This window comes from Nocardioides sp. YR527 (assembly GCF_900101045.1).
Lineage (GTDB): Bacteria > Actinomycetota > Actinomycetes > Propionibacteriales > Nocardioidaceae > Nocardioides.
On the sequence record NZ_FNFN01000001.1, the window covers coordinates 842372 to 934047 of the forward strand.

General features: G+C 70.5%; 84 protein-coding genes (1 of these 84 cut by a window edge). 21 read left to right on the forward strand and 63 right to left on the reverse strand.

Going from position 1 to position 91676, the window contains the following annotated elements:
* Positions 1-473 carry the 3' portion of a MarR family winged helix-turn-helix transcriptional regulator gene (locus BLT25_RS04045; protein WP_091042141.1) on the forward strand. 19 nt of this gene lie to the left of the window's left edge, so only the last 473 of its 492 coding nucleotides appear in the window; its start codon lies off the left edge, out of view; it ends in the stop codon at positions 471-473.
* Positions 474-545: 72 nt separating this feature from the next.
* Here BLT25_RS04045 and BLT25_RS04050 read toward each other — a convergent pair whose 3' ends face one another.
* A complete protein-coding gene (locus tag BLT25_RS04050) occupies positions 546-4343 on the reverse strand; it encodes a S8 family peptidase (protein WP_091042143.1) in 3798 nt (1265 codons plus the stop codon).
* Positions 4344-4471: 128 nt separating this feature from the next.
* Here BLT25_RS04050 and BLT25_RS04055 point away from each other — a divergent pair, with 128 nt between their 5' ends.
* Positions 4472-5491 (forward strand): helix-turn-helix domain-containing protein, encoded by a 1020-nt coding sequence (locus BLT25_RS04055; RefSeq protein WP_218131225.1) that lies wholly within the window; start codon positions 4472-4474, stop codon positions 5489-5491.
* Here the strand turns inward: BLT25_RS04055 and der are convergent.
* From der to BLT25_RS04140, 18 genes are all read right to left on the reverse strand, one after another.
* A complete protein-coding gene (gene der, locus BLT25_RS04060; protein WP_091042148.1) occupies positions 5488-6876 on the reverse strand; it encodes a ribosome biogenesis GTPase Der in 1389 nt (462 codons plus the stop codon). The genes BLT25_RS04055 and der overlap by 4 nt on opposite strands.
* On the reverse strand, positions 6869-7579 hold the full coding sequence (locus BLT25_RS04065) for a lysophospholipid acyltransferase family protein (protein ID WP_091042152.1): 711 nt from the start codon (positions 7577-7579) through the stop codon (positions 6869-6871). Before BLT25_RS04065 ends, der begins: the two co-directional genes overlap by 8 nt.
* Complete coding sequence (gene cmk, locus BLT25_RS04070) at positions 7576-8271, reverse strand: (d)CMP kinase (protein ID WP_091042154.1); 696 nt, start codon at positions 8269-8271, stop codon at positions 7576-7578. The genes BLT25_RS04065 and cmk overlap by 4 nt, the downstream gene beginning before the upstream one ends.
* A gap of 10 nt (positions 8272-8281) precedes the next feature.
* A complete protein-coding gene (locus tag BLT25_RS04075; protein ID WP_091042157.1) occupies positions 8282-9382 on the reverse strand; it encodes a prephenate dehydrogenase in 1101 nt (366 codons plus the stop codon).
* 102 nt (positions 9383-9484) lie between these two features.
* On the reverse strand, positions 9485-9883 hold the full coding sequence (locus BLT25_RS04080; RefSeq protein WP_091042159.1) for a VOC family protein: 399 nt from the start codon (positions 9881-9883) through the stop codon (positions 9485-9487).
* Complete coding sequence (locus BLT25_RS04085) at positions 9880-10683, reverse strand: helix-turn-helix domain-containing protein (protein WP_091042161.1); 804 nt, start codon at positions 10681-10683, stop codon at positions 9880-9882. The genes BLT25_RS04080 and BLT25_RS04085 overlap by 4 nt, the downstream gene beginning before the upstream one ends.
* Before the next feature lie 628 nt (positions 10684-11311).
* Positions 11312-12574: an HNH endonuclease signature motif containing protein gene (locus tag BLT25_RS04090; protein ID WP_091042164.1), complete on the reverse strand. Its 1263-nt coding sequence runs from the start codon at positions 12572-12574 to the stop codon at positions 11312-11314.
* Between the two features lie 390 nt (positions 12575-12964).
* On the reverse strand, positions 12965-14209 hold the full coding sequence (thrS, locus tag BLT25_RS04095) for a threonine--tRNA ligase (RefSeq protein WP_091042166.1): 1245 nt from the start codon (positions 14207-14209) through the stop codon (positions 12965-12967).
* A 201-nt stretch (positions 14210-14410) separates the two neighbouring features.
* On the reverse strand, positions 14411-15178 hold the full coding sequence (locus BLT25_RS04100) for a pseudouridine synthase (RefSeq protein WP_091042169.1): 768 nt from the start codon (positions 15176-15178) through the stop codon (positions 14411-14413).
* Positions 15179-15263: 85 nt separating this feature from the next.
* A complete protein-coding gene (scpB, locus tag BLT25_RS04105; protein ID WP_091042171.1) occupies positions 15264-15923 on the reverse strand; it encodes an SMC-Scp complex subunit ScpB in 660 nt (219 codons plus the stop codon).
* A complete protein-coding gene (locus tag BLT25_RS04110; protein WP_091042503.1) occupies positions 15916-16800 on the reverse strand; it encodes a segregation and condensation protein A in 885 nt (294 codons plus the stop codon). Before BLT25_RS04110 ends, scpB begins: the two co-directional genes overlap by 8 nt.
* Before the next feature lie 11 nt (positions 16801-16811).
* Positions 16812-17177, reverse strand: coding sequence for a hypothetical protein (locus BLT25_RS04115; protein ID WP_091042173.1), 366 nt, complete (start codon positions 17175-17177; stop codon positions 16812-16814).
* The gene (locus BLT25_RS04120) at positions 17159-18106 is read right to left on the reverse strand and encodes a ParA family protein (RefSeq protein WP_371113320.1); all 948 of its coding nucleotides are present in this window, start codon (positions 18104-18106) and stop codon (positions 17159-17161) included. The genes BLT25_RS04115 and BLT25_RS04120 overlap by 19 nt, the downstream gene beginning before the upstream one ends.
* A 313-nt stretch (positions 18107-18419) precedes the next feature.
* Positions 18420-18566, reverse strand: coding sequence for a hypothetical protein (locus BLT25_RS29710; protein WP_176883483.1), 147 nt, complete (start codon positions 18564-18566; stop codon positions 18420-18422).
* Positions 18567-18597: 31 nt separating this feature from the next.
* Positions 18598-21225 carry a DEAD/DEAH box helicase gene (locus BLT25_RS04125; RefSeq protein WP_091042177.1) on the reverse strand — a complete coding sequence of 876 codons (2628 nt, stop codon included), beginning with the start codon at positions 21223-21225 and terminating at the stop codon, positions 18598-18600.
* On the reverse strand, positions 21222-22118 hold the full coding sequence (gene xerD, locus BLT25_RS04130; RefSeq protein ID WP_091042506.1) for a site-specific tyrosine recombinase XerD: 897 nt from the start codon (positions 22116-22118) through the stop codon (positions 21222-21224). The genes BLT25_RS04125 and xerD overlap by 4 nt, the downstream gene beginning before the upstream one ends.
* Positions 22119-22252: 134 nt before the next feature.
* Complete coding sequence (ald, locus tag BLT25_RS04135; protein WP_091042179.1) at positions 22253-23368, reverse strand: alanine dehydrogenase; 1116 nt, start codon at positions 23366-23368, stop codon at positions 22253-22255.
* Between the two features lie 131 nt (positions 23369-23499).
* Positions 23500-24093: an NUDIX domain-containing protein gene (locus tag BLT25_RS04140; RefSeq protein WP_091042181.1), complete on the reverse strand. Its 594-nt coding sequence runs from the start codon at positions 24091-24093 to the stop codon at positions 23500-23502.
* A gap of 88 nt (positions 24094-24181) precedes the next feature.
* Between BLT25_RS04140 and pepN the strand changes: the two genes are divergently transcribed.
* Complete coding sequence (gene pepN, locus BLT25_RS04145) at positions 24182-26614, forward strand: aminopeptidase N (protein WP_091042184.1); 2433 nt, start codon at positions 24182-24184, stop codon at positions 26612-26614.
* A 103-nt stretch (positions 26615-26717) separates the two neighbouring features.
* On the opposite strand, the gene BLT25_RS04150 is transcribed toward pepN, so the two are convergent.
* From BLT25_RS04150 to BLT25_RS04180, 7 genes are all read right to left on the reverse strand, one after another.
* Positions 26718-28439 carry a CTP synthase gene (locus tag BLT25_RS04150; protein WP_091042186.1) on the reverse strand — a complete coding sequence of 574 codons (1722 nt, stop codon included), beginning with the start codon at positions 28437-28439 and terminating at the stop codon, positions 26718-26720.
* Between the two features lie 14 nt (positions 28440-28453).
* The gene (steA, locus tag BLT25_RS04155) at positions 28454-30385 is read right to left on the reverse strand and encodes a putative cytokinetic ring protein SteA (RefSeq protein ID WP_091042188.1); all 1932 of its coding nucleotides are present in this window, start codon (positions 30383-30385) and stop codon (positions 28454-28456) included.
* A gap of 171 nt (positions 30386-30556) precedes the next feature.
* On the reverse strand, positions 30557-32320 hold the full coding sequence (recN, locus tag BLT25_RS04160; protein WP_091042190.1) for a DNA repair protein RecN: 1764 nt from the start codon (positions 32318-32320) through the stop codon (positions 30557-30559).
* Positions 32313-33308 (reverse strand): NAD kinase, encoded by a 996-nt coding sequence (locus tag BLT25_RS04165; RefSeq protein ID WP_371113316.1) that lies wholly within the window; start codon positions 33306-33308, stop codon positions 32313-32315. Before BLT25_RS04165 ends, recN begins: the two co-directional genes overlap by 8 nt.
* Positions 33305-34168, reverse strand: coding sequence for a TlyA family RNA methyltransferase (locus BLT25_RS04170; protein ID WP_091042193.1), 864 nt, complete (start codon positions 34166-34168; stop codon positions 33305-33307). Before BLT25_RS04170 ends, BLT25_RS04165 begins: the two co-directional genes overlap by 4 nt.
* Positions 34169-34179: 11 nt before the next feature.
* Positions 34180-34452, reverse strand: coding sequence for a hypothetical protein (locus BLT25_RS04175; RefSeq protein ID WP_091042194.1), 273 nt, complete (start codon positions 34450-34452; stop codon positions 34180-34182).
* Positions 34449-35498, reverse strand: a complete 1050-nt coding sequence (locus BLT25_RS04180; protein ID WP_091042197.1) for an HAD-IIA family hydrolase — start codon at positions 35496-35498, stop codon at positions 34449-34451. Before BLT25_RS04180 ends, BLT25_RS04175 begins: the two co-directional genes overlap by 4 nt.
* Positions 35499-35562: 64 nt before the next feature.
* On the opposite strand from BLT25_RS04180, the gene BLT25_RS04185 reads away from it, so the two are divergent.
* Positions 35563-36723, forward strand: coding sequence for a DUF1015 family protein (locus BLT25_RS04185; protein WP_091042200.1), 1161 nt, complete (start codon positions 35563-35565; stop codon positions 36721-36723).
* Here BLT25_RS04185 and BLT25_RS04190 read toward each other — a convergent pair.
* From BLT25_RS04190 to argC, 9 genes are all read right to left on the reverse strand, one after another.
* Positions 36720-37139 carry a single-stranded DNA-binding protein gene (locus BLT25_RS04190; protein WP_091042510.1) on the reverse strand — a complete coding sequence of 140 codons (420 nt, stop codon included), beginning with the start codon at positions 37137-37139 and terminating at the stop codon, positions 36720-36722. The genes BLT25_RS04185 and BLT25_RS04190 overlap by 4 nt on opposite strands.
* Positions 37140-37264: 125 nt before the next feature.
* Entirely contained in the window at positions 37265-37831 is a 567-nt protein-coding gene (locus BLT25_RS04195) for a DNA-3-methyladenine glycosylase (RefSeq protein ID WP_091042202.1), read from the reverse strand.
* A complete protein-coding gene (gene argH, locus BLT25_RS04200) occupies positions 37831-39270 on the reverse strand; it encodes an argininosuccinate lyase (protein ID WP_091042204.1) in 1440 nt (479 codons plus the stop codon). The genes BLT25_RS04195 and argH overlap by 1 nt, the downstream gene beginning before the upstream one ends.
* On the reverse strand, positions 39270-40730 hold the full coding sequence (gene argG, locus BLT25_RS04205) for an argininosuccinate synthase (protein ID WP_091042206.1): 1461 nt from the start codon (positions 40728-40730) through the stop codon (positions 39270-39272). Before argG ends, argH begins: the two co-directional genes overlap by 1 nt.
* Before the next feature lie 43 nt (positions 40731-40773).
* Complete coding sequence (locus BLT25_RS04210) at positions 40774-41298, reverse strand: arginine repressor (protein WP_091042209.1); 525 nt, start codon at positions 41296-41298, stop codon at positions 40774-40776.
* On the reverse strand, positions 41295-42218 hold the full coding sequence (gene argF / locus BLT25_RS04215; protein WP_091042210.1) for an ornithine carbamoyltransferase: 924 nt from the start codon (positions 42216-42218) through the stop codon (positions 41295-41297). Before argF ends, BLT25_RS04210 begins: the two co-directional genes overlap by 4 nt.
* Positions 42215-43402, reverse strand: coding sequence for an acetylornithine transaminase (locus BLT25_RS04220; RefSeq protein WP_091042213.1), 1188 nt, complete (start codon positions 43400-43402; stop codon positions 42215-42217). Before BLT25_RS04220 ends, argF begins: the two co-directional genes overlap by 4 nt.
* Complete coding sequence (gene argB, locus BLT25_RS04225) at positions 43399-44340, reverse strand: acetylglutamate kinase (RefSeq protein WP_371113317.1); 942 nt, start codon at positions 44338-44340, stop codon at positions 43399-43401. The genes BLT25_RS04220 and argB overlap by 4 nt, the downstream gene beginning before the upstream one ends.
* Complete coding sequence (gene argC / locus BLT25_RS04230) at positions 44337-45374, reverse strand: N-acetyl-gamma-glutamyl-phosphate reductase (RefSeq protein WP_176883586.1); 1038 nt, start codon at positions 45372-45374, stop codon at positions 44337-44339. Before argC ends, argB begins: the two co-directional genes overlap by 4 nt.
* A 118-nt stretch (positions 45375-45492) precedes the next feature.
* Here argC and BLT25_RS04235 point away from each other — a divergent pair, with 118 nt between their 5' ends.
* The 4 genes from BLT25_RS04235 (at position 45493) to BLT25_RS04250 (ending at position 48795) form a co-directional block, all read left to right on the forward strand.
* On the forward strand, positions 45493-46326 hold the full coding sequence (locus BLT25_RS04235; protein WP_091042215.1) for a maleylpyruvate isomerase family mycothiol-dependent enzyme: 834 nt from the start codon (positions 45493-45495) through the stop codon (positions 46324-46326).
* 10 nt (positions 46327-46336) lie between these two features.
* A complete protein-coding gene (locus tag BLT25_RS04240; RefSeq protein WP_091042217.1) occupies positions 46337-46891 on the forward strand; it encodes an LOG family protein in 555 nt (184 codons plus the stop codon).
* A 67-nt stretch (positions 46892-46958) separates the two neighbouring features.
* Complete coding sequence (locus tag BLT25_RS04245; protein WP_091042220.1) at positions 46959-47975, forward strand: ATP-binding cassette domain-containing protein; 1017 nt, start codon at positions 46959-46961, stop codon at positions 47973-47975.
* Between the two features lies 1 nt (position 47976).
* A complete protein-coding gene (locus tag BLT25_RS04250) occupies positions 47977-48795 on the forward strand; it encodes an ABC transporter permease (protein WP_091042222.1) in 819 nt (272 codons plus the stop codon).
* Positions 48796-48851: 56 nt separating this feature from the next.
* On the opposite strand, the gene BLT25_RS04255 is transcribed toward BLT25_RS04250, so the two are convergent.
* Entirely contained in the window at positions 48852-51827 is a 2976-nt protein-coding gene (locus BLT25_RS04255) for an ATP-binding protein (protein WP_218131226.1), read from the reverse strand.
* A 135-nt stretch (positions 51828-51962) separates the two neighbouring features.
* Positions 51963-53081, reverse strand: a complete 1119-nt coding sequence (locus tag BLT25_RS04260; protein ID WP_091042226.1) for an FAD-dependent monooxygenase — start codon at positions 53079-53081, stop codon at positions 51963-51965.
* Between the two features lie 150 nt (positions 53082-53231).
* On the opposite strand from BLT25_RS04260, the gene BLT25_RS04265 reads away from it, so the two are divergent.
* From BLT25_RS04265 to BLT25_RS04275, 3 genes are all read left to right on the forward strand, one after another.
* On the forward strand, positions 53232-54173 hold the full coding sequence (locus BLT25_RS04265) for a GntR family transcriptional regulator (protein ID WP_091042228.1): 942 nt from the start codon (positions 53232-53234) through the stop codon (positions 54171-54173).
* Positions 54170-55201: a threonine aldolase family protein gene (locus BLT25_RS04270; protein ID WP_091042230.1), complete on the forward strand. Its 1032-nt coding sequence runs from the start codon at positions 54170-54172 to the stop codon at positions 55199-55201. Before BLT25_RS04265 ends, BLT25_RS04270 begins: the two co-directional genes overlap by 4 nt.
* A 61-nt stretch (positions 55202-55262) precedes the next feature.
* Positions 55263-57473: an acyltransferase family protein gene (locus BLT25_RS04275; RefSeq protein WP_091042232.1), complete on the forward strand. Its 2211-nt coding sequence runs from the start codon at positions 55263-55265 to the stop codon at positions 57471-57473.
* Positions 57474-57561: 88 nt separating this feature from the next.
* Here BLT25_RS04275 and pheT read toward each other — a convergent pair whose 3' ends face one another.
* Both pheT and pheS read right to left on the reverse strand, forming a co-directional pair.
* Positions 57562-60051, reverse strand: a complete 2490-nt coding sequence (gene pheT / locus BLT25_RS04280) for a phenylalanine--tRNA ligase subunit beta (protein WP_091042234.1) — start codon at positions 60049-60051, stop codon at positions 57562-57564.
* Positions 60048-61154: a phenylalanine--tRNA ligase subunit alpha gene (gene pheS / locus BLT25_RS04285; protein ID WP_091042237.1), complete on the reverse strand. Its 1107-nt coding sequence runs from the start codon at positions 61152-61154 to the stop codon at positions 60048-60050. Before pheS ends, pheT begins: the two co-directional genes overlap by 4 nt.
* Before the next feature lie 302 nt (positions 61155-61456).
* Between pheS and BLT25_RS04290 the strand changes: the two genes are divergently transcribed.
* Genes BLT25_RS04290 through BLT25_RS04300 form a run of 3 tightly spaced genes read left to right on the forward strand, consistent with a single transcriptional unit; the run spans position 61457 to position 65394 of the window.
* Entirely contained in the window at positions 61457-62254 is a 798-nt protein-coding gene (locus BLT25_RS04290) for an ABC transporter ATP-binding protein (RefSeq protein ID WP_091042239.1), read from the forward strand.
* Between the two features lie 24 nt (positions 62255-62278).
* Complete coding sequence (locus BLT25_RS04295) at positions 62279-63298, forward strand: ABC transporter substrate-binding protein (RefSeq protein WP_091042242.1); 1020 nt, start codon at positions 62279-62281, stop codon at positions 63296-63298.
* On the forward strand, positions 63295-65394 hold the full coding sequence (locus BLT25_RS04300; protein ID WP_218131227.1) for an iron ABC transporter permease: 2100 nt from the start codon (positions 63295-63297) through the stop codon (positions 65392-65394). Before BLT25_RS04295 ends, BLT25_RS04300 begins: the two co-directional genes overlap by 4 nt.
* An 83-nt stretch (positions 65395-65477) precedes the next feature.
* Here BLT25_RS04300 and BLT25_RS04305 read toward each other — a convergent pair whose 3' ends face one another.
* The 11 genes from BLT25_RS04305 to BLT25_RS04355 all read right to left on the reverse strand — a co-directional run bounded on the left by BLT25_RS04305 (position 65478) and on the right by BLT25_RS04355 (position 75343).
* Entirely contained in the window at positions 65478-66695 is a 1218-nt protein-coding gene (locus BLT25_RS04305; RefSeq protein WP_091042246.1) for a globin domain-containing protein, read from the reverse strand.
* Between the two features lie 44 nt (positions 66696-66739).
* On the reverse strand, positions 66740-67183 hold the full coding sequence (locus BLT25_RS04310; RefSeq protein WP_091042249.1) for an RrF2 family transcriptional regulator: 444 nt from the start codon (positions 67181-67183) through the stop codon (positions 66740-66742).
* Between the two features lie 81 nt (positions 67184-67264).
* Positions 67265-68308 carry a sensor histidine kinase gene (locus BLT25_RS04315; protein ID WP_091042252.1) on the reverse strand — a complete coding sequence of 348 codons (1044 nt, stop codon included), beginning with the start codon at positions 68306-68308 and terminating at the stop codon, positions 67265-67267.
* A gap of 35 nt (positions 68309-68343) precedes the next feature.
* Positions 68344-69546: an oxygenase MpaB family protein gene (locus BLT25_RS04320; protein WP_091042253.1), complete on the reverse strand. Its 1203-nt coding sequence runs from the start codon at positions 69544-69546 to the stop codon at positions 68344-68346.
* A gap of 104 nt (positions 69547-69650) precedes the next feature.
* A complete protein-coding gene (locus tag BLT25_RS04325) occupies positions 69651-70847 on the reverse strand; it encodes an MFS transporter (protein ID WP_091042256.1) in 1197 nt (398 codons plus the stop codon).
* Between the two features lie 4 nt (positions 70848-70851).
* Positions 70852-71889, reverse strand: coding sequence for a MerR family transcriptional regulator (locus BLT25_RS04330; protein ID WP_143033628.1), 1038 nt, complete (start codon positions 71887-71889; stop codon positions 70852-70854).
* 246 nt (positions 71890-72135) lie between these two features.
* Complete coding sequence (locus tag BLT25_RS04335; RefSeq protein WP_091042261.1) at positions 72136-72909, reverse strand: TrmH family RNA methyltransferase; 774 nt, start codon at positions 72907-72909, stop codon at positions 72136-72138.
* A 180-nt stretch (positions 72910-73089) separates the two neighbouring features.
* On the reverse strand, positions 73090-73473 hold the full coding sequence (gene rplT, locus BLT25_RS04340) for a 50S ribosomal protein L20 (RefSeq protein WP_091042264.1): 384 nt from the start codon (positions 73471-73473) through the stop codon (positions 73090-73092).
* A 43-nt stretch (positions 73474-73516) separates the two neighbouring features.
* Positions 73517-73729 (reverse strand): large ribosomal subunit protein bL35, encoded by a 213-nt coding sequence (locus BLT25_RS04345; protein ID WP_008359371.1) that lies wholly within the window; start codon positions 73727-73729, stop codon positions 73517-73519.
* A gap of 67 nt (positions 73730-73796) precedes the next feature.
* Positions 73797-74480 carry a translation initiation factor IF-3 gene (gene infC / locus BLT25_RS04350; protein ID WP_091042266.1) on the reverse strand — a complete coding sequence of 228 codons (684 nt, stop codon included), beginning with the start codon at positions 74478-74480 and terminating at the stop codon, positions 73797-73799.
* Between the two features lie 368 nt (positions 74481-74848).
* Positions 74849-75343, reverse strand: coding sequence for an SseB family protein (locus BLT25_RS04355; RefSeq protein WP_091042516.1), 495 nt, complete (start codon positions 75341-75343; stop codon positions 74849-74851).
* 88 nt (positions 75344-75431) lie between these two features.
* Between BLT25_RS04355 and BLT25_RS04360 the strand changes: the two genes are divergently transcribed.
* Positions 75432-75896: a hypothetical protein gene (locus BLT25_RS04360; protein ID WP_091042268.1), complete on the forward strand. Its 465-nt coding sequence runs from the start codon at positions 75432-75434 to the stop codon at positions 75894-75896.
* 2 nt (positions 75897-75898) lie between these two features.
* The gene (locus tag BLT25_RS04365; RefSeq protein WP_256328443.1) at positions 75899-76438 is read left to right on the forward strand and encodes a nucleoside/nucleotide kinase family protein; all 540 of its coding nucleotides are present in this window, start codon (positions 75899-75901) and stop codon (positions 76436-76438) included.
* Positions 76439-76459: 21 nt separating this feature from the next.
* Here the strand turns inward: BLT25_RS04365 and BLT25_RS04370 are convergent, their stop codons facing one another.
* The 5 genes from BLT25_RS04370 to BLT25_RS04390 form a co-directional block, all read right to left on the reverse strand.
* Positions 76460-77407, reverse strand: coding sequence for a TauD/TfdA dioxygenase family protein (locus tag BLT25_RS04370; protein WP_091042270.1), 948 nt, complete (start codon positions 77405-77407; stop codon positions 76460-76462).
* Positions 77408-77456: 49 nt separating this feature from the next.
* A complete protein-coding gene (locus BLT25_RS04375; protein ID WP_091042273.1) occupies positions 77457-78359 on the reverse strand; it encodes an ABC transporter permease in 903 nt (300 codons plus the stop codon).
* Positions 78352-79605: a quaternary amine ABC transporter ATP-binding protein gene (locus tag BLT25_RS04380; protein ID WP_091042275.1), complete on the reverse strand. Its 1254-nt coding sequence runs from the start codon at positions 79603-79605 to the stop codon at positions 78352-78354. The genes BLT25_RS04375 and BLT25_RS04380 overlap by 8 nt, the downstream gene beginning before the upstream one ends.
* Complete coding sequence (locus tag BLT25_RS04385) at positions 79605-80561, reverse strand: ABC transporter substrate-binding protein (RefSeq protein ID WP_176883588.1); 957 nt, start codon at positions 80559-80561, stop codon at positions 79605-79607. The genes BLT25_RS04380 and BLT25_RS04385 overlap by 1 nt, the downstream gene beginning before the upstream one ends.
* A gap of 129 nt (positions 80562-80690) precedes the next feature.
* Positions 80691-81593 carry a LysR family transcriptional regulator gene (locus BLT25_RS04390; protein WP_256328453.1) on the reverse strand — a complete coding sequence of 301 codons (903 nt, stop codon included), beginning with the start codon at positions 81591-81593 and terminating at the stop codon, positions 80691-80693.
* Positions 81594-81784: 191 nt separating this feature from the next.
* Here BLT25_RS04390 and BLT25_RS04395 point away from each other — a divergent pair, with 191 nt between their 5' ends.
* From BLT25_RS04395 to BLT25_RS04405, 3 genes are read left to right on the forward strand one after another with little or no spacing between them, the layout of a single operon-like run.
* Positions 81785-82690, forward strand: a complete 906-nt coding sequence (locus BLT25_RS04395) for an aldose 1-epimerase family protein (RefSeq protein ID WP_091042281.1) — start codon at positions 81785-81787, stop codon at positions 82688-82690.
* Complete coding sequence (gene ccmA / locus BLT25_RS04400) at positions 82687-83325, forward strand: heme ABC exporter ATP-binding protein CcmA (RefSeq protein ID WP_091042284.1); 639 nt, start codon at positions 82687-82689, stop codon at positions 83323-83325. The genes BLT25_RS04395 and ccmA overlap by 4 nt, the downstream gene beginning before the upstream one ends.
* Entirely contained in the window at positions 83322-84770 is a 1449-nt protein-coding gene (locus tag BLT25_RS04405; RefSeq protein WP_091042286.1) for a DUF6297 family protein, read from the forward strand. Before ccmA ends, BLT25_RS04405 begins: the two co-directional genes overlap by 4 nt.
* A 4-nt stretch (positions 84771-84774) precedes the next feature.
* Here the strand turns inward: BLT25_RS04405 and BLT25_RS04410 are convergent, their stop codons facing one another.
* The 4 genes from BLT25_RS04410 to BLT25_RS04425 form a co-directional block, all read right to left on the reverse strand.
* Entirely contained in the window at positions 84775-85989 is a 1215-nt protein-coding gene (locus BLT25_RS04410) for an SGNH/GDSL hydrolase family protein (RefSeq protein ID WP_091042288.1), read from the reverse strand.
* Positions 85990-86080: 91 nt separating this feature from the next.
* On the reverse strand, positions 86081-86509 hold the full coding sequence (locus BLT25_RS04415; RefSeq protein ID WP_256328444.1) for a PH domain-containing protein: 429 nt from the start codon (positions 86507-86509) through the stop codon (positions 86081-86083).
* Between the two features lie 22 nt (positions 86510-86531).
* Complete coding sequence (gene hisG, locus BLT25_RS04420; RefSeq protein WP_091042292.1) at positions 86532-87407, reverse strand: ATP phosphoribosyltransferase; 876 nt, start codon at positions 87405-87407, stop codon at positions 86532-86534.
* 33 nt (positions 87408-87440) lie between these two features.
* On the reverse strand, positions 87441-87704 hold the full coding sequence (locus BLT25_RS04425; protein WP_008359350.1) for a phosphoribosyl-ATP diphosphatase: 264 nt from the start codon (positions 87702-87704) through the stop codon (positions 87441-87443).
* 107 nt (positions 87705-87811) lie between these two features.
* Here BLT25_RS04425 and BLT25_RS04430 point away from each other — a divergent pair, with 107 nt between their 5' ends.
* Both BLT25_RS04430 and BLT25_RS04435 read left to right on the forward strand, forming a co-directional pair.
* Positions 87812-88066, forward strand: a complete 255-nt coding sequence (locus BLT25_RS04430; protein ID WP_091042294.1) for a helix-turn-helix domain-containing protein — start codon at positions 87812-87814, stop codon at positions 88064-88066.
* Positions 88063-88683, forward strand: coding sequence for a hypothetical protein (locus BLT25_RS04435; protein WP_091042296.1), 621 nt, complete (start codon positions 88063-88065; stop codon positions 88681-88683). Before BLT25_RS04430 ends, BLT25_RS04435 begins: the two co-directional genes overlap by 4 nt.
* A gap of 22 nt (positions 88684-88705) precedes the next feature.
* On the opposite strand, the gene BLT25_RS04440 is transcribed toward BLT25_RS04435, so the two are convergent.
* The 4 genes from BLT25_RS04440 to BLT25_RS04455 all read right to left on the reverse strand — a co-directional run bounded on the left by BLT25_RS04440 (position 88706) and on the right by BLT25_RS04455 (position 91558).
* Positions 88706-89239 (reverse strand): gamma carbonic anhydrase family protein, encoded by a 534-nt coding sequence (locus BLT25_RS04440; protein WP_091042299.1) that lies wholly within the window; start codon positions 89237-89239, stop codon positions 88706-88708.
* Positions 89240-89250: 11 nt separating this feature from the next.
* On the reverse strand, positions 89251-90279 hold the full coding sequence (locus tag BLT25_RS04445; protein ID WP_091042300.1) for a cation diffusion facilitator family transporter: 1029 nt from the start codon (positions 90277-90279) through the stop codon (positions 89251-89253).
* Complete coding sequence (locus tag BLT25_RS04450) at positions 90276-90632, reverse strand: ArsR/SmtB family transcription factor (RefSeq protein ID WP_091042303.1); 357 nt, start codon at positions 90630-90632, stop codon at positions 90276-90278. Before BLT25_RS04450 ends, BLT25_RS04445 begins: the two co-directional genes overlap by 4 nt.
* A 98-nt stretch (positions 90633-90730) precedes the next feature.
* Entirely contained in the window at positions 90731-91558 is an 828-nt protein-coding gene (locus BLT25_RS04455) for an HNH endonuclease signature motif containing protein (protein ID WP_371113321.1), read from the reverse strand.
* Positions 91559-91676: the final 118 nt, after the last annotated feature.

Sequence of the window (91676 nt, forward strand, 5' to 3'; positions counted from 1 at the left end):
TCAGTAACGACGAGCAGGTCGCGTGGCGTGCCTGGCTCGCCGTCAACGCACAGCTCACCTCGCGGATGAACCGCGACCTCCAGGCCAAGAACGGTCTCTCCCTCGCCGACTATGACGTCCTGGTCAACCTGACCGATGTCCCGGACCGCTCGCTGCGGATGTACGAGCTCGGCGACAAGCTGCAGTGGGAGAAGAGCCGGCTCTCACGCCAGGTGATGCGGATGGCCGCGCGCGGCCTCGTCGAGCGCCGCGAGTGCCTCGATGACCGGCGTGGTGCCTTCGTCGACCTCACCCCGGCCGGGCTCGAGGCCATCGAGGCCGCCGCGCCTGAGCACGTGACGCTGATCCGTCAGGTCATGTTCGACGCCTTCACCGCCGAGGAGGTCGCCGCCCTGACCAAGCTCTACGAGGGCGTACTCGAGCGCCTCGAGGTCAGGCCTGCCCGGGCCGCCACGGACGGCTCCGCCGCCTAGCCCACCGGCCCACGACGTGGAACGAGGCCCGCAGGTCACCATCGGTGACCTGCGGGCCTGTTCGTTGCGCTGCTAGCGCCTGACCCCGAAGGCCGAGACGACCTTCTGGGTCACCGCGTTGCCGGCGTCGTCGCGGGCGGTCGCCCGCAGCGAGACCAGGTCGGCGCCGCGCGCGGGGATGCGCAGACGCGTCTCCCAGCGGTCACCGTCCTTGCGCAGCTTCACCGCGGTCCAGGTCGAACCACCGTCGTAGCTGACCTCGAGCGTCGCCGCCTTCACCGCGCCGGCGCGCTCGGCGCCGGGCACCGTGTAGGGCACCACCGCGAACGGGACCTCGGAGCCGGCGCGCACCGTGCCGTCCAGCGCCGTGTCCAGGTCGTAGTCGAGCTGGAGCAGCGGCAGCGGCGTACCGGACTCACCGTCGGGGACCGGGTCCGCCTGGTCGGCCACGAACGTCCAGGACGTACGCGTGCTGGTCGAGTAGCGGTGGGCGTCGCCGGCCGCGTCGGTGTCGATCTCGAACCGGTACGTCTGCGGGCCCTCGGCAACGGGGACGCTCGTCTGGACCGCGTGGCCGATGTTCTTCCGGATGAGGGTCTCGCCCCGGTAGAGCCTCGACTCGACGGGAGTCTCGCCCCACGGGAACCCGCCGGTGATCCCGGCCGGTCCGCTGGAGTCGGGGACGTTGACCTGGAACCAGTCACCGCTGTGACGCGGCCCCCAGTAGCCGTCGCCCGTACGAGGCGCCGTCACCGGAGCGAACCAGTTGCGCACCGTGGTGCTGCGCGGCTTGTACGCCTGGCGCACGCCCCGCTGCTCCCAGGTGCTCTCGTGCTCCACGTTCTCGTACCAGGTGACGCCGTCGTAGGTGGAGACGTAGTCGGTCCGGTCGGTCGCCGTGGGCTGCCACGCGCGGACGCTGAGGCACGGCGGCCACTGGTAGTCGCGGCAGTCGGCTCGGTCGTCGACGGCGAGCCGCCCCTCGGTGTCGTTGTAACGGCTCTCCACGGTGGCGAGCTGTCGGGTGGTCGGCGCCAGGGCCAGCTCGGCCGGGATCTGGCCGGGCCAGCTCTTGGAGACGTCGTAGAGGTAGCTCGGGAACTCCACGGCCATGCCCTCGAGGGTCACCTTGCCCTTCTCGGCGGCGGCCACGAGCTTCTCGCCCGCGGCCGACCGCAGCGAGACGACGGGCAGCGTGTCCTGGGTGACGAAGTCGACCAGCGGGCCCGGACGGTCGTTGACGACCACGAGCAGAGCGGCACCGGCAGCCTGGGCGGCGGCCTCCCGCTCCTCGGCGGTGACGGCGTCGTCCCTGGTCACGAGCACGGCGCGCCCCTTGGCGTCGACACCCTCGTAGTCGGCGGAGGTGCCCTTGCCCGCCGCGACGGCCCGCAGCGAGACCCGGCCGTCGAGCCTGGCCGAGCCGAGCTGGTAGGTCGGGTCGAAGGCGATCGGGCGCGAACTGCGGGCGGTCACGTCGAGTGCCGGCTCGGTGGCCCGCCAGCGCACGGCGAAGTCGAACTCGGCGCTGTCGACGGGGCCGGTGGTCTCGGCGTAGAACGAGTCGACGGCGACCGGGATCGCGTAGGTGGCGCCGAAGGTCGCGTAGAGCCCGCCGATGCCGGAGTCGTTGAAGAACTGGAACCGGCGGTAGGCGACGTCGCTGTCCTTGGGCGTCTTCAGGGTGAGCTCGTCGGCGTCGCGTGCGTCGAGCACGAGGGACTGGTCCTTGTCGCTGACCACGACCTGCGGGTCGCCGACCAGCGCGACTCCGGTCGATCCGGGCCCTGCGGAGCCGGCGACGTCGAGGAACGCCGTGGCCGAGTAGATGCCGGGCTGCAGGCGCTGGGTCGGCACCGTGCCGGTAGCCGGGTCGATCGGCAGGCTGCTGACGAACTGGTCGCCGTAGCGGTAGAAGTCGACGTACCCGCTGGCGGGCTCGCCGGACCGGTCGAGCGCGGTGATGTCGAGGCCGTAGCGCTCCTCCTCCTTGACCAGCGCGGTCGCGGTGCGCACGGTGATCTCGCCGGAGGCGTCGGTCGCGACGACGGCCCCGCTGTACTTGCCGGCGAGCGTCGCGTCGTCGGCGTCGGCCGTGATGGTGACCTCGGCGCTGCTGCCGGCCGGGACCACGACCTGGTCGGCTGACAGCGAGACCAGGTCGCTCGGCTTGCCGTCCGGGCCGGTGACGTCGGTGCTCAGCGCGAGCGTGACATCGGCGTCGGTCGAGTTGGTGTAGGTGACGGTGCCGCTGGCGGGCTCGTCACCGTCGTGCGGCCAGCCGTAGAAGCCGAGGAACCCGTCACCGGAGCCGTCCACGCCGTCGAGAGCGGCGGGCACGTCGAGGCGGCCGGTGCCGACCTCGTACGCCGGGGCATCGATGTCCGCGGCCGAGGAGACCAGCGCCTTCTTGAGCTCGGCGCCGGTGAGGTCGGGGTGGGCGCCCTTGACGATCGCCGCGGCGCCTGCGACGTGCGGGGTGGCCATCGAGGTGCCGTTCATCGAGCGGTACCAGCCCTCGCCGGACGACTGCTGAGACCTGGCCGCGACGATGCCGACGCCGGGCGCGGTCAGATCGGGCTTGATCGCGTGGTCGCCGACCCGGGGGCCGTAGCTGGAGAAGTCGGCGCGTACGTCCTCGTCGTCGACCGCGCCGACGGTGAGTGCGGCGTCCGCGGTGCCGGGGCTGCCGAGCGAGCCCTCGGCGTAGCTGTTGCCGGCAGCGACGACGAAGAGCGCACCGGTCTCCTCGCTCAGCGCGTTGAGCGCCTGCGCCATCGGGTCGGTGCCGTCGTTGAGGCTGGAGTCACCGAGGCTCATCGAGACGATGTCGGCGTTCGCCGCGCCCCACTCCATGCCCGCGATGATCCAGGAGTCCTGGCCGTAGCCCTGGTTGTCGAGCACCTTGCCGACCAGCAGGTCGGCGCCCGGGGCGACGCCCTTGTAGAGGCCCTCGCTGGCGGAGCCGGTGCCCAGGACCGTGGAGGCGACGTGGGTGCCGTGGCCGTGCAGATCGCTGGTGGCCTCCTCGCCCGGGACGAACGACTGCGCGCCGTCGACCTGGTCGGCCACGTCGGGGTGGGTGGCGTCGATGCCGGTGTCGAGGACAGCGACAGTGGCGCCCTTGCCCTCGAAGCCCGCGGCCCATGCCTCGGGCGCACCGATCTGCGCGGTGCTGCGGTCCAGGGTCGTCTCGGCCTTGCCGTCGAGCCAGATCTTCTCGACACCGCCGCCGAGCTTCCCGGCAGCGCCGGCCGAGCGCGTCGAAGCGCCGTCGTCCGCGGCCACCGCCGACCAGAATGCGGGCGCCTTCTTCTTGCTCACCTCGACGGCGTCGGCGTCGATGCTGGGCAGGTCGAGCGTACGTTCCGTGCCCGGCAGCTTCGCCGCCTTGGCGCGGGTCGAGGCCTGCTCCAGGATCAGCGGAGTGGCCGCGACCGTTTCGTCGTCGTAGCGCATCTCCAGGAGGGCGGTCACGTCGAAGAGACGGCGGTCGAGGGTGTTCGCGGCCAGGTAGGGCTTGGCCGCGGTGGGGATCGCGTAGAGGTGGTCGCCCACCTGCTGGGTCTCGATCGCGCCGGCGGCGGAGTCGAACCCGAGGGTCAGGACGCCGTCGTCGGTCGCGGTCACGTCGACGACGTCGCCGGTCACGAGGGTGATCGTGGTCTTGCCGTCGTCGAGGGCGGGCGTACGTGGTGCCGCGCCGGCCGTGGTGCGGCCGGCGTCGGACCGGGGGCCCTCAGGCGTGGGGTCGGTGCCTGGGGTCGCATGCGCGCTGGTGGCCATGGTCGCGACCAGGGCCGTCGCAGCAGCAGCTGCCGCGACGGCCTTGGTGGCGGCCGTCAAGCCGGGGGTGGTTGGGGGTCTCATGGAGATGGACCCTGTCAATGCGGCGCGACACGCGACAAGAGCGATGCGGTGGCGGTTTTACGGCATGGCGAGACTCCGTCAGCGCCGGAACACCCGCTGCCTGTCGCAGAACTGACATGCTCGGCGACGTGCTCGGTCTGACCCCTGATGAGACCCTCGCCTACGGCGAGCTCATCACCATGCCCTCCGCCACTGCCGCCGAGTTCGCGGCCGCCCTCAGCGCCTTCGGCACCTCCCCGGGGGAGGCTCATCTGCTGCTGCGCCGGCTCGAGGAGTACGGCCTGGCCGCGCGGATCACCGGAGACGATCGGCGCTTCGCCGCCGCCCCGCCCGCGATCGCGCTCGGCGCGCTGCTCGCCCGGCAGCAGGACGAGGTGCGGCATGCCGAGATCGAGCTCAGCCGGCTCGACGAGGCCTACCGGGTGGCCGCCGCCGGCCGCGGCCCCACCGACGTGGTCGACGTGATCCACGGCGAGGACGCCGTGCGGCACCGGTTCGAGCAGGTCCAGCTCGGCGCGCGCGAGCGGGTGGATGCGTTCGTACGCCCGCCGGTGATCGTGACCTCCAGCCAGGAGAACTCGGCCGAGAACAAGGCCGTCGCGCGCGGGGTGCTCTATCGCGTCGTCGTGGAGCGCAGCATGCTCGAGAGCCACGATGTGACGGTCGACGAGGCGATCGAGGCGACCGACGCGGGCGAGGAGGTCAGGTTCGCCGATCAGGTGCCGCTCAAGCTCATCATCGTCGACCGGCGGCTCGCCCTGATGCCGCTGACCTCCTCCGGCGACGTCGTCGGTGCGCTGCTGGTCCGGGAGAGCACGCTGCTCGACGCGCTGATCGCACTCTTCGAGAACGTGTGGGACCAGGCGACACCGATGCTGGTGGGCACCTCAGGGCTCACCGGCGACGTCGCGCAGCAGGTCGACGACGAGGACGCGCAGGTCCTCGGGCTGCTGCTCGCCGGGCTCACCGACCAGGCCGTCGCCAAACAGCTCGGTACGTCGCTACGCACCGTGCAGCGCAGGGTGCGAGCACTGCTGGACCTGGCCGGTGTGGAGACCCGGATGCAGCTCGGCTGGCACGCCGCGAACAACGGCTGGGTGCAGGCAGGGGCGGACGGCCAGCTGCCGCCCACCCCTGATTCCGACTAGCGCTTGCGCTTCTCCCGGACCCGCTGCTGGAGCACGATCGGGGTGCCGGCGAAGCCGAACTCCTCGCGCAGCCGGCGCTCGATGAAGCGCTCGTAGGAGGCCTCGAGCTTGCCGCTGGTGAACAGGACGAACGTCGGCGGCGCGGTCGAGGGCTGGGTGCCGAAGAGGATCTTCGGCTGCTTGCCGGACCGGACCGGGTGCGGGTGCTCGGCGACGAGGCGCCCGAGGAACGAGTTGAGCGCACCGGTGCCGATCCGCGTCTCCCAGCCCTCGAGGGCCTTGTCGAGAGCCGGGACCAGGCGGTCGACGTGCCAGCCGGTGCGAGCGGTGACGTTGATCCGCGGGGCCCACTGCACCTGGACGAGCTCGCGCTCGATCTCGCGGTCGAGCTGCCAGCGGCGCTCCTCGTCGACGAGGTCCCACTTGTTGAACGCGATCACCAGCGCCCGGCCGGCCTCGCGGACGGTCTGCAGGATCCGGATGTCCTGCTCGGAGATCTTCTCCCCGCCGTCGAGGACCAGCACGGCAACCTCGGCGCGGTCGATCGCGGTCGTGGTGCGCAGGGAGGCGTAGTACTCGTGGCCCGAGGCCTCCTTGACCCGCTTGCGGATCCCGGCGGTGTCGATGAAGCGCCACTCGCGGCCGCCGAGCTCGATCAGCTCGTCGACCGGGTCGACGGTGGTGCCGGCGACGTTGTCGACGACCGCCCGCTCCTCCTTGGCGAGCTTGTTCAGCAGGCTCGACTTGCCGACGTTGGGCTTGCCGACCAGGGCGATCCGGCGCGGGCCGCCGATCTCGGTGCCCTCGGGAAGCGGCGGCGGGTCGGGAAGCACCGCGAGGATCGCGTCGAGCATGTCGCCCGAGCCGCGGCCGTGCAGCGCGGAGACCGGCCACGGCTCGCCGAGCCCGAGGTTCCACAGCGCGGCCGCCTCGGCCTCGGTGCGCATGTCGTCGACCTTGTTGGCGGCCAGGACGACCGGCTTGCCGGACTTGCGCAGGATGCGTACGACAGCCTCGTCGGCGTCGGTGATGCCGACGGTCGCGTCGACCACGAAGAGGACGGCGTCTGCCAGGGAGACCGCGATCTCGGCCTGGGCGGCGATCCGCTCGGCCAGACCCTGGGCGTCGGGGTCCCAGCCGCCGGTGTCGACCAGCGTGAACGCCTTGCCGTTCCAGTCGGCGTCGTAGGAGACGCGGTCGCGGGTCACGCCGGGAACATCTTGGACGACCGCCTCGCGGCGGCCGATGATCCGGTTGACCAGGGTCGACTTCCCGACGTTCGGGCGGCCGACGACCGCCAGCACCGGCAGCGGGCCGGTCGGGGTCTCGTCGGTCTCGTTCAGCTCGTCTCGTACGTCTTCATACGAAACGTCGGGGTCAGTCATTGTTCTCCTCGGTAGGTAGCGGACCGGGCAGCTCGCGACCGGTCAACGCCAGGGCATGGTCCTGTTGGACCTGCATGTGCTTCTGGAGCAAACCCGAGACATGCCCGACTTGTTCCCTGGTACGCGGCCAGCCTACGCGCTCGACGTGGAAAGGCTCGCCATAGACGATGTCGATCCGCGCACCTTTGTGCGGCAGTGACGAGACCCCGCCACCGGGATCGCGGCTGCCGAGCATCGTCACCGGCACGACCGGAGCACCCGAGGCGAGGGCGAGATAGGCGGCGCCACGGTTGAAGTGGGTCAGCTCGCCGGCACCGCGGGTGCCCTCGGGATAGATCCCCATCGCGTTGCCCTCGTGCAGCACCCGCAGCGCCACCTTCACCGCCGCCGGGTCGCTGCCGAAGCGGTAGAGCGGGATCTGGCCGGCCCAGCGCAGGAACGGCCCGAGGAACCAGTGCTCGAACATCTCCAGCTTCGTCAGCGCATGCACCGGACGCGGGGTGAAGATCGCCAGCAGCGGGCCGTCGATGACGCCGATGTGGTTGGACGCGAAGACGACCGGCCCGGTCGCCGGGATGTTGGCGGTCTCGTGCAGGCGCACGTCGAACCGGCGCCGGATCAGCCACCGGGCGTAGACGTTGAGGTGGTAGAGCGGCCAACGGGTGGGGTGCTCGACCCCATCCGTGTGTGGAAGGTCTCTCACTCCCCCGCCTTCTGCACCAGCTCGATCACCTGCTGGATGACCTCCTCCAGCGTGTAGGGCGTCGTGTCGAGGTGGGTGGCGCCTTCCGGCACGGCCGCACCGCCCTTGGTGGAGTCGATCTTGTCGCGGTTCTCCAGCGACGCGCGGACGGCCTCCGCGTCGGTGCCGCCCTCCTCGGCCGCGCGGCGGGCGGCGCGGGCGGCGGGGTCGGCGGTGACGTACAGCTTCAGGTCGGCCTCGGGCCAGACCGCGGTGCCGATGTCACGGCCCTCGACCACGATGCCGTTCCCGGCGGCGAGGGCCTGCTCGATCTCCTGCTTCTGGAGGGCGATCAGGCGGGCACGGACCTCGGGGACGGTGGCGACCGGGGAGACGGCCGCGTTGACCTGGTCGCCGCGGATCTCGACGGAGACGTCGGCGCCGTCGAGGGCGATCGTGGGGCCGAGCGGGTCGGTGCCGGAGGTGATCACCGGCTTGCCGGCCGCGGCGGCCACCGCGTCGGCGTCGTGCACGTCGATGTCGTTGCTGAGCATCCACCAGGTCATCGCCCGGTACATCGCGCCCGTGTCCAGGAAGCGCATCCCCAGGCGGTCGGCGACACCACGCGAGGTGCTCGACTTCCCGGAGCCGGAGGTGCCGTCGACGGCGATGACGATGCTTGCGGGGTCAGTGGTGGGATTGCTGCTGCTCACGGGCGGGAGCCTACCGGTGAGCGACCCAACCCCGGGACTCCAGAACCGCCTGCATCCGGTCGGCGGCCTCGGCGGCCACGATCAGCTCCATGACACCGACCGGGCGGCCAGGGTCGTGGTCGATGCGTACGTCCTCGATGTTGACGCCGCTCTCCCCCGCGTCGGCGAAGAGACGGGCCAGGTTGCCGGGCTCGTCGGGCACCGTGACGTAGACGCTCGCCTGCGCGGCCTGCGGCCGGCCGTGCTTGCCGGGGATCGCTCGCGTCCCGGCCTGGCCTTCCTTGAGCAGTACGTCCAGGGCGGCCGCGTCACCGGTGCCGACCGCGGCGATCATCTCGTCGAGCTGGCCGCGGACCTCGGTCAGCAGATCGGTCACCGCGCGGGCGTTGCCGGCCACGATCTGGCCGTAGAGGCCGGGGTCACCGGCCGCGACCCGGGTCACGTCGCGTACTCCCTGGCCGCTGAGGCCGAGGTGCCCCTCCGGGGCGACCGCCAGCCGGCCGGCGACCAGGGCGGCCATCAGGTGCGGCACGTGCGAGGTGCGGGCGACGGCCTGGTCGTGGTCCTCGGGGCTGAGGGTGAGCGGGACGGCTCCGCAGACGGTGGCGAGCTCGTCGACGATCGCGACCGCCGTCGGGTCGGCCTCGGGGTGCGGCGTCACCGCCCAGGGGCGGCCCTCGAACAGCGTCGAGGTCGCGGCGAGCGGGCCCGAGCGCTCGCTGCCGGCCATCGGGTGACTGCCGACGTAGCGGTGCACGTCGCCGGGGCCGTGCTCGCGGACGTAGGCGAGCGGCGAGGCCTTCACGCTGCCGACATCGGTCACGACGGCGTCGGGGCTGTCGGCGAGCGCTCGAGTGATCACCTCGCCGAGGTGGGCCGGCGGAACCGCGACGACGACCAGCTGCGGCGTGTCGCCGGGCTTGCGACGGCGACCGGCGCCGAGGCCGGTCGCGGTGCGTACGTGGCTGGCGACCGAGTCGCTCAGCAGCACGTCGAGCCCGGCGGAGGCGCAGGCGAGCGCGACCGAGGTGCCGAGCAGGCCGACACCGACGATCTCGACCGGGCCGGTCAGAGTCGACAGCCCGCCCCCTGCTTCCCCGGTCTGTGTCATGCCTCCAAGGCTAAAGGGTCGGTGCCGCTGGACCCTCCTCGTCTCAGCGCCTGTGGTGCGCTATCGCGGCCGGCGACCAGGGTGTGCGATATCGCCTTGCGCTCATGAGGGCTGGTAGCTGCCGAAGGACCAGGAGTTGCCCTCCGGATCGGTGACGGTGCCGCCGCGGCCGCCGTAGTCCTGGTCGACCATCGGGCGGTCCACGGTGGCGCCCGCGGCGACCGCCTTGTCGAAGACGGAGTCGGGGTCGTCGTCGACAAGGTAGGCCGAGGATCCTCCGGTGGACTTGATGCTGCCGTCCTCGCGTACCTGCCCGAACATCAGCCCTCCCCCGGCGGGCCAGAGCCATTCCGCGTGGACCACGATGCCGCCCTCGCGGTAGGTGGAGTGCTCGACGAAGCCGATCGCGCTCAGCCACGTCATCATCGCCTCGGCGTCCTGGAACGCCATCGACTGCCAGTACTTGATCTTCGCTACGTCGTTCTTCTGCTCAGTGCTCATGCATCCGAGTCAACCGCCGGCACCTCGGCCAGGTCTTGAACGAATGGGAACTCCTCGCGCACCCAGGTCGTCGGCGTGCAGCCGGCGAACTCCTGCCACTCACGGGTCAGGTGCGCCTGGTCGGCGTAGCCGCAGGCAGTCGCCGCCTGGGCCAACGGCACCCGGCCCACGAGGCCGCGGGAGCGATCGAAGCGCGCCAGCCGCTGGAACTGCTTCGGCGCCACCCCGGTCTCGGCGCGCACCAGGTCACTGATCCGCCGGCGGCTGTACCCGACGTCGTCGGCCACCTCCTGTACTCCCGCTCCCCCGGTCAGCAGCGCCAGCGCACGGCCGACCTCTGCCCTCGGTCCGGGCTCGCCGTGGCGCGCCAGCGCCTCGACCAGGCCGCTGACGACCACCCGCGCCCACTGCCGCGGATCGGCCTCGGCTAGTCGCTCCGGAAGATGACGTACGCCACCAGGTGCCGCGACCTCGTCGAGGGCGAGGAGCTCGCCACGCCACGCCGCCGCCGGCATCCCGAACAGCGCCCGCACCCCGGCAGTCGTCAGCCCGAGCTGTACGCCCCGCTGACAGCCATGATGATGGATCGTCGCCGGTCGGGTGTGCAGCCCTGAGACCAGCGACCAGGCCGTCACCGGCTCCGTCCCGCTCCCCCAGGAAGTCACCAGCGGCTCATCGACCGGCAGCACGAAAGTGATCTCGGTCGACGGCATCCCCCGATGCACCCCCGGCGCCCCGAAATCCACGTCGTAGGTGACCAGCGAGGTGACATAGGGCCGCAGCACCCCCGGCACGGTCATGCCTTCGATGGTGCCACGGTCGCCGCGGGTTGCCTATGCACTATCGCCGGCGGCGGGGCGGGTGTGCGATAGCGCTGCGCGGTGTCTTGGTTTTCGAGGTTCTTCGTGGTGTTTCGTTGCTTCTTGGGCTGGCGGCGGGGTGTGGCGCGGATTCCTTGGGTTGGGTACGGGCTTGGGAGCTGGCGTCGATGTACCTGTCGGGAGGGCTTGGTCTCGGGGCTTTTACTAGACGATGACACCTTGTGAACGATTCACAAGGTGTCGCCGCTTGGGTCCACAACCCCTTGGCAGGTAGCGGAGCCAGTTCCGCTGCTGGCGCCTCGGCGGCGACTGCTCGAGTGGCGAATGGTGCAGCTTGGTGCCCCGGTTCCCCACGGGTACGGGCAGGTCCACACTGAGATGTCGCTTCCCCATGCTCCGGAGCGCGAGGAACCACGTCCAGCACGGGTTCGCTCCGGTGATCTACACCGGACCGGCGATCCTCACCGGTTCGAGGGCTGGCAGCGGTTCGATGATGTCAGCTCCACCAGGGTCGCGGGAACGCGCGCGGACCGATCGTCTCGGCAGGCATGACGCCTGGTGGCGAAGAACGTGGGTGGCGGGTGTTCTGGTTTCGGGTGTGGCCGGTTCAGGTTCGCCGGGTGAACCGGATCCGTCCGCCCGGGAGGCGCTCATAGGTGACGTCGGCGTCGTGGATGCGGCGATGGTCACTGGGGCACAACAACACCATGTTGGCCATGTCTGATTTGCCGCCTTCGGACCAGGGTTTGAGGTGGTGGGCTTCGGTCCAGGCGGCGGGGGCGTCGCAGTCTTCGGCTTGGCAGCCTTGATCTCGGAGTCGGAGGGCTCGGTGTTGGATCGGGTGGGCCAGGCGGGCGGTGCGGCCGAGGTCGAGGATCTCGGAATCAGAACCCAGCACGACCGGGACCAGATCGGCGTTGCAGGCCATCCGGCGGGCTTCGGCGGCGGTGATCTGGTCGCCGTCGAACCCCAACGCCGCAGTGCCCAGGTCGGCCCGGAGTTCATCGAGGCTCATGGTGATGAAGACCGTGGTGGCGTGCCCGCCGTGGCGGGGCAGGTTCTCCACGTCGTAGGTCTCGACCACGCGGGCGAAGGCCTGACCCAGCAACCGGTCATAGGGGGCTTTGCGGCCCTTGTCCTGCGCGGACCACTTCCGGGGCTGGGCCAACGAGTCCAGGATGGTGCGCAACCGGATCCCGACGGCGCGGGAGACCCGGGCGTGGATGTCTATGGTCCCGTCGCCGTTGTCGCGGGAGGAGAAGAACGTACGTCGTTGGGCCTGTTCTTCCTCTCGCTGCAGCGCTTTGGCTTCGGCGGCTTCGAATCGTTCGGGGTCGATCTCGGCGAGGATCTTCTTCCCGACGATCCGCAGCTCGTTGGCGGTCAGTCGGGTGGCGTGGTCGACCAAGAGCTTCTCGGCCAGGACCAGGTCCTCAGCACCCGCAGCGGGGTCGGCCTCGATGGCGTCGAGGGCTTTGGTGATCACCCTCGCCTTGTCCTGGGACACCACACCCTCGGCCAGGCCGGCAGCCACCAGGTCGTATTTCGCGACCGCGGTGGCCAGTTTCACCTGTGCTCGCCCGACCGCCTTGTCGACCAGGAGCTCGGTCCGCATCCACCCCGAGGCGTCCTTGGCACCGGTCTCCTCGGCGATGTCGCCGGCGGCGGCCAGGATGCGGAGTTTCAATGCGGCCTGCTTGGCGTGGATTCGCTCCAACCGGGCCAGGCGGTCCTTCTTCTGGCTGGTGCGCCAGTAGGCGGGGTCTCGGGACAACAGGTTGTCGAGGGAGGATTCGATGGCGCTCATCTCGGCGTCGATGGCGTCACCGGGATGGCTGCCCCGGTGGTCGATGTCGTGCTCGAGACTCATCGCTTCCCTCCCCTCAGAGGTGTGTCGTGATGGGTCTGATTCTACGCCCGTGAACGGATACCTAGCCACCTATAGGTGCAGGTCAAACGCCATTTTCGCGGTGAGCGAACGACATCGTCCTTGTGGATGGTAAGTGGCCCGAAGGGCCACCCCTCCACCCCGCAGGCCCCACTGATCCCGACAGGATTCCGCTGCGCCACACCCGGGCCGCCGCCCCGATAGCCAGCCAAATCTTTCTCGACGGGCGCCGGTGTCAAGGACCGCGAAGCGGCCGGCGAAGCCGGCGGCCGAAGGCCGTCCTTTACTCCGGGGCCCGTCGAGGACATCCTCAGAGAACGGGTCGGCGGCCCACACCCACCATGAAGAATCGGTCCGAATCACCAGCAGACCTCACCAGGACACCTCGCCAGCCCGCGAGACATAGGCCGATTTCATGACCCCAACCAGATCAGCAACCGAGACCCGCCGCTCAACCCCATGAGCGACATCACGCACCTGCACCTCCCCCGCCTCGGCTTCGACCCCACCGATGACCGCGATCAACGGTTCCCGCCGCCGCCGGGACTCACGAATCCTGGCACCGAGCGAACCCCCAGGGTCGAGCCGAGGGCGGAGACCTTCGGCGATGAGCGCGTCCACGAGCCCCCGAGCGGCCGGGTCCTGGTCCGAGGAGACCGGGAGGACGGCGATCTGGGACGGGGCCAACCACAACGGTAGGCGACCCTGGTAGCGCTCGAGCACGGCCGCCGCGACTCGCTCCATGGAGCCGACGGTGCCTCGATGGACCATCACGACTCGCTGACGAGAGCCGTCGGCGTCGTCATAGGTGAGGTCGAACCGCTCGGGCTGGTTGAAGTCGAGCTGGACGGTGGCGATGGTCTCCTCGTGGCCCGCGGGGTCGATGACCTGGAGGTCGAGCTTGGGTCCGTAGAAGGCTGCCTCGCCCGGAGCCTCCGACAGCTCCAGTCCGTACGCCTCCAGCCCGGCGTCATCGACCGCTGACCGCAGGGCCTTCTCGGCGTCGGCCCACTGGGAGTCAGAGCCCAGGTAGGACGGCGAGCCGTCTCGCAGGGAGAGGCGTACGTAGTCCACGCGGAGACCGAGGATCCGTTGGGCCTCGAGCGCGGACCGCAGCGCTCGCGCGGCCTCGTCCCGCACCTGGTCGGGACGGCAGAAGACGTGGGTGTCGTCGAGGTTGATCTGACGCACCCGGCTCAGCCCAGAGAGCACCCCGGACCGCTCGGCGCGGAACATCGGTGCGAGCTCGTGCAGTCGGATCGGGAGCTCTCGGTAGGAGTGCGGGCGGGCCCGGTAGAGGAGTGCGTGGTGGGGGCAGTTGGCCGGGCGGAGAACGAGGTCGTCCTCCTCCGGACCCGGACCCATCGACATCGGCGGGAACATGTCGTCTGCGAACTTCGCCCAGTGTCCCGAGCGTTCGAACAGCGCGCGTTTGCCGAGCACCGGGGTCTTGACGGGTACGCAGCCGTCGGCCCGGGCCAGGTCGGCGGCGAGGCGCTCCAGCTCGGCGAAGAGGACGGCCCCGTCGGGCAGCCACAAGGGCAGCCCCGAGCCCGCCAGCGGGTCGGTGGCGAAGATGGAGAGATCGCGGTTGAGATCTCGATGATCGAGGTCCATGGGTGTGCTCCTGAGGTCAAGGCCCGGAGCACCGCCGCCAGAGACGAGAACCGCCCCGGAGCACTGCTCCGGGGCGGTCTGCGAAAAGTGGACAGCAGGTCAGCGCCGGAGTGGGTCCGGCGTCGTCGTGCTCATCGCGCGCTGCTGCATGCCGTTGACCTTAGCGGCTCGAGGCGGCGTACGCACTCAGAATTCCGAGCCTCAGAGCTCGGTGGTGTCGAGCAGCTCGCCGAGCTCCTCGCGGGAGAGGTCGCGCATGTCGCCGGGCTTCATGGTGCTCAGCCGGACCGGACCGATCCGGGTGCGGGTCAGTCGAGTGACCGGGTGGCCGAGGTGATCGAGGAGGCGGCGCACGATGCGGTTGCGGCCCTCGTGGATGACCAGCTCGATGATCGACTTGTCCTTGCGGGTCTCCATGATCCGGGCCTTGGTCACGGTCACCGGGCCGTCCTCGAGGGTGACGCCGGCGAGGAGCCGCTTGCGTACGTTGGGGAAGATCTCGCCGGTGACCTCGGCGACGTAGGTCTTGTCGACCTCGTAGCTGGGGTGCGCCAGCCGGTGGGCGAAGTCACCGTCGTTGGTGAGAATGATCAGGCCCTCGGTGTCGGTGTCGAGCCGGCCGACGTGGAAGAGGCGCTCCGGCCGGTCGGCGACAAGGTCGGAGAGGTTGCGGCGGCCCTCGGGGTCGCTCATCGTCGAGACCACGCCACGCGGCTTGTTGAGGGCCAGGTAGACCTTGCCGGAGATCGGCGGGAGCCGCTTGCCGTCGACGCGTACGACGTCCTTGCCGGGGTCGACCTTCGTGCCGAGGCGGGTGACGACCTCGCCGTTGACCTCGACGGAGCCGTTGAGCATCAGGATCTCGCTGCCGCGCCGCGACGCGATGCCGGCCAGGGCCAGCAGCTTCTGGAGCCGGATCAGGCCCTCATCGTCCAGCGGCAGATCGTCACGCTCAGGCAGGTCGCTCACGCGGCCGCCTCCGTAGCGCAAGCGCCAGTGTACGGACGCGGCCGCGTGATGATTGTCTGGTTTACTCGCTGACGCTCGCTCACGTTTACGATTCTGCCGTATCCGCCGAGTCATCCCCATTTGCCGCGCCCTCTTCGGGCTGAGCAGCGAGCGCCTCCTGGCTGACCTGCTCGGTCAGCTCCTCCTCCATGTCGGCGAGGTCGGGCAGGTAGGGAGCCAGCTCGGGCAGGTCGCCGAGGTCGGTGATGCCGATCCGCTCGAGGAAGTAGCCGGTGGTGCGGTAGAGGTTGGCGCCGGTCTCGTGGTCCTGCCCGGCCTCCTCGACCAGGCCGCGGGTGAGCAGCGTGCGCATCACGCCGTCGACGTTGACGCCGCGGATCGCGGAGACCCGGGCGCGCGAGACGGGCTGCTTGTAGGCCACCACGGCGAGCGTCTCCAGCGCGGCCTGGGTCAGCCGCGCTTGCTGGCCCTCGAGCACGAAGCCCCCGACGACGTCGGCGTAGGCCTCGCGGGTGTAGAACCGCCAGCCGCCCGCGACGTTACGCAGGTCGAAGCCGCGGCGCTGCTCGGTGTATTCGGCGGAGAGACCCTCCAGAGCTTCGACGACCGTCGCGGTCGGGTGGGCCACGGCCGAGGCCAGCGCGGCCGCCTCCAGCGGCTCGTCGGCGACCATCAGCACCGCCTCGAGCGCCGGGCGCAGATCGGCGAGCTCGATCGCGAGCGTCTCTTCGGAGGCCTCAGTCATCGTCCTTCTCCCCATCATCGGCGCCGCCCTCCGCGGGCGGCTGCCCCTCGAACTCGTCCTGGATCAGCTCGTCGACATCGAGCGCCTCGTCGCCGGTCCAGCGTACGGTCAGCTCACCCAGTGCGGTGACCTGGTCGAAGGCCACCGCTCCCTCACGGAAGAGCTCCAGCAGCGAGAGGAACCGGGCCACGGTGGTCAGCGTGTCGGGCGAATCCGAGCACAGGCCACGGAAGGTCACCTGTCCCGACGCTCGCAGCCGCTCGATGACCAGCGCCGCCTGCTCCTTGACCGACACCTTCGAGCCATGGATGTGGGCGAGCCCGATCTCGGGCGGCCCCGGCTTGGGCGCCATCGCGGCGGCGGCGAGCTGGGCGAACTGGTCCAGCCCGATCCCGATCAGCACCTCCGGCAGCAGGCCGGCGTAGCGCGGCTCGAGCTGGACCGAGCGCGGGTGGCGCTTGGACTCCTTCGCGAGCCGCTCGCCGAAGACGGCCGCGACCTGCTTGAACGCCTTGTACTGCAGCAGCCGCGCGAAGAGCAGGTCGCGCGCCTCGAGCAGAGCGAGGTCCTCCTCGTCCTCGACGTCGCCCTGCGGCAGCAGCCGGGCCGCCTTCAGATCGAGGAGCGTGCTGGCGACCAGCAGGAAGTTGGACGTCTGCTCGAGGTCCCAGCTGCCCTCCTCCCCCGCGCCCTTCTTGACGAAGGCGATGAACTCATCGGTCACCGTGGCCAGGGAGACCTCGGTGATGTCGAGCTTGTGCTTGGCGATCAGGCTGAGCAGCAGGTCGAAGGGACCCTCGAAGTTCTCGAGGCGCACCTCGAACCCCCCGGCGCCGCTCGACTCCTGCTCCTCGGCCCCCGTAGGGGCATCTGTCATCTGCGTGACCGTCACTCGCCGAGCCGGTGCACGAGCGCGCTGTCGTCCCCGTACTCCTCCAGGTCGGCCAGCACGATCGCGAGCGCCTCGCGCACCAGTCGGCCGCGGTCGACCGCGATGCTGTGCTTGGCCCGCAGGTTGAGCCGGGCGTGCTCGAGCTCGAGCAGCTCCTCGGAGGTGATGTAGACCGTCATCTTCTCGTCATGACGTACGCGTCCGCTGGACCGCTTCTTGGCCGCCGGCGCCTCGTCGGCCGGCTCGGGCACGGCATGCACCGGACGGGCCTTCGCCTCGGCTGCCGCTGCGGAGCTGGCACCGTCGGACGTACGCCGGAACAGGTCGTCGGCGGCCGGAACCCTCACTCGCCGCGTTCCCATCGGGCCAGCACCTCCTTGGCGAGCATCCGGTAGGAGTCGGCGCCGGTGGAGCTGGAGGCGTACTCGGTGATCGGCTCGCCGACCACGGTGGAGTCGGCGAACTTCACCGTGCGACGGATGACGCTGTGGAAGACGCGGTCGCCCCAGCCGTTGACCAGGGTCTCCATGACCTCGCGGCTGTGCATGGTGCGGCTGTCGTACATCGTGCCCAGTATTCCGTCGATCTTCAGACGCGGGTTGAGCCGCTCCTGAACCTTGTCGATGGTGTCTTTGAGCAGCGCGACGCCACGCAGCGCGAAGTATTCGCACTCCAACGGAACGACGACGGAGTCGGAGGCGGTGAGCGCGTTGACGGTCAGCAGGCCCAGGCTCGGCTGACAGTCGATGAGGATCACGTCGTAGTTGGCCACGGCCGGAGCCAGTGCGCGGGCCAGGGTCTGCTCACGGGCGACCTCCTGGACCAGCTGCACCTCGGCGGCGGAGAGATCGATGTTGGCCGGGAGCAGGTCGACGCCGTCGATGCCGGAGGGGACGACGACGTCCTCGAGCGTGATGTCACGCTCCATCAGCAGGTTGTAGACGGTCAGCTCGATCTCGTTGGGCTGGAGCCCCAGGCCGACCGAGAGCGACCCCTGCGGGTCGAAGTCGACCATCAGGACCTTGCGGCCGTGCTCGGCCAGCGCGGCACCCAGGTTGATCGTGGTCGTGGTCTTGCCGACCCCGCCCTTCTGGTTGACCATCGCGACCGTACGAGCGGGCCCGCCGGTGGCGGGGCCGGGCTCAGGGAGGTGGGGCCAGGGGCGACCGGTCGGGCCCATCTTGTTCTTGCCCGGGGAGTAGGAGCCCTCCTCGGGCTCGGGGGCGTTGGCGCGCAGCCGGGCCGAGGGCGGATAGGCCGGCGGCGGGGCTGCCGGCGTCTGCGGAGGCATCTGCGGCGCGGTCGCACCACCTGCTCCGAAATAGCTGTCTTCCATTCCTCCACCCCCGGTTAAGTTGCCGCGGCCCTGGGCGATCACGGCTAGCGGGTCTATATGTCGACACGGCGACTCTAAGACCCGGATCTGCGCGACTGTAGGAGCCGCGCCGGGCGTGTCACAAGGCAAATCCGGGTGATTCTGCTACGGGACCCGAATCTGTTGATGACCTGTGCACTTGGCGCCCCGCCAGCCCCACAGGAAGGGCCTTGGATGTGGAGAAACCTGTGGATGAATCTCCGCCCGAGCGGTGGCCCGCTCGACGGGCTCAGCGCGACTTGCGGCGCTTCTGGAACTGGTCGTAGGCCTTGTTCGCAGCGTCCTTGATCTTCTTCTGGTTCTCGGGCTTGCGAGCCTCGTTGGCGATCTTGGCGACGGCCGCGACGACGATCGGGTTCTTCAGTAGCTTGCGCACGGCTCAACGCTAGCGGACCTCGACAACCGGGTCACAGCCGCCGCATCGCCACCGTCGCCAGGACCAGCTCGCCGGCCTCGTCGCTCGCGTCCAGATCGGCCACCGCCTCGATCACCCAGTCGTGGTCGCCTGCCGGGTCGTCGAGGGTCTGGGTGATCCTCCAGATGCGGGTCTCGTCGTACGTCTCGTCATCTTCGTCCACGCCAGCTGGAGTTCCGCGCTCGACGGTCCAGGTGAGCAGCCTGGGCGAGCGCGAGTCGGCGGAGATGCCCACGTCGTCGTGCTCGGCGAAATAGGCCTCGAGGGCGTCGTCCCAGCGGGACCTGGTCATCACGACGTCGCGCGCGGGCTCGAGCCGGTCGGCCGCGGAGCGTTCCAGCGACATCAGCGTGTCGAGGTCGTCTCGCGAGACCGCGTCGACCCGGGCCCACATCGCGTTGCGGACCATGATCTCGAACGCGCGGGTCTGCTGGGACAGCGACCGCGGCGGCGGTGGCGCCTCGTGGTGGGCCACGGCCGACGGGATGTGCTCGGGGTCGGAGAGCGCCTCCCACTCGTCGAGCAGGCTCGAGTCGGTCTGCCGGATGGTCTCCCCCAGCCACTCGATCAGGTCCTCGATCTCGGGACTCTTGTGGGTCTCGGGGACGGTGTGCCGGAAGGTCCGGTACGCGTCGGTCAGATAGCGCAGCACCAGGCCCTCGGAGCGGGCGAGCTGGTAGCGGCGTACGACGTCGGTGAAGGTCATCCCCTGCTCGTACATCTCACGCAGGATCGACTTGGGGTCGAGGGCGTCCTCGGGCAGCCACGGGTGGGTGCCGCGGTAGACCTCGAAGAGCGCCTCGAGCCGCTCGGCCATCGGCTTGGGCCAGGTGATCTCCTCGATGAGCGCCATCCGCTCGTCGTACTCGACGCCGTCGGCCTTCATGTTCTCGATCGCCTTGCCGCGGGCCTCGTGCTGCTGGGCGAAGAGGATCTGGCGCGGCGGCTCGAGGACGGACTCGATCACCGAGACGATCTCGAGGGTGTGCTCGGGAGACTCCGGGTCGAGCGTGTCCAGGGCGGCGAGCGCGAAGTGCGCCAGGGGCTGGTTGAGCGCGAAGTCGGCGGGGAGCGCCTCGGTGAGGACGTACCGGCGTCCGTACGCATCCGGCTCGGCGAGCCTGGTCAGGACCCCGCTGTGGACCAGGGAGCGGGTCAGCCGCAGGGCCCGCCGGGCGAGCTTGAGCTGGGTGCGCCGCTCCTCGTGGTTGTCCATGGTGATCCGGCGCATCACCTCGAAGGCGTCCTCGTCGCGGGCCACGACGTTGAGGATCATCGAGTTGTCGACCTTCATCTTGCTCTGCAGCGGCTCGGGGGCGCCGTCGACGAGCTTGGTGAAGGTGGCCTCGGTCCACACCACGGTGCCCTCGGGCGGCTTCTTGAGCTGGGCCTTGGAGTTCTTCTTGCCGGCCTTGCGGCGCTCCTCGGACTTCGCCTTGGCCTTCTCGTTCTCGATGATGTGCTCGGGGGCCTGGACGACGACGTAGCCCTGGGTGTCGAAGCCCGCCCGGCCGGCGCGGCCGGCGATCTGGAGGAACTCCCTGGTCCGCAGGATGCGCTGGCGGCGGCCGTCGAACTTGGCCAGGCCGGTGAAGAGGACCGTACGGATCGGAACGTTGATGCCGACGCCGAGGGTGTCGGTGCCGGCGATGACCTTGAGCAGGCCTGCTTGGGCGAGCTGCTCGACCAGGCGCCGGTAGCGGGGAAGCATGCCGGCGTGGTGGACGCCGATGCCCTTCCTGAGGAGCTTGGCCAGGGTCTTGCCGAACCCGGCGGCGAACCGGACCGGCTCGAGCCGCTTGGCGATCTGGTCCTTCTCCTCGGTGGAGAGCTTGAGCCAGCCGGCGTTGAGCAGCGAGGTGCCGTGGGTGACGGCGTCCTTCTGGGTGAAGTGGACGACGTAGACCGGCGCCTGGCCGGTGGTGACGAGCTCCTCGAGGGTCTCCTGGAGCGGTGTCAGCCGCCAGTCGAAGGTGAGCGGAACGGGTCGTTCCGCCTGGTCGACGAGGACGGTGTCGCGGCCGTTTCGCCGGGTGATGTCCTCGGCCAGCGCGCTGGTGTCACCGAGAGTGGCGGAGAGGAGCAGGAACTGGGCCTGCGGGAGCTCGAGCAGCGGCACCTGCCACGCCCAGCCGCGGTCGGGCTCGCCGTAGTAGTGGAACTCGTCCATGATGACGAGCCCGACATCGGCATGCTTGCCTTCGCGGAGCGCGAGATTGGCGAGCACCTCGGCGGTGCAGCAGATGATCGGGGCATCGGCGTTGACGCTCGCGTCGCCGGTGAGCATGCCGACGTTCTCGGCGCCGAAGGTCTCCACGAGGTCGAAGAACTTCTCGCTGACCAGAGCCTTGATCGGCGCGGTGTAGAAGGAGACCTTGTCCTCGGCCAGCGCCGCCGCATGGGCCCCCGCCGCCACCAGCGACTTCCCCGAACCGGTCGGCGTCGCCAGGATGACGTTGTCGCCGGCGAGGATCGACATGATCGCCTCGTCCTGGTGGGGGTAGAGGCTGCGGCCGCTCCCCTCGGCCCAGGTCACGACCGCCTCGTAGACGTCGTCGGGGCTCGCTCCGACCTTGGGGATCCAGTCGCCGGGTTTGGTCGAATCTGCAGACGCTGTCACAGGGCCCTCGGGTGTGCGGTCGCGAAGACCTCTCGGAGATTGTCCACGGTGACAAGAGTGTAGATCTGCGTCGTGGTCACCGACGCATGGCCCAGCAGCTCCTGCACGACACGTACGTCGGCACCGCCGTCCAGCAGGTGGGTGGCGAAGGAGTGGCGCAGGGTGTGGGGCGAGACGTCCTTGTGGATCCCGGCGCGCTCGGCGGCACGGGTCAGGACGGTCCAGGCGGATTGACGGGAGAGGCGGCCGCCGCGGGCGTTGAGGAAGAGCGCGCCTCCGGAGCGTGCGGCCGCGAGATCGGGACGGGCCCGGGTCAGGTAGGCCTCGACCGCCTCGATGGCGTAGGAGCCCACCGGGACGATCCGCTCCTTGCCGCCCTTGCCGCGCAGCAGGACGACATGGTCGACCCGGTCGAGGTCGTCGACGTCGAGGCCGACCGCCTCGGAGATACGGGCGCCGGTGCCGTAGAGCACCTCGAGCAGGGCCCGGTCGCGCAGAGCGAGCGGGGTGCCGGGTGCGCCGGCCGCTTCCAGGATCACCTCCACGTCGGCCAGCGGGAGTGCCTTGGGGAGCCGCTTCTCCGCGCGCGGGGGCTTCACGTGACCGGCCGGGTTCGCCTCGACCATCCCGTCGGCCACGGCGAACTTGTGGAACCCGCGCACCGCGACGACCGTGCGCGCCGCGGAGGTCGCGCTGAGCGCCGGGTGCTCCTCGCTGCCTTCGCGCAGGTGTGCCAGGAACCCCGACACCGTCGCCTCCGAGACCCCGGTGAGGTCATCGACGCTCTGCTGGGCGAGGAACTCGGCGTACCTTCTCAGGTCGCGCCGGTAGGAGGACAGCGTGTTCGCCGCGAGGCCCCGCTCGACGCTGAGATGGTCGAGATACGTACGCATCGCGTGCTCCACCTTCGTCACCCTGCCCATCCAACCAGCCGAGTCGGCTCGTCGTGACCAAACACACCGCCGAGTCGGCTCGTCATGACGAGCCGACTCGGCGGGGTTGTGTGTCAGAACGCGCCGACTCGGGCTCAGGCCAGGACGGTCTCCAGCGCGATCGAGTCGATGCCGACCGCCTCACCGACGGGGGCGTTGGTGAGCTGGCCGGCGTGGGTGTTGAGGCCCTTGGCGAGCGCGGCGTCGTCGCGCAGCGCCTGGGTCCAGCCCTTGTTGGCGAGCGCGACGGCGTACGGCATCGTCGCGTTCGTGAGCGCGTAGGTGGAGGTGTTGGGGACCGCACCGGGCATGTTGGCCACGCAGTAGAAGGTCGAGTTGTGGACCTGGTAGGTCGGGTCCGCGTGGGTGGTGGCGTGGGAGTCCTCGAAGCAGCCGCCCTGGTCGATGGCGATGTCGACGAGCACCGAGCCGGGCTTCATCCGCGAGACCAGCTCGTTGGTGACCAGCTTCGGGGCGGCCGCGCCCGGGATCAGCACGGCGCCGATGACCAGGTCGGCCTGGAGCACCTGCTCCTCGAGCGCGAGCTTGTTGGACGCGAGCCCGTGGACCTGGTTGGAGTAGCGCCAGAAGGACATCCGCAGCTTCTCCAGGTCGGTGTCCAGCAGGGTGACGTCCGCGCCCATCCCCAAGGCGATGTTGGCGGCGTTCTGGCCGGAGACACCGGCACCGATGATGACGACCTTGGCGTTGGCGACACCGCCGACGCCGCCCATCAGGGTGCCGCGGCCACCCTGCGCCTTGAGCAGGTTGTAGGCGCCGACCTGGGGCGCCAGGCAGCCGGCGACCTCCGACATCGGGTAGAGCAGCGGCAGCGCCCGGTTGGGCAGCTCGACGGTCTCGTACGCGATCGCGGTGACCTTCTTGGCCAGCAGCTCCTGGGTCAGCGGCTTGTCGGCGGCCAGGTGGAGGTAGGTGAACAGGGTCAGGCCCTCGCGCAGGCGGTGGTACTCCTCCGCGACCGGCTCCTTGACCTTCAGCACCAGCTCGGCGTTGCCCCAGGTCTCGTCTGCGTCGCCGAGGATCTTGGCACCGACCGCGGCGTAGTCGTCGTCGGAGATCGAGGAGCCGACGCCGGCACCTGCCTGGACGAAGACCTCATGGCCGTTGGCCACCAGCTCGTGGACGCCCGAGGGGGTGATCGCCACCCGGTACTCGTGGTTCTTGACTTCCTTGGGTACGCCGATTCTCATGTCTTCCCCTGAATGTGGTGGTCCGTGGGTCTACGGGTCAGCCGGATGTTCGCCGCCTGACGCGGCATGTCTAACCCGGTGTGGCGCAAGTCACCAAAACCACGTCGACCGGTCCTGACCAGACCCCCTGATCAGACTCTGCCACGAGACTTGAGGGCGTCGTAGGCAAGCACCGCCTGGACGACCGGCGAGTCGGTCGCCCGGCCGCTCAGCACGGCTTCCAGGAGCTCCTCGAACGGCACCCAGTGGATGGTCATCTCGGCCTCCTCGTGCTCGAGCTCGAAGCCGTCACGGTCCGTCGCGGTCAGGCCGCGGGCGAGGAAGAAGTGGTGGATCTCCTCGGTGATCCCGGGCGTGGCGTAGGTCGAGAGCAGCGGCGTCCATTCGGCCGCCTCGTGGGCCACCTCCTCGCGCAGCTCGCGCACGGCGACGTCGAGCGGGTCCTCGCCGGGATAGTCGATCAGGCCGGCCGGGAGCTCGACGAAGCGCCGCTTGGCGGGATGGCGGTACTGGGTGATGACCAGGGCGCGCTCGTCCTCGTCCAGCGCCAGCACGACCGCGGCGCCCGGGTGCTCGATGACCAGGCGCCGGAACGGCTCCTCGTCGAGATGCTCGGGCCGGTTGATCCAGTCGGCGCGCAGCGCCACCACCCACCCGTCGCGGTGGAGGTCCTCGGTCTTCGTCACCGGCCATGACTCGGCGGCATCCCAACGCAGCTCACTCATGTCCCGACCCTATCCATCGGCCGCATCCATCGGCCGCGCGACGTAAATACGCCACGCCCTCACCGGAGGGACTGTACGGTCCTACGTCATGACGGCTGAGAACGCGACCCTTTCACTGACCTACGAGGAGGCGGCCGCGCGGGCCGCCACGGTCATCGTCGAGCGCTACGACATCTCGCTCGACATGACCGGGCTGCTGGAGGGCGAGACGCTCTCCAGCGTCTCCACGATCTCCTTCTCCGCCACCCCTGGCGCGAGCACGTTCGTCGACTGCGTGGCCGAGGTCTCGGCCGCCACGCTCAACGGCACCGCCCTCGATCTCGCCACGATCAGCGCCGGACGGATCCCGCTCGAGGACCTCGCCGAGACCAACACCCTGGTCGTGACCGCCTCCCAGTCCAACACCGCCGCCTCCGAGGGCGTGCTGCGCACCGTCGACCCCTCCGACGGCAACGTCTATGTGTGGACCTCTTTCGAGCCCGACGACGCCCGCCGGTTGTGGGCCTGCTTCGACCAGCCCGACCTCAAGGCGGTGCACGGGTTCACCGTGACCGCGCCGGACCAGTGGACCGTGCTGTCCAACTCGGCGCCCGCGGAGGTCTCCGACCCGGCGGCCGGTGCGCGGACCTGGGTCTTCGAGGACACTCCCCCGCTCTCGACGTACGTCGTGGTGGTCAACGCCGGGCCGTTCGTCGAGGTTCGCGAGGAGCGCGGCGGCTACGACCTGGGGCTCTATGCCCGCCAGTCGCTGGCGAGCCAGCTCGAGCGGGACCGCGAGGAGATCCTCGACGTCACCGAGCACGGGCTGGCCTGGTTCGGCACCAAGTTCGGGATGCCGTTCCCGCAGCGACGCTACGACCAGATCTTCGTGCCCGACATGGGCGGCGCGATGGAGAACTGGGGCGCGGTCACCCACAGCGACATGTTCCTCTTCCGCACGGCGCCGACCCACGCCGACCGCACCGAGCGCACCAACGTGATCCTGCACGAGATGGCCCACATGTGGTTCGGCGACCTGGTCACGATGCGCTGGTGGGACGACCTGTGGCTCAACGAGGCCTTCGCCTCGTGGGCGGCCGTGTGGGCCTCGGCCGCGCTCCCCGAGTACGCCGACGTGTGGGCCTCGATCGCGCTGACCGAGAAGAAGGCGGGCTACGACATCGACGCGACGCCCGCCACCCACCCGATCCGCGGGGTGGTTCCCAGCGTCGAAGTCGCGATGGCCAACTTCGACGCGATCACCTACATGAAGGGCCAGGCCGTGCTCCAGCAGCTGCACGCCTACATCGGCGAGGAGGCCTACCTGGCCGGGCTGCAGGCCTACTTCGCCGAGCACGCCTACGGCAACACGGTTCTCTCCGACCTCATGGGCGCGTTCGGCGCCGCGGCGGGCAAGGATCTCTCCGCCTGGACCACCGCGTGGCTCGACCACGCCGGCACCGACGTGATCACGCTCGCAGACGGCAAGGTCTCGGTCACCGGCGCCGACGGGACCGTACGTCCGCACCGGCTCGACATCGCCTCCTACGACGCCTCCGGCGCGCTGCTGGCGACCACCCCGGTCACCGTGGCGGGCGAGCCCGTCGCGGTCTCGCTCCCCGAGGCCGCCGCCCACCTGGTCAACGCGACCGACGTGACCTTCGCGGCCGTGCGCTCGGACGAGGCCAGCGAGGCCTGGCTCGGCCAGAACGCCGGTCTGCTGCCCGACGCGGTGGCGCGGGCGGTCGCGGTCAACAGCGCCTGGTCCGCCCTGTTCCGCGGCGAGATCGCCGGTCCTGAGGTCGTCTCGCGCGTCCTCTCGGTCCTCAAGCGCGAGCGCAACCCGCAGGTCACCGGCGAGTTCCTGGGCATGGCCGTGACCGCCGCCGAGCTGTGGACGGCGCCCGAGCAGGTCGCTGAGCAGCGTGCGCTGGTCGCCGAAGCGGCCGCGGCGCTCGCCGAGGACCCGGCCAACCGCGACACCGCTCTTCGCGTCCTCGCCGCGCACGCGTCCACGCCCGAGCAGCTCGCGCTCGCCGAGCAAGGGGCCGCCGAGGACGTACAGGTGGCCTGGCGCCTGCTCGGCCGGCGTGCCGAGACGGGCGACTACGACGCCTCGGCGGTCGCCGCGCTCGAGGAGCGCGACCCGGACCCCGAGTCGTGGGTCAGCGCCTTGGCCGTACGCACCGCACAGCCGCTCGCAGAGGCCAAGGAGGAGGCCTGGCAGGTGACCATGATCGAGCGCCGGCTGCCCCGCACCGACAGCGCGTACGCGTTGAGCTCGGCGTTCTGGCGGCCCGGCCAGGACGAGGTCCTGGCGTCGTACGCCCAGCGCTATCTCGAGGCCGTGCGCGAGATCCGCGGCGGCGGGCTGCTCGCCTACGGGCTCCAGCTGCGGTTCTACCCTGCCCAGGCCGGTGAGGACGTCGCCGCCACCGCACGGGCTGCCTGTGAGGGCGACACGCTGGTGCCGTTCGTACGCCAGACGATCATCCGCCAGGCCGACGTGCACTCACGGCAGGTCGCGGCCCGCGCGCTCTAGCCACCAGGCCCGACCAGCCTAAAACCCGCCGAGTCGGCTCGTCATAACGAGCCGACTCGGCGGGTTTTTCGGTCAGGATGAGCCGACTCGGCGGCGGCGGGGCTCAGGCGTCGGCGGGCTCGGGGAGCTCGACGTCGCTGATGTCGCTGACCTCGCGGCGCAGGTTGGTCTCGTCGATCGGGAACCGCTGCTCCTTCTGCCGGTCCAGGGCCGCCTTCACCAGCCCGGCGAAGAGCGGGTGGGGGCGGGTCGGCCGCGAGCGGAGCTCGGGGTGGGCCTGGGTGGAGACGTAGTAGGGATGTACGTCCCGGGGCAGCTCGACGAACTCGACGAGCTGGTTGTCGGGCGAGAGGCCGGAGAAGACCAGCCCGGCGTCCTCGAGCTGGTCGCGGTAGGCGTTGTTGACCTCGTAGCGGTGGCGGTGACGCTCCTCGATGGAGGTCTCGCCGTAGACCTCGGCCGCGATCGAGCCCTTCTTCAGCTCGGCCGGGTAGAGGCCCAGGCGCATGGTGCCACCGAGGTCGCCCGCGCCCTCGACGTACGCCTTCTGCTCCTCCATCGTCGCGATGACGGGCTCGGGGGTCTCGGCGTCGAACTCGGTGGAGTCGGCCTTCTCCAGGCCGAGCACGTTGCGGGCGTACTCGATGACCATGCACTGCAGGCCCAGGCACAGGCCGAGCGTGGGGATCTGGTGGGTGCGGGTGTAGGTCAGCGCGCCGAGCTTGCCCTCCAGGCCACGGATGCCGAAGCCGCCGGGGACGCAGACGGCGTCGACGTCGTGGAGGTTCTTGGCGGCGCCCTCGGGGGTCGCGCACTCATCCGAGGGGATCCAGCGGATGTTGACCTTGGCCTCGTTGGCGAAGCCGCCGGCGCGCAGCGCCTCGCCCACGCTCAGGTAGGCGTCGGGGAGGTCGATGTACTTGCCGACCAGGCCGATGGTGAGCTCTTCCTTGGGGTGGTGCACCCGGCGGAGCAGGTCCTCCCACAGCGCCCAGTCGACGTCGCGGAAGGGCAGGTCGAGCTTGCGCACGACGTAGGCGTCCAGGCCCTCGCGGTGGAGCACCTTGGGGATGTCATAGATGCTCGGCGCGTCGGCGGCGGTCACCACGGCGTCCTCGTCGACGTCGCACATGAGCGCGATCTTGCGCTTGATGCCCTCGGGCAGCTCGCGGTCGGCGCGGCACACGATCGCGTCGGGCTGGATGCCGATCTGGCGCAGCGCCATCACCGAGTGCTGGGTCGGCTTCGTCTTGAGCTCCTTGGACGGGCCGATGTAGGGCACCAGGGAGACGTGGACGAAGAAGACGTTGTCGCGGCCGAGGCGCTGGCGCACCTGGCGGGCGGCCTCGAGGAACGGCAGCGACTCGATGTCGCCGACGGTGCCGCCGATCTCGGTGATCACCACGTCGATCTCGGGACCGTGCATGGCCAGGACCCGCTCGGAGATCTCGTCGGTGATGTGCGGGATCACCTGGACGGTCTCGCCGAGGTAGTCGCCGCGGCGCTCCTTGGCGATCACGTTGGAGTAGACCTGCCCGGTGGTCACGTTGGCGTGGCCGACCAGGTCGGTGTCGAGGAACCGCTCGTAGTGGCCGATGTCGAGATCGGTCTCGGCACCGTCGTTGGTCACGAAGACCTCACCGTGCTGGAACGGGTTCATCGTGCCGGGGTCCACGTTGAGGTACGGGTCCAGCTTCTGCATGGTCACGCTCAGGCCACGCGAACGGAGAAGGCGGCCGAGGGACGATGCCGTCAGGCCCTTTCCCAATGAGGAGGCGACGCCCCCGGTGACAAAAATGTGCTTGGTCAAGCTCGCCGACTTCATGGGCCTCAATCCTATCAATGCTTCAGCAGGCCACCGAAACCTGACGCACCGAAATCGCCACCTTGTTGGCTGGTCTGTCGAGCCAGCGCGAGCGGAGCGGCGATCTGACCGGTGGTCGTCTCGATGCCGTCGACCGACGCGAACCAGCCCGGCCAGTCGTTGGCGCGGAGCGTCTCGAGGTCCTCGGATCCTGTGGGTGCCGTCACGACCAGGCCTTTCGCGGTCGCGCCGAGGCCCTCGACCAGGCCCTCGACGGCGGTCGTGTCCTCGCTGTCCTCGCCGAGGACGACCACGACCAGGCCTGCTGGTCCGGTCGGTCGTCCCTGGGCCTTGACCAGGTCGCCGGTGAGCAACGCCACAGCGGCGGTCTTGGCAGGCTGGTCGAACGCTGCGGGCGGCTTGGTGCCGGCGTAGGTCTCTCCGATCACCTGGCCCATCCGCTGATAGGTCGCCTTCCCCGCGTCGCCGCGGCCCAGCTGCTTGACCAACTGAGTGGCCAGGCTGTCGACATACTGCTTGCGGTCGGGGTCGAGCAGATTCGGTCGTACGTCGAGCACCCCCGTCGTCTCGCCGCCGGCCGCCTCGATGTTGCCGGCGAGCGCGGCGACCGCCTTCTGGTCCGATCCGGGGAGGGTGACCACGGCGACCTTCTGGCCGGTGAGCCGGCCGGGAAGGAGCGCGTCGCCGGCCTCGGCGACGAATTGGGCCTCGGCGCTCTGCTGGGGATCCTTCGCGCCCTTCGTCTCGCTCTCGCCGGAGGTGGGGCTCGCCGCGGCCCCGTCGCCGGCTCTGCTCACGATTCCGACCCCGACCGCGGTGAGGTCGTGGTCGGCCGCCCAGATGCCGGCGGGTACGCCGATCGCCAGCGCCGTCATGGCGGCCAGCGCCGGGAGGACGAGACGACGGCTGCGGGACACCTTGCGGCGCACCTGCGGGACCGCCGATGCGTCGATCAGTGTCGGGCCGAGGGCGAGCCGGGTCAGGTAGGTGCCGGCCAGGCCGGGGCGCTGGTCCTCGAGGAAGTCGGTCAGCGTGGTGCTCAGCCCGGCCCCGACCACCAGCGAGGGGTGCTGGGCGTAGGCGACCAGCAGCGCGGCGTCCTCGGGGGCGAGAGCGGACTCGAACCGCTTCGGCTGCACGCCGATCCGGTCGAGGAGATCGGTGGCGTTCTCGCTCGCGGAGGCGCCGGGCGCGAGGACGACCTCGGCGGCGCTGGTGAGCAGCTTCGGTTCGGGGTAGGTGTCGGTATCGGGGCCCAGGACGATCACGGCGTGACGTACCTGCTTCTTGGTCAGCCGCTTGGCCGCGTGACCCACCGCGATGACGGCGGGGCGCTGCTCGCGCAGGAAGCCGGCGAGGTCGTCCAGGAGCCGGCCCAGGTCAGGATGGTCGGCGATCACGACGACGGGCCGGCCGGCCAGCGGCGTGTCCAGAGGGGGTACGCCGTTGCCGTGCAGCAGCACCTCCTCCTCGCGCTTGAGCAGCTCGCTGCTGTTGTGGGTGAAGAGCTCCAGGTGGGAGCTCAGGCCACGCTTGGCGTCCTCGAGGTCGTGGTCGAGGGAGTCCTGGTCGAGCGCACGGCCCGAGGTCAGCAGCTGCTCGCCGTCGAAGACCTCGCCGTCGAGGATCCGGGCCTTCCGCCCGTCGACCAGCTTCTCCAGGCCCGCCTCGCCGATCTTGTCGATCAGCTCGATCCCGGCGTCGGCCAGCGTCTGCGGGCCCCGGTTCGGGTAGCGGCCCGAGACCATCGGCTGCGCGTTGACCACGGCGATCACGCCCTTGGCGACGATCGCCAGCGCGGTGCTCCGGTCCAGGTCGACGTGGTCGATGACCGCGATGTCGCCCTCTTTGAGCCGCGGGATCAGCGCCCTGGTCGGTCGCCCCGAGCGGAGCGTGCCGCGGATGCCCGGGAGTACGGAGGGAATCTGGCGAGTAGGCAGTCTCATGTCCCGCCAATCCTCCCCCGGCATCGCGTTGGGTCCCCGGATCTCCCATCCGGCGAGTCGGTGGTTGTGACGGCCGAATGCGTACGTTTGGCGGGGCGAGTCGGTAGTTGCGGCGTGTGTCGTTCGCCACAACTACCGACTCGGGTCGCCGGAACTGAGGTTTCGGCGGGATCAGACCTTCGCCGCGCGGGCCACCTCGAGCAGCTCACGGGCGTGCGCGATGGCGGTGTCGGAGGCCGTCAGGCCGGCCAGCATGCGGGAGAGCTCGCGCTCGCGGGACTCGTCGTCGAGGACGCTCAGGCCGGAGCTGGTGACCACGCCGTCGCTGGTCTTCTCGACCGCGACGTGGTGATCGGCGAAGGCGGCGACCTGGGGCAGATGGGTGACGACCAGGACCTGGGCGGTGCGGGCCAGGTGGGCGAGGCGACGGCCGATCTCGACCGCGGCGGTGCCGCCGACACCGGCGTCGACCTCGTCGAAGACGAAGGTCGGGACCGGGCTGGTCGCCGCCAGGACCACCTCGATCGCCAGCATCACCCGGGAGAGCTCACCGCCGGAGGCACCCTTGTGGAGCGGGCGGGGCTCCGAGCCGGTGTTGGCCGCCAGCAGCAGCTCCACCTCGTCGAGGCCGTTGGAGCCGTAACGCAGCCAGCGTCCGGTCTTGCCGGATCCGACCTTCAGCGGTGCGTGCGCCTCTTCCTCGGAAGCAGGCGCGTCGGTCTCCTTCTGGCGTACGTCGACCACCAGCCGGGCGTGCGGCATGGCCAGTCCGGTGAGCTCGTCGCTGACCGCCTCGGCCAGGGCTCCGGCCGCGTCGGTGCGGGCGTCCGACAGCGCCAGGCCGGCCTCGGCCAGGGCTGCTCGCAGCCTGGTCCGGTCGGCGCGGAGCTCCTCGATCCGGTCGTCGTCGGAGTCGAGCTCGAGCAGGCGCTTGGCGCCGGTCTCGGCCCAGGCGAGCACCTCGTCGATGGTCTCGCCGTACTTCCTGGTCAGCGCGGTCAGCGCCGCGCGGCGCTCGGAGACCACGGACAGCCGGGCCGGGTCGGTCTCGATCGCGGTCGCGTAGGAGGCGACGTCGGCGGCCAGGTCGGAGAGCAGGTAGGAGACCTCGGCGAGGCGGTCGGCCAGGGAGGCGGCGTCGGGGTCGTGATCGCGCACGCCGTCGAGGGCTTGGCGGGCGGCCGAGATGGCGCCCAGCGCATCGGGGGCGTCGATCTCCGAGGAGAGCGCCTCGCGAGCCTGCTCGGCGGCGGTGCGCAGCGTGTCGGCGTAGCCGAGCTTCTCCTCCTCCTGGGCGAGGGTGACATCTTCGCCGGACTCCGGCGAGACCTCCTCGACCTCACCGAGGCCGAAGCGGAGCAGATCGGCCTCCTGCGCCCGCTCACGGGCGTGGGTGGTGACCTCGTCGAGCTCTCGCTCCACCTTCTGGAGCTCGGCGTGGATGTCGCCGTAGGCCGCGATGAGCTTGGCGACCGCCTCGCCGCCGAAACGGTCCAGCGAGTCGCGCTGGGCGCGCGGCTGCAGCAGCCGGTGCTGGTCGGACTGGCCGTGGACGGCGACCAGCGGGGAGGTCACCGAGCCGAGGGTCGCGACCGGGACGGTCGCTCCCCCGACGTACGCCCTCGCCCGGCCTTCGGCGGCAACGGTGCGGGCCACCAGGACGCGGCCCTCCTCGACCTCTCCCCCGGCCTCCTCGGTCGCCTCCACGACGCCGGGCAGCAACCGGGCGTCGATGACGCCCTCGACCCGGGCGGCCTTCTTGCCCTTGCGGACCGAGCCGGCGTCACCGCGGCCGCCGAGCAGCAGCCCGAGCGCGGTCACGATCATGGTCTTGCCCGCGCCGGTCTCACCGGTCACCACGGTCAGTCCCGGTCCGAGCTCCAGGGTCGAGGACTCGATGATCCCGAGTCCGGAGATCCTGATCTCCTCAAGCATTCTCGCCTCCGTTCATCCTGAACGGACGCCGTTCCGCGGCGCCTCGCCATCCCTCCACAGACAGTCCGAACTTCCGCACCAGACGATCCGTGAACGGAGCCTGGTGCAGGCGGACGAGTCTGACAGGCTCCACCCCCCGGGTGACCTCGATCCGGGCGCCCGGGCCCAGGTCGTAGGAACGTCGGCCGTCGCACCAGAGCACGCCGACGCCGTCGGCGCGGGAGATGACCTCGACGGCCAGCACCGAGGTCGGCGCCACCACCATCGGTCTGGCGAAGAGGGCGTGGGCGCTGATCGGGGTCAGCAGCAGCGCCTCGACGCCCGGCCACACGACCGGGCCGCCCGCGGAGAAGTTGTAGGCCGTCGAGCCGGTCGGGGTCGCGCAGACGACGCCGTCGCAGCCCCACCTCGACAGCGGCCGGCCGTCGATCTCGACGACGACCTCGAGCATCCGCTCGCGCGCGGCCTTCTCGACGCTGGCCTCGTTGACCGCGAACGTACGGAAGACCTTCTGACCGTCCTCGAAGACGCTGACCTCGAGCGCGAGCCGGTCCTCGGAGGTGTAGCGACGCTGCACGATCGCCTCGATCGTCGACTCGACGTCGTCGTACTCCGCCTCGGCCAGGAACCCGACGTGTCCCAGGTTCACCCCGAGCACCGGGGTGCGGTGGGGCTGAACGATCTCGGCGGCGCGCAGGATGGTGCCGTCACCGCCGATCACCAGCGCCAGCTCGCAGTCGCGGCTGGCCTCGTGCTCCTCGGCGGCGAGCTCCAGCTTCGGTTCGTACGCAGCCGGGTCGATGCCCAGATCGGCGGCCTCGCTGGCCAGCACCCGGACCACGATGCCGTGCACCGCGAGCGACTTGGCACAGGCGAGGGCGACCTCGCGGGCCTCCTCACGCCCGGTGTGGATGAGCATGAGGACGCGCCGAACCTCGGCCGGGTCCACAGGCGCTGGGTCCACAGCAGGGGTCTCGGGCTCGCTCACGGATCAACCTTCTCAGACGGCACCGACACTTCCCCGCCTGCGGGGCTCTCCAGGCCGCGCTGCTCGCGTACGGCCTCCTCGATCTCGTCCTCGCTCACCGTGGCCTCGCCGCGGCGCAGCCACAGGAAGAACTCGACGTTGCCCGACGGGCCCGGGAGCGGGCTGGTGGTGACCGCGCGTGCGCCCCAGCCTCGCTTGGCGGCGGCCGCGGCGACGGCGTTGACGGCCTCGGCCCGCAGGGCCGGGTCGCGGACGACGCCACCCTTGCCGACCCGGTCCTTGCCGACCTCGAACTGGGGCTTGACCATCAGCGCCAGGTCGCCGTCAGGGCTGGTGACCCCGATCAGCGCGTCCAGGACGAGCGCGAGGGAGATGAAGGAGAGATCGCCCACGACGACGTCGACGGGTTCGCCGATCAGGTCGAGGGAGAGGTCGCGGATGTTGGTGCGGTCGTGGACGACGACCCGCTCGTCCTGCTGCAGCCGCCAGGCGAGCTGGCCGTAGCCGACGTCGACGGCGACGACCTGCTTGGCCTCGTTGCGCAGCAGTACGTCGGTGAACCCGCCGGTCGACGCACCGGCGTCGAGGCAGCGGCGGCCCTTGACCGAAAGTCCGAGCGGTTCGAACGCCGCCAGCGCTCCGGCGAGCTTGTGCCCGCCGCGAGAGACGAAGTCCGGACGGTCGGGGTCCTCGGTGACCACGATCGCGACGTCGGTGGTGACACCCGTGGCCGGCTTGGTGGCTCGGTTTCCCGAGACCGTGACCCGCCCGGCGGCGATCAGCTCGCTGGCGTGCTCGCGGGACCGGGCCAGCTTGCGCCGGACCAGCTCGGCGTCGAGTCGGAGGCGGCGAGGAGGCATGCGCTCGCCTCTCAGGGCTGGTCGGTCGGCTGGGGCTCGCCGGAGGCTGCGGCGATCCGGGCCATCGCGTCGTGGGCCCCGGTGTCGGGATCCAGGGCGCGGCGCAGCTCGGTGTGAGCGGCCTCGAAGACGCCGACGTGCTCGTTCAACGGAAGCTCGTCGAGCCGGTCGAGCGTCTCGAGCACCGCGTCGACGCGGGCGACACCGGTGTGCGGCGCCGTGCCGGCGCCACTCGGCGCGGCCGGGGCCTCGGCCGGAGTCTCGTCGAAGTACTGCTCGCTCATGAGGCTGAGACTACCGTCCCGTCGCCGGCATCCGGGCGAGGCGGCACGGCCTGTGCGCCGATCGTGGCCACCGCTCCCTTGGCGTCCCGGTGTGACCAGGCGCCGGCCGCGGCCACCCGCCACCAGTCGTCGGTGCTTCCTTCGCCGGTGACCCGCAGCTCGCCGTCGCGTACCTCTGCCGTCCAGCCGCCGAGCCGCGCGACCGTGCCGTCGATCTCCGGCGCCGAGTGGGCCTCCAACAGGCCTCCCAGGTCGGCGGAGATGTAGGACGGCCGCCGATGTGGTTCGGCCGCGACCAAGTCCTCGAGCCCGGTGACTCCGGTGAGCACCAGCAACGTGTCGATGCCGGCGTTGCGGCCGCCCTCGATGTCGGTGTCGAGCCGGTCGCCGACCATCAGCGGGTGATCGGCCCCGGTGCGCCGGATGGTCTCGTCCAGCAGTGGTCGCGACGGCTTGCCCGCCACGACCGGCTCGACGCCGGAGAAGCGGCGCAGGGTGTCGACCAGGACGCCGTGGCCTGGCGCGATCCCGTAGGCCGCGGGGAAGGTCATGTCGGTGTTGCTGGCGACCCAGAAGAGCCCGTCCTTGATCCGCACGGCCGCGCGCAGGATGTCCTTCCACAGCAGCTCGGGGTTGTATCCGGTGACGATCGCATCGGCGTCCTCGTCGACGGCCACCGGCACCAGGCCGGCGGCCTCGAGCGGCTCGCGCAGGCCGGCGGCACCCAGGTTGACGACCTTCGCCCCCGGGGCGAGCCGCTCGGCCAGGACACGCGCGGCGGCCTGCGCCGAGGTGACCACGTCCTCGGCGGTCGCCTCGATCCCGAGGTTGCGGATGTTCTCGGCGACCTTGGCCGGAGGCCGGGCGGCGTTGTTGGTGATGAACGCCAGCCTGAGCCCGGCCTCGCGTGCGGCGGCGAGCGACTCGGGGGCGCGCCGGACCGCTGAGCCGCCGATGTAGACCACACCGTCGAGGTCGAGCATCGCGACGTCATGGGCGGCGGCGAGCACCTGGGCTGAGCCCTTCAACTGATGGCCGGTCAGCACACGAAGTTCCTTCTCTGAGTCGGGGGTTCGGCGAATGGCACCAGTGTGACCCTACGATGTGCGGATGGACGATACGGGTGTGGTCAGGGCGCCGTACCTCGGGCGTCCGCTGCGCCTGGAGCCATTTCGAGCGCTCTCGTTGGCACCTTCGCGGATCGGGGACCCGACCTCCGCGCGGCTCTACTCACGTCCCTATCGGGGGGTCGCCTCCCGGATCAGCTCATGGCTGGCGCGTGGCGATCTGCGCCAGCACCAGGACCTCGCGCTCTACCTCCACGAGTACACCGCAGCCGGGATCACCGTGCGTGGCGTCGTCGGGATCCTCGACGTCTCCCACCGCACCGACGACCCAGGTCAGGCCGCGGTCATCCCCCACGAGGGCGTACGCACCGCCCAGGCCGAGCAGCTCGCCTCACGGATGCGGCAGATGCGGGTGCACCCGGCGCCGATCCTGCTCACCTACCACGCGCCCGACGGGGTCGCAGCCCTGCTCGACCGGGTGCAGAGCGGCACTCCCGAGGAGCAGTACGACGACCACGGCGGCCAGCACCACCGCGTCTGGGCGATCACCGACGAGGCGCTGATCGCTCAGCTGCGCACCGCCTGGGCGAGCCAGCAGGCATTGATCGCCGACGGGCACCACCGCTACGCGGCCTACGCCGAGCTCCAGGGTCTCGCTGAGCCCGGCGACGGCGCCGCGACCGACTTCGGTCTGGCGATGCTCATCGACCAGGACGACACGCCGTTGCAGCTCGGAGCGATCCATCGGGTCCTGGCCGGGGTGAACCTGCGCGACCTACGGGCCGCGGCCGAGTCCGTCGGCGCCGAGTGGACCGCCGGCGGTCGCGACGCCGCTCTGAGCAGGCTCGGACCCGGTGTCATCGTGCTCAGCGACGGCCGTGGCTGGGCCACCCTCGACGTGGACACCGCCAAGAGTCCGATCACCGGCGATGTCGGCTATCTGCACGACCTCGTTCTCCCGGAGCTGCGCCGGCAGCCGTCGCGGGTGCTGCACGCCCACCAGGTCGACGCCGCACTGAAGCGGGCCCGCCCGGGGCGCGACGTCGCCGTGCTGCTGGCTGCGCCGAGCTTCGACACCATCCTCTCCTCCGCCTCGATCGGGAAGCTGCTTCCCGAGAAGGCGACCTCCTTCCAGCCCAAGCCGCACCCTGGCGTGCTCATCCGTCTCTTGGACTCGGCGCGGCTGGAGAAGTCGCGTCACTAGCTGGCCTGCCTGGTCGCTGCGGCCGCTCTGCTCACCCGTCTGGCCGAGGACACCTCCACCTCGGTCATCGACTGCAGCCGGCCGCCGGTCTTGAAGAACCGGCGACGCAGGGAACCGTTGACCTCGATGACATCTCCGACCTGCCAGGTCATCGCCGCGCGGCGGACCCGGGCTACCCAGGTGTGACACTCGAGCGCGTCGATCTGCACCCGGGTCCCCCGGCGTTTGTCGCGTGGCCTGTTCACGACCACCCGGAACGCGGTCAGCTGATCTCCGCTCGGCAGCTCCTTCTCCTCCGCGGCCAGCGACAGCCGACCGATCAACCGGACCTCGTTGACCGTCGCCAGCCCGCCGGCCGGCCCCGTCCGCTCGCCATCGTCGGGTGATGGCTCCTTTTCTACCCTTGCGACCGTCATCTCGATCACCTCCGACCACCATCCTGATCAGGGGCACCGACAGTTCCGCCCTGGCCTGTGCGGCCTGTGGAGAACCGCGGTCCGAACCGGGCCTGTGGACGGTCATCGGCCCGTCCGGCTGGCTCTCAGCGGGCTTTCGCCGGCCGGTAGGGCGAGACCGACGGGTCACCGGAGACCCAGAACCGCCAGGGTCGGTTCGGAGCGAGACGCAGCCCGACCCGGGGCCCAGCGGCCACCTCGATCTGCGCCCACGTCTCGGCCGGCGCCAGGTCCAGCTCGAAGTCGCTGGTCCCGTTCAGGGTGAGGTCGATCCCGAGCGCCGAGCAGAGTCGCGCCGGTCCGCGGGCGAGATCGACGTCGCGTACGGGTCCACGTCGCGCCCGGGCGGTCTCGATCCCCTCGATCACCTCGCCGGCACGCAGCAGGATGGCCCCGGGCTCGCCCTCCGGGTGGCAGACGAGGTTGGCGCAGTGGTGCATGCCGTAGGTGAAATAGACGTAGAGGCGCCCCGGCGGACCGAACATCACCCGGTTTCGGTTCGTCTCGCCCCGGAAGGCGTGCGAGCCGGGGTCGTCGGCCGCGTACGCCTCCACCTCGGTGAGCCGCACCTTCACCCCGTCGAAGGACAGCGTCGCCCCGAGGAGACGCGGAGCGGTCTCCTCGGGGCGCTGGTCCAACAGGCTCGTGAGCACTACGAGGGACGGAACCCGGCTGCCTTGGCCCGGAGCTCGGCGAGCTGCTCGGCGACCCGGTCGGGCGCCGTACCGCCACGGCCGTCGCGGGACGCGACCGAGCCCTCGATGGTCAGCACCAGACGTACGTCAGGGGTGAGCGCCGGCGAGATCGTGGCGAACTCCTCGTCGGTGAGCGCGTCCAGCTCCACACCGCGCTTCTCCGCCGCCTGGACGCAGGCGCCGGCGAGCTCGTGCGCGATCCGGAAGGGGGTGCCCTGCCGGACCAGCCACTCCGCGATGTCGGTGGCCAGCGAGAACCCCTGAGGGGCGAGCTCGGCCATCCGCTCGGTGTTGTAGACCAGTGTCGCTACCTGACCGGTGAAGGCCGGGAGCAGCACCTCGAGGGTGTCCAGGGAGTCGAAGACCGGCTCCTTGTCCTCCTGCAGATCGCGGTTGTAGGCCAGCGGCAGCGCCTTGAGCGTGGTCAGCAGCCCGGTCAGGTTGCCGACCAGGCGTCCGGCCTTGCCGCGGGCGAGCTCGGAGATGTCGGGGTTCTTCTTCTGCGGCATGATGCTCGAACCTGTCGACCAGGAGTCGTGCAGCGTGACGAAGTCGAACTCCTTGGTCGCCCACAGGATGATCTCCTCGGCGATCCGGCTGATGTCGACGCCGATCTGGGCGCACACGTAGGCGAACTCGGCGACGAAGTCACGCGAGGCCGTCCCGTCGATCGAGTTCGCGCTCGACCCGGTGAAGCCGAGCTCGGAGGCGACCAGCTCGGGGTCGAGACCGAGCGACTGCCCCGCGAGCGCCCCGGACCCGTAGGGCGAGTCGCACACGACCCGCGCCCGCCAGTCGTCGAGCCGGTCGACATCGCGCAGCAGCGACCAGGCGTGGGCCATCAGGTGGTGGGAGAGCAGCACCGGCTGAGCGTGCTGGAGGTGCGTACGTCCCGGCATGATGCTGGGCCCACCCGGAAGGGCCATGTTCGCGTCGGCCTGCGCGGCGAGCGCGTCGATGAGATCGAGCACGAGCCCACGCAGCACCCGCTCGTGGTCGAGAAGGTAGCTCCGGAAGAGGGTCGCGATCTGGTCGTTGCGCGAGCGCCCGGCCCGCAGCTTGCCGCCGACGTCGGGACCGATCTCCTCGATGAGCAGCCGCTCCAGCGCACCGTGTACGTCCTCGTCGGAGGCAGCCGGCAGCAGCCGCCCGGCCGTGAACCGGTCGGCGAGGACGTCCAGACCCCGGTGGATCTCGTTCTCCTCGTCACCGGTGAGCAGCCCGGCCGCCCCCAGCGCCTTGGCGTGGGCGTGGGACCCGGCGATGTCGTAGAGCGCCAGCCGCCAGTCGAACTGTGTCGAGCGCGAGAGCGCCTCGAGCTCCGGCGAAGGACCACCGGCGAACCGGCCGCCCCAGAGCTTGCCCTCGTTGGTGGTGTTGGCAGGTGTGTTCGACATCAGTCGTTCCCAGCCTCCAGCGCCGCCTCGTCCAGGACGGTGTCGTCCAGGACGGACGCCTCGACCGGAAGAGCGGCCGGGAGCGGCTTGCCGTCCGTGGCGGCGATGCGGTCGAAGCCGCCGGCGGGCAGCTCGCCGAAGAGGGTGCCGTGCTCGACGAGCACCGTTCCCTGGTCCAGAGGGTGCCCGGCGTAGATCTCGAGCTTGGAGCGGGAGTCGGCGATGTCGAGGTTGCGCATGGTGAGCTGGCCGATGCGGTCGACGGGGCCGAAGGCGGCGTTCTCGACGCGCTCCATGGACAGCTTCTCCGGGTGGTAGGAGAAGTGCGAGCCCTCGGTGTTGAGGACCGTGTAGTCCTCGCCGCGGCGCAGGCGCAGGGTGACCGTGCCGGAGACGAGGGAGGCGATCCAGCGCTGGATCGACTCGCGCAGCATCAGCGCCTGCGGGTCGAGCCAGCGGCCCTCGTAGAGGAGCCGGCCGAGCTTGCGGCCCTCGTTGTAGTAGTTGGACATGGTGTCCTCGTTGTGCACGGCGTTGAGCAGCCGCTCGTAGGCCGCCCACAGCAGCGCCATGCCCGGCGCCTCGTAGATGCCGCGGGACTTGGCCTCGATGATCCGGTTCTCGATCTGGTCCGACATACCAAGACCGTGGCGGCCACCGATCGCGTTGGCCTCGTAGACGAGCTCCACGGCGGACGCGAAGGACTTGCCGTTGATCGCCACCGGGCGGCCCTCGACGAAGGTGACCGAGACGTCCTCGGTCTCGATGGCGACCGAGGGGTCCCAGAACTTCACGCCCATGATCGGCTCGACCGTCTCCAGCGAGACGTCGAGGTGCTCCAGCGTCTTGGCCTCGTGGGTGGCGCCCCAGATGTTGGCGTCGGTGGAGTAGGCCTTCTCGGTGGAGTCGCGGTAGGGCAGGTCGTGAGCGACCAGCCACTCCGACATCTCGTGGCGGCCACCGAGCTCGTGGACGAAGTCGGCGTCGAGCCACGGCTTGTAGATGCGCAGCTCGGGGTTGGCCATCAGGCCATAGCGGTAGAACCGCTCGATGTCGTTGCCCTTGAAGGTCGACCCGTCACCCCAGATGTTGACGTTGTCGGCCTGCATGGCGCGCACCAGCATGGTGCCGGTGACGGCACGCCCCAGGGGCGTGGTGTTGAAGTAGGCGCGGCCGCCGGAGCGGATGTGGAAGGCACCACAGGCGAGTGCGGCCAGGCCCTCCTCGACGAGCTGCGGCTTGATGTCGATGGCGCGGGCGATCTCGGCGCCATAGGCCATCGCGCGGTCCGGGACGCCGGAGATGTCGGGCTCGTCGTACTGCCCGATGTCGGCGGTGTAGGTGCACGGCACCGCGCCCTTGTCGCGCATCCAGGCGACCGCCACGGAGGTGTCGAGGCCTCCGGAGAAGGCGATGCCGACGCGCTCACCCTTGGGAAGGGAGGTCAGGACCTTGCTCACGAGATGTTGCTCCTTGCTCTGAAACTCATTGGCTCTGAAACTCTTAGATGTCTGTGGTCTTGCCGGCGAGGCTGAGGAAGCGGTTGACGAGTGCAGCGCCGCCCTTGGGCTCGCGGCCGATGACGAGCACGGTGTCGTCGCCGGCGATGGTGCCGAGGATGTCGGGATACTCGGCCCGGTCGATCGCGGAGGCGAAGTACTGGGCACCCCCTGCAGGAGTACGCAGCACCACGAGGTTCCCACTTCCATCGGCGCTCACCAACAGCTCTCGGGCGAGTCGCCCGAGCTTGCTCCGGCCGCTGGCCGACTCCCCCGGGGCCACCGCGGTGCGGTCACCGCCCTCACCGGGAACCGCATAGACGAGCGCACCGGAAGGTGCCCGCACCTTCACCGCGTCGAGCTCGTCCAGGTCACGCGAGAGCGTCGCCTGGGTGACGTTGACCCCGTGGGCGAACAGCACCTCGGAGAGCTCGGTCTGGGACCGGATCTCCTTGCCCCAGATGATGTCCACGATCAGGGACTGGCGCGCGCCTTTGGTAGCGGGCCGCTGGGTCTCGTTGGTAGTCATCGTCGCTCCCACAGGTAGGCCAGGATCGCCTTCTGGGCGTGGCGCCGGTTCTCCGCCTCGTCCCACACCAGGCTCCGCGGACCGTCGAGCACCTCGGCCTCGATCTCCTTGCCGCGGTAGGCCGGCAGGCAGTGCAGCACGACGGCTTCGGCATCGGCGTGGCCGAGCAGCTCGGTGGTGAGCGCGTAGGGCGAGAACACCGCGACCCGGGCGGCCGCCTCGCTCTCCTTGCCCATCGAGACCCAGGTGTCGGTGATGAGTACGTCGGCCCCGGCTGCCGCCGCGACCGGGTCCGCGGTCACCGTGACCGAGCCGCCGGTCTCCTCGGCGATCTCCTTGGCCCTGACCAGCACCTCAGCGTCGGGCGCATAGCCCTCCGGGGCGCCGAACCGGACGTGCATCCCGGCGATCGCTCCGGCCAGCGCCCAGGAGTTGCCCATGTTGCAGGCCGCATCGCCGAGGAAGGCCGCGGTCAGACCGGCCAGCGACCCCTTGTGCTCCTGCAGCGTCTGCAGATCGGCGAGCAGCTGGCAGGGGTGGAACTCGTCGGTGAGAGCGTTGACGACCGGAACCCCGGAGTGGGCGGCCATCTCCTCGATGTCGCTCTGCGCGAACGTACGCCACACGATCTCGCCCGCCTGCCGGCCGAGCACCCGGGCGACGTCGGCGACCGACTCCCGCTCGCCGATCCCGGCCAGGCGGCCGTCGACGAGCATCGAGTGGCCGCCGAGCTCGGCGATCCCGGAGGAGAAAGACGACTGCGTGCGCAGGGTCGGCTTGTCGTAGATCGTGGCCACGGTCACCGGACCGGCCAGCGGCTTGGCGGCGTAGGGGTCCTGCTTCATCGCCGCCGCGAGTGCCAGCACCTCGGCCTGCTCGGCCGGGGTGAGGTCGTCGTCGCGAAGGAAGTGTCTGGTCACTTCGCCCCCTCGGCTGATTCCTGGGCCGAGTCGAGGATCGCCGGCCAGGCGGCCAGGAGCGCCGCGGCGTCGTCCTCGGTGAGCACCAGCGGCGGGACGATCCGGATCCGCTCGGGCGTGGCGTTGTTGAGGATGAACCCGGCCTCCAGCGCGGCCGCGGCGACGGCGCCCGAGTCGAGGCCGGCGAGCACCACACCGATGAAGAGACCCTCACCGTCGACCCGCGCGACCCGGGGGTCGGCGGCGAGGCCGTCGCGCAGCTTCTGACCGAGCACGGTGACGTGCTCGAGGAGCCCGTCGGCCTCGATGGTCTCGATCACCGCGAGGCCGGCGGCGCAGGCGACCGGGTTGCCACCGAAGGTGGTGCCGTGGTTGCCGGGCTCGAAGAGCGTCGCGGCCCGGCCCAGACCGATGCAGGCACCGATCGGGAAGCCGCCACCGAGGCCCTTGGCGAGGGTGACGATGTCGGCGGTGACGCCGGAGGTCTCGTGGGCGAACCAGCGGCCGGTGCGGCCCAGACCGGACTGGACCTCGTCGAGCCAGAGCAGTGCGCCGTGCTCGTCGGCCACGGCCCGTGCGGACGCCAGGTAGTCGGCGGGCGGGACGATGACGCCGGCCTCACCCTGGATGGGCTCGAGGATGATCGCCGCGGTCTCGTCGGTCACCGCCGCGGCGAGCGCCTCGGCGTCGCCGTAGGGAACGAAGGTGACCTCGCCGGGCAGTGGCTCGAACGGCGCCCGGTAGGCCTCCTTGGCGGTCAGCGCCAGGGCACCCATCGAGCGGCCGTGGAAGGCACCCTGCGCAGCCACGATGTGCGTCCGCCCGGTGCGCCTGGTCAGCTTGAAGCCGGCCTCGTTGGCCTCGGTGCCGGAGTTGGTGAAGAACACCTTCCCGGTCTCGCCGCCGGGGACCCGGGCAAGCAGCGCCTCGGCCAGCTCGACCTGGGGCTGGGAGGTGAAGAAGTTGGAGACGTGGCCGAGCGAGGACATCTGGGAGGTCACCGCCGAGACCAGCGCCGGGTGGGCGTGGCCGAGCGCGTTGACGGCGATGCCGGCCAGCAGGTCGACGTACTCCTTGCCGTTCTCGTCCCACACGTGGGCGCCCTCGCCTCGGGTGAGGACCAGCTTGGGGGCGCCGAAGGTGTTCATCAGGGAGGCGGCGTAGCGCTCTCCATAGGTGGTCATCGGTCCAGCTCCCTTGCCTTGCGGGTCTTGGTGGTGACGCCGGGGAGCACCTGGGTGCCGACTCCCTCGGCGGTGAACAGCTCCAGCAGCACGGCGTGCTCGGCGCGGCCGTCGACGACAGTGGCGCGCTTGACGCCGCCCTTGACCGCCTCGAGACAGGCGCTCATCTTCGGGATCATCCCGCTGGCCAGGTCGGGGAGGATCCCCTCGAGAGCCTCGGGGCTGATCTCGCCGATGACCTCCTCGGGGTCGGGCCAGTCGAGGTAGAGGCCCTCGACGTCGGTGAGGACCAGCAGCTTCTCGGCGGCCAGCGCGATCGCCAGGGCCGAAGCGGCCCGGTCGGCGTTGACGTTGTAGATCGTCCCGTCGACGTCGGGAGCCACGCTGGAGACCACCGGGATCCGTCCTGCCTCGATCAGGTCGAGGACCGAGGCAGGACGTACGTCGACGACCTCGCCGACCTGGCCCAGATCGACCTCCTCACCGTCGACGACGGTGCTGGCCGGCTCGGCGGTGAAGAGTCCGGCGTCCTCGCCGGAGAGCCCGACGGCCAGCGGACCGTGCTCGTTGATCAGCCCGACGAGCTCACGCTGGACCTGGCCGACCAGAACCATCCGCACGACGTCCATGGCCTCGGGGGTGGTAACCCTCAGCCCGCCGCGGAACTCCGACTCGATGCCGAGCCGGTCGAGCATGCTCGAGATCTGCGGGCCGCCGCCGTGCACGACGACCGGCTTGAAGCCGGCGAAGCGCATGAACGCGATGTCCTCGGCGAAGGCACGCTTGAGCTTGTCGTCGGTCATGGCGTTGCCGCCGTACTTCACCACGACGATCTTGCCGTGATACTCCTTCAGCCACGGCAGGGCGCCGGCGAGCGTACGCGCCTTGGCGGGGTCCGGGCGGCCGGGCTCGTGCGCCACCGTCTCGAGGTCGATCACGGGGCCACTCCCACCGTGGTGAGACCGGTGGTCTCCTCGAGACCGAGGGCGAGGTTCATGCACTGGATCGCTCCGCCGGCGGTGCCCTTGGCGAGGTTGTCCTCGGCGCCGACGACGACGAGCCGCCCGGCTGCCTCGTCGAGGGTCACCTGCAGGTGGACCGCGTTGGAGCCGAGCACTGCCTGGGTCTGCGGCCACTGGCCCTCGGGCAGCAGGTGGACGAAGGGCTCCTCCGCGTACGCCTTCTCGTAGACGGCCCGCGCATCGGCCGCCGTCACGCCCTCGGCGATCTTGGCCGAGCAGGTGGCCAGGATGCCGCGCGGCATCGGCACCAGCACCGGGGTGAACGAGACCGACACCTCGCCGTCGACCAGTCCGGAGAGATTCTGGACGATCTCGGGGGTGTGCCGGTGGACGCCGCCGACGCCGTAGGCGCTCACGTTGCCCATGACCTCGGCACCGATCAGGTGCGGCTTGGACGACTTGCCCGCGCCGCTGGTGCCGGTGGCGGCGACCACGACGACCTCGGGCTCGACGATGCCGGCCTCGACCGCCGGGGCGAGGGCCAGGGTGGAGACGGTCGGGAAGCAGCCCGGCACCGCGATCCGGTTGGCCGAGGCGAGCGCGGCCCGCTGTCCGGGAAGCTCAGGCAGCCCGTAGGGCCAGGTGCCGGCGTGGTCGGTACCGTAGAACTTCGTCCACGTCTCGGCGTCGGCGAGCCGGTAGTCGGCGCCGCAGTCGATCACGACCACGTCGTCGGGAAGGCCGGCCGCGATCGGCCCGGACTCACCGTGCGGCAGCGCCAGGAAGACGACGTCGTGACCGGCCAGGGTCTCGGCGGTGGTGGGCTCCAGGACTCGGTCGGCGAGCGGGGTCAGGTGGGGCTGGAGGCTCCCCAGGGTCTTGCCCGCACTGGAGGCGGCGGTCAGGGCGCCGATCTCCACCTCGGGGTGGGACAGCAGCAGCCTGAGCAGCTCACCTCCGGCATATCCACTGGCACCGGCGACGGCGACGCGCTTCTTCGTCATGTGCATGAACATACGTCACCCTGCATGCATCGTGCAAAGCCTGTTCGACGGCTGAGACGCCGGACCCGAGAAGCCCCAGGAAACCCGGAGGAATATGTCGGCGGCGACGCATAGTGTTCGCCCCATGACGACCCGCCTCACCCCCGCCGCCTACATCGACCACATCCGGTCGGAGTCGGCGCGTTTCCGTGCCGTGCTCGCAGACACGGACCCGACCGCCCCGGTCCCGACCGCACCGGAGTGGACCGCCGCCGACCTGCTCTGGCACGTCGCCGCCGAGGTCCAGCACTTCTGGACGTACGTCCTGGAGACCCGGCCGACAGCGCCGACCGAGGAGGCCTACGACGAGCCGGAGCGCCCGAAGGACGCGTCCTACCAGGACCTGCTCGCCCACTTCGACGAGCTCAACGCCAGGTTCATCAAGACCCTGGAGCAGACCGGGCCCGAGGAGCCCACCTGGTCCTGGTCGCAGGACCAGAGCGCCGCCTTCACCTACCGCAGGCAGGCCCACGAGATCCTCATCCACCGCCTCGACGCCGAGCTCACCGCCGACGCCCTGACCCCGCTCGACCCGGCCCTCGCCGCCGACGGGATCGACGAGATCCTCGACGTGTTCTACGGCGGCAAGCCCGAGTGGGCGACCTTCGCCGGAGACGGTCGGTACGTACGCGTCGACGCGGTCGACACCGACACCCGGACGTGGGTCGAGCTCGGCCTCGTCTCCGGCACCCGCCCCGACGGCGACCGCCTCGAGGACGAGCCCGACCTCAGCGTCCTCTCCACCGAGAACATCCCGGCCGACACCGAGCCCGACGTGGTCATCGAGGGCACCGCGGCCGACCTGGACGCCTGGCTCTGGCGACGGCGTGACGACGAGGGCATCCGCGTCGCCGGCGACAGGGACATCTATGACAGCTTCCGCGCGTTGACGAACCAGGCGATCAAGGACGACGACTAGCCTCACGCCCATGATCAAGCACCTGGCCGTCTTTCTCGGCTCTCGCGACGGCAACGACCCAGCGCTCGGGCAGAGGGCCTACGAGATCGGCAAGGGGCTCGCCGAGCGCGAGATCGAGCTGGTCTACGGCGCGGGTGGCGGCGGCCTGATGGGCCGGATCTCCCAGGGCGCGATCGACGGCAACGGCAAGGTCTTCGGCGTGATCCCACGGTTCATGGTCGACCGCGAGTGGGGCCGCATCGAAGGCGCGCCGGGGATGCAGACGGTCGTGGTCGACACCATGCACGAGCGCAAGGCGATCATGGCCGAGCGTGCCGACGCCTTCCTCGCGCTCCCCGGCGGGATCGGCACGCTCGAGGAGCTCTTCGAGGTCTGGACCTGGCAGACGCTCTCGCTGCACGGCAAGCCGGTCGGCGTGCTCAACATCAACGGCTTCTGGGACCCGCTCGTGGACATGATGGAGCGCATCGCCTCGGCGGGGTTCCTGCACGGCTCCCCCGCCGAGTCGCTGGTGGTGGGCGAGGACCTCGACGACGTCCTCGCCCGCCTCGACGCGGCCCGCTGAAACCGGGCCGGCAGTCGTGAAACCGTGGTGAAGGCGCCCTGAAACCGGCGCCCCACACCCTGGGAGCATGACAACCACCACCGAACTGGCCGTATCGGCCTCAGGTCTGGTCAAGACCTTCGGAGACTTCACCGCGGTCGACGGGATCGACCTCGAGATCCGCCGCGGCGAGGTCTTCGGCGTGCTCGGCCCCAACGGCGCCGGCAAGACCACGACCCTCAAGATGCTCGCGACCCTGCTCCCGATCGACGCCGGCAAGGCGGAGATCTTCGGGGTCGACGTCAAGGCGCACCCCCACCAGGTACGTCAGCTCGTCGGCGTGACGGGGCAGTACGCCTCCGTCGACGAGAACCTCACCGCCACCGAGAACCTGGTCCTCTTCGGCCGCCTGCTGGGCATGTCCGGCAAGGCCGCCCGGGCCGCGTCCGAGGAGCTGCTGGAGTCCTTCGGGCTCCAAGAGGCTGCCAAGCGGCAGATCTCGAAGTTCTCCGGCGGCATGCGCCGCCGCCTCGACCTCGCCGCCTCGCTGCTGTCCCGCCCGCCGCTGATCTTCCTCGACGAGCCGACCACCGGCCTGGACCCACGCACCCGGGGCCAGATGTGGGACACCATCCGTACGCTCGTGGCAGGCGGCTCGACCGTCCTGCTGACCACGCAGTACCTCGACGAGGCCGACCAGCTCGCCGACCGGATCGCGGTCATCGACCGCGGCGTCAAAGTCGCCGAAGGCACCTCGGAGCAGCTCAAGACCTCGGTCGGCAACTCCACGCTGCACCTGCGCCTGAGCGACAAGACCCAGGTCGCCACCGCCGCCGCCGTGGTGGAGAAGGTCACCGGGGACCGTCCGGTGCTCACTCCCGAGGCCGGCGGCGTCAACGTACCGCTGGCCGATGCCGACCGGGCCGCCGACGTGCTCATCGGTCTTCGCCACGCGGGCATCTCGATCACCACCGCGAACGTGCAGCAGCCCACGCTGGACGAGGTCTTCCTGGCCCTGACCGGTCACGGCACCGACAGTCCCGAGAGCGCTGTCAGCCCTGACAACTCCGTCAACTCCGACATCCACACCGAGGAGGTGGCCTGAGATGGCTGCACTGATCTCCACGTACGCCGTCGCCGACCGCCCGCTCAAGGCCCGCCCGGGTGTGGGCGAGACGATCAGCCAGACGCTGACCATGGCCCGCCGGGCGTACATCAAGATGATGCGCAACCCCGAGCAGTTCTTCGACGTCACGATCCAGCCGCTGCTGTTCACCGCGATGTTCGCCTACATCTTCGGTGGCGCGATCTCCGGTGACGTGAAGTCGTACCTGCCGACCATCATCACCGGCATCCTGGCCCAGACCGCGCTGACCGCCTCGATGGCTCGCGGCACCCAGCTGCGCGAGGACATGGACAAGGGTGTCTTCGACCGGTTCAAGGCGCTCCCGATCGCCCGGATCGCGCCGCTGGCCGGTCCGGCGGTCGCCGACCTGCTCCGTTACGGGATCGCGGCGACGCTGACCATCGTGGTCGGTCTGCTGATGGGCTACCGGCCCGGTGGCGGCGTCGGCGGCGTGCTCGCCGGCTGGGCGCTGACCATCTTCGCCGGCTGGTCGCTGAGCTGGATCTTCACCTGGCTCGGTACCGTCTTGAAGACCGCGGGCGGGGTGCAGGGCCTGGGCATGATGATCATGTTCCCGCTGACCTTCCTCTCCCCCGCCTTCGTGCCGAAGGAGACCATGCCGGACTGGCTGCAGCACTTCGTCGACGTCAACCCGGTCACCCTGGTCATCAACGCCACCCGCGACCTGATGAACGCCGGAGACGTCACCATGAGCGTCGTGTGGGCGCTCGTCGGCTGTGCCGCGGTCGTCGCGATCTTCGCACCGCTCTCGGTGTGGAGCTACAGCAAGAAGCTCTGAGCCGGCCCAGGGTCGGCCCAGGGTCGGCCCAGAGTCAGCCCAGAGTCAGCCCAGAGTCAGCTCAGCCGCGCGATGACGCCGCGGGCCTCGTCCAGCAGGGCGAGCCCGCGGCGTTCGCCGTACTCCGCCGAGACCCGTTCGAGTACGCCCGGTGCGAGCCGGCTCGCGTCGGCGACCGCAAGCGCCCAGCGCATGTCCAGGAACGAGCGGGAGTAACCGAACCGGTCGGCCAGCACCACCAGCCGCACCGACTCCTCGCACGGCAGCGCGTCCCGCAGCAGCCCCCACAGCCCGAGCGCGAACAGCACCATCCCGGTGACGGGATAGTCCTGGGCTCGGCGCTCCTCGGAGACCAGGCGCGGCGCCTTGACCATCAGGGCCTCGAAGAGGTCCGAACCCTCTGCGCCCGCCCCATGACGGGCGGAGGCGACCACGGTGACCGCCTCGGCCGCCACCCGCCACGGCACCAGGTCGGCGTCGTCGGTGAACCCCGGGAACGGCACCTCGCCCATCGTCGCCACCACCTCACGGAACAGCGCCAGCGCCTCGCCGACCCGTCCCTGGGCGAGGAGGAGCTGAGCCCGGGCACCGTGGACGGCGCCCCGGGAGCCGAAGCCGCCGTGCGGCTGCTCGTCGATGAGCTGGGCGAGGATCTCGGCGGCGTCCTCGAGACGGCCCTGCTCGACGGCGTACGTCACCAAGATGGCGTGGGTCTGGACGAGATCGTCGTCGGCACCGAGACGGCGCAGGACCGGGACGGCCTCACGGGCGTGCTCGGCGGCCTCACCGAGGCGGCCGAGCTGGGCATAGAGGCCGCTGAGCTGGGCGTGCAGCGTCGCCTGTGGCCAGAGGCCGCCGCCGGTTCCGGTCAGGCGCAACGCCTCCCTCGCCGCCGCGACGGCACCCTGGGGGTCCCCGAGGTTCTCCCGCTCGTGGCTGAGGAAGGTCAAGGCACGAGCGCGTACGTCCTGGTCGGGGTCGTCGACCAGGACCGCCAGCTCGTCCTCCAGCGGCCGCCCGGCTCCGGTGCTGGCGACGCTGCCCGCCATCGCCTGCATGACCTTCAGCAACACCCTGAGCTGTGGGTCCGCGGCGTCGGCGCCGATCCGGTCGAGGATCGTCATCAGCCGTTCGAGCCCGGAGCCGCCAGTGACGGCGGCGCCGAAGAGCAGCAGGGCCAGGACGAGCCGGGTCTTCTCCAGCAGCTCCGGAGGCGGCTCCCACTCGGCAAGAAGATCGGCGACCGGTCCGCCCAGCATGATCACCCGCTGGTGCTCGCCCGCTATGGTCCAGAAGACGCCCATCGCGCAGAAGAGTCGGATCACAGACTCGGCCTCGTCGTCGGCGAGGACCTGGCGCAGGATGTCGGCGAGGTTGCTCTCCTCCGCGCGCAGCTCATCCATCGCGTCGAACTGCTCCGGCGAGTAGATCCGGCCCGCGCTCGCATCCGCGTAGGCTCGCGCCCACGCGCGCTGCGCCGCCCGGGCCGCGGTGTCCTCGCCGGCGTCGATCAGCTGCATCCGGCCGAACTCGCGGACGGTCTCGAGCATCCGGTAGCGGAACCCCAGCGGTGCCTCGAGGACCGTCAGCAGCGACTGGTCGACAAGCTCCTCGATGGCGGCGAACGTGTCGGCGCCGAGCATCGTCTCGGCCGCGGCGAGGGTGAACCCGTCGTGGAAGACGGAGAGCCAGCGCATCGCCCGACGCTCGCGCTCGGAGAGGAGGTTCCAGGACCAGTCGATGACCGCGACCAGGGTCTGATGACGGTCGGGAGCGCTGCGGTCCCCGCCGCGCAGCAGCTCGAACCGGTTCTCCAGCCGCCGCGCGATGTCGTCGACCGACATCGCGCGCACCTTCACCGCGGCCAGCTCGATCGCCAGCGGAAGGCCGTCGAGCCGGGTGACGATCTCGTCGACCCGGCCCTCGTCGAGGTGGACACCGGGCCGAGCGGCGACCGCGCGACGCCGGAACAGCTCGCTGCCGTCGTACGTCCCCAGCCGGCCGAGCGGGTAGACCCGCTCCGCGCCGATGGCGAGCGGGCTCCGGGAGGTGGTCAGGACGGTCAGGTCGCGCACCGTCGCGACCAGGAAGGCGACCAGGTCGGCGACGGCGGCCACGATGTGCTCGCAGTTGTCGAGCACGAGCAGGGTGGGCGCGCCGTCGAGCTGCTGTGCGATCCGCGACCGCACGTCGGCCCGTTGCTCGGGGGTGAGCCGGTCACGATGGGCGACCGAGTCCCGTACGCCGAGAGCCGAGCCGACCTCGCTGACCAGATCCTCGGGTGCGGTCACGCCGACCAGCTCGACGAAGTGGAGCACCGGCTGCTCGGCGCCGTGGGCGATCACCTGGGCCAGGCTGGTCTTCCCCAGCCCTCCGGGCCCGAGGATCGTGACGACCCGCGAGCTCTTCAGCAGCGCCGAGACCTCGGCGGCGTCCTGCTCGCGCCCGATCAGCACGTCGGCGTCGTGGCGCAGCCCCGAGCGCACCGGGCGGTCGCGCGCGAGCAGCTCGGCATGGACCGCCCGCAGCTGCGGGCTCGGGTCGACACCGAGCCCGTCGGCCAGCCCGGTCCGGTACGTCTCGAAGCGCTCCAGCGCCGCCGGCACCCCGTGCACGGCGGCGACGGCCCGCAGCACCGCCTCGGTGACCTCCTCGTCGGACTCGATCCGGATGAGCCGTTCGAGAAGCGGCAGTGCCTCCGCGTAGCGCCTCTCCGCGGCCAGCCGCAGCGCCTCCGGACGCAGTGACCAGGCGTCGACCTGGCCGGCGTCGAGGCCGAGGCGGTAGCCCCGCGGCGTACGCTCGATCGCCGTGGCGGCGGTCGCCGTCCGGGCCCGCGACACGACGACCTGCAGCGCCTTGGCCGGGTTGGCCGGGACGTCGTCGCGACCCCAGATCTCCTCGACCAGAGCGGTCTCGGAAGCACCGCGGGGACCGGCCTCGACCAGGGCGCGCAGCAGCGCCCGGGTCCGCTCGCCGGCCACCGGCGCCCCCGCCCAGGTGACCTCGTCCAGCACACTCAGCGTCGTCACAGCCACCATTCTGTCATAGCGATATATCGCGTACGTACGCGATGGTGCGCCGCCGCGGGTAACACGTTGTTCGTAGGACTACTCGCCCCATCTAATAGGGCGAGTAGTCCTACGAACAACGTGTTACCCCAGGTTCTAGCCGACCGCATCCAGCTCGATCAGGTTCTTGACGGCGTCGAGGCGGCGCGTCGACTCCTCCGGGTCGACCGTCTGCCGGTCGATCAGCGCGAGCTCCTGGTTGGCCTCGGCGAACGGTCGCATCCGCTTCTCGTAGCGGACGAAGGCCTCGGCGTGGTCGGCGGACCGACCCAGCTCGAGAGCCAGCACGTAGGCACCGACCAGAGCCAGGCTGGTGCCCTGTCCCGAGAGCGGCGCGGCACAATGGGCTGCGTCCCCGAGGAGCACGACCCGGCCCCGCGACCAGGACTCCATCTTGATCTGGGCCATCGAGTCGAAGTAGAAGTCCTCGGCGCCCCACATCCGCTCGATGAGGTTCGGGACCTCCCAGCCGAGGCCGGCCAGGTGCTCGGCGACGAGCCGCTTCTGGGCCTCGACGTCGCGGTAGTCGTAGTCGATCGGGCCGGCGGCGAAGCCGAGGAAGATCCGCAGCTCCCGGTTCTCGCGCACGGTCATCACGGCGCCGCCGTCGCGGCCGTCGTTGATCCAGGTCTGCCAGCGGTCCATGCCGAGGAAGTTCTCCTGGCTGAACACCGACAGGTAGGTGCCGAGGTGGTGGATGTGGTCGGCCTCGGGACCGAAGACGAGGCGGCGGGTGTTGGAGTGGAGGCCGTCGGCACCGACGACGAGGTCGAAGCGGCGCGGGGCGGCGTGCTCGAACTCGACCAGGACACCGTCTGCCTCCTCGCTGATCGCGGTGATCGAGTCGCCGAAGAGGTGCTCCACGCCGTCGAGGCGCGCGTCGACGAGGTCGACGAGGTCCTCGCGGAGGATCTCGATGTCCTCGGAGTCGACCTGGCCCGAGGAGAGCGCGAACTCCTCCGAGCGCATCACCTCGTTGCCGTCGCCGTCGAGCATGTTCATGCCGGTCGACTCGTTCTTCAACGCTCGGGCCGGGGCCTCGAGTCCCATCCGACGCAGAACGGTGAGGGCGGCGCCGCGTACGTCGACGGCCTGACCACCGCGACGCAGCACCGGCGCACGCTCGACGACGACGGGGGTCATGCCCTGCTCACGGAGCCAGAAGGCGAGGGCGGTGCCGGCGACGCTGGAGCCGGAGATGAGGACAGTGGTCATGATCGTTCCTTTCGATACACCGTATACTGAGCCGAGACAGACCGTAGCGAATATGCCTCTGACCTGGCAATACACAATTTGATCTGGACTAGAACAGCATCCATCTGACTAGAATCTGTCCTAGCACAGTGACCGACAAGGAGGGCCGCCGTGGCCAGCTCGACCGAACCGACGTACGTCCGCATCGCCGCCGAGCTGACCCGGCGCATCAACGACGCCGAGATCGCGCCCGGCGGCAAGGTGCCCTCGACGCGCCAGGTCGCCCAGGAGTTCGGCGTCGCGCTCGCGACCGCGACGAAGGCGCTCGACGTGCTGCGCACCGAGGGGCTGGTGATCACCCGTCCCCGCTCGGGCACCGTGGTCGCGCCCCGCGACGACGCCTCCCGGACCTCGGGAGCCAGGGCGCTCACCCGTCACCGGGTCCTGGCCGAGGCGGTCGCGATCGCCGACACCGAGGGCCTCGAAGCGGTCTCGATGCGCGCGGTCGCCGGACGCTGCGGCGTCGCCCCGATGTCGCTCTACCGCTTCGTCGAGGGCAAGGACGAGCTGGTCGCGGCGATGGCAGACGCGGTCTACGCCGCCTCGCCGTTCACGCTCGACCCGGAAGCGCCCTGGCGCGAGCGTGCCGAGTCGCTCGGCCGCGAGCTGTGGCGCCTCCACCGCGACCACCCGTGGCTCGGCCGCACACAGCCGCTGACCCGGCCGATGCTGCTCCCCAACCTGCTCCGCTTCGGCGACCGGCTGCTCGGCGCCCTCGAAGGCCTGGGCCTGCCCCCGAAGACGCAGTTCGACATGCACGTGCTGCTCTACAACCACGTCGCCGGGCTGGCCGCGAACATCGAACGCGAGGACGAGGCCCTGTCCCTGACCGGGGTCTCGGCCGAGGAGTGGACCGACCGGCAGTACGTGCCCCACTTCGGTAACGACTCCTTCCGGAGCACCTTCCCGCACATGGCTCGCCTCTTCGGCCCGGGCGCCCTGCTCGCCGACGGCTACGACATGGACATCGACGAGCTCTTCGAGCTCGGATACGGCCTCCTCCTCGACGGCATCGAGGCGTACGCACAGCGGCAGGCAAGAATGGGTCCGTGACCGTCGAACTTCGCTCTGACAACGCCGCCGCCGTCTCCCCCGCGATCCTGGAGGCGATGGCCGCGGTCAACTCCGGCTCCGCGCTCGCCTACGGAGGTGACGAGGTCACCGCCGCGCTCGAGGCCCGCGTACGCGAGGTCTTCGAGCACCCGACGGCCCGGGTGTTCCCGGTGCTGAGCGGGACCGCCGCCAACGCGCTCTCGCTCTCCGCACTGACGCCGCCGTGGGGTGCGGTGGTGTGCCACGAGACCGCGCACATCCTGAGCAGCGAAGGTGGCGCCACCTCCTACCTGAGCGGCGGCGCGGTGATGACGGGCCTCGCGGGCGAGGGCTACAAGATGGCGCCGGAGGCTCTGCAGACCCACCTGGACGGCGTACGTTGGGGCGACCCGCACCACTCCCAGCCGAGCGTCCTCTCCCTGACCTCACCCTCGGACTACGGCACGGTCTACTCCGTCGCGGAGATCTCCGAGCTCACCGGGATCGCCAAGACCCGCGACCTGCGCGTGCACCTGGACGGCGCCCGGTTCGCGAACGCCGTCGTGGCCACCGGCGCCGCGCCGGCCGACCTCACCTGGCGGGCGGGTGTCGACGTACTCTCGCTGGGCGCGACCAAGAACGGCGCCCTCTCCGCCGAGGCGATCGTCTGCTTCAGCGATGCTCCCGCCGACGAGCTCGTCTACCGCACCAAGCGCAGCGGTCACGTCACCTCGAAGATGCGCTACCAGTCGGCGCAGCTGCTGTCCTACCTCACCGACGACCTCTGGCTCCACAACGCCCGCAACGCCAACGAGCAGATGGCCGAGCTCGCCGCCGGCCTCGAGCAGGCAGGCGTACGCATCACCAACTCCGTCGACGCCAACCTCGCCTGGGTGGATCTCCCCGAGGAGACGGCCGACCGCCTGGAGGCGGCCGGCGTGCTCTTCTACCGGCTCGGCGACCAGGTCCGGTTCGTGACGTCGTGGCAGACCACGAGCGAGGACGTCCGCACCGTCCTGAGCCACCTCGAGGCGGCCGACCCGAGCTGAGACATGGCCGGGAGCCCAAATCTGGGAATCCGGGGGGTGAACTCGGTAACCTCACCCGCCTATGTCTCACGACCTCCAGGTCCCCCACCTCAACCCCAGCACGACCGTTTCGAACCAGCCTACCTCCAGGCCGGCGAAACGGCTCCGTGGCGACGTCCAGGGGCTACGCGCCGTCGCCATCCTCACTGTCCTAGCCGCCCACGCGGGAGTCTCCTGGTTCGCCGGCGGGTTCGTCGGCGTCGACGTCTTCTTCGTCATCTCGGGCTTCCTGATCACCCAGCAGCTCGTCGGTGAGCTCGGCCGCACCGGCCGGATATCGCTGAGACGCTTCTACGCGCGCCGGGCCCGGCGCATCCTTCCGGCGGCCACGCTCACCCTCGCCGTCACCGTGGTCGCCGCGGTGGCACTGCTGGGGCCGGCACAGGTCGCCACGCTCGCCACCGACGCGGTCTGGGCCTCGGCGTTCGCGGCCAACATCCGGATGGCAATCGCCGGGACCGACTACTTCCAGGCCGAGCTGCCACCCTCACCGGTCCAGCACTTCTGGTCGCTGGCCGTGGAGGAGCAGTTCTACCTGGTCTGGCCGCTGGTCGCGCTGGTCTGCATCGTCCTGGCCGCCAGGATCGGCCGCGCCCGCGGCGGCGAGCGTGCGGCTGAGCAGGGCTCCGTGCGGGCGCGCCGGTTCCTCCTCGCCGCGATCGCGCTGATCACCGTCTCGAGCCTGGTCTGGTCGATCCTCCACACGCCCGCGGAGGCCACCTCGGCCTACTTCTCCTCGCTCACCCGGGCCTGGGAGCTCGGGGTCGGCGCAGCGCTGGCGATCCTGGTCACCAGCGGCCGGGTGATGCAGCGGATCGCCGCCGTGCCCATCGCGCGGGAGGTCCTCGCCCTCGGCGGGCTGGCCGCGATCATCGTCGCCTGCCTGGCCTACGACGAGTCCACCCCGTTCCCCGGCTACCACGCCGCGCTCCCGGTGCTCGGCTCCGCGGCCGTCATCCTCGCCGGCGCCCTCCCCTCGGGCGAGACGACGATCGGCGCCCGGCTGCTGTCGGTGGCGCCGATGCGGGCGATCGGCGACTGGTCCTTCTCGCTCTACCTGTGGCACTGGCCGCTCCTGGTGCTGCCCGAGATCGTCCTGCAGCGTGAGCTCACCTGGCCCGAGCGCGGTCTGGCCGTCGCGGGCGCGTTCGTCCTGGCGTACGTCTCCTTCCGGATCGTCGAAGCACCGTTCCGTGAGGGCGCGCTGTGGCGGCCGACCCGGCGCGCGCTGACCTTCTACCCGGTCAGCATCGCGCTCGTGGCGGCCATCGCGTTCGGCGGCACCGTCTACGCCGACTTCGAGGCCACCCGCGGCTCCTTCCAGCCGGCGATCACCCTGGCCGACGCACCCGCGGCCGATCCGTCGCTGGACAAGCAGGAGGCACTGGTGCGGGCCTCGGTGCTCGCGGCCCGCGAGGACACCGCGGTCCCGACCGAGCTGCGTCCCGCGCTCACCGAGCTCGACTCCCTCAAGCCGAGCCGGACCCGCTGCGACTACACCGACGACACCGAACGCGACCTGTGCGTCGACGGCGACCCCGACGGGGACCGGACGATGGTGGTCTTCGGGAACTCCCACGCCCTGCACTGGGTCCCGACGCTGAACCGGGTCGCGAAGGAGCACGGCTTCCGGGCCTACTTCCTCGTCAAGAACCGCTGCGTCTCCGCCTCGATCACCACCGACCGCGGCAGCGACGAGCACGACCCCTACACCGAGTGCGACGACTTCAACCGGTGGGCATTCAAGCAGTACAAGCGTCTCGACCCGGACCTGACCGTCGTCTCCACGGCCCCGCCCATCAAGGGCGTCTTCGACGAGGACGGCGACTGGGTCGGCAAGCAGGACCGGATCGACGAGCTCATGCACCCGGCCTACACCGACTTCCTGCGCCGGGTGGACAAACATGCGCGGCGTACGGTGCTGATCCGCGACATCCAGGGTTTCGACGCCAACGCCGGCACCTGTCTGTCCCGGCCCGGAGCCACGCTCGGCGACTGCCTGATGGGCGCGGTGGAGTCGCGGGAGCGTTCGATCGACGTCCAGGTCCGGGCGGCCGAGGAGGTCGGTGTCGACGTCGCCGACATGAGCTCCTACTTCTGCTGGGACGGCTCCTGCCCCGCCGTCGTCGGCGACACCATCACCCACTACGACGGCACCCACATGTCCCGCCAGTACGCACCCCAGCTCACCGAGCCGCTGGCTCGCGAGCTGGGCATCCGCGGCCGGGGATAGCGACCGTACGCAGACGGGGAGGGCCGCTCGCATCGCGAGCGGCCCTCCCCGTTCCATGTCGGACCTGGGTCAGATCCTGCTCAGATCCTCAGCGCTGGACGGCGCCGGTGAGCTCGGCCGCCCTGGCGACCGCCGCATCGCGTGCGGCCGCGGTCTCCTCGGCCTTCAGCGTGCGGTCGGGAGCGCGGAAGCGCAGCGCGAAGGCGAGCGACTTCTTTCCCTCGCCGACCTGGTCGCCCTCATAGACATCGAAGAGCCGCACCGTCTCCAGCAGCTCGCCGGCACCCTCACGCAGCGCCGCCTCGACGGCGGCCACGGTCACCTCGACCGGCACCGTGAGCGCGACGTCCTCCTTCGCGATCGGCATGGTCGAGAAGACCGGGCCGGCGGCGGTGGCGGGCACCTTCGAGATCAGGAAGTCGAGGTCGATCTCGACCGCTGCCGAACGAGCGGGCAGCCCGAACGCCTTGCACACGTTGGGGTGCAGCTCGCCGGCATGACCGAACTCGACACCGTCGATGGAGACGACCGCACAGCGACCCGGGTGCCAGGGCGCGCGCGAGGCCGAGGCGACCTCGACAGCGACCCCGAGCTCGGAGCCCAGGCGGCGGACGACGTCGATGGCGTCGGCCCACGAGGCGGTCTCGGCGGCACCCCACCAGCCACCCCGCGTACGCTCCCCGGCGAGCACGACACCGAGGTGCAGCGGCTGGCGCGGGATCGCGGCGAGCAGCTTCTCGAGCTCCTCGTCGGTCGGGCGCCGGTCGACGCCGTAGATCGGCGCGGCCTGGTCGACCGGGAAGGCGACGGTCGCGGTCTCGAAGAGGGAGACCCCGTCCTGACCCCGGGAGACGTTGCGCGCGGCGACCTTGAGCAGGCCCGGGAGCAGCGTCGTGGTGTAGCCGGGCTCCTCGCTGCTGAGCGGGTTGGCCAGCTTGACGGTGTGCCGCAGCACGTCGTCGGCGGGCAGCCCGAGCCGGTCGAAGTCGGCCTCGCCGACGAACGGGAAGTCGACGACCTCCACCAGGCCGGCACCGGCCAGCGCACGGCCGATCCGGCGGCGCAGCTGCTGGGCCCGGGTCAGGCCACCACCGGTCGCCCGGCGCGGCAGCACCGAGGGGACCTGGTCGTAGCCAACGATCCGGGCGACCTCCTCGACGAGGTCGTAGGGGTCGGTGAGGTCGACCCGGTAGGTCGGGACGGTCGCGGTCAGCGAGTCACCCGACACCGTGACGCCGGCACCGATCAACTCGAGCGACTTCACCACGGTCGCCTCGTCGATGTCGAGCCCGATGATCCGGGCCGGCAGGTCGACGGGGATGGTGATCGTCTTCAGCGGCGCACGCGTCGCGGGCGAGGCCATCGACCCGACCTCGGAGACGCCGACGGCCTGACCGCCACCGTGCTCGACGAGCAGCTCGACGACCCGCTCGGCAGCGGCGGGCGGCAGCAGCGGGTCGACGCCGCGCTCGAAGCGCTTGGAGGCCTCGGACGGGAGCTTGTGACGCTTCTGGGAGCGGAAGACGGTGGTCGGGTCGAAGTGCGCGGCCTCGACCACGATCTCCGTGGTCGTCTCCGAGATCTCCGTGGACGCCCCACCCATCACACCGGCGATGCCGATCGGGCCGGAGTCGTCGGTGATCAGCAGGTCCTCCTCGGAGAGGACCCGGACCACGTCGTCGAGCGTGGTGATCTTCTCGCCCTCGCTCGCCCGCCGGACCACGATGTCGCCGGTCAGCTTCGCACGGTCGTAGCAGTGGGTCGGCTGACCCAGCTCCATCATCACGTAGTTGGAGACGTCGACGGCCAGCGAGATGGAGCGTACGCCGGTGGCCTCGAGCCGCTTCTTGATGAACTCCGGCGTCGGGGCTGCCGGGTCGAACCCGGTGATCACCCGGGTGACGAAGTAGTCGCAGCCCTCGTCCTCGAGCCGGACCGGGTAGCCCGACCCGTCGGCGACGGGGAAGTCGATCTGCGCCGGGTCGTGGAACGGTACGTCGAACCCCAATGCCGCGTCCCGCGCGATGCCACGCATCGAGAGCGCGTAGGCACGGTCCGGGTTGATCTCGAACTCGATGATCTCCTCGCCGAGACCGAGCACCCCGCGGGCGTCGGTGCCGGGCGCGGGGGCGTCGGCGGGCAGCACGATGATGCCGTCGGCCTCCTCCCCCAGCCCGAGCTCGCGGGCGGAGCAGATCATTCCGGCAGACAGGTGGCCGTAGGTCTTGCGCGCCGAGATCTGGAAGTTGCCGGGCAGCACGCCGCCGGGCAGGATCACGACGACCTTGTCACCGGGGACGAAGTTGTGCGCACCGCAGACGATCCCCTGGGGCTCGCCGGTGCCGTTGGCGTCACCGACGTCCACGGAGCACCAGTTGATCGTCTTGCCGTTCTTCTGGGGCTCCGCGTCGGCGGTGAGCACCTGGCCCACCACGAGCGGGCCCTCGATGCCGGCACCGGAGGTCTCGATCGCCTCCAGCTTGAGACCGAGCGCGGTCAGCCGGTCGGTGATCTCCTCGACCCCGAGCTCGGTCGGCAGCGAGACGTACTCCTTGATCCAGGAGAGGGGGGCCTTCACAGTTCACTCCCGAATGCAGTAGTAAGCCGGACGTCACCCTCGAAGAGGGTGCGCAGGTCGGACAGGCCGGTGCGGAACATCAGCGTGCGGTCGATGCCCATCCCGAACGCGAAGCCGCTGTACTTCTCCGGGTCGACACCGCACGCGACCAGGACGCGCGGGTTCACGATCCCGCAGCCGCCCCACTCGATCCAGCCCTCGCCCTTGCAGGTGCGACAGGTGACGCCATCGATGACCTGTGCTCCCCGGCAGACGAAGCAGGTCAGGTCGACCTCGGCCGAAGGCTCGGTGAAGGGGAAGTACGACGGCCGGAACCGGGTCACGATGCCCTCGCCGAACATCTGGGTGGCGAAGTGGTCCAGGGTGCCCTTCAGGTTCGCCATCGAGATGCCCTCGTCGATGGCCAGCCCCTCGACCTGGTGGAACATCGGCGAGTGGGTCGCGTCGTACTCGTCGGTGCGGAAGACCCTGCCCGGGCACACGACATAGATCGGCGCCTCGCGGGTGAGCATCGTCCGCGCCTGGACGGGCGAGGTGTGGGTCCGCAGCACCACGTGGTTCTCGGCCGGCTCGGTCCAGAAGGTGTCCTGCATGGTGCGGGCCGGGTGGTCCGGGCCCAGGTTGAGGGCGTCGAAGTTGAGCCACTCGGCCTCGATGAGCGGACCCTCGGCGACCTCCCAGCCCATCGCCACGAAGATGTCGGCGATGTACTCGGCGCCGGTGGTGAGCGGGTGCCGCCCACCAGCTGGGAACCGGTCGGTCGGGAGCGTCACGTCGACGGTCTCCTCGACCAGCATCCGCGCCTCGTGCTCGGCCTCGAGGACCTTCTGCCGCGCGGCGAGCGCCTGGTTGACCGCGCCACGGGCCTTGCCGACCCGCTGGCCGGCGTCCTTGCGCGCGGCCGGAGGCAGTGCGCCGATCTCGCGGTTGGCCAGGGCCAGCGGCGAACGGTCGCCGGCGTGGTCGAGCCGCGTCTGCTTGAGCTCCTCGAGACTGCTCGCGGCGTCGATGGCCACCAGCGCAGCCTCGCGCGCAGCCTCGACCTCCTCAGCCTTCAAGGGGGTGACCTCTACCGGGTCATAGTCGGTGTTGGGACCGGACATCACTGGCTTTCGTCGTCTGATGACTCAGTTGTCATGAATGAACGACAGTCTAGGAACCTCGCACCTCCTCGCGCGAACCGGACGTCCTGCGGACCCCGTGCTCGGCCCGGGACCGGCCACGCACACCGTGTTGTAGGGGACTTGTGGACCCTTGTATCCGTTCCTTTACCGGGTGATAGTAAAGCCATGCCCCGAGTCGACGGCCCGGCCAGTGATCTCCTCGGGATCCGGAAGCGGGCTGGAACGCCCACCCAGTAGACCCCCTCGGGACAGGTGAGCCTTAGTTAGGCTAGCCTCACCTCATGCCTCCCGCTCTGTCCGGCCACGACCTCGTGCTCGGGTACGCCCGTGCCACCGTCGTCCATGGAGTCTCGATCGGTCTCGAGTCGGGTCGGGTGACCGCACTGATCGGGCCGAACGGCTCGGGGAAGTCGACCGTGCTGCGCTCCCTGGCCCGGCTGCACCGGGTGACCTCCGGGTCGGTCCAGCTCGAGGGTGCCGACAGCACGCCGCTGAGCGCACGGGCGTTCGCGCGCAAGGTCACGCTGCTCTCCCAGTCCCGCCCACATCCCTCCGGCCTGACCGTGCGAGACGTCGTCGGATTCGGCCGCCACCCTCACCGCCGGCGCTTCGCCGCCCTGACCGAGGACGACCTGGCGAGCATCGACCGGGCGATGGAGCTGACCGGCACGGCGCCGATGGCGGACCGTCCGGTCGACCAGCTCTCCGGTGGCGAGCTGCAGCGCGTCTGGCTGGCCAGCTGCCTGGCCCAGGACACCGGCGTACTGCTGCTCGACGAGCCCACCAACCACCTCGACCTGCGCTACCAGGTCGAGATCTTGGACCTGGTCCGCGACCTCGCGGACCACCACGGGACGGCCATCGGCGTCGTCCTGCACGACCTGAACCAGACCGCCGCCGTGGCGGACCAGGTCGTACTGCTGCACCGCGGCGTTGTGCACGCCACCGGCGAACCTGCTGACGTGCTCACCGCCGAACACCTCTCCGAGGTGTACGGGCTCCCGATCGAGGTGACCTCCGATCTGGAGACCGGGCGCGTCCGGGTCGAGCCACGCGGCAGGCATCACGCCCGGCGCTGACGCCGGTGGACACGAAGAGGAATCATGAATCGACGTACGACGACGGCTGCCCTGGCGACGGCCGGCGCAGCCCTGCTGCTCGCCGCGTGTGGCCAGACCACCACCGCCGCCGAGACCGACGAGCCCGTCAAGAAGGCCTCCGCGGGCTGCGAGGGGGTCGAGACCTCGACCGGTGCGGTCAGCCTGACCGACGCCTTCGGCAACAAGGTCGAGCTGGACAAGCCCGCCGAGCGGGTCGCCGTCCTGGAGTGGCAGCAGACCGAGGACCTGCTGAGCCTCTGCGTCGACCCGGTCGCCGTGGCCGACCCCAAGGGCTACAACACCTGGGACACCGCCGAGAAGCTGGCGGACGGCGCCACCGACGTCGGCACCCGCGGTGAGCCGAACCTGGAGACGCTCTTCGGCACCGACCCGGACCTGATCGTCGTCGAGGCCTACACCGCCGAGGACGAGATCCTCAAGCAGCTCGCCAAGTACGACGTCCCCGTGCTCGCCACCAAGGGCGCCGACGCCAAGGACCCCGTCGCCAACATGGTGACCACCTTCGAGATGATCGCCGAGGCCACCGGCCGCGAGGAGCAGGCAGAGGCCGTGGTCGGCGAGTTCGAGGACAAGCTCGCCGAGTCGAAGAAGGCGCTCGCCGACGCCGATGTCGCCGGCACCGAGTTCGTCTACTTCGACGGCTGGATCGACGGCGCCAACGTGGCGATCCGCCCCTTCGGCCAGGGCTCGCTGATCGGTGAGCTCGGCGAGGAGCTCGGCCTGAAGAACGCCTGGACCGGCGAGGTCGACCCCGCGTACGGCCTCGGGCAGACCGACATCGAGGGCATGACCACCCTCGGCGAGGCCACCTTCTTCTACACCGGCACCGTCGACCCCGTCGGCGACGTCAACGCCGAGCTCGCGAAGAACAAGGTCTGGAAGTCCATCCCCGCGGTCAGCGAGGGACGCTCCCACGCCTTCCCCGCCGCCATCTGGACCTTCGGTGGCCCGCGTTCGGCGGAGCAGATCCTCGACGCGTACGTCGACCTGCTCACCAAGTGACCGATGCCGTCAAGGCCCCGCGAGCGGGTGCAGGAGGCGCGTCAGTCGTCCTCCTGTGCCTGCTCGCCGGGCTGCTTCTCGCTGCCGGCTGGCACCTCACCCAGGGCACCTCGGGGGTAGGCCCCGCCGACTTCCTCGACGCGCTGCTCGGACGTGAGCAGGCGCACGGCGCGACCGCGTCGACGATGGAGATCATCACCGGTTCGCGGATCCCCCGGCTCGCCGCGGGCGTCGCGGTCGGGTTCGCGCTCGGCGTCGCGGGCGTGCTCCTGCAGTCGCTGGCCCGCAACGCGATGGCCTCTCCGGACACCCTCGCCGTGACCGGAGGGGCGTACTTCGCGGTCACGCTGGTCGCCGCGTTCGGGCTCTCGGTCCCGCTGTGGGCCTCGGGCATCACGGCTTTCCTCGGCGGCCTCACGGCCGCCGGGCTCGTGCTCGCACTCGCCGGCGGTGCGGGTACGTCGACGACCCGGCTCATCCTGGCCGGCTCGGCGGTGGCGCTCGCGCTCCAGGCCGGCACCTCGACCCTGCTCATCCTCTACTCCGAGGAGACCACGAGCCTGTTCGCCTGGGGCAGCGGCTCGCTGAGCCAGCTCGGGCTGCGGGCCTTCTGGCAGGTGGCACCGGTCGTCGCGGTGGCGACCGTCTGCGCCCTGATGCTCGCCCGCCGCCTCGACCTGCTCGCCGCTGGGGACGACGCGGCCTCAGTCCTCGGTGTCCCGGTCCGCTCCACCCGGGCGATCGGGACCGTCCTCGCCGTCGTGCTCACCTCCGCGTCGGTGACGCTGGCCGGGCCGATCGGCTTCGTCGGCCTGTGCGCCCCGGTGCTCGTCCGCCTGCTCGGCCGGATCGTCCCCGCGCTGCACCGGCACGCGGTGCTGCTGCCGGCCTCCGGTCTCGTGGGTGCTCTCGTCGTCGTCGGTGCGGACGTGCTCGTCCGGGCCGTGCTCGGCGCCGACGAGGCCATGTCCGTGCCCACCGGCGTGACCACGACGATCGCGGGAGCGATCGTGATGGTGATCCTCGCCCGCGGCGGACGCGACAGCGGCCCCACCCGCCGGCCGCCGGGCGCCACCGTCACCATCCGCAGCCGGGCCCGGTTCCTGGTGGTGCTCGTCCTGCTGCTCGCCCTGACCGTCGGGGCCACCGTCGTCGGCCTGCTGGCCGGCCACCAGTGGCTCTACACCGGCGACATCGTCGCCTGGCTGCAGGGCGAGGGGATCCCGCTGGTCCAGTTCGCCCTCGACGAGCGGGCGCCACGTGTCGGCGCCGCCGTCCTCGCCGGCGGTGCGCTCGCCCTGGCGGGCACCTTCGTCCAGGCGACCTGCCGCAACCCGCTGGCCGAGCCCGGGATCCTCGGCATCACCGGTGGCGCCGGGGTCGGCGCGGTCGTCGTGGTGACCGGGCTCTCCTCCGGGTGGAGCAGCGAGTCCTCGGCCGCAGCCTCGACGACCACCATGCTCATCGCGGCGACCCTCGGAGCGCTGGTCGCCTTCGGGCTCGTCTACGGCCTGGCCTGGCGCGGCGGGATCGACACCGACCGGCTGGTGCTCATCGGCATCGGCGTCTGGTACGGATCAGCCTCGCTGAGCACCTTCCTGCTGGTGCGCTCCAACCCGTGGGACACCCCGCGGATCTACACCTGGCTGTCCGGTTCGACCTACGGTCGCAGCTGGGAGCAGGTCATCCCGGTCGCAGTCGCGCTGGCTCTCGCGATCCCGGTCGCATTCATGGTGCGCCGCGAGCTCGACCTGCTCACCCTGGACGACGACACCCCACGCCTGGTCGGGGTCTCCTCGGAGCGGGTTCGGCTGCTGATCCTGCTGACCGCCGCGGTGCTCACCGCGATGGCCGTCTCCGCCGTCGGTGTCGTCGGCTTCGTCGGTCTGGTCGCGCCGCACATCGCGCGCGCCCTCGTCGGCGGGCGCAGCGCACGGGTCGTACCGGTCGCCATCCTGGTCGGGGCGCTGCTCCTCGTGGTCGCCGACGCCATCGGCCGCACCGCGATCAGCCCCGCCCAGATCCCCGCCGGTCTCGTCGTCGCGCTGATCGGCGCGCCGTACTTCATCTTCCTGCTGGCCCGCTCCCGCCCCTGACCCGGCGCCACTGCCCCATCACCAAGCGCCGGGTCAGGGGCGGGGCGCGCCCTATCGCCAGGCTGTCGCGGCGAGGAGATCTATCATGCCGAGGCGAGACCCGCGTCCGGGCCGAAGACCTCGTAGTGGATCCGGTCCTCGGCGACACCACGCCGGCGCAGCGTGGCCCGCACGCTGGCCATGAACGGCACCGGTCCGCACAGGTAGATCTCGGCCTCGGCGGGCAGCTCGACACCGTCGAGGTCGATCCGGCCGGCACGGAGCACCTCATCGGCCTCCCGGGTGCCGAGATCCTCGTACCAGCGAAGCTGCGTGGCTCCGGGCAGCGCCTCGACGAGCTCGGCGGTCTCGGCCCGGTGGGCGTGGTTGGCCAGGGAGCGGTCGGCGTGCAGCACCAGGACGGCGCGGTCCGACTCGGCGTGGACCAGGTGGCGCAGGAAGCCGATCATCGGGGTGATCCCGATGCCCGCCGAGATCAGCACCAACGGCACCTCGTGCTCGGGCAGGGTGAGCTCACCGAACGGTGCGGAGACCTCCATCTCGTCGCCTTCGAAGACGTTGCCGTGCAGGAAGTTGGAGACCTCGCCGGCGGGTGCGATCGCGTCGTCCTCGCGGTGGCCGGGGATCGCCTTGACCGAGATCCCCCATTCGCTGGCCTGCGGCGCCCGGGTCAGGCTGTACTGCCGGATCTGACGGGCACCATCAGGCAGGCGTACGGCGACCGAGACGTACTGTCCCGGGTGCGCGGCCGGCAGCGGCGAGCCGTCCTCGGCGGCCAGCACGAAGGAGACGGTGTCGGGAGACTCCTGTACCCGGCGGCGTACGACCAAGCGCTGGAAGACCGTGTCAGGAGTGACACCGGCCTCGGCGTACAGCTCCTTCTCGATGGCGATCAGGCTCTCGGCCATGTGCCAGTAGACCTCGTCCCAGGCAGACGCGATCTCCGGAGTGACCGCCTCGCCGAGGACCTCGACGATCGCCGCGAAGAGGTGCTCGTGGACGATCGGGTACTGGTCCTCACGGATCCCGAGCGAGGCGTGCTTGTGCGCGATCCGGGCAAGCACCGCCCGCGGGTCTGGGCCGTCCTCGGCCACCAGCAGGGTGGCGTACGCCGCGATGGCGCCGGCGAGGGCACGCTGCTGGTCGCCCTGGGCCTGGTTGCCACGGTTGAACAGGTCGCGCTCCAGCTCCGGGTGGGCGGCGAACATGCGGCGGTAGAAGATCGGCGTGATCTCGCCGATCGCAGCACCGATCACGGGCAGGGTGGCGCGAACAACCTCGGTCGAGGCAGGGGACAACATCACGAGGGACTCCTTGGTCGTCGTGTTGATGTGGGTGGGTGGGATCAGTCGATCGGGCCCGAGCCGATCGAAAGCAGTAGGGCGCGCGTCGGCGCCGCGGCGACATCGTCGATGGTGAGGGGATCGAGGGATGCATAGAAGGCCTCCTGGGCCTCCCGCAGAGCGCGCCGCAGCCGGCAGCCCGTACGCAGCGGACAGGGCTCGGCGCCGTCACACTCGACCACCTCGCCGGGACCCTCGAGCTCGCGGACGATCCAACCGACGGAGGTGTCCCGGGCGCTCGCGGCCAGGGACAGCCCGCCCGTCCTCCCCCGCCTGGTCTCGACCACGCCGAGGCGTCCGAGCGCAGTGACGACCTTCGCGGCATGGGCGCGACGTACGTGGAGCTGCTCGGCCAGACCGGCGGCGGTGGCGCTCTGCCCCTCCTCGAGGACGGAGAGCCGCATCACGATCCGCAGGGCCAGATCGGTGAACCGGGTCAGCTGCACATCAGCAGGCTACTAATTCGGATTCTGAAATGCCTATTTAATGGGGACATGATCTACGCCACAGCGAGCGGCTCGGGTCGCTCAGGCCGACGAGTCCGTCCTGGGCCAGCCGACCTCGATGCGGGCCCCGCCACCGTCGGCGTCGGCGATCGCGACCGAGCCGCTGTGCGCACGGGTGAGACCGCCGACGATGTAGAGGCCCAGGCCCGAGCCGCCGCGGGCGCCGTGCTTCCAGAACTTCGTGAACACGCGCTGGCGCAGCTCGGCCGGGATGCCCTCGCCGCGGTCCTCGACGACCAGCAGGACCTGGTCGGGGTCGTCCGGACGCACCCCCAGGCTCACGGTGACGACACCGTCGCCGTGGCGTACGGCGTTCTCGACGAGGTTGGTGACGACCTGGGTGAACTTGTCCGGGTCGGCGTGGATCTCGAGCTCGTCCTCCCCGGCGGAGACGTCGAGCTCGATCGGCCGCGAGGTGGCCGAGCGCACCGACTCGACCACGCGGGTGACCAGCACCGTCGCGTCGCTGGCGCGCGGGTAGAGCTGCAGCCTGCCGGTGTCGATCCGGGCGACGTCGAGGAGCTCGGCGATCAGCCTCGAGAGCCGGTCGGAGTCGGAGGCGACGGTCTTGAGCATCAGCTTCTTCTGATCGTCGTTGAGCCTGTCCCACCGGTTCAGGAGCGCCTGGACGAACCCCTTGACCCCGGTCAGCGGCGAGCGCAGCTCGTGGGCGACGGTGGCGACCAGGTCGGACCGCTCCCGGTCGAGCCGCTTGCGGCCCCGGCCCGAGCGCAGCGAGATCGAGACCTGGTCGACGTCGGCGTCCAGGGACGGGCGCCGGATCGTCGAGACGACCAGCACCTCGGTGCCGTCGGGCAGCAGCCAGGCCTGCTCCGGCGTCCCGGTGACGGTGCGCAAGGTGTCGTAGGGCCGGTTGGCCTCGGCCCACGTCTGGCCTTCGGTGTTGCTCAGCGTGAGTACGTCACCCAGCGGCTTCCCCAGGCTCGCGACCGGGTCCACGCCGAGCATCCGCCCAGCCAGGCCGGAGACCAGGACGACCGCGCCATCCGCGTCGGCGACGACGACGCCGTCGGGCAGGGCATCGGCGAGTTCTCGGGCGTCCACGTCGTCACCCTAGACCGAGCGAGCGCCCGGGGCCGCTACTCCGGCCGATTGCTCAGCGGCAGCGTGATCGGCGCCGGGTCGCCGGGTGAGAAGTAGATCTTGATGAAGGTGTGCACGACCTCGGGGAGCAGGTTGGAGACGAGCGGGATGTTCGGGACCGTGCTCTGGTAGGAGGTGACCAGCAGCGGCACTGCGCTCGCCCAGACCGGCGCGAGCAGCGGATCCTTGTCGAAGGCGATCATGTCGGCGTACGCATCCCCGATCACGTAGCGTCCCAGCGACTCCAGCTCGTGGCGCAGCAGCGGGTTGCCCTCGCCGATCACCGAGTCGAGCAGGGCCTGGGCGAGCTCGACGCCCTCCCGGGTGCCGCCCGTGGCCGGACCCATCACCTGGTCGTACTGCGCGTAGGCGGCCGCCCAGTCCTTGGGCAGGTACTGATCCTGCACGCCGAGGAGGTGGAGGTCGACGTTCCAGGCGTGCAGGAACGCGTCGGCGAGCTCCTTGCTCGGCGCGATCTTCCACTCGGTGAACTTCTTCATCACCCAGGTGCCGAGGCTGTGGAAGGTGACCAGGATGTCGGCCTGGCTGATCGGGATCTCCTGGCCGGCACCGACGCTCGACCAGTGCGGGGACTGCGGCAGCAGGTGGCGTACGGCGGCGTGGACCATCCGGGTCTTGACCGAGTCGACCATCAGCCGGCCGGTCGCGGTCCAGCCTTGGGCGTCCATCACGTCGTAGCCGAGCACTGTCGTCTTGGCGATCCGGTCACGCATGTTCGCGCCGCCGTAGGAGTAGTAGACCGACCACGCCTCGCGCTTGATCGCGCAGCTGATCAGGCCGCTGCCGAGGGTGTAGAGAAGCGCGAGGAAGAAGCCGTACCTCTCCTCGTTGAACGTGCCGGCCAGCTGCAGCTTCCCCTGGTCGGCCCAGGTCGGGAGCCGGCGGGCCTCCTCGATGAAGTCGGCCAGGTAGCCCGGCAGCCCGTCGGGAACCGGTTGGTCGTTGGTGGTCCAGCCCTTGAGGATCTCGTTGACCTCGGCGACCTTGTCGGTGCCCTCGCCGTAGAGACGCTCGATGACCGGATCGGCGCGGACGTCCCAGACGTACTCGGGATCGAGCCCCTCCCCCGTGCCCGCGATCGACGCGCTCGGCGACCACGTCCACAGCGGGAAGGTCGCGCCCGCGGCCGCCGCCGCACCTCCCGTGGCCAACAGCCGTCGTCTGCTCACGTTCGTCATGCCGTGCTCCTTCGCATCACCCGGAGAACTTCCGCGTCCCGAGTGAAACAGGTTTGCCTTCCGTGTATCAGACCCACCGGGGTGTCCCTGCCGGGCAGTGTCCGTTACCCGCTGACCGGCTCCAGCTCCTGACGCCGCGGCAGCCGCGCGACCCGAGCCGCAGCGGGCACGGTGGCCAGAAGCAGGGCGACGATGACCGCAAGCGCCACCCGGAGGTCGAACCCGGCCGCCACACCGAGCACGGGCGTCGCGATCAGGACCGGGACCGTCTGGGCAGCCTGGGTCAGGCTCGAGAACCGGGCCAGCATCTCCGGCGGGGTGCTGGCGACGAACGCCGGAATGAGGTAGCTGGTCAGCATCGTGGTGCCAACTCCGACCAGGCCGATTGCGAGGACCCCCGTCCAGAGCTCGGTACGCACCGCCAGGAGGACGACGCCACCGGCAGCCAACGCTGGGCCCATGACCGCGACGGACGCGCGGGGCGCTCCCCACCGGGCAACGGCGAGGGACATCACCAGTCCCCCGGCCACCCAGGCCCCGCTGACGAGACCCGTCTCGGCCGCGGTCCAGCCGCGCTCACGGCCGGCCAGCGGCAACGCGAGCATGACCAGCGGGAGCACCGTTGCGGCGAGGCCGGTGATGGCTACGAGCACCGGGACCACCCCCAGAGTGCCCGTCGCCGTCCGCATCCCGTCGACAAGGCTGCGCCAGACCGAGCCCTGACGGGGCGCGGGCTCCGGCTCGTGAGGCGGGCGAACCGCCAGGAGCACGGCTAGGACGACGGCGAACGTCGCGGCGTCCAGCCCTGCGGTCAGCGGCAGGCCCCCGTGGCCGATCAGGAAGCCCCCGACCGCCGGCCCGGCGGCGCGGGCGATCTGGTGGGCCGATCCGACCAGCGCCATCCGCCGGTCCAGATTCTCGGACCCGAACAGCCGCGGAAAGACCCCCTCGGCCGGGCGCCGCAGGGCTTGGATGGTGCCGGAGACGACGCCGAGCGCGATCAGCATCCACAGTCCGGCGCCACCGATCGCGCCGAGGGCGAACGCGGCCATGACCAGCACCATCGCCGCGTCGCACACAGCCATGGTGCGGCGGATGCCGATCCGGTCGGCCAGCACGCCTCCGACGAGGACGAGCAACGCGAGGGGGAATCCCTCGATGGTCAGCACGAGGCTGGCGGCATCGGCCCCGAAGCCGGCCGCGGCCCAGCCGATCGCGAAGAAGGTCACCGAGTCACCGAAGACCGATGCGGTCGATGCTGCCAGCCAGGGGCGGAACCCCCGGCCTGTGGTTCTACCCACGGGCTCAGTCCTCGTGACGTACGGGCATGACCAGCGCGGTGAACCCGGGCTGGTAGGGCGAGGTCACCACCACCGGCCGATCCGGCGCGGTCACCGCCAGCTGCACCTCGTCTCCCAGGCACGCTGCCAGCGCGCGACCGAACAGGGCCGTGCCGAGCCGGAGCCGGCTCGGCGGGCCGGTCACGACGCCGCGTACGTCGCTCTGCTCGGCCGCGTGCGGGGAGCGGAGCCGCGTCCGGTCCTCGAGGAAGAGGTCGACCTCGGCGTAGGCGGCCGCGTCGAGCCCCGCGAGCAGGTCGGCCTTGGCGAGCACCGCCCCGGTGACGGCCGGCTCGAGACCGGCCAGCACGAGCCGATGTGCCGGGTAGGTGGTGTCGCGGCCCAGCTCCTGCCCGGCGAGGGTCAGGGTGCCGTCCGCGATGCGCAGCTCGGCGGTCGTGATCGCATCCAGCCGGTCGGCCAGCGCGCCCGCGTCGGGCAGGGACAGCACCGCACGGCCGCCGTCCCCCTCCGCGACCGCCGGCAGGTTCCGCACCGCCATCCAGTAGCGGTTGGTCGCCACCACGTCCACGCCGGACTCGTCGACGTCGACGAGCACCGAGGCGAGCTCGGAGGCCGGGTCGGACTCGGCCGCGTGCCGCACCTGCCGGATCGCCGCGGCCAGCACGGGACCAGGGAGCTCGACGAGCGCCGGCCGGGCGGCGGGGCCGGCGTCGACGGCGGTCAGCACACCGCGTACGGCCTCCTCGGCCCGCGCCGTGCGCGCGCCCTGGTCCTCGAGGAACTCCGCCAGCGCGGCCCGGGCCTGTGCGGTAGGCGAGTCGAGCACCACCCGCATCGTCTCGATCGGGACCCCGGCCTCCCGCATGCCCACGATCAGCCGGGCCCGGTCGGCGAGCTCGGGCGTGTAGTAGCGATATCCGGTCCCGGAGTCGACCTCGGCCGGCACCAGCAACCCGCACTCGTCGTAGTGGCGCAGCGCGCTCGCGGTCAGGCCCACGGCGCGGGCGAAAGCACCGATCGTCAGCAGTGGCTCATCCATGTCCACAACCGTCGCCCTTCAGGTGAGATGAAGGTCAAGCCTCCTCCGAAGCGTCAAGTACGTCTGCCGAGGCGTCACTCGCGTCGGCCGAGTGGACATCTCGGGGACCATTCGGCCAGCGGGAGTGACTCCTCGGCAGGCCGGAATGTCGGTCGACTGTTCACCGAGGTAACTCACCGGCTGCTCACTCCCCTCGTCGAGTTCCACGAAGGCAGTGACCCTCCACCGAGTTACCTCGGTGAACATTCACCCGCGCTGCCCCCGCGCCGAGGCATAGACGCAGAGGGCTGCGGCGGTGGAGAGGTTGAGCGACTCGGCGCGGCCGAAGATCGGGATCGAGACCACGTGGTCGGCAGCGCCCGCGAGCTCGTCGGGAAGGCCCCAGGCCTCGTTGCCGAAGAGCCAGGCGGTCGGCTTCGCCAGCAGGTCGTCGGCGCCGAAGATGTCGGCCTCGCCGTGCATGTCGGCGGCGAGAACGGTCAGGCCGGCGGCCTTCGCGGCCGCTACGGCGGCGAGGGGATCGCGCTCGACCGCGACGGGCAGGTGGAAGGCTGAGCCGACCGAGGCCCGGATGGTCTTGGGGTTGTAGAGGTCGACCGAGTCGCCGGCCAGGATCACCCCGGAGGCCCCGGCCGCATCGGCGCAGCGGATGACGGTGCCGGCGTTGCCGGGATCGCGTACGTCAGCACAGATCACCACGAGCGGACCGGCGATGTCGGCGAGCGGGACGTCCAGGAACCGGCACAGCGCCACCACACCGGCGGGGGTGACCGAGTCGGAGAGGCCGGCCATCGCGCGATCCTCGACGATCGTGACCTCGACTCCGCTGAGCAGATCCGCGTACGTCTCGGCACCCGCCTCCGTCGCGAAGACCTCCTGCACACAGCCGGGTACGTCCAGGGCGCCCTCGACGGCCTTCGGGCCATCGGCGAGGAACTGCCCTCGCTCGGCACGGACGGCTCGGCGGGCGAGCTTCCGGATCTCCTTGAGGCGGGCGTTTCCCGCTGCCAGCGGCGTCATCTGGTCTCCTTCAGCGGACAGTTTCCCGCCATGGCGGGGAAATCAACGGGTCGAACGACGATCACAGCGGCATCTTCCCGCCATGGCGGGAAAATGCCGCGGACCCGCGCGAAACCTCCCGAGCACGCAGCGACGCCCGCCTCCGCTGATGCGTCGACGGGCGTCCCTACAAGATCTAACTCAGGCGTTCGCGGGGGCGTTGACGTCCTCCGGCAGCGCAGCCTTGGCCTGGGCGACGAGCGCGTTGAACGCGGCCACGTCGTTGACGGCGAGGTCGGCGAGGATCTTGCGGTCAACCTCGATGCCGGCCAGGTTGAGACCCTGGATGAAGCGGTTGTAGGTCATGCCCTCGGCGCGCGCGGCGGCGTTGATCCGCTGGATCCACAGCTTGCGGAAGTTGCCCTTGTTCTTGCGGCGGTCGTTGTAGGAGTAGACCAGCGAGTGGGTGACCTGCTCCTTCGCCTTGCGGTAGAGGCGCGAGCGCTGGCCCCGGTAACCGGAGGCCCGCTCGAGGGTGGTGCGACGCTTCTTCGCAGCGTTCACTGCGCGCTTGACGCGTGCCATTTCAGTGCTCCTTGAATGCTAGGGAAAGTTTCGGGGTGATCGCTCAGCGACCGAGCAGCTTCTTCGCGCGCTTCACGTCGGCGGGGGCGAGCTCCACCAGACCGGCGTTGCGACGGTGCTTCTTGCGCGAGCCCGTGGTCGGCGCGGAGGCGAACGCAGCGCCGGACTTGCGGCCGGCCTGCAGGCGCTGGATCTTCCCGGAACCGGTCACCTTGAAGCGCTTCTTGGAACCGGAGTGGGTCTTGTTCTTCGGCATAGTTCTTCCTTCTCTCGTCGTCCGGCCGGTCACGGGGCGCCGCGGCGGCGGAAGTCAGTGGATCGACTCAGAGGTCGATGTCGGGGTCGAGGTTCTCCGAGCGCCGCTTCGGCTTCGGGGTGGAGGCCGGACGAGCAGCGTTCGCAGCCGTACGCTCCGCCTTCTCGGCGGCCTCGTCGGCGGCACGCTCGGCGGCCTTCTCCTCCTTGGCCTCCTTGGCCTCGACCTTGGCGTCGGCCTTCTTCTTGTGGGGGCCGAGCACCATGATCATGTTGCGGCCGTCCTGCTTGGGCGAGGACTCGACGAAGCCCAGCTCCTGGACGTCGTCGGCCAGCTGCTGCAGCAGGCGGAAGCCGAGCTCGGGACGGTGCTGCTCACGACCGCGGAACATGATCGTGATCTTCACCTTGTCCCCAGCGTTGAGGAACCGCACGACGTGACCCTTCTTGGTCTCGTAGTCGTGCTTGTCGATCTTCGGACGAAGCTTCATCTCCTTGATGATCACGTTCGTCTGGTTTCGACGGGCTTCACGGGCCTTCTGGGCGTTCTCGTACTTGAACTTCCCGTAGTCCATGAGCTTGCAGACCGGCGGCTTGCCCTGCGGGGCGATCTCGACAAGGTCGAGGTCGGCCTCCTGGGCCAGGCGCAGCGCGTCAGGGGTCGGCACGATGCCGACCGTCTCTCCGTTGGGACCAACGAGGCGGACCTCGGGAACCCGGATCCGGTCGTTGATACGAAGCTCAGTGCTGATGTGTCCTCCAGTTGTTGTGGCTGCGGAGGCTTGAGGATCTTGGTTTCCGGGCCGCGTGCACGGGCGGTCCGGAAATCAAAAAAGGCTTCCGCTGGATTGTCACAAGCGGAAGCCAGTCAAGACGCTCACCCACGATCGGGCTCGCACCACCGAATCCATCGACCCATGAACTTCTGGGACACTGTCTTCGGGACCGGACCCGACGACCTGTGTTGCTAGGCGGTCGATGCGGGTGGGAGAACGCTGTCGTGATCTCCGCTTGTTGGATCGAACCGACGACGTACATCGGCTGATCGGTCAACACGGAACCCTACTGCAACATTCCCGCCGGTCCCAATCCTCAGGGCTCAATCCTCAGGGCTCAACCCTCAGGGCCGGACCCAGGCCGTACGCGGCCCGACGGTCGCCAACTGCCAGCCCTCGGCGACCTTGTGCAGGTCATCGCCCTCGATCGCGAACGGGACCGGGCCGGCGAGGTCGAGCACGAGGGCATCGGCGCCGTCGTGGACGGCTGCCTGAGCCGCGTCGCGCAGCGAGACCGGCACCGGACGGGCGTCGGCCTGCCACGCCTGCAGCGGCGCGGTGCCGGTGAACCCGAGCAGCGCCTGGCGTCCGTCGGCGCCGGTGAGCAGCACGGTGGCCATGTCGGAGGACTTGTCGTGGGCAAGACCGGCATCGTCGACCTCGACCTCGCCCAGCACCGCGACGACCGGGACCAGCACCCGGGCGGCCGCCAGGACGGTGAGCACGTCGGCGTGCGTGGCCTGGCCCGCGGCGTACGACCTCATCACCGTCGCCACCTCGGGGCTGGTCTCGCCGGTGTCGCCGGGAAATGCCGTGCCGAGGAGTCGCTTGTCGTTCATCGACTCCATTGAACCTCAGCCGAAGATCAGGGCCGATATCGGGGACAGTCCGGGTGCCGGACGACCGGGACGGTGGAAGACTGTAGGCATGGACCAAGGCGCCTACCTCGCACTAGCAGCCGCGCTCACCGTTCTGGGCGCGATCTGGACCTGGGTCGCGTTCCGACGGCGCGGCCTCGGAGCCGGCGTGAGGGCGTTCGGGTGGACGCTGCTCGCCCCGGCGGCCTACCTGACCGGGTTGCTGCGCGCCGGCAGCCGGATCGTCGACGCGATCGGCGACTGGGCCGCCCGCCTGGTCTTCAGCCCGACCGTCTGGATCGGGTTCGGCCTCGCCGCGCTCGCGATCGTGCTGATCTTCGTCTCCCGCCTCCTGCCCACCAAGGAGAAGCCGAGCCGAGCAGCCCGGAAGGGGGCTGCCGGCGCAGCGCCCGCGGGCTCGGCCGGTCCGGCCTCGGTCGCGGCTCCGAGGACGGCCAAGGGCCCGGTGGTCGACGACGATGACGAGGACATGGCCGACGTCAACGACATCTTGAAGAAGTACGGCATCTCCTGACGTTGACCGACTCCCCGACCGCCGATCTCCTCATGATCGCGATGAGCCGTCCGGCCACTCTCGGCCCCGGGCGGCTGATCTGCGTCGACGGCCCCGCCGGCTCCGGGAAGACGACCCTGGCCAACGCCCTGGCCGACATGACGCAGGCGCCGGTGGTCCACATGGATGAGGTGTACGCCGGCTGGGACGGCCTCGCCGACGGCATCGCCCAGCTCGAGACGATCCTGCTCCCCCTCGTCGAGGGAGCCCCCGGGTCCTACCGCCGCTACGACTGGCACGCACACGAGTTCGCCGAGACCGTGCTGGTCCCGCCGAGCCCGCTGCTCGTCATCGAAGGCGTCGGCAGCGGCGCCGCCGGCTACGACGGCCTCCGCACCGCCCTCGCCTGGGTCGACGCACCCGAGGCGGAGCGCAGGCGACGCGGCATCGATCGCGACGGCGACACCTTCGCACCCCACTGGGACGCCTGGGCCGCGGCCGAGTCCGAGCACTTCGCGCGCGACCGGACCGAGGCCCGCGCCGACGTCGTCGTCATGACCTAGCCGCCGCCCCGGCAGCGGCCGTCAGGAGATCAGCTCGTCCAGCCGCGAGTAGGCCCGCGCGTCACCCTGGAGGACCTCCGAGCGTCGCCCGTCGACCGAGACCGGTACGTCACCCGCGACCGTGACCCGGCGCATCTCGCGCGGGTGGTGGTCGAAGTCGGCGACCGCGTAGTGCTGGGTGGCCCGGTTGTCCCACATCGCCACGTCACCGGGCTGCCAGGTCCAGCGGATGGTGTTCTCGAGCTTGGTGACCCGGTCCTGGAGCAGGTTGAACAGCTGGATCGACTCGGTGGAGGTGAGCCCGTCGAACTCCTTGACGAAGCTGCCCAGGACCAGCGACCGCTCCCCCGTCTCGGGGTGCACGCGGACGACCGGGTGCCGGGTCTCGAAGTGGATCGAGGCGAAGTCGTCGCGGGAGTAGTTGGCGTCGGGCTGCTCGTGCTCCTCGTCGCGCTGGGCGTAGTCGTAGGAGTTGGTGTGCACCGCCCACAGCGCGTCGGCCAGCGCCTTCAGCGGCGCCGGGAGCCGGTCGTAGGCGGCCGCGGTGTTCGCCCAGATCGTGGTGCCGCCGTAGGGAGGCAGGGTGACCGCGCGGAGCACCGAGATCGCCGGGACCCGGTCCACGAAGGTGACGTCGGTGTGCCACGCGTTGGCCGCCATGCCTGCGTTGGCGGTGACCCTCAGCACCCGTCCGGAGCCGGTGTCGACCGTCGGATGGGCGGTCGTCAGCTCACCGAACCGGGCCGCGAAGGCGCCCTGCGCCTCGTCGGTGAGCCCGTCCTGGCCCCGGAAGAAGAGCACCTTGTGGCGCAGCAGGGCATTGCGTACGTCCTGGATCTGGGTGTCGTCGGCCTCGGCCAGGTGCAGGCCCTCGACGACGGCACCGATCCGGGCGCCGGCGCGGCGGATCCGCACGCCCGAGGGCGTCTCGACGACGTCCGCGGGACGGTGTAGCTCGGTGATGGTCACAGTCGTTCTCCTCCGATCAGGGATTCGGTCAGGGATTCGGTCAGGGCGGTCAGGCGGGGGTGAGCTCGGGCTCGGGGGACTTCGCGTGGACGCCGCGGCCGAGCTTCGGCCACCAGGACGGCACCAGGCCACGCTGGCCACCGAGCGCGGCAGAGACGCGGTCGAGGTAGATCGCGATGACGACGACGGCAAGACCGCCTTCGATCGAGGCACCGATCTGCAGTCCCTGGACGGCGTTGACGACCACGCCACCGAGGCCCGAGCCGCCGACCAGACCGGCCACGACGACCATCGAGAGGGCCAGCATGATCACCTGGTTCACCCCCGTCATGATCGACTCGCGCGCCAGCGGGAGCTGGACCTCGCGCAGGATCTCCCAGCGGCCGGCGCCGAAGGCTGTGGCCGCCTCGACGGTCTCGGGGTCGACCTGGTTGATCCCGAGCTGGGTGAGCCGGACGGCGGGCGGTAGCGCGAAGACGATCGTGGCGACCAGGCCGGGTGCGTCGCCGACACCGAAGAAGAGGATCGTCGGCAGCAGGTAGACGAAGACCGGCAGCGTCTGCATCAGGTCCAGGACCGGCCGCAGCGCCGCTCGCAGCGGTGGCGAGAAGGCCGACCAGATGCCCAGCGGGATGCCGATCACCAACGCGACCAGGGTTGCCACGAGCACCGAGGTGGTGGTCTGCATCGTCTCGTACCACAGGTCCATCGACTCGATCAGGAGCAACCCGGCGGTCAGCACCAGGGTCAGTACGACCTGGCGAGTGACGACCAGCGCGATCACGGCGAGCACGATGATCATCGCGAGCGGCGGCAGCCCGCCGAGCACGTTGTAGACCATCCGGAGCAGGAAGTTGAGCGCCTCCTTGATGCCGTCGAAGAACGGCCCGAGGTTGTCGGTGAGGAAGTTGATGACGTTCTCGCCGATGTCGCCGATGTGGAGGTCAGGCATGGGCCACCTCCGCGGCCTCGTCGTTCACGGTGTCGTTCACGGTGTCGTTCACGGTGGAGAGCGCCGAGAGGATCGCACCGCGCGGCACCACGCCGCACAGCCTGCCGTCCTCGTCGAGGACGGTGACGGGCACGACCTGGCGGCCCGCCAGATGCATGAAGTCGCCGATCACGTCGCCCTCCTTGACCTGGTGGTAGTCCTCGCCCAGCGCGTCGTGGACGCTCGTGGCGCCGCGGCGGGTCAGGGTCACCAGCCGGTCGTCGGTGACGACACCGAGCAGCGTGTCGTCCGCCCCGGTCACGAACGCACCGGTCACCTCGTTCTCTCCCAGCCTGCGCAGCGCGTCGTGTGGCGTGATGTCCTCGGGGAGTACGAGGCGGGCCGGCCGGATCAGGTCGGCGGCGCTGAGCACGCGGGCCCGGTCGACGTCGGAGACGAACTCGCTGACGTAGTCGTCGGCGGGATGCGCCACGATCTCGGGTCCGGGGGCGAGCTGGACGACCCGGCCCTCGCGCATCACCATCACCCGGTCGCCGATCCGCATCGCCTCGTTGAGGTCGTGGGTGACGAAGACCGTGGTGCGCTGGTCCTGGGCCTGGAGCTCGACCAGCAGGTCCTGCATGTCGCGCCGGATCAGCGGGTCCAGCGCCGAGAACGGCTCGTCCATCAGCAGGATCGGCGGGTCCACCGCCAGCGCGCGGGCGAGCCCGACCCGCTGCCGCATGCCGCCGGAGAGCTCGTGCGGGAGCTTGTCGCCGCGCCCACCCAGGCCGACCCGGTCGAGGGCGGCGTCGGCCTTCTCGAGGCGCTCCGGCTTCGCGATGCCGCGTACCTTCAGGCCGTACGCCGCGTTCTCCCGCACCGTCCGGTGCGGGAAGAGCGAGAAGTGCTGGAAGACCATGCCGATGCCGTTGTTGCGGAGCTCGCGCAGCCGCTGGTCGGAGATCTTGGTGATGTCCTCGCCGTCGATCAGCAGCTCGCCGGCGCTGGGCTCGTTGAGCCGGTTGATCATCCGCAGCACGGTCGACTTGCCCGAGCCGGACAGGCCCATGACCACGAACATCTCGCCCTTGGCGATCTCGAAGTCGATCTCGTGGGCACCGAGGTAGCCGCCTGCCGCCGCTGCCGCCGCGCGTGGATCCTTCGCGGCCAGGACCTTCTCGGCCTGTCGTCGGCCGAGTCCGTAGACCTTGCTCAGCCCTCGCCCGACGATCGCGGGCTCGGTCGTGTGGTTCGTCTCGCTCATCAGATCTCCGCCTTCTCGCCGTCGGCGTCCTCGACCCCGTCGAGGAACTCGGCGACCTTGTCGGGGTTGTCGTCGATCCACGCCTCGGCGATGTCGGCGAGCTCCTTCCCGGACTTGTCGTGGTCGTAGTAGAACTGCCCGGCCTCGTCGGTGGTGAAGGTCAGGTTCGAGAGGAGCTCGGCAATCTCGGGGTTGTCGTCCGCGAACCCCTCGCGGGTGACGGTGCGGATCTCACCGGCGCCGCCCCAGACCTTGTCGGGGTCCTCGAGGAACGCGGCGTCGAACTGCACGGTCATCCAGTGCGGGCTCCAGCCGAGGAAGACGATCGGCTGCCCGGCCTTCTGCGACTTCTCGACCTGGGCGAGCATGGCCGGGGTGCCGCTGGCGACCAGCTTCCAGTCCCCCAGGCCGTACGCATCCTCGTCGATCGCCTTCTGGATCGTCTCGTTGCCCGGGGAGCCGGCCTCGATGCCGTAGATCTTCTTCCCGAACCTCGCGGCGTTGGCGTCGAGGTCGGCGAGCGACGCGATCCCGAGCTCCTCGGCGACGTCGCCGGGGATCGCCGGGGCGTACTCGGTGCCCTTCACGATCGTGGAGAGCACTTCGACGTCGCCCTCGTCGATCGGGTCGCCGAAGCTGGGCTCCTGGGAGGGCCACCAGTTGCCCAGGTAGGCGTCGATCTGGCCCGAGGAGACCGCGGTCGCCGCGTTCTCGACGGACAGGTTCTTCTTGATGCTCGCCTCGTAGCCGAGCTCCTGGAGGATCTGGACGGCGATCTCGTTCTCGACCTGGAGGTCGACCCACGGCTGCTCGGCGAGGACCACCGAGTTCTCGGCTCCCCCGGAGTCGCTCTGGGCGAAGCCGTCACGCTCGCTCGCGGTCGTGCAGGCGGTCAGGGTGCCGGCTGTCGCCGCGATGGCGAGGGCTGCCACGGCAAGGCGTTGGGGGCGGCGCATGCATGCTCCATCCAATCGGTTCATATATGTCTAACACACTAGACATTCGAACTCCGGGTGTTCCAGCGCGTTCGCACAGCGAGCAAGACCAGGATCGAGATGCTGCGATAGAGACTCTCTATAGATGGGTCACTGGTCGGTGAGGTCTTGGGCCAGCGCGACGAACTGCTCGACCAGCGCGTCTCCCCGTTCCTCCAACCAGACCAGAGACACGCTCACCCGCGCCGCCGGGGTCAGCGGCACGACCTTCGCGCCGGCCCGCGACGCCGCTCCGGCCATGCCTTCGGTCAGCACCGCGACCCCGGCGCGGGCCAGCACCAGCGGGATGATCGAGGCGACGTGCGCCGTCTCGATGGCGACCTCCGTGGGCAGACCGGCGGCCTCGAGGCGGGCATCGAGGAACGTACGCAGCGCCGTGCCGGCCGGCGTCGCGATCAGGCCGACCTCGGCGAGCTCCTCGATCCGGACCTCCTCCGGCGCCTCGCCGGAGGGCGGCAGGACCGCCACCAGCTCGTGCTCGGCGAGCCGGTGCGAGCCGAACGGGCCGTGCGGCGTCGCGCCGTCGATCAGCCCCACGTCCGCCTCGCCCTTGCGCACCTGGTCCAGGACGTCGGATCGGTGCTGCGGATCCGTGACGACCACCTGCGCGGCGGGCTGGATCCGCCGGAACTCGGCCAGCACCGGCACCAGCGGCTCGACCGCCCACACCGTGCTGGAGGTGATCCGCAGCCGGCCGAACCCCTCGTCGGAGACCGACCGGACCGCGCCGGCCGCGAGCTCGAAACCGCGTACGACCCGGCGGGCCGGGCCGAGCAGCGCCGAGCCTGCCGGGGTGAGCCGCACTCCCCTTCCGTGGCGCTCGAAGAGCGGACCGCCGAGCTCCCGTTCGAGCCCCCGCACGGCGTACGACAGCGACGGCTGGGCGACGTGGAGCCGCCGCGGCGCTGGTGAAGCTGCCCGCCTCGGCGATGGCGAGGAAGAACTCCAGCTGTCGTCGCTCCATGGCCCGAGGGTAAGGGCCCGGCCAGGGATTCGGCGGCGCTCCGCGCCGCCATGGCACGCACTCGGCGGCGTTGCCCCGCCTCGAAATGCCCCGGCATGCCTTCAGCGGGGCGCCTTGCCGAGCACGCACCCTGACGACGCGAAGCATCCCCCGAATCCCTGGCCGGGCCCTAACCCGACCGGTCACCGAGCCGTACCGACCACCTCGATAGCCTGTCAGCGTGCTGAGACCGAGTGGAGAGCAGTTCACGATCGACGGCGGGGGCTACTCCGCGACGGTGACCGAGAGTGGCGGCGCGCTGCGCCTGCTGTCCTACGAGGGGCGGGAGCTGATCGCGGGCTTCGGCGACGACGAGCAGTCCAGCGGCGGCAGGGGTCAGCTGCTGGCGCCGTGGCCCAACCGGATCCGCGACGGCCGCTACGAGTTCGGCGGAAAGAGCTACCAGCTCGGGGTCACCGAGGTCGCGCGCAACAACGCCTCCCACGGGCTGGTGCGGTGGGCGCAGTGGCTGCCCATCGAGGAGGCCAAGAGCTCGATCACCCTGGCCACCCGGCTGATGGCGCAGAGCGGCTATCCGTGGACGCTGGATCTCGAGGTGACGTACGCGATCGGGCCCGACGGGCTCACCGTGACCCAGTCGGCGACCAACCACGCCGACTCCCCCGCGCCGTACGCCGTCGGCGCCCACCCCTATCTCACCGCCGGGACAGGCCCGGTCGACGCCTGGACGCTCACCCTCCCGGCGCGGACCCGGCTGCTCTCCGACCCCGAGCGCAAGCTGCCCACCACCAGCGAGCCGACGGCCGGCACCGACTACGACTTCACCTCCGCCAAGCCCGTCGGCGACGTCGTCCTCGACCACGCCTTCACCGATCTCGTCCGCGGCGAGGACGGCCGGGCGACGGTCACCGCCGTCGGGCCCGACGGCGGTGTCGCGCTCTGGGTCGACGAGCGCCACCCGTGGCTGATGGTCTACAGCGCCGACGACCAGTCACCCGCACGCGGCGGTCTCGCCGTCGAGCCGATGACCGCTCCCCCGGACGCGTTCAACTCCGGCACCGACCTGATCGCGCTCGCCCCCGACGAGCGCCTCGAGGTCACCTGGGGCATCACCGCGCTCCGATGAGCTTGCTGAGGGTCTCCGGACTCAGCAGGACCTACGGCGAGCACGCCGTCCTCGACGGACTCGATCTGACCCTCGAGCCCGGACAGGCGATCGCCCTCACCGGGGCGAACGGGTCCGGGAAGTCGACCCTGCTGCGCTGCGTCGCCGGCGTCGACGAGCCGACGAACGGCGAGGTGCTGCTCGACGAGAAGGCATACGACGAACGCTCCGCGCAGGTGCGCTGGGACGTCGCCACGCTCCTCGACGACCTGGACCTCTTCCCCGACCTCGCGGTCGTCGAGCATCTCGACCTCCTCGCCCACGCCCACCGGGTAGAGGACCCCACGGGCACGGTCGACAGCGTGCTCGAGGAGGTGGGCCTGACCGACCAGGCGAGCCAGCTGCCCGGCTCGCTCTCCTCGGGCCAGCGTCAACGCCTCGCCCTGGCGTCGCTGCTGGTGCGACCGCGGCGGCTCCTCCTGCTCGACGAGCCCGAGCAGCGTCTCGACGCCGAGGGCGTCGGCTGGCTCGCCGGACTCCTCGCACGCGAGAAGGAGGCCGGCGTCGGGATCCTGTTCGCCAGCCACCATCCGGCCGTCGTCGAGGCCGTGGCCGACGAGGTCGTACGCCTCGGGTCCTCGCCCGACATCGCATGAGCAACGAGGCCCCGACACCCGCCGAGATCCGCGGGCTGATCCGATCCTGGCGTCGCGGCCGGGCGACGGCACCCTGGGGAGAGATGCTCTACCAGGCATACCTCGGCCTTCTCACCGTCCTCGTCTACGGCTCCGGGCTGGTGAGCGCGGTGGTCAACGCCGGGCAGGCCGTTGCGGCGTGCACCGGCCAGACGTGCGTCGGGACGCGCACCGCAGGACCGGTTCTCGTCGTGCTGATCTGGCTGGCGCTGGGCGCCGCGGTGCTTCGTCTCCTGGGGCCGCTGATGGCGTCTCCGGCGACTTCGGCGATGGTGCTCTCGACGCCGGTGGACCGCGGGCGGTGGTTGCGGCGCCAGTACTGGGCCATGCTGGTGCTCGCCGCTGTGACCGCTGCGGCCCTGGCGGCCCTCGCGGCCGTGACGGCGGGATGGCCGCTGTCCACGGTCGGCGCGCTGGCACTGGCGGCAGCTGCGCTGGCGTCGATGACGTACGCGGCCGGGGCCGTGGCGCAGTCACGAACCCGTTCGGTCTGGCGGATGATCGGGCCGATCACCGCCCTCGCGGCCCTCGCCGCTCTGGCCCTCGTGGCCGCCGGGATCACCAGCGGGTTCGCACCGCCCGCCGGCGAGCGGTGGTGGCTGGCACCCGCTGCGACGGCACCGCTCGCCGGTACAGTGGCCGCGCTCGGTCACCGCCGCCTCGGCGAGCTCCGTCGCCGTGACCTCACCCGCGGGCACGGGTTGGCGAACGGGCTCTCCGGTGCACTCGCCGGGCTCGACACCGCTCTGGCCTACGACGTCGTGCTGCAGCACACCAGCGGCCAGCGCGCTGTCGTTCGGCCCCGGCGTCCGCGCGGGCCGAAGGGGCCGCTGGCGCTGGTCACGGCCGACGTCATCAGGCTGGGCCGGGCACCGCTGCGCGTGCTGGTCCTGGCTGCGGCTGTCGTGCCGGCGTACGCCCTCGAGGAGGCCGGGGCCGGCGCGCTGACCGTGCCGGTGATGGTCGTGATCGGGTTCTGGGCCGCCGTCCCGTTCGGCGCCGGCCTGCGGGTGCTGTCCCGCTCGAGCGGGCTCGTCCGGCTGTTGGGAGCCCGGTCCTGGCAGCTTCGGCTCGGGGCTCTCGTCGTGCCGACGGCGCTGCTGGTGGCGTACGGCCTGGGCTGCCTGTGGGCGCTGCCGCATCCGCTGCTGGCGCCCGCTGTCGGCCTCGGTGCACTGGCGGCGTGGACGCGGTGGCTGTCAGCGCCGCCACCGGACTACGCCTCGGTGATGGTCTCGACGCCGATGGGCGCCATGCCGGTCACGCTCTTCACCAATGCGGCCCGAGGCTTCGACATCGCCGGGTTGGTGAGCATCCCGACGCTGTTCGCCCCTGACGCGACCGGGGCCACGATCTCGCTGGCGCTCTCGGCGATCACTCTCGCGGTCCTCGTCGCCCGGCGCTGAATCCTCAGCGATCGCACTCCAGCATCCCGATGTCGAACGCATCGGCCATCGCCGCGTAGCCGGCGTCGCTGGGGTGGAGGTGGTCCCCGGAGTCGTACGCCGGCAGGAAACGCGCCGGTCGCGCGGGGTCACGCGTGGCCGTGTCGAAGTCGACGACGCCGTCGAACTCACCGGAGGTGAGGATCCACTCGTTGACCGCGACCCGCACCCGGTCGCGCGCGGGGGTGTAGCGGCTGCCGCCCTCGTACGGGGTGAGGCTGGCGCCGATGACGCACACGTCCTCGGCATGCGCCTGGGCGATCAGCTCGCGGTAGGCCTCGATCAGGTCGGAGGCATCGTCGGCGTCGTCCCAGCGGATGTCGTTGATCCCCGCCAGCAGCACGACCGTGGAGACGCCGGGCTGGTCCAGGGCGTCTCGCCGGAAGCGGTCCAGGCCCCGCTGGCCACCGGTGCTGTCGACGAGCACGCGGTTGGCGGAGATGCCCTCGTTCATCATCCCGAACCGGCCGGCGAACGAGCTCGCCGCCACTCGGTCGGCCAGCACGTCGGGATAGCGCCGGTCGGCTCCGACGGTGGAGCCGTTGCCGTCGGTGATCGAGTCGCCGAAGAGCACCACGGTCTTGACCCGGCGCGGCTTCTCGACCACGACACTCTCGACCCAGTACCAGCTGGAGATCTCCGTCATGAACGCCGCACCCGACTCCTGGCCGGCCACGTCGGCACCTTCTGCCTCAGAGACGTAGGAGGTCTGCGTGGCCACGTCGTGCCCGGTGATCGGGCCGCTCTCGCCGACGACGTGGAAGCTCACCGCGAGGGTCGTGTCGGCCGGAACGGTCGCGTCGACCGGGTCGCTGAGCACCTCGGTGCCGGGGGCGACGGTGACCTGGTCGCGACCGTCGAAGGTCAGCGGCCGGTTCGTGCCGGACACCACCGCGGCTCCGTCCGCGGCCAGACCGAGGTGTGCCGAGGTGAACGTCACCGGACGATCCCCGAACACGTTGGACAGGGTGATGCGGACGCCGGATCCACCCAGCGAGGTGTGCACCAGGTTGCGCACCGACCGGTCCCGCAAGCCGGCGGCGCCGGTCTGACCGCCCACCTCGTCGGCCGAGGCGCCCCAGGTGCCGACCGGATGCACCGGCGCGGCCTGCGCGGGCATGGTCGAGGCCAGCGTGAGCACGGCCGCCAATGCCGCGAAAGCACGAGTCCATGAGATCACGAGGACACGCTAGGCCTCCGTGGGCGCCGCGATCATGGGTTCGGGCGAGTCTTCCCCGAAGCGTAGTAAATGGTTCGCCGGAGGGTCGCTGCTAGGACAGTTCTTCGGCCAGCTTGCGCAGCGTACGGACGGCCTTCTTCGACGAGCCGCCGTCGGAGGCCTGGATGCCGAGGACGGAGATGTTGTGGCCCGAGGCGAGGTCGATGTTGGGCCAGGGCGCGCCGCGGGGGAAGTTGATCGCGAGGACCTCGGCCCACTCCAGGTCACGGCGCTTGAAGCCGTTGACGACGGTCAGGCCGTCGGCACGGGCGACGACCCGCGACCGGGTCAGCGCGTACACGCAGGTCACGATCCCGAGACCCACGGCTCCGAAGGTGAGCCGTTCGAACATGGTGACCTGGGCCTTGATCTCGGGCGTGAAACCGACCCAGACCATCGTGCACATCACCGCGAGGGCGGCCACGAGGAACCAGCCCATGACACGGGCCCCGAGCGGGCGCCAGGTGTGCGGCAGCTTCACCGGACGTTCCGATCCTGTGGGGTCAGATCCGGCAGGCATTGATCTCCGTCAGCAGGATCGCACGGGCGCCCACGGCGTAGAGGTCGTCCATCAGCTTCTGCGAGCCCTTGCTCGGCACCATCGCGCGGACAGCGACCCAGCCCTCGCGGTGCAGCGGGCTGACCGTCGGACCCTCGAGGCCGGGCGTCATCGCGGAGGCCTCGGCGAGGAACTCGGCACGGATGTCGTAGTCCATCATCACGTAGCTGCGCGCGATCAGGACACCGTCGAGGCGGCGGCGGAAGGTCTCGTACGCGGCCGGCAGCCCTGTCGAAGCGGAGCCCGAGGCGGTCAGCTCAGCGCCCGAGCGGGTGATCACCACGGCCTCGGAGTGCATGATCGGCTCACCGAAGATCTCCAGGCCGGCCTGACGCATCGTGGAGCCGGTCTCGACCACGTCGGCGATCACGTCGGCGACGCCGAGCTGGATCGAGGTCTCGACGGCTCCGTCGAGACGGGTGACGCTCGCGTCGATCCCCTCGCGCTCCAGGAAGGCGGAGACGACCCCGACGTAGGAGGTCGCGATCCGCTTGCCGCGCAGCTCCTCGATCGAGGTGAAGGCGCCGGCGCGGCCGGCGAAGTGGAACCGGCTGCGGCCGAAACCGAGCCCGACGACCTCGTCGGCCTTGGCGCCGGAGTCGAGGAGGAGGTCGCGGCCGGTGATGCCGATGTCGAGGGTGCCCTCGCCGACGTAGAGCGCGATGTCGCGCGGACGCAGGTAGAAGAACTCGACGCCGTTCTCCTCGTCGATGAGGGTCAGGCGCTTGGAGTCCTCGCGCTGGCGGTAGCCCGCCTCGCGCAGCAGCTCGGAGGCGGCGACGGAGAGCGAGCCCTTGTTGGGCACGGCGATCCGGAGCATGCCCTCCGCGGATGTTTCAGTCATGAGTGATCCCTACAGGTGTGAGTAGACGTCGTCGATCGAGATGCCGCTGGCGAGCATGAGCACCTGGGCGTGGTAGAGCAGCTGGGAGATCTCCTCCGCGGTCGCTTCCTTGCCCTCGTACTCGGCCGCCATCCAGGACTCGGCGGCCTCCTCGACCAGCTTCTTCCCGATCGCATGGACCCCGGCGTCGAGCTGTGCCACGGTGCCGGATCCTTCAGGTCGGGTCCGGGCCTTCTCGCTCAGCTCGGCCCAGAGCTCGTCGAACGTCTTCACGAGCGTCAAGACTAGGCCGTACGCGACCCTGCCCCCGAATCGTCTCAGCGAATCCATAGCAGTTCTGCTATGGACAGGCATAGCAGAACTGCGATACCTTCGATTTCATGAGCCCCGACGACGAGGACACCGCGTTCTACGTCGGGATCGCCGCACAGGTCACCGAGCACCGGGTCGCGCGGGGCCTGTCCCAGCGCGAGCTCGCCGAGCTCTGCGGGACGACCCAGTCGGCGATCGCTCGGCTGGAGTCCGGCTCCCGCCCACCCAAGATCGACACCCTCCTCCGAGTGGCCGCCGCCCTCGACTGCCGCCTCGAGGTCGGCTTCCACGCCCGCACCCGAGCCCACAGGAGCACACCATGAAGACCTCCATCTCCGCCGACGAGGTCGAGTCGACCCGCAGCGAGCGGTTCCTGGCGGTCGCACTGACCGCCTTCCTGCTCGTCGGCACCGTCTGGTTCTACGTCAAGGTGGCCGGCTGGTGGCCGCTCTACATGGACTGGGACCAATGCAACAACGGCGAGACGGCGTGCGAGATCCCTGGTCACGAAGCGATGCAGATCGGCATCCGCCTCGGCTTCGTCATCCTGCTCTGCCTGGTCGGGTTCTGGGTTCTCTACCGACTGCGCCGCAGCGGCTCGCGCTTCCTTCCGCTCGGCTTCGCGCTCGCCGCGACCGGGGTGATCATGGCCCTGGTCTTCGCCTTCCACTACACCTTCGAGTACGCCGACTTCGGGCCGCTCATTCTCTCCCTGCTCGGCGCCGCGGCCACCGTCGGCGTGTTCGTCGCCGTCCAGCGGCTCCTGGCCAAGCGGATCCCGGCCATGCGCGTCCGCAAGGGCGACTGCCCCTACTGCGGCTATCCGACCCGCGGCAAGCACTGCGAGGGCTGCGGCCGCGAGACCATCGCCCCGTGCGCGACCTGCGAGGCCGACCGCCGGGTCGGCACGCTCCACTGCGTGGCGTGCGGCGCCGACTGAACCCTCAACCTCAGGTTCAGAGTTAGCCCTGCACCGGGCGTACGGTCGCCCGGTGCAGCTTCATGAACTCGACGTAGCCGGGCGCGTTGAGCTCCAGGATCGCGGCGGGGTTGGTGCCGGGCTCGATCGTGCCGCGGATCTTGGCCGGGACCCCCATGACCAGCGAGTGGTCCGGGATCACGGTCCCCTCGACCACCATCGCGCCGGCCGCGACCAGGCAGCCGTCACCGATGGCGACCGAGTCGGAGACCACTGCCCCGTTGCCGATCAGCGACCCGGTCCCGATCCGGTCGCCGTGCACCACGCAGCCGTGCGCGACCGTGCTGTGCGGCCCCATCTCCAAGGATGATCCGGGGCGTACGTGCAGCACCGAGTTGTCCTGCACGTTGGAGCCCTCGCCGATGATGATCGGCCCGACGTCGGCGCGCAGCACCGCCCCGTACCAGACACTGGCGTTGGGCCCGAGGCGTACGTCACCGATCAGCGTCGCTGTCGGCGCCACCCAGGCGTCGGGGTGGATCTGCGGGCTCTTGCCGTCGAATTCGAAGATGTTCATCGACGCAGATCCTAGGCGTGCGCGCCGTCGGGACTGACGTGGAGGACCACGCTGGTCAGCCGCGGCAGTGCCTCCAGGAGATGCTCCTCGGCGTGGTGGGCGATGTCGTGCCCGGCAGAGACGGGCAGTTCGGCCGATACGGTGATGTCGCCGTCGGCGTGGAGGGTATGCCCGATCCACCGCAGCCTCAGGCTGCGGACCTCGAGCACGCCGTCCACAGCGCCGACCGCCTCCCGCGCCCTGCGTACGTCCTCCGGGGTGACCGCGTCCATCAGCCGGGCACCGACCTGCTTGAGCGCCGAGCGCAGAACGCCGAGGATCGCAATGGCGATCAGCAGCCCGATCACCGGGTCGGCCCACGGCAACCCGACGGCAACCCCGGCCGCACCGAGGACCACGGCCAACGAGGTGAACCCGTCGGTCCGTGCGTGGAGTCCGTCGGCGACCAGGGCGGCCGAGCCGATCTGGCGGCCCACCCGGATCCGGTAGCGCGCGACGAGCTCGTTGCCACAGAACCCGACGACCCCGGCCGCCGCGACCGCCCAGACGTGCTCGACCTCGCGCGGATGGAAGAGCCGGTCGATCGCCTCCCAGCCCGCCAGGATGCTGGAGAGCGCGATCATGGCGACGACGAACAGACCGGCGAGGTCCTCGGCGCGACCGTACCCATAGGTGAACCGGTCGTCGGCCGGACGCCGGGCGAGCCAGAACGCGACGAGCAGCGGCACCGCGGTCAGCGCGTCCGCGACGTTGTGGAGGGTGTCCCCCAGCAGTGCGACCGAGCCGGTCACGGCTACGACGACCCCCTGGAGGGTGGCCGTCAGCGCGAGGACACAGAGGCTGATCCACAACGCCCGCCGGCCGCGTACGTCCGCCTCCAGAGCCTCGTCGACCTGATCCGCCGCATCATGGGAGTGGGCCCCGAAGACGTCCGAGACCCCATGCCGGAGCCGGGCCCATCTTCCATCGTGGCCGTGGTCGTGGCCGTGGCCGTGGCCGTGCGCATGGTCGTGGGCATGGTCGTGCAGCGTGTGGGTCATGCCGACCCCTCCCCGGAACGGTGGTGTGCCGGGACCTGGTCGAGGAGATGCTCCACGTGTCCGATCGTGTCGAGGACCAACTGACGCACGTGCCCGTTCTCGACGCGATAGAGCACCGAGGTCCCCTCTTTGCGCGAGGTCACCAGCCGCGCCATCCGCATCTTCGCCAGATGCTGCGAGACCCCCGGCACCGGCTTGTCCAACATCGCAGCAAGCTCCGAGACGGACCTCTCTTCATCCAGCAGTAGCCCCGCCATCTGCAGCCGCGTGGGATCAGCGAGCATTCGCAGGACCTCGACAGCGAGGGTCACGACGTCGTCTCCCCACACCGGAGGTTGCGTATTTGCATGCATGCGCAAATTATAAGGCTACGGCCGCTCCAAGGCACGCCGCCGAGTCGGCGCATCTGTCCCACACACGGGTGCGGTGCGCATCGGTGTGATCGGTCGGGCTATGTGCGTCGGGTGAAGCGGATGTCGCCGTTGGGGAGGCGTTCGTGGAGGTAGGTGGTGTCGTGGGCGCGGTGGTGGTGATGGGAACAGAGCAGGGCAGCGTTGTCGAGGTCGGTGGCCCCGCCACGTGCCCATTCGATCCAGTGGTGGGCTTCGGCCCAGGTGCCGGGGATGTCGCAGCCCTCGGCCTCGCAGGTCGCTGACCGCAGCAGCAGGGCTCGGCGTTGGGCGGCGGTGAAGAAGCGTTCCTTACGGCCCAGGTCGAGGACCTCGCAGTCGCTGCCGAGGACGGCGGGGAGGATGCCTGCGGTGCAGGCGAGCCGGCGGGCTTCGGCGGCGGTGATCGGCGAGCCACCGGGGATCTGGGCGATGCCGGCTTCTTGGCGGAGCTGGTCGAGGTCGATGGTGACGATCACCGTGGTCGCGTCCCCACCGTGGATCGGAAGCCGCGATGGGTCGAGGGTCTCGAGGAGCTGGCACAGCGCGCGTCCCAGGCGGCGGTCGTAGGGCAGGTACTCGCCGGTCTCGGTGCGGGTCCCGTCATCGCGCCGCGGTGAGGCGAACGCTTCCAGGTTGGTCGCGAGCCGGTCCGCGGCCGCATCCGGGACCACGGCCGTGATCCGGGTGGTGCCGTCCCCCAGCCGCCGCATGCTCAGGCGGGTCTTGTTGTGGGCGTGGGCTTCCTCGGCCGCCAGCCGTCGGGCTTCTTCGGCTTCGGCGATCTCGGGGGCGATGACGTCGAGGATCCGGCGTCCGAGGCGTCGGAGCTGGGTGGGGTCGAACCGGGTCGCGTAGGCGACCAGCGCTTCTTCGGCCTTGGTCTTGATCTCCGGGTCGAGATCGGGCGGGGAGGTCGTCGAGAGCGTTCACGATGACGTGGGCCTGGGCCGGGTTGCAGTCCCCGGCCCGCATCGCGGCCGCGACCAGTGCGTAGGAGCGGTCGAG

Bases quoted from the DNA above. Each gene is read 5' to 3' on its own strand.
- BLT25_RS04050 (WP_091042143.1), bottom strand. From the start codon at position 4,343: ATGAGACCCCCAACCACCCCCGGCTTGACGGCCGCCACCAAGGCCGTC.
- der (WP_091042148.1), bottom strand. From the start codon at position 6,876: ATGACTGACCCCGACGTTTCGTATGAAGACGTACGAGACGAGCTGAAC.
- BLT25_RS04075 (WP_091042157.1), bottom strand. From the start codon at position 9,382: ATGACACAGACCGGGGAAGCAGGGGGCGGGCTGTCGACTCTGACCGGC.
- BLT25_RS04080 (WP_091042159.1), bottom strand. From the start codon at position 9,883: ATGAGCACTGAGCAGAAGAACGACGTAGCGAAGATCAAGTACTGGCAG.
- BLT25_RS04085 (WP_091042161.1), bottom strand. From the start codon at position 10,683: ATGACCGTGCCGGGGGTGCTGCGGCCCTATGTCACCTCGCTGGTCACC.
- BLT25_RS04090 (WP_091042164.1), bottom strand. From the start codon at position 12,574: ATGAGTCTCGAGCACGACATCGACCACCGGGGCAGCCATCCCGGTGAC.
- thrS (WP_091042166.1), bottom strand. From the start codon at position 14,209: ATGGACCTCGATCATCGAGATCTCAACCGCGATCTCTCCATCTTCGCC.
- scpB (WP_091042171.1), bottom strand. From the start codon at position 15,923: ATGACTGAGGCCTCCGAAGAGACGCTCGCGATCGAGCTCGCCGATCTG.
- BLT25_RS04110 (WP_091042503.1), bottom strand. From the start codon at position 16,800: ATGACAGATGCCCCTACGGGGGCCGAGGAGCAGGAGTCGAGCGGCGCC.
- BLT25_RS04115 (WP_091042173.1), bottom strand. From the start codon at position 17,177: ATGGGAACGCGGCGAGTGAGGGTTCCGGCCGCCGACGACCTGTTCCGG.
- BLT25_RS04120 (WP_371113320.1), bottom strand. From the start codon at position 18,106: ATGCCTCCGCAGACGCCGGCAGCCCCGCCGCCGGCCTATCCGCCCTCG.
- xerD (WP_091042506.1), bottom strand. From the start codon at position 22,118: ATGCGTACGTATCTCGACCATCTCAGCGTCGAGCGGGGCCTCGCGGCG.
- ald (WP_091042179.1), bottom strand. From the start codon at position 23,368: ATGAGAATCGGCGTACCCAAGGAAGTCAAGAACCACGAGTACCGGGTG.
- BLT25_RS04140 (WP_091042181.1), bottom strand. From the start codon at position 24,093: ATGAGTGAGCTGCGTTGGGATGCCGCCGAGTCATGGCCGGTGACGAAG.
- pepN (WP_091042184.1), top strand. From the start codon at position 24,182: ATGACGGCTGAGAACGCGACCCTTTCACTGACCTACGAGGAGGCGGCC.
- BLT25_RS04150 (WP_091042186.1), bottom strand. From the start codon at position 28,439: ATGAAGTCGGCGAGCTTGACCAAGCACATTTTTGTCACCGGGGGCGTC.
- steA (WP_091042188.1), bottom strand. From the start codon at position 30,385: ATGAGACTGCCTACTCGCCAGATTCCCTCCGTACTCCCGGGCATCCGC.
- recN (WP_091042190.1), bottom strand. From the start codon at position 32,320: ATGCTTGAGGAGATCAGGATCTCCGGACTCGGGATCATCGAGTCCTCG.
- BLT25_RS04170 (WP_091042193.1), bottom strand. From the start codon at position 34,168: ATGCCTCCTCGCCGCCTCCGACTCGACGCCGAGCTGGTCCGGCGCAAG.
- BLT25_RS04175 (WP_091042194.1), bottom strand. From the start codon at position 34,452: ATGAGCGAGCAGTACTTCGACGAGACTCCGGCCGAGGCCCCGGCCGCG.
- BLT25_RS04185 (WP_091042200.1), top strand. From the start codon at position 35,563: ATGGACGATACGGGTGTGGTCAGGGCGCCGTACCTCGGGCGTCCGCTG.
- BLT25_RS04190 (WP_091042510.1), bottom strand. From the start codon at position 37,139: ATGACGGTCGCAAGGGTAGAAAAGGAGCCATCACCCGACGATGGCGAG.
- argH (WP_091042204.1), bottom strand. From the start codon at position 39,270: ATGTCGAACACACCTGCCAACACCACCAACGAGGGCAAGCTCTGGGGC.
- BLT25_RS04210 (WP_091042209.1), bottom strand. From the start codon at position 41,298: ATGACTACCAACGAGACCCAGCGGCCCGCTACCAAAGGCGCGCGCCAG.
- BLT25_RS04220 (WP_091042213.1), bottom strand. From the start codon at position 43,402: ATGACCACCTATGGAGAGCGCTACGCCGCCTCCCTGATGAACACCTTC.
- argC (WP_176883586.1), bottom strand. From the start codon at position 45,374: ATGCACATGACGAAGAAGCGCGTCGCCGTCGCCGGTGCCAGTGGATAT.
- BLT25_RS04235 (WP_091042215.1), top strand. From the start codon at position 45,493: ATGACGACCCGCCTCACCCCCGCCGCCTACATCGACCACATCCGGTCG.
- BLT25_RS04240 (WP_091042217.1), top strand. From the start codon at position 46,337: ATGATCAAGCACCTGGCCGTCTTTCTCGGCTCTCGCGACGGCAACGAC.
- BLT25_RS04245 (WP_091042220.1), top strand. From the start codon at position 46,959: ATGACAACCACCACCGAACTGGCCGTATCGGCCTCAGGTCTGGTCAAG.
- BLT25_RS04250 (WP_091042222.1), top strand. From the start codon at position 47,977: ATGGCTGCACTGATCTCCACGTACGCCGTCGCCGACCGCCCGCTCAAG.
- BLT25_RS04260 (WP_091042226.1), bottom strand. From the start codon at position 53,081: ATGACCACTGTCCTCATCTCCGGCTCCAGCGTCGCCGGCACCGCCCTC.
- BLT25_RS04275 (WP_091042232.1), top strand. From the start codon at position 55,263: ATGTCTCACGACCTCCAGGTCCCCCACCTCAACCCCAGCACGACCGTT.
- pheS (WP_091042237.1), bottom strand. From the start codon at position 61,154: ATGTCCGGTCCCAACACCGACTATGACCCGGTAGAGGTCACCCCCTTG.
- BLT25_RS04290 (WP_091042239.1), top strand. From the start codon at position 61,457: ATGCCTCCCGCTCTGTCCGGCCACGACCTCGTGCTCGGGTACGCCCGT.
- BLT25_RS04295 (WP_091042242.1), top strand. From the start codon at position 62,279: ATGAATCGACGTACGACGACGGCTGCCCTGGCGACGGCCGGCGCAGCC.
- BLT25_RS04305 (WP_091042246.1), bottom strand. From the start codon at position 66,695: ATGTTGTCCCCTGCCTCGACCGAGGTTGTTCGCGCCACCCTGCCCGTG.
- BLT25_RS04320 (WP_091042253.1), bottom strand. From the start codon at position 69,546: ATGACGAACGTGAGCAGACGACGGCTGTTGGCCACGGGAGGTGCGGCG.
- BLT25_RS04330 (WP_143033628.1), bottom strand. From the start codon at position 71,889: ATGGATGAGCCACTGCTGACGATCGGTGCTTTCGCCCGCGCCGTGGGC.
- BLT25_RS04335 (WP_091042261.1), bottom strand. From the start codon at position 72,909: ATGACGCCGCTGGCAGCGGGAAACGCCCGCCTCAAGGAGATCCGGAAG.
- rplT (WP_091042264.1), bottom strand. From the start codon at position 73,473: ATGGCACGCGTCAAGCGCGCAGTGAACGCTGCGAAGAAGCGTCGCACC.
- BLT25_RS04345 (WP_008359371.1), bottom strand. From the start codon at position 73,729: ATGCCGAAGAACAAGACCCACTCCGGTTCCAAGAAGCGCTTCAAGGTG.
- BLT25_RS04355 (WP_091042516.1), bottom strand. From the start codon at position 75,343: ATGAACGACAAGCGACTCCTCGGCACGGCATTTCCCGGCGACACCGGC.
- BLT25_RS04360 (WP_091042268.1), top strand. From the start codon at position 75,432: ATGGACCAAGGCGCCTACCTCGCACTAGCAGCCGCGCTCACCGTTCTG.
- BLT25_RS04375 (WP_091042273.1), bottom strand. From the start codon at position 78,359: ATGCCTGACCTCCACATCGGCGACATCGGCGAGAACGTCATCAACTTC.
- BLT25_RS04380 (WP_091042275.1), bottom strand. From the start codon at position 79,605: ATGAGCGAGACGAACCACACGACCGAGCCCGCGATCGTCGGGCGAGGG.
- BLT25_RS04385 (WP_176883588.1), bottom strand. From the start codon at position 80,561: ATGCGCCGCCCCCAACGCCTTGCCGTGGCAGCCCTCGCCATCGCGGCG.
- ccmA (WP_091042284.1), top strand. From the start codon at position 82,687: ATGAGCTTGCTGAGGGTCTCCGGACTCAGCAGGACCTACGGCGAGCAC.
- BLT25_RS04405 (WP_091042286.1), top strand. From the start codon at position 83,322: ATGAGCAACGAGGCCCCGACACCCGCCGAGATCCGCGGGCTGATCCGA.
- hisG (WP_091042292.1), bottom strand. From the start codon at position 87,407: ATGCTCCGGATCGCCGTGCCCAACAAGGGCTCGCTCTCCGTCGCCGCC.
- BLT25_RS04430 (WP_091042294.1), top strand. From the start codon at position 87,812: ATGAGCCCCGACGACGAGGACACCGCGTTCTACGTCGGGATCGCCGCA.
- BLT25_RS04435 (WP_091042296.1), top strand. From the start codon at position 88,063: ATGAAGACCTCCATCTCCGCCGACGAGGTCGAGTCGACCCGCAGCGAG.
- BLT25_RS04440 (WP_091042299.1), bottom strand. From the start codon at position 89,239: ATGAACATCTTCGAATTCGACGGCAAGAGCCCGCAGATCCACCCCGAC.
- BLT25_RS04445 (WP_091042300.1), bottom strand. From the start codon at position 90,279: ATGACCCACACGCTGCACGACCATGCCCACGACCATGCGCACGGCCAC.
- BLT25_RS04450 (WP_091042303.1), bottom strand. From the start codon at position 90,632: ATGCATGCAAATACGCAACCTCCGGTGTGGGGAGACGACGTCGTGACC.